Consider the following 89,551-nt stretch of genomic DNA (forward strand, 5'->3'; position numbering starts at 1 on the left):
CCGCTCCCCCGCCGCTGCCCGCTTCGCCGCAGGGCCAGCCCGCTGGCGCGACGCCCAAGGTGACGGAAAAGTCCGGGGATACCGGCGCGGGCGAACCCGCCAACAGCAAGGGCGCGGAAAAGTCGCCTGCCGCTCCGGTGAAGCCCGAAGAACATACTGACGAAGGCAAAGGCGCCGCCAAGCCCGAGGACAAGTCCTGATGTCCACTTATCTCGACGAACTGGAGCGCAAGACCAGCCCGGAAGATCCGACGCTGGGCGATACCGAGATCCAGAATTACACGATCAACTTCGGCCCGCAGCATCCAGCGGCGCACGGCGTGCTGCGCCTGGTCATGGAGCTGGACGGCGAGATCGTGGAACGGTGCGATCCCCATGTCGGCCTGCTGCATCGCGGCACCGAAAAGCTGATCGAATACAAGACCTACCTTCAGGCGCTGCCCTATTTCGACCGGCTGGATTATTGCTCGCCGCTCAGCATGGAGCATAGCTATGTGCTGGCGATCGAAAAGCTGCTGAACCTGGAAGTGCCGCTGCGCGCGCAGTATCTGCGCGTGTTCTTCGCGGAACTGACCCGCATCAGCAATCACATGCTGAACCTCGGCTCGCATGTGATGGACGTGGGCGCGATGACGCCCAACCTGTGGCTGTTCGAAATCCGTGAAGACTGCATGAACTTCTATGAGCGCGCATCGGGCGCGCGCATGCATGCGGCCTGGTTCCGCCCCGGCGGCGTGCATCAGGACGTGCCGCTCAAGCTGTTGACCGACATTGCCGACTGGCTGGACACGCGCCTGCCCCGCCTGTTCGAGGATGCGATCAGCCTGGTGGCCGACAACCGCATCTTCAAGCAGCGCAACGTCGATATCGGCGTTGTGTCGAAGGAAGACGCGCTCAAATGGGGCTTTTCCGGCCCGATGATCCGCGGGTCCGGCATTCCGTGGGACATCCGCAAGTCGCAGCCCTATGACGTTTATGACCGCATGGAATTCGACGTTCCGGTGGGCACCAATTTCGACTGCTATGACCGTTTCATGGTCCGCGTCGAGGAAGTGCGCCAGTCGGCCCGCATCATGAAGCAGTGCCTGCAACAGATGCCGGAAGGACCCATCGCCAGCTTCGACCGCAAGGTGGTGCCGCCCAAGCGCGGCGAAATGAAGCGGTCGATGGAAGCGCTGATCCATCATTTCAAGCTTTATACCGAAGGTTTCCACGTTCCGGCGGGCGAGGTCTATGTGGCGACGGAAAGCCCCAAGGGCGAATTCGGCGTCTATCTGGTCGCGGACGGCAGCAACAAGCCCTATCGCTGCAAGATCCGCCCGACGGCCTTCTCGCACTTGCAGGCAATGGATTTCATGATGAAGGGCCACATGCTGGCCGACACCACCGCTGTCCTGGGCGCCATGGACATCGTGTTCGGAGAATGTGACCGCTAATGGCTGACGCAGTTCATATCCCTGACGAAGCGGAAACGCGCGCCCGCTGGGGCAATTTCGCCTGGACGGCGGACAATGCCGAGCAGGCCAGGAAGGTGATTGCCCGCTATCCCGCAGGCCGCCAGCAATCGGCGGTCATGCCGCTGCTCGACCTTGCCCAGCGTCAGGTGGGGGAAGAGACGCAGACCCAGGGCTGGCTGCCGGTGCCGGTGATGGAATATATCGCCGACCAGCTAGAGATGCCGTACATGCGCGTCTACGAGGTCGCGACCTTCTACACCATGTATAATCTCGCGCCGGTCGGCCGCTATCATGTGCAGGTCTGCGGCACGACGCCCTGCATGCTGCGTGGATCGGATGATGTGTTTTCGGCCTGCAAGAACAAGGGGCTGGTGAAGGGCGGGACGACACCCGACGGCCTGTTCACGCTGACCGAGGTCGAATGCCTGGGCGCCTGCGCCAACGCGCCCATGGTCCAGATCAACGACGACAATTATGAAGACCTGACCTATGACAGCATGAGCGCGATCCTCGACGATCTCGCCGCTGGCAAGCAGCCCAGGATCGGGCCGCAGATCGATCGCCAGACCAGCTGCCCTGAAGGCGGCCCGACCACGCTCAGGGAGATGGTCAGCGAAAATCACGATTACCGGGGGGAGTGGTAATGAACCGCATGCCTTCCAAACAAACTCCGTTCGGATGTGGAGTGACTTTTGATGTCTGACGTCATCGCACCCCTTGCCGACAAGGACCGCATCTTCACAAACGTCTATGGCTTCCAGGACTGGGGCATCGACGCGGCGATGAAGCGCGGCGATTGGGATAATACCAAGGCGCTGCTGGACATCGGCCAGGACGAGATCATCGAGCGCATGAAGGCCAGCGGTCTGCGCGGCCGTGGCGGCGCAGGCTTCCCGACCGGCATGAAGTGGAGCTTCATGCCCAAGGAAAGCAAGGATGGCCGTCCGAGCTTCCTCGTCATCAATGCGGACGAATCCGAACCCGGTTCGTGCAAGGACCGCGAGATCATCCGTCATGATCCGCACAAGCTGATCGAGGGCGCGCTGGTCGCCGGTTTCGCGATGCGGGCGCGGGCCGCCTATATCTATATTCGCGGCGAATTCATCTATGAGGCGAAAGTCCTCTTCGCCGCTGTCGAGCAGGCCTATGAAAAGGGTTTCCTGGGCAAGAACGCATGCGGCTCCGGTTATGATTTCGACGTCTTCGTCCATCGCGGCGCGGGCGCCTATATCTGCGGCGAGGAAACCGCGCAGATCGAAAGCCTGGAGGGCAAGAAGGGCCAGCCGCGCCTTAAACCGCCCTTCCCGGCGGGCGCGGGCCTCTATGGCTGCCCGACGACGGTCAACAATGTGGAATCGATCGCGGTTTCGCCGACCATCCTGCGGCGCGGGCCCGAATGGTTCTCCAGCTTCGGGCGGGAGAATAACAAGGGCACGAAGCTGTTCCAGATCAGCGGCCATGTGAACAAGCCCTGCGTCGTCGAAGAATCCATGGGCATCAGCTTCAAGGAACTGATCGACCGGCATTGCGGCGGCATTCGCGGCGGCTGGGACAATTTGCTGGCGGTGATCCCCGGCGGTTCCTCGGTTCCTCTGGTTCCGGCGGCGCAGATCATGGACGCGCCGATGGACTTTGATGGCCTGAAAGCGCTTGGCTCCGGCCTCGGCACGGCGGCGGTCATCGTCATGGACAAGTCGACCGACATCGTCCGGGCGATTTCGCGGCTGTCCTACTTCTACAAGCATGAGAGCTGCGGCCAGTGCACGCCCTGCCGCGAAGGCACCGGCTGGATGTGGCGGGTGATGGAGCGTCTGCGCACCGGCGAGGCCGACATCGGCGAAATCGACATGCTGCATGAGGTCACCAAGCAGGTCGAAGGCCACACCATCTGCGCGCTCGGCGACGCGGCGGCCTGGCCGATCCAGGGCCTGATCCGCCACTTCCGCCCGGAGATCGAGCGGCGGATCAACGAGAATAAGGGTAGCGCCCCCGTCATGGAGGCAGCGGAGTAACCATGCCCAAGGTCAAAGTAGACGGCGTAGAACTCGAAGTCCCGGCGGGCGCGACGGTCCTCCAGGCTTGCGAGCTGGCGGGGAAGGAAATTCCGCGCTTCTGCTATCATGAGCGGCTGAGCATCGCGGGCAATTGCCGCATGTGCCTGGTCGAGGTGAAGCCTGGGCCGCCCAAGCCGCAGGCGTCGTGCGCGCTGCCCGCTTCGGATGGTCAGGAGATCCGCACCGACAGCGAAATGGTCAAGAAGGCGCGGGAAGGGGTGATGGAGTTCCTCCTCATCAACCATCCGCTCGACTGCCCGATCTGCGACCAGGGCGGCGAATGCGACTTGCAGGACCAGTCGGTCGCCTATGGCCGTGGCGGCAGCCGCTTCGAGGAGAATAAGCGCGCCGTTACCGAGAAATATATGGGGCCGATCGTCAAGACGATCATGACCCGCTGCATCCAGTGCACCCGCTGCGTGCGCTTTGCCGAGGAAGTCGCGGGCGTGCCGGAAATCGGCGCCATCTATCGCGGCGAGAATATGCAGATCACCACCTATCTCGAACATGCCGCCAAGAGCGAGCTGTCGGGCAATGTGGTCGATTTGTGCCCGGTGGGCGCGCTGACGTCCAAGCCCTATGCGTTCGAGGCGCGTCCATGGGAGCTGCGCAAGACCCCGGCGATCGACGTGATGGACGCGGTCGGCACCAACATCCGTCTCGACAGCCGTGGCCGTCAGGTGCTGCGCGCCGTGCCGCGCATCAACGATGACGTGAACGAGGAGTGGGCGAGCGACAAGACCCGGCACAATGTCGATGGCCTGGTGCGCAAGCGGCTCGACAAGCCCTATGTGCGCAAGGACGGCAAGCTGGTCGCGGCGACATGGAATGAGGCTTTCGCCGCGATCGCCGCTGTGAAGCATGGCGGCTCGGTCGCGGCGCTGGCTGGCGATCTGCTCGATTGCGAGACGATGTTCGCGGCCAAGCTGCTGGTCCAGAAGCTGGGCGGCACGATGCTGGAAGGGCGTCAGACCGGCCTTGCCTATGATGTTTCGAGCCTGTCGGCGGTGAACTTCAACACGACGCTGAACGGCATTGAAACGGCGGACGCGATCCTGCTGGTCGGCACCAACCTGCGCTGGGAAGCGCCGCTGGTGAACACGCGCATCCGCAAGGCGATCAAGAAGGGCGCGACGATTTTCGCGATCGGCCCGCAGGTCGATCTGACCTACAAGGTCGAGTGGCTGGGCAATGATGCGTCGCTCCTTGGCAAGCTGCCCGAGGCGGTGGTCGAGGCCTTTGGCAAGGCGGCGCGTCCCGCGGTGATCGTTGGCGGCGGCGTTCTGGCCAAGGACGGCGCGCATGGCGATACGCTGGCGCTGGTCGAGACGCTGGGCCTCATCAGAGAGGGCTGGAACGGTTACAATGTCCTGCATTTCGCGGCGGCGCGCATGGGCGGGCTGATGCTGGGCTATGCGGCGGACGGCGGGATCAAGGCGGTCGCGGCGGCCAAGCCGAAGCTGCTCTTTTCGCTGGGAGCCGACGAGGTCGATTATTCGGCATTCGAAAGCAGCTTCAAGGTCTATATCGGCCACCATGGCGACAAGGGCGCGCATGCCGCGGACGTGATCCTGCCGGGTGCGAGCTATGCCGAAAAGGCGGGCACTTACGTCAATCTGGAAGGCCGGGTGCAGCGCGGCGAAAAGGCCGTGTTCGCGCCGGGCGATGCGCGCGAGGACTGGTCGATCCTGCGCGCGCTGTCCGAAGTGCTGGGCGCGACCCTGCCGTTCGACAGCTTCGAGCAGCTTCGCGCCGAAATGGCGAAGGCCGTTCCGGCGCTGGGCATCGAGGGGCTGGCCGATTATGGCTGGTCCATGCCCAAACTGCCTACCGGCGCGAGCGGCGAGTTCAGTTCGCCGATCAAGGATTTCTATCTGACTAACGCCATCTGCCGCGCTAGCCCGACGATGCAGCAATGTTCGGCCGAGCTGATCCACGGCGAGAGCTTCGCGGAGGCTGCGGAGTGATGCGACAGGCACATGCATCCGTTCGGTTCGAGCGCGTCGAGAACCGCTGCGCTGACCTTGCGAAACAAGCTTCTCGACCTCGCTCGAAGCGAACGGGGGAAGGACATAAGGCCCGATGACCGCTTTCTTCCAAAATCTCGGCATGCCCTTTAATGGTGCGTGGCTGCTTTCCACCGTCATAGGCATCCTGCTGATCGCCTTGCCGCTGATGCTGGCCGTGGCGATGATCATCTATGCCGACCGCAAGATCTGGGCGGCGATGGCGCTGCGCCGCGGCCCTAACGTCGTCGGCCCCTTCGGTCTGCTCCAGTCTTTCGCGGACGGGGCCAAGGCGTTCTTGCAGGAAACCATCATTCCTTCGGCCGCCAACCGGGTGCTGTTCCTCGCGGCTCCGATCATCACCTTCACGGTCGCGTTGATCGCCTGGGCGGTGATCCCGTTCCAGGCGGGCGTGGTGCTGGCCAACATCAATGTCGGCCTGCTCTACATCCTCGCGATCAGTTCGCTGGGTGTGTACGGCATCGTGCTGGCGGGCTGGGCGTCCAACTCCAAATATCCCTTCTATTCGGCGATCCGCGCCAGCGCGCAGATGATCAGCTATGAAGTTTCGATCGGCTTCATCCTGGTTTGCGTGGTGCTGTGGGCCGGAAGCTTTAACCTGACGGCGATCGTGGAAAGCCAGAGGGGTTATTATGGCTTCATCAACGGTCACGCGTTTAACCCGCTGCTCTTTCCTATGGCGATCATGTTCCTAATCTCTGCCATGGCGGAAACGGCGCGCGCCCCGTTCGACCTGACCGAAGCGGAATCGGAACTGGTCGCGGGCTATCAGACCGAATATTCGTCCATGGCCTTTGCGCTCTACTGGCTCGGCGAATATGCGAACGTGCTGCTGATGTGCGCGCTTAATGCGGTGCTGTTCTGGGGCGGTTATCTGCCCCCGATCGACTGGGCGCCGCTTTATTATGTGCCGGGCATCATCTGGCTGTTTGCGAAGATCCTGTTCTTCTTCTTCGTCTTCTCATGGGTGAAGGCGACGGTGCCCCGCTACCGCTATGACCAGTTGATGCGGCTGGGCTGGAAGGTGTTCCTGCCGGTCTCCCTCTTCTTCGTCTTCCTGGTTTCGGGCTTCCTGATGTTTACGCGATACGGAGGCGTTCAATGAGCCTCGGCTATTATGTCAAATCCTTCACCCTCTGGGAGTTCGTGAAGGCGCATGCCCTGACCTTGAAATATTTCTTCAAGCCCAAGGCGACGATCAACTATCCCTATGAGAAGAACCCGATTTCGCCGCGGTTCCGGGGGGAGCATGCGCTGCGCCGCTATCCCAATGGGGAAGAGCGCTGCATCGCGTGCAAGCTGTGCGAGGCGATCTGCCCGGCGCAGGCGATCACCATCGAGGCGCAGCCGCGCGAGGATGGCAGCCGCCGCACGACGCGCTACGACATCGACATGACCAAGTGCATCTATTGCGGCTTCTGCCAGGAAGCCTGCCCGGTCGATGCCATCGTCGAAGGGCCGAACTTCGAATTTTCGACCGAAACCCGCGAGGAGCTTATCTACGACAAGGCCAAGCTTCTTGAAAATGGCGACAAATGGGAACGCGCCCTGGCCGCGAACCTTGCCGCCGATGCGCCCTACCGCTAATGGGCGCGCACTTGCCATTGCACTCGGCTCCGTTCGTTTCGAGCGCCGTCGAGAAACTGGAACCTGGCGCGGCGTTTCTTGGCCGCGCTCGAAACGAACGGCGGTTAATCCAAGGCCGCATGAAGGGGCTGGTACTCTGACATGATTCACGTCTTCGCCTTTTACCTGTTCGCCACATTGGTGGTGTGCAGCGGCGCGCTGACGATCCTGTCGCGCAACCCCGTTCATTCGGTGCTGTGGCTGATCCTGGCCTTCTTCAATGCGGCTGGCCTGATGGTGCTGCTGGGCGCCGAATTCATCGCCATGCTGCTCGTCATCGTCTATGTGGGCGCGGTCGCCGTGCTGTTCCTGTTCGTCGTCATGATGCTGGACATCGATTTTGCCGAGCTGCGCGCCGGATTCGTCGATTATCTGCCCTTCGGCATGTTGATCGCGCTGGTGCTGCTGGCCGAGATCGTGCTGGGCATCGGCATCTGGAGCGCAGGCCCTATCGAACTGGCGCAGCGCGCGGCTCCGGTGAACCCGGAAATGTCGAACATCCAGGCGATCGGGACACTTCTTTACACGCGCTATATCTTCCTGTTCGAAGCGGCCGGCATCGTGCTGCTGGTCGCGATGATCGGCGCCATCGTGCTGACCCATCGTGCACGCGGCGGCGTGCGCGGACAGGTCATTGCGAAGCAGAACCGCCGCCGTCCGCAGGATGCCGTGCGTAACGTCAATCAGCCCGTGGGGCAGGGGGTGGAGCTGTGATCGGCCTTCAGCACTATTTGGTGGTCAGTGCGATCCTGTTCGTGATGGGGGTGCTGGGCATCTTCATCAATCGCAAGAATGTCATCATCATCCTGATGGCCATCGAACTGATCCTGCTGAGCGTGAACATCAACTTCGTCGCCTTCAGCGCCTTCCTGGGCGATCTGGTGGGGCAGGTGTTCAGCATGTTCGTGCTGACCGTTGCGGCGGGTGAGGCGGCCATCGGCCTTGCAATCCTCGTCATCTATTTCCGTGGTCGCGGCACCATCGCCGTTGACGATGTCAACCGGATGAAGGGCTAAAGCTCGATGATCCAGCTTATCGTCCTTCTCCCGCTCATCGCGGCTGTCATCGCCGGTCTCGGCAACAAGGCGCTGGGCAAGCTGCCCGCGAAGATCATCACCACCGGCGCGCTGTTCGTCAGCTGCGCGCTGAGCTGGCCGATCTTCATCAGCTTCCTGACCGGACATGCGGAACCCTATGTCGCGCCCGCCTTCACCTGGATTCAGTCGGGCAGCTTCGATGCGCAGTGGGCGCTTCGTGTCGATGCGATGACGGCGGTCATGCTGGTGGTCATCACCAGCGTATCGAGCCTCGTCCATCTCTATAGCTGGGGCTATATGGAGGAGGAGCCGGACCAGCCGCGCTTCTTCGCCTATCTGTCGCTTTTCACATTCGCGATGCTGATGCTGGTGACGGCGAACAATCTGTTGCAGATGTTCTTCGGCTGGGAAGGCGTGGGCCTTGCCTCCTACCTGCTGATCGGCTTCTGGTTCCGCAAGCCTTCCGCCAACGCGGCCGCGATCAAGGCGTTCGTTGTCAACCGCGTCGGCGACCTTGGATTCATGCTGGGCATTTTCGGCACCTATCTGGTGTTCGACACCATCTCGATCCCGGAAATCCTGGCCGCCGCGCCGTCGATGGCCGGTTCGACCATCGGATTCCTTGGCCATCGTTTCGACACGATGACCGTGCTCTGCCTGCTGCTGTTCATCGGCGCGATGGGCAAGTCGGCACAGCTTGGTCTGCACACATGGTTGCCGGACGCGATGGAGGGCCCGACGCCCGTGTCGGCGCTGATCCATGCCGCCACCATGGTGACGGCGGGCGTGTTCATGGTGTGCCGCCTGTCCCCGATGTTCGAAACCTCGCCGACGGCGCTGGGCTTCGTGACCTTCATCGGCGCGGCCACCTGCCTGTTCGCGGCGACGGTGGGCACGGTGCAGAACGACATCAAGCGGGTCATCGCCTATTCGACCTGTTCACAGCTGGGCTATATGTTCTTCGCGGCGGGCGTCGGCGCTTATGGCGCGGCGATGTTCCACCTCTTCACCCACGCCTTCTTCAAGGCGCTGCTGTTCCTGGGCGCGGGTTCGGTCATCCATGCGATGCACCATGAGCAGGACATGCGTTACTATGGCGGTTTGAGGAAGGAGATTCCGGTCACCTTCTGGACGATGACGCTGGGCACGCTGGCGATCACCGGCGTCGGCATTCCGCTGCTGGGCTATGGTTTCGCGGGCTTCTATTCGAAGGACGCCATTCTGGAGTCGGCCTTTGCGGCTGGCGGATATGGCACCGGCGCATTCCTGGTCGGCGTGTTCGCGGCGCTGCTCACCAGCTTCTACAGCTGGCGGCTGGTGTTCCTGACCTTCTTCGGCAAACCGCGCTGGGCCGCGTCGGAGCATATTCAGCATGCGATCCACGACGCGCATGGCCATGGGCATGACGATCATGCCACCCATGGCCATGGCGCGGAGGATGACAATGCGCCCGCGCAGGAGAATGCGGGTCATGATCCGCACGGTGCTGAGAGGGACGCGCATGCTCTGCCCGCCGGAACGGGCGGCTACCATCCGTACGAAAGCCCCTGGGTCATGCTGTTGCCGCTGGTGGTGCTGAGCCTGGGCGCGGTGTTCGCGGGCTTCATCTTCCATGACCAGTTCATCGGGGCCGAAGGCGGCGTCGAGTTCTGGAAGGGAGCTCTCGCGTTCGACAGCCATTTGATGCATGCAGCGCATGAAGTGCCGGTATGGGTGAAGTTCTCGCCCTTCGCGGTGATGCTGACGGGTTTCGTCATCGCGTGGCTAAGCTACATCAAGAACACCGACTGGCCGCGGCGTTTCGTCGCCCACTTCGGCATCCTTTATCAGTTCCTGCTCAACAAATGGTATTTCGACGAGCTGTACAACTTCCTGTTCGTCAAGCCTGCCTTCGCCATCGGCCGCTTCTTCTGGAAGTTCGGTGACGTGGGCTTCATCGACCGCTTCGGGCCTAATGGCCTCGCTGCTCTGGTCGTGCAGGGCAATAAAGTCACCCGCCGGCTGCAATCCGGCTACCTCTACACATACGCGCTGGTGATGCTGATCGGCCTCGCCGCGGCCGCAACCTGGGCGATGACACGATAATGGACGGCTTCCCCATCCTTTCCCTGATGATGGCAGTGCCGATGGCGGGGGCCATCGCCTGTCTTTATGCGGGCGCCAACCAGGCGCGCTGGATCGCGTTGCTGGCGACGCTGGTCGATCTGGCGCTCGGTATCCTGCTCTGGGCGAATTTCGACCAGTCGGGCAGCGGGGCGCAGTGGCAGTTCCAGGAATATGCGCCGATCTTCGGCCGGTTTGCGTGGGCGCTGGGCATCGACGGTATTGCGCTGGTGCTGATCATGCTGACCGTGTTCCTGATGCCGATCTGCATCGGGGCGAGCTGGGAAGCGATCCAAAAGCGCGTTGGCGAATATATGGCCGCATTCCTGTTCATGGAGGTGCTGATGATCGGCGTCTTCACGGCGCAGGATCTCTACCTCTTCTATGTGATGTTCGAGGCTGGCCTGATCCCGATGTACCTCATCATCGGCATCTGGGGCGGGGCGGATCGCATCTACGCTTCCTACAAATTCTTCCTCTACACGCTCCTCGGATCGGTGCTGATGCTGATCGCGATGATGTGGATGGTGCATGAAGCTGGCACCACCGACATCCCGACGCTGATGACCTATAATTTCGATCCGCAGGTCCAGGTCTGGCTGTTCCTGGCCTTCTTCGCGAGCTTTGCGGTGAAGATGCCGATGTGGCCGGTCCACACCTGGCTGCCCGACGCGCACGTTCAGGCGCCCACCGCCGGTTCGGTCATCCTGGCGGGCGTGCTGTTGAAGATGGGCGGTTACGGCTTCATCCGTTTCTCGCTGCCTATGTTCCCGGAAGCTTCGGCGCAGCTTGCCTGGCTGATCTGGGGACTGTCGATGGTCGCGGTCGTCTATACCAGCCTCGTCGCGCTGGTGCAGACGGACATGAAGAAGCTGATCGCTTATTCCTCGGTCGCGCATATGGCGATCGTGACGGTCGGCCTGTTCGCCTTCAACCAGGCGGGCATCGAGGGCGCGATGATGGTGATGCTGGGCCACGGCCTTGTGTCGGGCGCGCTGTTCCTGTGCGTCGGCGTCATCTATGACCGCCTGCATACGCGTGAGATTTCGCGCTATGGCGGCCTCAGCATCAACATGCCCAAATATGCGGTGCTGTTCCTGCTGTTCACCATGGCTTCGATCGGTCTGCCGGGCACGAGCAACTTCGTCGGCGAATTTCTGGCGCTGATGGGCATTTACCAGGTGTCGACCTGGGTGGCGCTGGTCTGCACCACGGGCATCATCTTGGGCGCGGCCTATATGCTCTACCTCTACCGCCGCATCGCCTATGGCGAGCAGAAGAATGCCGACGCCGCGGCCATGCCCGACCTGTCGGCGCGCGAAATCTGGCTGCTGGCGCCGATCGCCGCCGCCGTGTTGTGGATGGGTATCTATCCCGAAAGCTTCCTAGCGCCGATGCGGTCAGACATTCGCGCGCTGGAAGCTCGTATTGCCTCTGCCGCTCCGGCGGGGGATTCCAAGATCAAGATGGGGCCTGCTATTCCCACGGCGCAGGCTCATCATGAAGAAGAAGCAGCGCATGGGGAGGCGCACTGATGATTGAATCCGCTTCCCTTCTGGCGGTCCTGCCGGAACTGATCCTGACTGCTGGCGGTCTCGTGCTGCTGATGATCGCCGCCTTTAGCGGTGACGCGGCCGCGCGCGTCGTAAACTGGCTGTCGGTCCTGACCCTGCTGGTTGCGGGCCTCGCCCTGTCGACCTCCGTGGCCAATGGGCCCGTTGCTTTTAACGGGCTGGTCCGCGCCGATGCTTTCTCGGTCTTTGCCAAGGCGCTGATTTATGCCGCTGCTGGCGCGGCGATCCTGCTCGCGCCGCGCTATTTCCTTGCTGGAAGCGCGCTGCGGCCTGAATATCCGGTCCTCATCCTGTTCAGCAGCGTAGGCATGGGCATGATGGTGTCGGCGGGCGACATGCTGACGCTCTATGTCGGCCTGGAGATGCAGAGCCTTGCCGCCTATGTGCTGGCGAGCTTCATGCGGCAGGATGAACGTTCGTCCGAAGCGGGCCTGAAATATTTCGTGCTGGGTTCGCTGGCGAGCGGCATCCTGCTTTACGGCATCGCGCTGCTGTACGGCTTTACCGGCAGTACGAGCTTTGAGGGCATCGCCGTGGCAATGGGCGATGGCGTGGGCAGGGGCGAGCTGTTCGGCATGGTGTTCCTGCTGGCGGGCCTGGCCTTCAAGATGAGCGCTGTGCCGTTCCATATGTGGACGCCGGACGTCTATGAGGGCGCGCCGACGCCGGTAACGACTTTCTTCGGCAGCGCGCCCAAGGTCGCCGCCATGGCGCTGACCGTGCGCGTCGCGATCGAGGCGCTGGGTCCGGCCGGGCTGGACTGGCAGCAGATCGTGATCTTCGTGGCGCTCGCCTCCATCATCTTCGGCGCGGTCGCGGCCATCGGGCAGACCAACATCAAGCGCCTGATGGCCTATTCGTCGATCAACAATGTGGGCTTCGCGCTGATCGGTCTGGCCGCAGCGACGCCCGCGGGCGTGGCGGCGACGATGAGCTATATGGCGATCTATGTCGTGATGACCATTGGCGGCTTTGCCTGCATCCTGCAAATGCGCGATGCACAAGGCCGTCCGGTCGAGAGCATTGCCAGCCTGGCCGGACTGTCGCAGTCACGCAAGGGGCTGGCGGCGGCGCTCGCCATCTTCATGTTCTCCATGGCGGGCATTCCGCCCCTCTTCGGCTTCTGGGCGAAGTTCCTGGTGTTCGATGCCGCCGTCGCGGCGGGCCTGACGGCGCTGGCGGTGTTCGGCATTGCCGCTTCGGTGATCGGCGCCTTCTATTATCTCAAGATCATCAAGACGATGTATTTCGATGAGCCTGCCGACGCCTATGAGTCACGGGGCGGTCCAGTCGAGAATGTCATCCTGACGGCCTGCGCCGTGGTGATCGTGGTCGGCTACCTTCTCAATCCGGCGCTTGATCATGCCAGCGCGGTGGCTGCGGCGTCGTTGTTCTGACCGGCATCCGCTTCGTCGAGGAGACCGGCTCCACCAACGCCGACATGCTGGCGCTGGCGGAGCAGGGCGCTGCCGAAGGCACATGGCTGCGGGCGGCGCGCCAGACCGGGGGCCGGGGGCGGATGGGCCGTTCCTGGGAAAGCCCGGAAGGCAACCTTCATTGTTCGACCCTCGTCCGGCTGCACGCTGGCGACCCGCTGGCGCACACCCTGGCTCTGGTCGCGGCCAACGCGGTCCATGCGCTGATCGCACCGCTGTGCAAGGGGCAGGCGCAGATCAAATGGCCGAACGACCTGCTGGTGGATGGCGCGAAAATCGCGGGCATATTGCTTGAGCGGGCGGGCGACGCGATCGTCGTCGGGATGGGCGTCAATGTGGCCGGACATCCGGCGGGGCTCGACCGGCCTGTGACGAGCCTGACGGCACAAGGCGCGCCGGAGACTGACGCGGGCCTGCTGCTTGAGCGGCTGGCCCATCTGTTCGCTCATTGGCTGGCGATCTGGCGGGCGCAGGGGCTGGAGCCGGTATTGACGCACTGGCTGCTTAACGCCCATCCGGCCGGAACGCCGATGCGTGTCGTGCAACCCGACGGTCAGGTGATCGAGGGAGCGTTCGATACGCTGGACCGGCAGGGAATGCTGATCCTCCGCTTGGCGAATGGCGACACGCGTGCCATTCATGCGGGCGACATATTTCTCATCTGAATTCGAGGACCGGCCATGCTTCTCGCGATCGACGCGGGCAACACCAATGTGGTTTTCGCGCTGTTGGACGGGCGCGAAATCCGCGCGCGCTGGCGCATTGCGACCGACCCGCGCCGGACGGCGGACGAATATGCCGTGTGGCTGAACCAGCTGCTGATGCTGGAAGGCTATAAGATCAATGATGTCGATGCGGTTATCATTGCAACGGTCGTTCCCAGGGCGCTGCATAATTTGCAGGTGCTGGCCGAGAAATATTTCAGGGTGCCAGCGCTGATCGCGGGGCAGGCTCCGGTGGAATGGGGCATTGAACTGGACGTTGCGGAGCCTGCTTCGGTCGGGGCTGACCGGGTTGTAAACGCCATCGCTGCCCACCACCTTTATGCAGGCGACCTGATCGTCATCGATTTCGGGACGGCGACGACCTTCGACGTGGTTGATTATCAGGGGAGCTACAAGGGCGGCATCATCGCCCCTGGCATCAACCTGTCCCTTGATGCATTGGTTGCTGCGGCGGCGAAGCTGCCCAAGATCGCCATCGCTCCGCCGGAGAACCGATCGGTTATTGGACGCACGACGGAAGCCCAGATGCATATCGGCGTATTCTGGGGCTATGTGGCGATGATGGAAGGGCTGGTGGCGCGGATGCGCGCCGAAATCGGCCGCCCTGCCAAGGTGATTTCGACGGGCGGCCTTGCCGTCCTTTTTGACGAGAATAGCGATATTTTCGATGCGATCGTGCCGGACCTGACGATCATGGGGCTGGCGCTGCTGCACGAACGGAGTTTGAAAGACTGATGACACCTGGAAATGAGCTGCTGTTCCTGGCCCTGGGCGGGTCGGGGGAGATCGGCATGAATGTCAATCTCTATGGCTGCCAGGGTAAATGGGTGATGGTCGACCTGGGCCTGACCTTCGCCGATCCCGCCTATCCGGGCGTCGAACTGGTTCTGCCCGACCTGACCTTCATCGAGGAACGGCGCGACGACCTGCTGGGCATCGTGCTGACCCATGGGCATGAGGACCATATCGGCGCCTTGCCCTATCTGGCGGCGGATCTGGGCGTGCCGCTCTATGCGACCCCGTTCACGGCTGGCCTGATCCGGTTGAAGCTGGAGGAAGAGGGGCTGACCAGCGAGGTCGAGCTAAACGTCATCGAGAATGAGGGGAGCTTCGCGCTCGGTCCGTTCGGCTTCCGCTATGTGCCGCTGGCGCATTCGATCCCGGAGGGCAATGCCGTGCTGATCGACACGCCCTATGGCAGGATATTCCACACGGGCGACTGGAAGCTGGATGAGAAGCCTCTGCTGGGCCAGCCGTCGACGCCGGAGGAATTGACCGCGATCGGTGATGAAGGCGTGCTGGCGCTGGTGTGCGACAGCACCAATGTCTTCAATCCCGAAGCGAGCGGATCGGAAGGTGACGTTCGCGAAGGGTTGATGCAGACGGTCGCGGGCGCGAAGGGCCGCGTGCTGGTCACGACCTTTGCATCCAATGCCGCGCGATTGCAGACGCTGGGCGAGGTGGCGGCCGCCACCGGGCGGCGGCTGTGCGTCGCGGGGCGTTCGCTCGACCGCATCATCTCGACCGCCAAGGCGGCGGGTTATCTCAAGGACTTTCCGCCGACCGTGGATTGGGACGATGTGATGGCCCTGCCGCATAATGAGGTGATGATCATCGCCACCGGCGGCCAGGGAGAGGCGCGGGCCGCGCTGTCGCGCATCGCGTTCGACAGCCATCCGATCAAGCTGGATGCTGGCGACACGGTCGTATTTTCCTCCAAGCAGATCCCCGGCAATGAAATCGCCATCGGCCGTATCCAGAATGCGCTCGCGGCCAAGGGTGTGCTGATGGTCACGGACCGCCAGGCCGAGGTGCATGTTTCCGGGCATCCGGGGCGGCCGGAGCTGGAGGCAATGTATCGCTGGGTTCGCCCGCAGATTCTGCTGCCAGTGCATGGCGAGCGGAGGCACATGGCCGAGCAGGCGCGGCTGGGCCTTGCCAGCGGCATCCCCCACGCGGTGGTCCAATCCAATGGCGACCTGCTGCGTCTGGCCCCCAACGGGCCGGAGATCATCGGGCATGAAGCGACCGGCAGACTGGTGCTGGACGGTGACGTGATCCTGCCCGCAGACGGCGCGACGATGAATGAGCGGCGCAAGGTGGCGCTGCATGGCCAGATCAGCGTCGCGGTGGCGCTCGACGGCAAGGGAAGGGTCCTTGGGACGCCGGCGCTACGGACGCAGGGCGTGCCGGTGGAAGAAGACAAGGCGGCATTTCTTGATGAAGCAGCGGAGGAGGCCGCCGCGGCGGTCGCCAAGGGCTCGCTGGACGAGGAAGCCCTGCGCGAGCGGGTCAGGCTGGCGGTGCGGAGGACGGCGACGCGCTGGACCGGCAAGAAGCCCGTGGTCGACGTGCTGCTTATTCGAGCCTAAGACAGCATCATGAACTGGTATGCCATCTTCGCAATCTATGTGTTGTTCTGGGTGATCAGCGCTTTCATCGTGCTGCCCTTCGGACTGAGGACGCCCGACGAAACGGGCGAGGTGATACTGAAAGGACAGGCGGACAGCGCGCCCAGCAATTTCCGTCCCGGCATTGTCGCCATTCGGGCGACGATCCTGTCGGCGGTGTTGTTCGGGATCTACTACGCCAACTATGTTCAGGGCTGGGTGACGCTGGATCAGTTCGTCCGGTTGTCGTGACCGGGCCAGCATAGCGCAATGCGGATCAGGCCGCTCGCAGGAGCGGCGCTGCCGAGGTGATCACCCGGAAGGACGATCGCAGGAACAGCAGCGCCATGGCGGAACCGATCGCTATGTCAGGCCAAGGCGATTGCAGCAGGACGACCGCAGCCGCCGCAATGAGCACGGCGCTGTTCGAAATGCATCGTTGCGCGAACATTCGAACGTGCTTGCCATGTTCATATCTTCGCTGCGGAAGCGCCAGAGCAAACGCAGGCGATAGAGATTGGCAACCAAAGCGAGCGCGCCAAAGGCGAGCATCAGCAAAGACGAGGGCGGCATGCCGGACTGGATCTTGACGATCACGCTGATGACGATTCCAACGCCCAGCAGCAGGATAAACAGCCCTTGAACAAGGCCGCGCCCGCCTTCCACCGTTCCGTCCTGCCAAGCGCGTAGAGGCTGATGGCATAGACTAGCGCATCGCGAGCATGCCGGTGGCGTCGGCCATCAGGGCGGTTGAACCGGCAACGATGCCCGCCCCGAATTCGACGAAGAACATGATGGCGTTGATCGCCAGCACGATGATTAGCACCTTGCGCTGATCCGCCTGCCGCGCGAGGCGCTCGATCTCCGAAGCCTTTGATGAGCAGCAACTGTCCGCCAGCGCAGGAATATGGACCGGCGGGCCCCACGTCGCAACGAGCGCTCACGGTGTTGCAAGCGGGCGGGGGAGGGCTATCGCACCTCTCCCCATGCAGCGCTTCCCTCTTATTGACGCAGCCGCTCGATGGCCTGCGCGAGGGCGACGTAGAGCTTGCCCATATCAGACGACAGGATGGCGACGCCCAGCGCATTGCCATCACGCGCCGACAGGATGATCCGCAGCATCGATTCGAAATCATGGATGTAGCGGTTCACATGATCCTGAAATTCCAGGTCATTGTCATAGTGCAGCGCGATTTCGCGGGACTCTCCGGCGTCGAGCAGCTTCACCGCGCGTCTGGTGAAAACCCCGCGATCGCCCTTCAGATAGGATGACCAGGCCGAGTCCGTCACATCGTTGGACAGGATCTTGGTGACGTCGATGGCGGTGCTGTTGAGTGATTCGATCAGCAAGGCGGCACGGCGGGCGAAATGGTCGCGGTCACGCTCCTCGGCTGCGCGTTCTGCTTCCTCGATCTTCGACTGGACGCTGGCGCTGGTGTCGGCAATCGTCAGCAGCTGGCGCGTAAGGCGGTCGGATGCCTGATGTGCGGCCTTCACTGCTTCTTCGGCGACTCGCGCGACCATTTCGATCTGCGCGGTAACCTTGTCATCAATGGCGCGCTGCAAGGCTTGCTCGCTTGCGTCGGCCAGGGACTGGGCGGCGTCGGGAATGGCCCGGCCGAGCGCCTGGCGCGCGCGCTCCGCTGCCTGATCGGCAGTGTCCTTGACGCGCAGAAGGGCCGTGACGAGAAGTGGCCCGGCCCCTTCGGTGATGCGCGTCGCGTCCTGATGCGCGTTGTCGAGGGCCGTGCGAAGCTTCTCCACCAGTTCGCGATTGGCTTCGACGCCGCTCTGCGTGCTTTCCAGCCATTCGGTGAGGCGACGGCCCTGCCCTCGCAGCAATTCTTCCGCTTCCTGCGTGCGCCCGACCAACGCCTCGGAAATGGCCTCCAGCCGTTCCAGTTCGGGCGCGGCGCTTTCCAGCAGGGTCCGGCTGGTTTCGATCCGCGCGTCGAAGCGTTGCAGCGCCGCCGGGAAGGTCTCGTCCAATTCGCGGACACTCGAATCGAGCGCCACCAGCAGGGTTTCGGCGGAACTGATCAGCTTTTCGGCGGTGACACCGCCCGCCGCCAGCGAACTGTCGATCCTCTGCGTTTCCGCTGTCAGGCGGGTCAGCGCTTCCGTCAGCCGCTCATTGCGCGACAAGGCGGCGTCTTCCAGCGCGGCGAAACGCGCCTGGGCGCTGTCGACCGCTTCGCCCAGGGTGGCGTGCAGCCCCGCGACAAGCGTCCGCTGCCCATCAACCAGATCGTTGATCTGGTGAAGCCTGTTTTCGATCTCGCCCATATGGTCGGCAAGACCGGACACGGTTTCGTTGCTGATGCTGTCGATGCTGGCGCGCGAGCGGGTGACAAGGGCGTCGACCGCTTCGGCTTGCCGGGCGAGGCTGTCATCCGTGGCGGCCATGCCTTCTTTCGCCCGCGCCAGGGCGGCGTCCATCCGGTGACGGAACTCCGCCTCGATCGCTTCGGCATCCCTGGCAAGGGCGGCGGTAGCGTTCTGGCTGGTGGCGGAGATGCCCGCCTGCGCGGTTTCGACGAGGGATCGCAGCGCGCCTGCCTGGGCGGTGAGATCCTGATCCGCGCTGGCCATGATGCCGCGGGCATGGGCGAGGGAGGCTTCCAGCCGCTGCCGGACGTGAGCCTCCGCCGCTTCCAGCTGGTCCGTCAGGATCGCGGCGACGGACTGGGTCGTTGCAGACAGATTGTCCATGGTCCGCCCCATCAGGCTGTCGAGCATGGCGGATTTCTGTTCCAGATCCTGCCAGCCTTCCTCCATCGCCTTGCGCGCGCTCTGGGCCGTGGCGTCGATGCGGCCGGACGCGACATCGGCGAGGCCATTGACTTCCTCGCTGGCGGAACGGGTCGCTTCCCGCAGTTGGGTGAGCTGGGTGGACAGGCTCTTGGTAGCCGAAAGCGTTCGTGCCCGCGTATCGTCCGACAGTTCGCCAATGGCGTGCAGGCGCGCTTCGAGCGTGTCGATTCGCTCGGCAAGCGCGTGGCCATTGTCGCTGATCTGGGCGGCCATGCGGGTGGCGCGTTCCTCAAGGTCCGGCATGGACGCGATCAGGGCATCCATCCGCGCCACCAGCGCAGCGCCCGCCCGTTCGGCTGCTTCCGCCTTTTCCGTCGTGCTGTTCGCGCGGCTGGCGATCAGTTCGGCGGAGGCTTCCATATTGCTGCTGGCGGCCGCGCCATAGCTGTCGAGCAGTTCCGCCTGATCATGCATGTTCTGCCGCGCGCTCGCCAATTGGGCATTGATCCGCGCAAGCCGCAGTTCCAGCATTTCCGTTTCGGTGCGCAGCGCGCGCGCGCTGTTCAGGTAGCGGCGCGACTCGGCCCGGCTGTTGCGGGTCATCAGCAGATAGCAGAGGCCAAGCAGCACGATGGGGACCAGGATCGCCGCCACGATGCCCGGCCATGCGGCGGGACCGGCACGCCATTGTCCCGTGCTGATGGTCGCCCAGCCGGCAAAGCCAAGCCATGCCGCGCCAAGCGCCGCGAAGGCCATGGCCGTCCGCCGCGCCGCGCGCTCATCCTTGGCGATGGCTTCGCTTTCCGCCTCCAGATCCTGGAGGGCCTGCTTCGATTGCAGATCATCCTCCGCCTGCGACTCATTGGCGGTCGCTATGCTCTTGTTGCGCCAAAATTCGACGATTGTGCTGCCCCCGGTCATGCACCCATCCTAACAGCTTTTCAGCGCAACAAAATGCCCCGTTACCAAAACTTAACGCAAGCCCGATAGCGTTGACCCCATGTCCTATGATCCTGGCGCCCTGGATGCCGCACTTGCCGCAGCGGTCGGCGAAGATATCGCGCTGATCGCCGATCTGCGCGTGGCGTTCATGGAAAGCGCCGAGCGGCAGCTGGACCTGCTCCGCCGCGCCCGTTGCGACGCGAACTGGGAATTGGCGGCGTGGCGGCTCAAGGGGCTGGCGGCGAGCTTCGGCCTCACCAGCCTGATGGCGATCGCGGATGAGGCGGCCAGCAGCGCGCCAGGCGACCCGCGCGTCCTGCGGCAGATACGCATGACGCTGGACCGGCTTCGCAACGGCTGACGCGCGGCGCTTGCGCGGACGGCTTCTCCTTGCGAAAAGGCGGGCCTCACAAGCACGGGTCGGTTCCATCGCAGCATGACATTTGCGGCCATTCTCAGCGCCAGCCGGGCATCCGGCGATTCCAGCGGAGCACTGCGCGCGAGCCTGCATTTCGCCGGGCAGACGCTGGTGGAATATCAGGCACGGCAGGCGGCGCGGGCGGGGGCGGACAGGATCATGATCCTGGTCAGCGTGATAACGCCCGCCCTGTCGCAGGCCGTGGACCGGTTGAGCGCCGACGGCATTCCCGTTGCTCTGGTACGCGACATGGTGTCGATGGTGCGGGATGCCCCGCGCGACACGGACGTCCTGCTGGTCGCTGACGGCGTCGTCGTCGCGCAAAGCCATTTCGATGCCATGGCCGAGCGGGAGGGCAATGCCCTGCTGGTAACGGACGATAGCCGCGCCAGCGCGCCGTTCGAGCGCATCGATGCCGGGCAGCGCTGGGCAGGGCTGGCGCGGGTCAGCCCCGATCTGCTGTTCGGGACGCTGGACATGATCGGCGATTGGGACCTGTCGCTGACCCTGGTCCGCGCGGCGGTGCAGAGCGGAGCGCGGAGGGTAACCGTGCCGCAGGACGACCTGCTGACCGGGCGCGTGGCGCTCGTCGAAACGCAGGCGGAGGCGGACGTCGCCGCACAGACCGTCATGTCCTCCGGTTCCCGCGCCACATATGTGCGGGGATTGGCCGAACATTATCTGCTGGCACCGCTGGCGCGTCTGGCAAGCCCGGCGCTGATGCGAACGCAGGTTCCCACGATGCAGGTCCGAATAGCGGGAATGGCCCTTGGCGCAATCGCGCTGGTGCCGATTGAACTGCTGTGGCCCGCGACCGGCTTCTTCCTTCTGCTGCTGGCATTGCTGATCGCGGAGATTGCTGACCGGCTGGATGAACTGGCGTTGCGATTGCCGCCATCGGGATGGGCCGCATTCGTCGTTCCCTTCTTCGCCGTGGGTGGTATTTCGCTTGCCGGAGCAGGCGTGCTGGCGACATGCCTCGCTCTGCTGCTTGCGATCGTGCAGGTCGCCGACCGCTGGCGCAGGACCGGCGCGGCACGGCCATGGATGATCTTCACGCCCGCCAGCGCCCTGCTGCTTTTACTGCTGACCACATGGGTAGGTGCATTTTCGCTGGGCTATGAAGTGTCGATGCTGTGCGTGATCGCGTCCGTGGGCACCATCATCCTGCTGAAACGCGACTGAAAAATTTTCCTGCTTAGGGTTTAGTGCATTTTAAGGACGCGTGGCTATGCTGCCCGGCATGAGCGCCTTTTCGTTCCCTTCCGGTACGATGGTGGCTGACAGCTGGCCCATGGCGCGAGTCATGGCGGGCATGTCCGCTGTTCCCGTCGGCCATGCCATTGATCTGGCGTTTTTCTTTCCCGAAACGGAGAGGGACCGGCATGATGCCCTGATGGCGGAGACGCGGCGGCATCTGGGCGGGTGCCTGACCGGGATTGAAGCGGCGTTGCGAATCGCGTTGCGCGACCGGCCTGCCATAGCCGCTTTGGCGGGGCAGCAGCGGGCTATGCTGTGCTGGCCGATGGTATGCGCCCAGCCCACATTGTTGAGCCCGGCGCTGCTCGCCCATATGCAGATGCGAGCGGGCGTAACGCTGATGCTGCGGCAATTCGGTCAGCCGGATGGGGAGTTTGAAGAGGCGGAGGCCGACGCGTTGCTGGCCAATGACGATCCGGCGATTGGAGAGACGCTGGCGGCGCTGGCGGTGGCGGAAGGCCGGTGGCTGGCGATCGGCGCGGAGGATGAACCGATGCTGGCGGACTTGCCGGCCGAGCATTTCGCCGAGCTGCTGTGGACGGCTGCGGCCTGCATGACGGCGGTGGTGCAGCGGAGCGGGATGGACGGCGCCGAAACGGCTCTGCCCATGTTCGAACAGGCTGGCCGGGCGCTGCTGGCGGCGCATGACGAAGCCAGGGGGCCGATCGCGATCGCCGCGCGCCTCGTGCGTCAGTTGGGCGAGCGGGCCGACGCGCCGGATCTTCTGGGTGCGGCTTTGGGGCAGCGGCGCTTCCTGCTGTTCGCCGCCCTTGCCGCCCGGCGTTTGCGCATGGATTGCGCCCAGGTGGCCGACATCATGGTGCTGGGCCCGGTGAACGAACTGGCGGCGCTGTGCCGGTCCCTTGGCGGATCGGATGCGGACTACAGGCATCTGCTGCTTGCCTTGCGGCCGGTGCGCCCGTCCCTCACAGATGCGGCGATCATCGGGGAAGCGGATCGTTACCAGGCGCTGACCGAAGCACAGGCGGACGCGGCCGTCAGCACGATGCGCGCTCCGGTTGCGCTTCGGGCGAAGCTGGATCATCTGCGCCGGGTCGCTTTCTGATGCATATGTCCGCGCACCCGGCCGTCGTGCGTGCGATGGTGGCGGCCAACGGCCTGCTGCTGAGCGCGGACCCGCCGCTATTGCAATTGCAGCGGGAGGCGGGGGCGGATGTTGGTGCCGTGCTCGCCATTCCGCAACTCGCGGCAATCGTGCGGCTGGCCTTGCGGCTTGGCGTCACCGTGTCGCGGCCCGTCACTGCCGCTGCCGAACGCGGCGACATCGATATGTGGGTGCGCGCGAAGCCGGAGGCGGACGGCGTGCAGATCGCCGTCATCGAATGGAGCGAGCGCCCGGCAGCGATCATGCCGGTCGATAATGTGCGGCGAGAGGCGGATATCGCCGCCGTCGCTGAAGGGTGGACGTGGCAGATCGATACGCAGTTGCGATTTCAGATGGTGCTGGAAGGGGCGGGGCAGGAGAGCGTTCTTCCTGAGACTCAGCCCGCGCCGGGCAGCCGCTTCACCAGCTATTTCCAGCTTCAACCGGGGGAAGAAGGCGACCTTGCCATCCTGCGTGGTTTCGCGCAGCGGCGGGCGTTCCGCGATCAGATCGCCACGCTGGTGGCGGAACCGGACCGGCGGTTCAGCCTCTCGGGCTTTCCCATGTTCGACATTTCCGGGCAGCTGCTGGGATATAGGGGGAAGGCTTTCCCGGTGGATCGCGCCATCCTTTCGCCGGATGTGCCGCCCGCGCCCGGCGTCATCATCTATCCGGCGGAATTCGGGCGGAGGCTCGACCGGTCGCTGCGCCAGCCGCTTGGCCGGATCATCGCCAATGCCGATTCGATTAGTGCTCAGGTCGATGGGCCCTTGCGCCCGGATTATGCCGGTTATGCCAGCGACATTGCGGCGGCCGGACGGCACCTGATGGCGTTGATTGACGATCTTGCGGACCTGCAAGCGATCGACCGGCTGGATTTCACTGTCGCGACGGAGGATGTGGACCTGGCCGATATCGGCAGGAGAGCCTCCGGGCTGTTTGTCGTCAAGGCGCTTGACCGGCAGATCCGGCTGGTGCCTCCGGGTCCTGACCAGTCAGCGGTCGCCACGGGAGAATTCCGCCGCGCCTTGCAGATACTGATGAACCTGGTCGGCAACGCGGTCCGATACAGCCCCGATGGGTCGGAAGTGCGCATCGAAACGGGCGTGCAGGACGGGCGCGCATGGATCGCCGTGCTGGACCAGGGCGCCGGCGTGCCGCAGGACAGCCGCGAGCGCATCTTCAACAAGTTTGAGCGGCTGGGGCGCAGCGATCCAGGCGGCAGCGGCCTTGGCCTTTATATCTCGCGAAGGCTGGCGCGGGCGATGGGCGGCGATATCGAAGTCGATGAAGCGCCCGGCGGGGGAGCCCGCTTCACTCTCTTCCTTCCCATAAGTAGCTGAACGCAAAAACGGCGCCCGAAGGCGCCGTTTTCCGTTCCATCAGTCCTGCGCCGTTCACCGCTGGCTGACAGGCACATAATCCCGCTGCGCCGGGCCGGTGTAGAGCTGGCGCGGACGGCCGATCTTCTGCGCTGGGTCGGAGATCATTTCGTTCCACTGCGCAACCCAGCCGACGGTGCGGGCGAGAGCAAAGAGCACCGTGAACATCTCGGTCGGGAAGCCGATGGCCGACAGGATCACGCCCGAATAGAAGTCGACATTCGGGTAGAGCTTCTTTTCGATGAAGTAGGGATCGTTGAGGGCGATCTGCTCCAGCTCCTTGGCAACGTCGAAGACCGGATCGTTGACGCCCAGCTTTTCCAGCACGTCCTTCGCCGTCTTCTGCATGACCGTCGCGCGCGGGTCGTAATTTTTGTAGACGCGGTGGCCAAAGCCCATCAGGCGGAACGGATCGTCCTTGTTCTTCGCGCGGGCGATATATTCCGGGATACGATCGACGGTGCCGATCTCGCGCAGCATGTTGAGCGCGGCTTCATTCGCGCCGCCATGCGCCGGGCCCCACAGGCAGGCGATCCCCGCCGCGATGCAGGCGAAGGGGTTGGCGCCCGACGAACCGGCCAGCCGGACGGTCGAGGTCGACGCATTCTGCTCATGATCGGCATGGAGGATGAAGATCTTGTCCATCGCGTCCACGATCACCGGATCGGGTTCATATTCCTCCGCCGGGACCGAGAAGGTCATGCGCAGGAAATTAGCGGTGTAGCTGAGGTCGTTGCGCGGATAGACAAAGGGCTGGCCCACCGAATATTTATATGCCATCGCCGCGATGGTCGGCATCTTGGCGATCAGGCGGTGGCTCGCGATCTTGCGCTGCTCCGGGTCATTGATGTCGGTCGAATCATGGTAGAAAGCCGACAGCGCGCCGACTACGCCGCACATGATCGCCATCGGGTGCGCATCCCGGCGGAAACCGCGGTAGAAGGTGGTCAGCTGCTCATGCACCATGGTGTGGCGCGTGATGGTGCGGGTGAAGTCTTCCAGCTCGGCCTTGGACGGCAGTTCGCCGTTCAGCAGCAGGTAGCTGACTTCCATGAAGCTAGACTGTTCGGCGAGCTGGTCGATCGGATAGCCGCGATGCAGCAGGATGCCGGCGTCACCGTCGATATAGGTCAACCCCGAATCGCAGCTCGCCGTCGATGTAAAGCCCGGATCATAGGTGAACATGCCCGTATTGGCGTACAGCTTGCGAACGTCGATGACCTTGGGCCCGACCGTGCCACTCAAGATGCCATATTCCTTGGCATCGCCTCCAACGGTCAAGGTGGCATTGTTTTCCGACATCATGTTCTCCTCAATTGCCACGGCTGGCCGATGCGTGCCCGGCATCGTTCAGCCGTTTCAAGCTCTCCACTTTTCCCAGCAGGAAAAGGACATCAAAAATGCCCGGCGAAACCGTGCGACCGGTCAGCGCCGCACGCAGAGGCTGGGCGACCTTGCCCAGTCCCAAGCCGGCTTCCTCTGCCACGCGGCGTGTCGCCTCTTCTATCGCTTCGACCGTCCAGGTCTGGACGGAGCCAAGAGCGTCGGCTGTCTTGCCCAGCAGCTCGCGCGCCGATTCGTCTAGCAGAGCGAGAGCCTTGTCGTCAAAATCCAGCGGGCAATTTTTGAACAGGAACTCTGCTCCCTCGGCAATTTCGTTAAGCGTCTTTGCACGGGGCTTGAGGGACGGCATGGCCCGCGCCAGCAATTCAGCGGCATTTGCCGGCAATTGCGCGAGGCCCAGCCGTGCCGCGATGCGGGGCGCCGTCAGCGCCGCCAGACGCGTGTCATCCGCCTCACGCAGATAATGGGCGTTCAGATTTTCCAGCTTCTTGATATCGAAGCGCGAGGGCGAACGGCCGACGCCGGAAATGTCGAACAGTTCGATGGCGCGCTCACGGGAGATGATCTCCTCATCCCCATGGCCCCAGCCCAGCCGCAGCAGATAGTTGAGCACGGCTTCCGGCAGCATGCCCATTTCGTCGCGGTAAGCGTCCACGCCCAGCGCGCCATGCCGTTTCGACAGCTTCGCTCCGTCCGATCCATGGATCAGCGGGATATGGGCGTAGACCGGCTCTTCCCAACCCATCCCCTTGATGATGCCAAGCTGGCGGAAGGCGTTGTTGAGATGATCATCGCCCCGGATCACGTGGGTCACGCCCATGTCATGGTCATCGACCACGACAGCCAGCATGTAAGTGGGGGTGCCGTCGGAACGGAGCAGGATCATGTCGTCCAGTTCCGCATTCTGCACGACCACGCGGCCCTGGACCGCGTCCTCGATCACGGTTTCGCCTTCGCGCGAAGCTTTCAACCGAATGACATAGGGTGCTCCCGCGGGCGCTTCCGCAGGATCGCGGTCACGCCAGCGGCCATCATAGCGCATCGGCTGCCTGGCGGCGCGCTGCTGTTCGCGCAGTTCCGCCAGTTCCTCCGGCGTTGCGTAACAGCGATAGGCGTCGCCCTGCGCCAATAGCTGGTTTGCGACCTCCGCATGGCGGGCCGACCGTTCGAACTGGAATATAGCGGGTTCGTCGCCCGTCAGGCCAAGCCATTCCAGACCATCGAAAATCGCGGCCACGGCCTCTTCGGTCGAGCGGGCGCGATCCGTATCTTCGATGCGCAGCAGGAACTTGCCGCCATGATGACGGGCGAACAGCCAGTTGAAGAGGGCGGTGCGCGCGCCGCCGATATGCAGGAAGCCGGTGGGAGACGGCGCGAAACGGGTCACGACCTGCTTGTTCAAACCCGTTGCACTCACCGCGAAATTCCCTGACATGCGCCTTGCTCATTCATGAACGCGACGCCCCCTAGCATGGCTTTTGAGCCACGACAAACCTCCGTTGGCGGGAACATCCGGCAGGCGGGCGAGAGGCTTTTCGCCATCGTGGAGGGAGCGCTGGAGGAGGAGCGGGAGCAGCTTGCGCTATGGGTCCCGGTCGCCATGGGCATGGGCATCGTCGCCTGGTTTCTTTTGCCCAACAGGTTGGAATGGCTTGGTTTCTGCTGTTTTTCGCTGGCCATGGCGGCCGGTGGCATGCTGTTGCCAGCGGGTGGACGCGTGCGGCAGGCCATCGTGCTGGGCGGAATATTGGCATGCGTGGGATGCGTGCTGGTCTGGGGGAAAGCGATGGCCTGGGGCACGCCGCCGCTGCCGCGCGCCGCCTTCATGGAGGTGACTGGCGAGGTCCGAAGCGTCAGCGCGATTCCGGCTCAGCAGATGAGTCGTATGTTGGTCCGCCCCATCGATGCGCCCGCATTGCCGCGGCAGATCCGGGTGAACATAGCGCAAAAGGATGTGCCCGAAGGATTGGGGGAGGGGGCTATCGTTCGCTTTCGCGCGCGGCTGATGCCGCCTGCGCCGCCTAGCCTGCCGGGTGGATATGATTTTGCCCGGCGCGCCTATTTTCAGGGCATCGGCGCTACGGGACGGGCGCTGAAGCCGGTGAAAGTGCTCCGGCCTTCCACCAGTGCGCCGCCACTTCGCGCGCGCCTCTTCGCCCACATCACAGGACGTGTCGAGGGGCCGGGCGCTGGTATCGCTGCTGCGCTTGCGACCGGGGATCAGGGGGCGATCGCGGAGGAGGATGCCGAGGCGATGCGCAGGAGCGGGCTTGCGCATCTGCTGTCCATCAGTGGCCTGCATGTTACCGCGCTGATCGGGGCTGTGATCTTCCTGTTGATGCGCGTTATGGCGCTGAGCCGCCGCGCCGCGCTTGATTGGCCCCTGATGCTGATCGCGGCTGCGGGCGGCGCGCTGGCTGGTATCGGTTACACGCTTTTGACCGGGGCGGAAGTGCCTACGGTACGGTCGTGCGTGGCCGCCTTGCTGGTGCTGGGCGGGCTGGCGCTTGGGCGGGATGCCATCACGTTGCGGCTGGTCGCGGCGGGCGCTGTGGTGGTGCTGATATTCTGGCCGGAGGCTCTGGTGGGACCGAGCTTCCAGATGAGCTTCGCGGCTGTGATAGCGCTGGTCGCATTGAGCGAGCATCCCCGCTTCCGCGCCTTTGCCGCTGCACGTGACGAACATTGGCTGCGGCGGGTGGGGCGAAGCCTGGGCGCCATGCTGCTGACGGGCTTTGCCGTTGAGCTGGTGCTCGCGCCGATCGCGCTGTTGCATTTTCACAAGGCGGGGATGCTGGGCGCTTTCGCCAATCTGCTGGCGATCCCGCTGACGACTTTCGTGGTGATGCCGCTGGAGGCGATGGCGTTGCTGCTCGACATCGGGGGGCTGGGCGCTCCCTTCTGGTGGCTCACGGCACGATCGCTCGACCTGCTACTGGTCATTGCCCATGGCGTGTCGGCAAGTCCCTGGGCCGTGATGATGACGCCGACCCTGCCCACAGGGGTTTTCGCTGCGGCGATACTGGGTGGATTATGGTGCCTTTTGTGGCGTAGCTGGTGGCGTTGGGCAGGGCTCATTCCCATAGCGGCTGGAGTGGCGGTCATGTCCATGGCATCGCCGCCCGACATATTGGTCACCAGCGATGGCCGCCATGTCGCGGTACGCGCGTCGACAGGAGGCATGGCATTGTTGCGGGCGGGTGCAGGAGACTATGTCCGCGACATGATGGCGGAAAGCGCTGGCTTCGACGGCGAGATGAGCGCACTGGCGGACTTGCCCGAAGCGCGCTGCTCCGATGATCTCTGCGCGGTTCGGCTGGATGTGAACGGCCGCGCATGGCGATTGCTGCTGACGCGCAGTGATATGCTGATCGATAAGGCTGCGCTGCAAGATGACTGCGCCAGCGCGGACATTGTTGTTTCCGACCGCCGCCTGCCGCCCTGGTGCCGCCCGCGCTGGCTGAAAGCGGACCGGCGCTTGCTCTGGCGGACAGGCGGGCTGGCTATCGACCTGAACCAGGGCAGGATAAGCGGGACGAAAATAGCGAGTGATGCCCATCCATGGATCGTCCCTGCGGTCAGGAACCGGAAGGCCCGTTCCGGCAATCAGTTGTAGCGCCGCAGCAGCCCTGCCAGCTTGCCCTGGATACGCACCTGCCGCGGATCATAGACCTGAGGCTTATAGGCTGCGTTGGCGGGATCGAGCCGAACCCTTGACCCGTCGCGATGGAAATATTTGAGCGTCGCCTCGCTCTCATCGATCAGCGCTACGACGATCTGCCCCTCGCGCGCGACTTCGGTGCGCTGGATCAGGGCATAGTCGCCATCCAATATGCCTGCTTCCACCATGGAGTCACCGGAAACCTCCAGCGCATAATGGTCGCCAGCGCCCAGCAGGGCAGCGGGCACGGAAAGCATATTCTGCCCTTCAAGCGCTTCGATCGGCACGCCTGCCGCGATCCGGCCGTGGAGCGGGATGTCGATGACGTCATTGGCGGCAATCGGCGCTTTGGCGGTCAGTTGCGGCTTGGCAGGCGCTGCCTTGGGCGCTCGGTGCATCGCCTCGGGAAGTTTCAGCACCTCAAGCGCGCGGGCGCGGTTCGGCAGGCGGCGGATGAAGCCCCGTTCCTCAAGCGCGTTGATCAGCCTGTGGATGCCGGATTTCGATCGCAGATCGAGCGCTTCCTTCATCTCCTCGAAAGAGGGGGATACCCCCCCTTCCTCCAGCCGGTTTTGAATGAAGCTCAGCAATTCCTGTTGCTTCGGCGTCAGCATGCCTGCTTGTCCTCCATGGAACGGATGGAGAACGCATAGGAAACGGAAAGTGGCAAGTCAAGCGGTTAACCGCTCACCGTAACAAACGGAACGGAGCGGTGCGCCAGCCGTTTCATGGCAGCCTTTTTACAAGGCGTGAATAGGAGAGTGAGATGGCGAACCAGAACAATCAGGGCGGTGATCAGCGCCGCCAGCAAGGCGGCGACCGTTCGAGCCAGGGCGGCCGTCAGCAGCAGCAAGAGAACCGCCAGGGCCAGATGGGCCAGGAGCGTGGCAAGGACAAGGGCGGCCAGGGCAAGCAACAGCGCTGAGCCTATAGCTGGCCTATGAAGAAGGGGTCGCATATGCGGCCCCTTTTTTTCACGTGAGCGGCAGGATGGTCACGGTCTCCCCGGCGTCCGCCGCAGGTGAGCGCGCGGGCCGGACGATCAGGCAGTCGGCCTGTGCGAGGGCGCAGGTGGCGGCGCTGTCCTGCGACGTCACGGAAACCACGCCATTGCCGCTGCGACAGGCGCGCAGATAATCGTCGCGCTCTCCCGTGGCGGGGAGTGGCGCGGCGAGGGTTGCCGTCGATGCGGGTGGGAAGGGGGCAGCGGCGCCCGCCATATGCCTGACCAGTGGCAGCAGGAATAGATAAGCCGTGACGAAGGCCGAAACGGGATTGCCCGGCAGTCCCAGGAACACGGCGTCGCCCAAATGGCCCGCCATCAGCGGCTTGCCGGGACGCATGCGGATTTTCCAGAAGTCGAGGCTTCCGCCAGCCTTGGCGAAGGCGGGGCGGACGAGGTCGTGATCGCCGACCGATGCGCCGCCGGTGGAGACGATGATGTCGGCCTTGGCGGCTTGCTCCAGCGCTCCGGTCATCGCGTCGAGATTGTCGGGGACGATGCCGAGGTCGGTGACGTCGCAAGCAAGCCCGCCCAGCATGGCGGCGAGCATGGGAGCGTTGGACGAAGGCAGGCTGCCCGGCGGGACCGGCGCGCCGGGCGGGACCAGTTCATTGCCGGTCGACAGCAGTGCGATGCGGGGCCTGCCGCCGACGGAGAGCGCGCCATGGCCGCCCAGCACCGCGAGCGCGATCTGAGCGGCCCCTAAACCAGCGCCAGCGCCCAGCAGGCGCTGCCCGGCCTGAAAGTCGGAAGCGGCCGGGCGCACATTGCGGCCCTTGGCAAGGGGCGCGCATGCCGGGTTGAGCGCGCCATGTTCAACTGCCGCATCCTCCTGTATGAGGACGGTGTCTGCACCTTCGGGAAGCGGAGCGCCGGTGAAGATGCGGCAGCATTCGCCTGGCGCGAGGGGAGCGGGAACAGCGCCGCCTGCCGTGCTTTCGCCCGCGATCCACCAGGGGCCGGGCCATTCGGCGGCGCGGATGGCGTAGCCGTCCATGGCCGAAAGGTCAGCCCAGGGCTGGCTGCGCAGCGCTAAGACATCTTCGGCGAGCCAGCGGCCCGCGCACTGGGCGATCGGCAGGCGTTCGGCGGGAAGCTGCCGGGCCAGCGTGAGCAGGCGGGCCTGAGCCTCCGCGACCGGCAGCAGGGTCATGGCGCGCGCCAGTCGCCGGACTTGCCGCCGGTCTTGGCGAGCAGCCGGACGCCATCTATGACCATCGCCTTGTCGATCGCCTTGGCCATGTCGTAAATGGTCAGCAAGGCGGTGGAGGCCGCCGTGAGCGCTTCCATTTCCACCCCGGTCTGGCCTGCCGTCCTTGCGGTCGCCTTCACGATGACGCCCTGCGCCTCCAGTTGGAAGTCGATGACAACGGATGTCAGGGGGATCGGATGGCAGAGCGGAATGAGGTCCGCGGTGCGCTTGGCTGCCATGATCCCGGCCACGCGGGCGACGGCCAGGACGTCGCCCTTCTTGACGAGGCCCTGGGCGATGGCTGACGCGGCATCTTCCTTCATGGTGATGCGGCCGGTGGCGACTGCTTCGCGCGCGGTGACGGGCTTCGCCGAAACATCGACCATCCGGGCCGATCCGTCTTCGTCCAGATGGGTAAGGCCGTTCATGCGCCGGTGAGCAGCGCGCGGGTCGCCGCCTCGACATCGGCCTGCCGCATCAGCGATTCGCCGACCAGGAAGCAGCGCACGCCGTGGTCCGCCATCGCAGCCAGATCGGCATGGCTGCCAAGTCCGCTTTCCGCGACGAAAGTGCAGCCTTCGGGCGCGTGGCCGACCAGTTCATAGGTGCGGGCGAAATCGACGCTGAAATCGCGCAGGTCGCGATTGTTGACGCCGATGAGGCGGGAGCGCAGCTTCATGGCGCGTTCCAGTTCCCGCGCGTCATGCACCTCCACCAGCGCGTCCATGCCGAGGCCGAGCGCGGCATCCTCTATTTCCGCCATCTGCCCGTCATCCAGCGCGGCGGCGATGATGAGGATGGCGTCCGCGCCCAGCGCCCTGCTTTCCAGCACCTGCCACGGGTCCACCATGAAGTCCTTGCGCAGCACCGGCAGGGCGCAGGCGGCGCGGGCGGCGATCAGATAATCGTCATGCCCCTGAAAATAAGGCGCGTCGGTAAGGACGGAGAGGCAGGCGGCGCCACCGGCGGCGTAGGCGCGGGCATGGGCGGGGGGATCGAAATCGGCGCGGATGAGGCCCTTGGACGGGCTGGCCTTCTTCACCTCCGCGATGAGGCCGAAGCCGGTGCGCGAGGCGTCGTCCAGCGCTTTGCGGAAGCCGCGCGGCGGCGTCTGTCCGGCGGCGCGGTCTTGCAGGCTGGCGACGCTGGTTGCCGCCTTGCGCCGGGCGACCTCCTCCCGCTTCGTATCGCAGATCTCGATCAGCTTGTTCGTCATTGATAGGCTATCCAGCAATTGAGCAGGGCGTTGGCAAGCCCGCGGTCGATCGTTTCGGCGGCTTCCTCCACCCCTTCGCGGAAGCCTGGCACGGCGTCTGCCACGACAAGGGCGGCGGCGGCGTTCAGCAGCACGGCGTCGCGATAGGGCCCCGCTTCTCCTTGCAGCAGTTTCCGCAGCGCGGCGGCGTTATAGGCCGGGTCGCCGCCGCGGATCGCGTCCACGGGATGGGTGGACAGGCCAAGTTCGGCGGCGCTCAAGCGGTGCATCGCGACGAGGCTGTGGCCCTTCACCTCCGCCATGTCGTTGCCGCCCGCCAGCGAAAGCTCGTCCAGCCCTTCGTCGCCGGAGATGATCATGGCGCGGTCGACGCCCAGATCGGCCAGGGCTTCGGCATAGATGGGCACATAAGCGGGGCGGGCGATGCCGACGAGCTGGCGGCGGACCCTGGCGGGGTTGGCGAGCGGACCCATCAGGTTGAAGATGGTGCGTTCGCCGATCGCCTTGCGGATGGGACCGAGCCGTTTGAGCGCCGGGTGATAATTTTGCGCGAACAGGAAGCAGATGCCAAGGTCGGCCAAAGTGGCTTCGGCGGTCTGCGCCGCGCGGTCGAGATCAAGGCCGAGCGCTTCCAGAGTGTCGGCCGCGCCTGCCTTTGACGAGGCGGCGCGATTGCCATGCTTGGCGACCGGAACGCCAGCGGCGGCGACCACCAGGCTGACGGCGGTGGACACGTTCAGCGTATGATGCCCGTCGCCGCCGGTGCCGCACACGTCGATCGCCCCTTCGGGCGCGCTGATCGACAGCATGCGGGCGCGCATCGCGCGGGCGGCGGCGGCGATTTCCACCGCGCTTTCGCCGCGCCGCGCCATGGTGACGAGGAAGCTGGCGATGTCCGCTTCCGCAAGGTCGCCGTCGAACAGCAGGTCGAAGGCGCGGGCGGCCTCTTCGGCGCTCAGCGGCGCGGCGGGATCGGGCAGGCGGGTCATCGCTGGTGCCTTAATCATGCCGCCGCGCCGGAGTCGAGGGCGGGATGTCGAAACTGGTTCGCGCGCCCGTCACAGGGTGACATAGGTGACACGACAAGGGCACGGAAAACCGCCCATTTTCGCAAAATTTCCTACAGGATCAAAGAGCCGCGCCGAAAGCCCCTGACGATAGCGCGGCGGCGCGGCTGTAGGACAGCGAAAAATTCAGGCGGGGGCGTGTTCCCGCACGGGAAGCCCCGCGATGCGCAGGAAGTTGGCCAGCATGTCATGCCCATATTCCGTCGCGATGCTTTCGGGATGGAACTGGACCGAATGGATGGGCAGGCTTTCGTGGCGGAAGCCCATGACCGATCCATCCTCGCTGGTGGCGTTCACGCGCAGGCAGGCGGGAATATCCTCCACGATCAGCGAGTGATAGCGAGTCGCGGTGAAGGGGGAGGGCAGTCCTTCGAACAGGCCGGTGCCGTCATGGACGACCGGCGAGGTCTTTCCATGCATCAGCCCGCCGCGCACCACCTGGCCGCCGAAATGCTGGCCGATCGCCTGATGGCCCAGGCATACGCCGAGCAGGGGCGCGCCCGCGTCCGCGCAGGCGGCGACCAGATCCAGGCTGACCCCGGCCTCATTGGGCGTGCAGGGGCCGGGCGACAGCAGGAAGGCGCTGGCCCCGCTGGAAAGCGCCTGGCCTGCCGAGATGGCGTCGTTGCGCACCACTTCCACCTGCGCGCCCAATTCCATCAGATAGTGGACGAGGTTCCAGGTGAAGCTGTCGTAATTGTCGATGACGAGGATCATGGGGCCAAGGCTATAATGCGCCCCGCGCTCCGGGCCAATCGGAATCGGCGGGGCAGCTTTGAACCTGCCGCGCGCGCAGGCGTTCTCCACCCGAAACGATCAGTGAGGATGGCATGAAACGCTATGCATATGGCTGGATAACGGCCCTGTTCTTTCTTGTGTCGATCGCGGGACACTGGCTGTTCGGCTGGTGGGCCTATGTGGACGAGGCGCATTCCCATGGGCAGGCGCCCGAAGTCGCCGCCTATGCCGTGGAAATGGCGCGCGACACGTTCGAAAACTGGCAGTCGGAATTCTTGCAGCTGATCTGGCAGGTCGTTGGCCTGGCCTATTTCCTCTATGTCGGGTCCCCGGCGTCCAAGGAGAATGACGACCGGCTGGAAGCCAAGATCGACGAGCTGCTGAAGATGACCGGCGGCAAGCAGGCCGAGGGGCTGATCGACGAAATCGACCGGCGTTACCTGCGCGTGGGCGGCCATGCCAAGCCGCATGCCCATGATGTGGGGCATGAGTGAGCGGGAGGGCGCGTGCGAAATGAAGCGGCAACGTTCAAGGCGCGGGAACCGAGCGCCCCTTCAGCCGCTTCATGTCCATTGTTCATGAGGAGGACGGAAATGGCCAAGGCCGAATTTACGGATGCGATTGCGCTGCTGAAAGCCGACCACCGCAAGGTCGAGGACCTGTTCGAGCAGTTCGAGAAGGCGAAGAGTGCGAACCGCAAGCAGGACATCGCGCATCAGATCTGCACCGAATTGAAGATCCACACGATGATCGAGGAGGAGATTTTCTATCCGGCCTTCCGCGGCAAGATAGAGGACGACACGCTGGACGAAGCCTATGTCGAGCATGACGGGGCCAAGGTGCTGGTGAACGACATCGAGGCCGGATCGCCGGAGGACGATTTCTACGACGCCAAGGTCACGGTGCTGTCGGAAGAGATCAAGCATCACGTCAAGGAAGAGGAGCGGCAGTCGGACGGCATGTTCGCCCAGTGCCGCAAGACGGACGTCGACCTTGTCGAGCTGCGCGACCGGATGATGGCGCGCAAGCAGGAACTGATGGCGCAGGCCAAGGCAAGCGGGCTGCCCGTCGCCAAGCCCAGGGCCGTCCATCTGGTCGCGGCCTGAGCGCGGAGGTTGAAAAAGGCCGCGCATTATCCCATATGCGCTGGTGCCGGGTTCGCCCGGCTATGGTGATAAATCGTATCGTGCAATAGGCGCAGCGGACCCGGGGGCAGTACCCGGCGGCTCCACCACATGCCCCGCCTGGCGGGGTGTATGACGGGGCCGAACTAGGATCGACGTGTGTTGAAAAGCGATGCCTTCACCCGGCCTGAGTACGCCGTAAAAAGGTTCAAAACTCACAAGTGCCAACGATAACGAGGCTCTTGCTCTTGCTGCGTAATTGATGGCCTCACGGCCTGACATTACTCAAAGAGAACGCGGTTGAACCCACCGGGCAACAGAAGGGAATTCAGCGGCCGCCGGAGGGGCCGGGCAACAGAACCCTCCGGACCTTTCCCCAAAAGAGCATGATCGCGGCAAGCGGCCGGTGGCGCGCCGAACGGGTCCGCATGCGTCCGCGACTCGGAACGGGATTTCCGGATCAACTCAATTACACTTTTATGACAGTTTGAAGAAAAACTGATAAGTAATTGATATTGACCAAAAGAAAATGCTTTTCGCGTGTGCCTCACTCTCTTGCCCAGATGTCATCCAAGTGAAATAATCATGGCTATATTGGAAAGTTTTTTTCGGGAGAGGTGAGATGATCAAGCTGATGGCGGTCCTGGGCTTCGCGGCCGCATCCTTGGCGCCGGTCGCCGCATCGGCCGCAGCCGGCGAGGTGGTGGTCGTCGGCGTGCAGGACGGTGGCCTTGCCGCAGCATCGCTCATGTCCCGCAATTATGAAAGCGCGGCGAAGCGGCTCGCGGCTCCGCGCCCGGACGAAGCCAATGATCCGGCGCGGCTCATCAACCTGGGCAACGCCTATGCGGGGCTGGGCCGCATGCATGACGCGCAGGAGGCGTATCGTTCGGCGCGCTTCGCCCCGGACATGACGCTGTCGCTGGCCAATGGCGAGGAAGCGTCGTCGCGCGACATCGCCCGCCGCGCGCTGGGCAGGCTGGAAGCAAGCTACGCCATGCGCTGAGCATTTCCCGGCGGAAGTCTTTACAGGGGCGCTGTCCGGCGGACAGCGCCCTTTTTCGCGCGCGCCCATTTCATCGGAATGAAAGAAGAGTCTTCAAACTGTCATTTTCACGTCTTCATTCCGTCACGGAAGCAAAACGTGCCTGTCATCTGCCACGCCTAGCTGCGGCTCCTGAGGGCGACAGGGGGCGTTGTCCGATTCGAGTTCCCCTTGCGCTCCGCACTGCAACTGACCGGAAAAAGCCGGAAGCGGAGACGACATGGCCAAGATCAACCATATTCAAACCATCCTGATGGCGGGCGTCGCCTGCGCGGCGCTGAGCGCCTGCGGAGCCGACGACATTGCCTCGCCCGGCGAAGGCGCGATCGTCATTCCGGCGCCCACGCCGACCCCGACGCCCGGCACGCCTACGCCGACACCGACTCCGGGATCGGTGACCCCGGCGGCCGAATGCCCGAACATCTCCGGCCCCGCGAAGCTGACGGCGCGCGGTATCATTTCGGACAAGCGCGGGAATAGCTGGCTGAACTGCGGCCTGCCGCTGCGCTTTACCGAAACCACGACCCTGCCCAAGGCGGCGGGCGTTCTTTACTCGATGCCGGGTCGTGTCGATGTCGGCACCGACCAGGGCGCCGCGAGCACGAACAGCGTCGTCACCCTGAACATCGAACCGGGCGTCGTGCTTTTCGCATCGACGGGCAACACCTTCCTGGCGGTGAACCGCGGCAACAAGATCAACGCGGTCGGCACCCCGACCCAGCCGATCATCTTCACCAGCGAATCGAACGTTCTGGGCAATGTGGACGATCAGACCTCTGGCCAGTGGGGCGGCGTCGTCCTGCTCGGCCGTGCGAAGATAACCGACTGTCTCGCGCCCGCCGCAGCCCCAGGCACCGACGCTTGCCAGCGCGATACGGAAGGCGCGAGCGGCGCCCTCTACGGCGGCACGAACGATGCCGACAGTTCGGGCCGCATGAGCTATGTCCAGATCCGCTATTCGGGCTTCGTCCTCTCGGGCTCCAGCGAATTGCAGGGTCTCACCCCATCAGGCGTGGGCACCGGCACGCAGCTTGATCACATCCAGGTCCACAACAGCTCTGACGACGGCATCGAAATCTTCGGCGGCAGCGTCCACCCGCGTTATCTGGTGCTGACCGGCAATGAAGATGACAATCTGGATACCGATGTCGGCTATCGCGGCACCGTTCAGTATCTGCTGAGCGTCCAGCGCGCAAACAACGACATCGGCGACAGCTTCCTTGAAACCGACTCCAACGGTGGCACGGAATCGAACAATGGCGAAGACGTGCTGCCGCGCCAGTATCTGAAGGTCGCCAACTTCACCTACATCAACCGTTCGACCACGGGCTCCAACGGTTCCGCCATGCTGCTGCGCGGCGGTGCGGACCTGACGCTGGTCAACGGCCTGATCGTCAGCCCGAACCAGAGCTGCCTGCGCATCGACGGCACGCCTACCGTGCGCGACGCCGATACGGCGCTGGAGGATGTAGGCAAGCCGCGCTACATCTCCGTGGCGATGCAGTGCTCCAGCACGCCCTACAAGGGCAGCCGCGGCGTGACCGCCGCTGTCGTCCAGTCGATCTTCGAAGCCGGTCCGAACAGCACGATCAACTACACCCCGTCGCTGAGCAGCCTGTTCATCAACGGCGCGACGGAAACGGCCCTGACCGCGACCGATCCCAAGACGATCGACCCGGCCTTCACCACGACCAACTATGTGGGCGCGGTCAAGGACAGCACCGACACCTGGTATGCCGGTTGGACCTGCAACTCTGTCACGGCAAGCTTTGGCAGCGCCAGCGGCAACTGCACGGACATCCCGACCACCTGATCCTGACCTGACCTCAACAGGGGCGGGGGAGCGTTTACCGGCGCTTCTCCGCCCTCTTTGCGAAGAATTTCATCCCAAGGGGGACCCTTAGCATGTCGAAGCCGCTCAGCCTGGCGCGCCTGCTCCTGATTTCCACCGCGCTGTCCGCTCCGGCGGCGATGGCGCAGACCGCAACTGCTCCAGCCGACTCCGCCCCGACCTCCGGCGTGCCCAGCGCTTCCGAAGAGGCCGACGCGCAGAGCGGCAATGTAGACGTGTCGATCCCCGGCTCAGACATCGTCGTCACGGGCCGCCGCACCAGCAACGTGTCGCAGGCTGCGCCGCAGGTCGTGAACGTCCTGTCCGCCGCCGACATCAAGCGCACGGGCGAAGGCGACATCGCCGGATCGCTCCAGCGCGTGACGGGCCTTTCGGTCGTTTCGGGCGGCTATGTCTATGTGCGCGGCCTTGGCGACCGCTACTCGTCCGCATTGCTGAACGGGTCGCCCCTGCCCAGCCCCGAACCGCTCAAGCGCGTCGTTCCGCTCGACATCTTTCCGACCAGCGTGATCGCTTCGACGCTGGTGCAGAAAAGCTATTCGGCGAACTTCCCCGGCGAGTTCGGCGGCGGCGTCATCAACCTGACGACCAAGGCGATCCCGGTCGAAAGCTATCTGGAAATCGGCCTTGGCAGCTCCGCCAATACCGAGACTTCGGGGCAGCTTGGCTATACCCATTATGGCAGCAAGTCGGACTGGACCGGCTTTGACGACGGCACGCGCGACGTGCCCGGCCTGCTGGCGGGCGCGATCGGCAGCGGCACGCCTTTCTCCAACATGCCGCGCGCGGACCTGCGCGCCATCGCCATGCAGTTCCAGAACAGCAATACATCGGTGGTGCAGCGGACCAACAGCCTGCCGTTCAACTTTTCCGCATCGCTGAACGGCGGCACGGCGTTCGACGTGGGCAGCGATGGCCGCTTCGGCGTGCTGGCCACCGCGTCCTACAGCAACAAGTGGCGGACGCGCGAAAACCTGCAACAGGCGTCGCTTGATGTCGCCGCGGGCGCTGGCCGGAACTATAATCAGGTCAGCACCGAAAATGAGGTGACGGTGAACGGCCTGCTGGGCTTTGGCCTTGAACTTGGCGACCAGAAGATGCGCTGGACCAACCTGTACATTCGCGACACGCTGAAGCGCAGCGCGCTGGCGATCGGCCAGAATGACGGGCAGATCCAGGGCGCGGACTATCTCAACCAGCAGACCGGCTGGTATGAGCGGCAACTGATCGACACCCAGTTCGTCGGCGAGTTCAAGCTGGGCGAGGCGATGAGCCTGGACGTGCGCGGCGGCTATGCCAATTCGCAGCGGGAAGCGCCCTATGAGCGCGAGTTCGAATATGTCCGCACCAACCGTGACCTGGCGACCGATCCGGTGGGCGACCGCTTCGTCAATGCGCTCAACCGCCAGCGCGGCGACGCGTCCGTCACCTTCAGCGACCTGAACGAGGACCTGTGGTCGGCGGGCGTGGACCTGAGCTACAAATTCTCGCCTGACCTGACGGCGAGCGTCGGTTATGCGTTCAGCGATACGAAGCGCACCTCTTCGCGTTACGAGTTCCATTTCGACGCCACCAATCTGCCGGTGCCGGTGCAGCAGTTGCGCCCCGACTATCTGCTGTCGGACGCGTCGATCCAGTTGTTCGACATCAGCCTGCTGGAATTTTCCGGCAACTATCCGGTCTATGACGCGGCGCTGCGCACCCATGCGGGCTATGCGCAGGTGAAGGCATCGGTGATGCCGGGCCTGTCCTTCGACGCGGGCGTCCGGTATGAAAAGGGCCGCCAGTCGGTGACGGGCGTCGACGTCTACAATACGGGCGTGACGCCGTTCAACCAGATCCGCAAGGATTACTGGCTGCCCGCCCTGACGGTGACGGTGGAAGCGGCGAAGGGGTTGCAGTTCCGCCTGAGCGGATCGAAGACCATCGCGCGCCCGCAGTTCCGCGAACTGATCGCGCAGCCCTATCTGGATACGGAATCGAACCGCTTCTATCGCGGCAACCCCTATTTGCGGGACAGCGAGCTGTGGAACGCAGACCTGCGCGCCGAATGGTATATGGGGCGTGAGGAAAGGCTGACGGCCGCGGCCTTCTACAAGAAGATCAAGAACCCGATCGAAACCTTCACCACCATCACCGATACCTATGCGGTGACGACCAGCTTCGCCAACGCTCCAGAGGCGCAGCTATATGGCGTGGAGTTCGAGGCGCAGAAATATCTGCCGCTCGATCGCTGGTCGGATTCGCCCTTCTTCCAGAGCCGCCGGATCGTGCTGATCGGCAACTATACCTACACCCAGTCCGAACTGAAGGTGAGCGACGGCGACACGACCATCCCCTACAGCTATACGACGGGTCCTCTGCCTGCGGCGTCCGACTATTTCGTCGACGGCGCGCCGCTGACCGGCCAGTCGGACCATCTGGTGAACTTCCAGATCGGGCTGGAGGACATGGACAAGCTGTCGCAGCAGACGCTGCTGCTGACCTATGCCAGCCCGCGCGTCACCAGCCGCGGCCCCAACCTTCAGCCCGACATCAAGGAAAAGCCCGGCCTGACGCTGGATTTCGTCGCGCGGCAGGCGGTCCTGCTGCCCGGCGGCATCAACAGCGAGTTCAAGTTCGAGGCGCGGAACATCACCGGCCGCAAATATCAGGAGTTCCAGGAAGCGGGCGGGAACAAGGTGTTCTACAACCGCTACAAGATCGGAACGACGATCGCGGCGTCGATGACGGTCGCCTTCTGACCTGACATCCGGCGTGGCCAGGCGAACGGCCGGTCCGTCCAGCACGGACCGGCCGTTTCGTATTTTACGGATGTTCAGGCGCTGGCCCCGTCTATACTAGGAATGGCGGACAAAGCGGAGGCGAGGGCGTGAACGAGGAAGTCGAGCTGAAGCTGGAATTGCCCCGCGACGCCGTGGAGGCTTTCGAGCGATCGGCGCTGATCCCCGGCGAAGGGGACAGGGCGGAACTGAACGCCATCTATTTCGACACGCCCGGCAGCGCCTTGCGCGCCCTGGGCTACAGCCTGCGCATCCGCCGGTCGGGCGGCAAGCGCATCCAGACGGTGAAGGCCGATCATGGGGAAAGCGGCGGCGGCCTGTTCGCGCGGGGCGAATGGGAAATGCCGGTGAAGGACGACCAGCCGGTGATCGACACGCGCACGCCGTTGCCATCGGCCCTGGGCGATGCGGCGGACCTGATCGCGCCCGCCTTCCATGTCGATGTGGAGCGCCGGACATGGATGGTGGAGGAGCAGGGCGCGCGCGCCGAAATGGTGCTGGACAAGGGCGTGGTCCGCGCTGGCGATCGCGAAGCGCCGGTCTGCGAGATCGAACTGGAATTGAAGGAAGGGGAGGCGTCCGCCCTGTTCGCGCTGGCCCGCCGCATCGAAGCGGCCGCGCCGGTGCGGCTGGGGATAGAGGCGAAGTCGGAGCGCGGCTATCGCCTGCTGGGAGCCGCCCCCGCTTCGTTCAAGGCCGAGCCGGTGACATTGAAGCCCGGCAGCAGTCCGCAAGAGGCGTTCAGGACCATCGCCCGCGCCTGCCTGCGGCATTACCGGCTGAACGAGAATCTGCTGCTGGACCATTATGATCCGCAGGCGCTGCATCAGGCGCGGGTCGCGGTAAGGCGGCTGCGATCTGCGCTGACGCTGTTCAAGCCGATCCTGCCGGACCAGAATGCCGTCCGCTTTCAGGACGAGCTTCGCTGGCTGGCGCGGGAATTGGGCGAGGCGCGCGACCTGGACGTGCTGATCGACAGCATCGCGCCTGGCCCCTTGCACGACCGGATCGAAGCCGCGCGGCAGCAGGCGCATGCCGATATATTGAAAATGCTGGAGTCCCGCCGGGTGCGGGGCCTGATGATCGACTTTGCCGAATGGCTGACGCTGAATGCCGCGCCGTCAGGCGGCGGGGAATCGGCGAAGGCGTTCGCGGCGGAGCGGTTGCGGCATTTCTACCGCTGGGTGGTGAAGCATGGCCGCGACATGGCGGAACTGGACGACGAGCATCGCCATGCCGTGCGCAAGAAGGCGAAGAAGCTGCGCTACGCGTCGGAATTTTTCGCCAGCCTGTTCAGCGAAGGCAAGAAGGATCGCAAGCGGCATGCCGATTTCATCAAGGCGCTGGAGGCGTTGCAGGACAGGCTGGGCGCGTTGAACGACATGGCCAGCATGGCGGGGTTGCTGGCGAAGCATGGCGTGGAGGCCGGGGAGCAGGCGGTGGAGCCTGCGGGCAAGGACAAGAAGAAGCTGATCAAGGCGGCGGCGAAGGCGCATGACAAGCTGGCCGATGCGCGGCCTTTTTGGAGTTGAGCGCCGGGATTTAAGCTACTTCCGTTCGCCCTGAGCTTGTCGAAGCCTTTCTCATTTATTCAAGGAAGGTGTGCCGTTGGCTGAAGCCGTCCTGCGGCTCGACAAACTTACGGCGACTGAAATCTGAGGTGCTGCGAGTAGAGGTGTCATGGCCCTCAAGGGGCGCTTCGCATCCTCATGCCCAGGGGCGTTCGCGATACCATTTGGTGATGATGTGCTTGACGCCGCTGCGCACTTTCATGCCGTGGTGCATGCTGGCGTCGTTGCATCGCCCGGCATCGGTGCGGTTGTTCCAGGCGAGCAGCTTTCCGGTTTCGGGCTGCACCGTCTTGCCGATCCTGACGAAGCGGGTCGCGCCGCCTGCCGCGGGCTGGTTGAGATAGACCATCAGCGTCCAGGTGCGGTTGCCCGCCACCGAACAATAGCGGGGATAGTCGGCCCCGGCCGGATCGAAGAAATCGGTATGCGCCTTGAATTCCTGACCCACGCCGTAGCGCTGGCCCTGAATCGGTTCGCCATAGGCGGGGTCGATTCCGGCAAAGGCGGCGAGGCGGGCGTCGATCTGCGCCACGAAGGGATCGGCCATGTCGAGGTCGCAGGTCTCGCTGGTGCGGAAAGCATTATCGCCATTGGCGTCGGCGATGGTGGAGGGGCGGCGCCTGTCCTCTATCCGGCCGATCAGGGCGGCGCATTCGTCCGGCGACAGGAACTGGCGCTGAATGAATAATGTGAGATCGCGGCTGGGCACGCGCTGAACACGGGGATGCGCCGCGATCCAGGCGGGATCGGCGTCAGGCGCGACGGGCGTTTGATCGGACAACATGGAAAGCTTTTTCGCCGGGAGAACCTTGAAAGCGGCGTCACGCTATCGCCCGGCGCGGGAAAAGCAAGCATCGTCGCTTCCGCTTTGCCTGCTGTAATATTACAGTCACATAACTGTCATTCGACGGTCAAAACAGTTTTCTAGCAGGCGCGTGCAGCAAGGGGGACGAGCGGGTTCATGCGGGTGCCATTCGCCGACAATATTGGGGGTTGGGGCAGTCGCCTGAAACCCATCAACTGGCTGGCGGTGGCGGAAAAGCTGCTGCTCGCCATCCTCGTCCTGCAATGCGTCCGGCTGATCTGGGCGGTGTTGACGCCGGTGGGCAGCTTTGGCCCCTGGGCCGGGCGGCAGGCGGAGTTTCCGAGCGTTCAGGCGCGGCAGGCGCTGTTTTCCAGTTTCGATCCGTTCAATCGCGGCGTTCCGGCGCAGGCGGCGGGCGGAGGCGTCGTCACCTCGCTGGCGCTGACGGTCTATGGCATCCGCCTGAACGAAGGGTCGGGCCTTGGTTCCGCCATCGTCGCCGGGCCGGACGGCGTGCAGAACAGCTATGCGGTGGGCGATGAGATCATGCCCGGCGTGGTGCTGAAAGGCGTGGCGTTCGACCATATCACGATCGACCGGGGCGGGGCGGAGGAGCAGGTGTTCCTGGACCAGTCGCAGCCGCCGCCTGATGCGCCAGCGCCAGCCGGACCGGCCGGAGGCGGAGCCTCTCCTGCGGGGGTGGCGGGGATCGACAATCCCACGGCGGACGGCTTGAAGCGTGACATCGGCTTTACCCCCCGGCTGCAAAATGGCCGCGTGACAGGGCTGATCCTGTCCGCCAAAGGGCCGGCATTCCAGAATGCCGGATTCCAGCCCGGCGACGTCATCACCCAGGTCGATGGGCAGCCGGTGGGTTCGGCCAGCGATCTTCAGGCGCTGCAAGGCAAGATCATGCCGGGCGCGCGCGTTTCCCTCATGGTCGAACGGGGCGCTGGCCTCGCCACGATCAACCTGACCTTGCAAGGCCAATGACCAGAAAACTGCTTCTTTCCGCCGCCGCCGCCCTGGCGCTGGCTGCGCCGATCGCTTCGCCCGTCATGGCGCAGCAGACGCTGAACGTGCGCGACGCCGACATACGGGCCTTCATCCAGGACGCGGCGCGGGTGACGGGGCGCACCTTCATCATCGACAATCGCGTGCAGGGGAAGGTGTCGGTGGTGACGGACCGGCCGCTGTCACGATCGGAATATTTCGAGATTTTCCTGTCCACCCTGCGCGCCAACGGCCTGGTCGCCGTGCCAGCGCCGGGCGGGGCCTACCGCATCCAGCCCGCCGACGGCGCGGCGGGTCAGCCGAGCGCGGTCGGGCGAGCGAGCAACCGCAACCAGTTCGTGACCGAAGTCTTCCGCCTGCGCTCCATCGATGCGGCGAGCGCGCTGGAAACGCTGCGCCCGCTGGTGAGCAAGGACGGGTCGGTGACGGCCAACCGCGCGGGCAACAGCGTGGTGGTGGCGGACTATGCCGACAATATCGGCCGCATCCGGCAGGTGATCGCGCGGATCGACCGCGACACGGCGGCGACGCAGACGGTGCTGTTGCGCAACGCCGGTGCGCGGGAGATCGCGACATCGCTCCAGGCGCTGGTGCAGAGCGGCAGCGGTGAGGGCGCGGCGCGGGCGGCGACCATCGTGCCGATCGACAGCAGCAATGCGGTGGCGATCCGGGGCGACGCCGGAACCGTCGCGCGGCTGGCGCAGATGGCGCGCGACCTTGACCGGCAGGCGGCGAGCGGGACGGAGATCCGCGTCTACTGGCTGGAACATGCCGATGCGGAAAAGCTGCTGCCCGTGCTGCAACAACTGGTCGGGCAATCCACCAGCCAGCCGGTGACGGCATCGACGCCCGCAGAGGGCAGCGGAGCGCCGCCGCCTGCTGCCGCGCCTGCCGTGGCGGTTTCCGGCGGCGGATCGGGCGGCAACGGCATTTCGACGCGCGGCCCTGCGATCGTGACCCGCTATGAAGGCGCGAACGCCATCATCGTCGCGGCGAACAGCGACGTGCAGCGGATGCTGGGCGAAACGATCCGCCAGATCGACACGCGGCGCGAGCAGGTGCTGGTGGAGGCCATCATCGTCGAGATCAGCGACGCCGCCGCCAAGAAGCTGGGCGTGCAATTCCTGATCGGCAGCACCAAGACGGGCTTCGCCGCGACCAACTATTCCAATGCGCAGCCCAATCTGCTGACGCTGGCGGGGGCGGTCGGCGCCAATCAACTGGGTGAGCAGAAGACGGTCGTGGTGGCGCCGGATGGCACGCGCACGGAAACGACGACGCGGCAGAATGGCGACCTTGCCAACACCTTGCAGCAGGCGGCGGTCGACAGCCTGATGAACGCGACCGGCGGCTTTGGCGGCGTGGCGACGCGGCTGGGCAGCAATGGCATCTTCGGCGCGATCATCAATGCGGTGAAGTCGGATACGGACAGCAACATCCTGTCCACCCCGTCCGTCATGACGATGGACAATCAGAAGGCGTCGATCCTGGTCGGGCAGCAGGTGCCGATCACCACCGGCGAGGCGCTGAGCCAGAATTTCGACAATCAGTTCCGCACCGTCCAGCGGCAGGATGTCGGCATCAAGCTGGAGGTGAAGCCCCAGATCAACACGGGCGGCGCGATCAAGCTGTTCCTGCATCAGGAAGTGTCGAGCGTGGCTGGCCCCGTCAGCAACAACAACAGCGACCTCATCATCAACAAGCGCGAAATCGAGACGATGGTGACGGTGGACGATGGCGAGATATTGGCGCTGGGCGGCCTGCTGGACGACAATGAGCGCAAGACGATCGAGCGCATTCCGCTGCTGTCCGACATTCCGGGCATAGGCGAGCTGTTCAAGTCGCGCAGCAAGAGCCGGACCAAGACCAACCTGATGGTCTTCATCCGCCCGACGATCCTGCGGTCGAAGGAGGATGCGCAAAGGCTGACGCAGCAGCGCTATGGCTATGTCCGCGACATGCAACTGGCGCGCAATCCCGAAGCCGAGCCCAGCATCGATGAACTGGTGCGCGACTATATGGGCGCGACGCCGCCCGCGCCGATGCAGCCGGGCGACGCGGTGGTGCAGCCCGGCGCGGCCGCGCCGGGGCAGGTGATCGAACCCACGATGCGGCAGTCGAGCGGCGTTGTGCGGCCTGTCGAGGTTCCGGCGAGCGGGGGGAGGCGGTGATGCGATTGCTTCTTGCCGTTCGCCCGGAGCGAAGTCGAAGGGCTCTCCCGGCCAGGGAGAGGGGCTTTCGCTCCGCGCAGCACAGGGCTTCGGCTTCGCTCAGCCCGAACGGAGGCAGGCGTGAGTGAGCCGCTGACAGGAGATGTTCCGCCGCACGCCGCCCCCCGCGCGGTCGATATTCCCTATGTCTTCGCGCGCAAGCATGGGGTGGTCATGCTGCCTTCGGAGGGCGACCGGCTGACCATCGCCGTGCGCGAGGGGAGCGATCCGCGCGTGCTGCTGGAGGTGCGGCGGCATCTGGCGCGCAGCTTCGACGTGACGTTCGTCGATGCGCAGAAGTTCGACCGGCACCTGTCCGACCATTATGCGATGGAAGGGAGCGCCGCCGCCATGGCGGGGTCGCTGGACGTGGGCGCGGACGAGCTGGACATATTGGCCGCCGACATTCCCACCGCCGACGACCTGCTGGACAGCGCCGACGATGCGCCCGCCATCCGCCTGATCAACGGCATCATCGCCGAAGCGGCGCGGCAGGGCGTGTCGGACATCCACATCGAACCCTATGAGACGGGCCTGATCGTGCGGATGCGCGTCGACGGCGTGCTGCGCGAGACGCTGCGCATGCCGCCGCACGTCGCGCCGGTGGTGGTCAGCCGCATCAAGGTGATGGCGCGGCTGGACATTGCCGAGCGGCGCGTGCCGCAGGACGGGCGCATCGGCCTGACGCTGGGCGGCAAGCTGCTGGACGTGCGCGTATCCACCTTGCCGAGCCGGGCGGGCGAGCGCGTGGTGCTGCGCATTCTCGACAAGGAGAATGCGGGCATGAACCTGGACCTGCTGGGCATGGCGGGCGCGGCGGACCGGATTTTCCGCGAGGGGTTGCAGGAGCCCAACGGCATCATCCTGGTCACAGGGCCGACCGGATCGGGCAAGACGACGACGCTCTATGCGGGCCTGCGCACGCTGAATGACGGGTCGCGCAACATACTGACGGTCGAGGACCCGGTCGAATATGCGATCGAGGGGGTGGGCCAGACGCAGGTGAACGCCAAGGTCGGCCTGACCTTCGCGGCGGGGTTGCGCGCGATCCTGCGCCAGGACCCGGACGTGGTGATGGTCGGCGAAATCCGCGACCGGGAAACGGCGGAGATCGCCGTTCAGGCGTCGCTGACGGGCCATCTGGTGCTGTCCACCGTCCACACCAATGACGCGGTGGGCGCGATCACGCGGATGCGCGACATGCGGGTCGAACCCTTCCTGCTCGCTTCCACCCTGCGCGCGGTGATCGCGCAGCGGCTGGTGCGGCGGCTGTGCCAGAATTGCCGGGAGCCGGTGCAGGCGGACAAGTCGGCGAGCGCGCTGCTGGGCTTCGATCCGGGCACGATCATATACCGCGCGCGCGGATGCGACCAGTGCAACGGCACGGGTTACAAGGGCCGGATCGGCGTGTTCGAGGCGATCCGCGTGGACGACACGATCCGCCGCCTGATCAACGATGGCGGCGATGAATCGCTGATCGCCCGCCACGCCTTCCTGAATGCGCCCAACCTTGGGTCCGCAGCCCGCGCGCTGGTGCGCGACGGGCAGACCACGGCGGAGGAAGCCATCCGCGTATCACGGCGCGATGCGGCCGAGGTGGAAACCATCGGCGATGGCTGAATATGATTATATCGCGATCGATCCTGCGGGGAAGGAGCGCAAGGGTTCGGTCAAGGCCGGGACGATCGAGGATGCGCGCGCGCGGCTGGATGCGCGCAAGCTGTTCGTGGTGCAGCTGGAGGCAGGCGCGGCGGAGGTGGCGCGCAAGCGGGCCGGGCTGTCGCTGCGCGCGCCCCGGCTTTCGGCGAAGGAACTGACGCTATTCACCCGGCAGCTTGCCACGCTGATCCAGGTCAGCCCGCTGGAGGAGGCGCTGCGCACGATCGGGCGGCAGAGCGAGCAGGCGCATGTGCAGGCGATCGTGGGCAAGGTGCATTCCGGCGTGCTGGAGGGCCGCAGGCTGGCCGATGCGCTGGGCGCGGAGCCGAAAAGCTTCCCGCCGCTTTATCGCGCGATGATTTCGGCGGGCGAAAGTTCGGGTAGCCTGCCCACGATCATGGAGCGCCTGTCGAACCTGATGGAGCGGCAGGCGGTGATCCGGTCCAAGGTGCTGACCGCCATCGCCTATCCCAGCGTGCTGGCGGTGTTCGCCGTGTGCGTCGTCGCCGCGCTGATGATCTTCGTCGTGCCCAAGGTGGTGGAACAGTTCGATACGGTGGGGCAGGACCTGCCGCTGCTGACGCGGATGGTGATGGGGCTGTCAGCATTCCTCGCCAATTACTGGTGGCTGCTGGCGATTCTGACGGGGGTTGCCGCGCTGGGATTCTGGCGGGCGCTCAAGATCGAGGGCTTTCGCTATCGGTTCGACGCGACGCTGTTGCGCCTGCCGCTGCTGGGCCGCCTGATCCGCGACCTGCATGCGGCGCGGATGGCGCGGACGCTGTCCACCATGGTGGCGAGCCGCCTGCCGTTGATGGAGGGGCTGCTGCTCACCACGCAGACGGTGCACAACCGGGTGCTGCGGCAGGCGTCGGAGGAGATTGTCGAGGCCATTCGCGGCGGCGGCAGCCTGTCGGCGGCGCTGCGGCGGGCGGGCGTCTTTCCGCCGCTGCTGGTCTATCTGGCGGCGAGCGGGGAGAGCGCCGGGCGGCTGGACACGATGCTGGAGCGCGCGGCCGATTATCTGGAGCGGGAGTTCGACAGCTTCACCTCCGCCGCGCTGGCCATGCTGGAGCCGGTGATCATCATATTGATGGGCGGCATTGTGGCCGTCATCATCCTGTCTATCCTGCTGCCCATCCTGCAATTGCAGAGCCTTACGGGGGCCTGAGGAGTGAATATGCGAGATTTCAAGACCGTTCGGGCCAAGCTTGCCGAAGCCCTCCGCTTCCTTGGGAAGAAGAGAAAGCCCTTCAAGCTCCGGGCGAACGGAGGTGGGCGTGGCGAAGAAGGATTTACGCTGGTCGAATTGATGGTGGTCATCGTCATCATCGGCCTGCTGGCGACGATCGTGGCGATCAACGTCATTCCGGCGACGGACACGGCGCGGGTGGAAAAGGCGAAGGCGGACATCTCGACGATCGAGCAGGCGCTGGAGCAGTATCGGCTCGATAACCTCAGCTACCCCACGCAGACCGACGGGTTGCAGGCGCTGATCAGCCCGCCCGCTTCGCTGGCGCAGCCGCAGCGCTATCGCCGGGGCGGCTATATCAAGAAGCTGCCCGACGACCCGTGGGGCCGGGCCTATAATTATACCGTGCCCGGACGGAAGGGCGCGTTCGACATCAGTTCGCTGGGCGCGGACGGCCAGCCGGGCGGCGAGAATGAGAATGCCGACATCTTCTCCAGCGAGCTTTGAGGCGGGGCTCCTTCCTATGGCGCAGGGCCGGGCGGGGGTGGAGCGGGGAGCGAGACTCTGGGTCCCCGCCTTTGCGGGGACGCGCTGGGGTGCCGACGAGCGCGGCTTCAGGCTTTCGGGGCGTTCCGCCGAACACGGCTTCACGCTTTCGCGCCGTTCCGCCGAACACGGCTTCACGCTGGTCGAACTGATGGTCGTGCTGACGATCATCGGCTTCATTTCGGCTGCGGTCGTGCTGGCCATTCCCGATCCGCGCGGGCGGGTGATCGAGGATGCCGACCGCTTTGCCGCGCGCGTTGCCGCCGCGCGCGACGAAGCGGTCGTGACCTCGCGTCCCATGGGCGTTTGGGTTTCGGCATCGGGCTATGGGTTCCAGAGGCGTGAAGGGGCGCAGTGGGTGCCGGTCGAAGACAAGCCCTTCGTCACATCCAACTGGAAGGCGGGAACGCGCGCGCTGGTGGGGAAGGACGGGCGGCAGCAGATCGGATTCGATGGAACGGGGCTGCCGACCGATCCCATGAAGGTCACGCTGGCGCGGGAAGCGGAGCGCGTCGCGGTGACCGTCGACATGGCCGGGAAGGTGGCCGTGGGTGGTTAAGTTCAGCCTCATGAAGCATCCTGCTCCTGCCTGCGCGGGAAGATGGGGGAAGAAGGAGCAGGGCTTCACGCTGCTGGAGATGCTGGTCGCGCTGGCGGTGTTCAGCCTTGCCGCGCTGGCGCTGGTGCGGTTGCAGGGGGTGACGCTGCGCACGGCGGCGGACCTGGACAGCAAGGCGCTGGGGCAGATCGTCGCGCGCAACCTGATGGTGGAGGTGCAGACCGATCCCGCCCCGCCCTCGCTGGGGAAGGAAGAGGGCGAGGTGGAGAATGGCGGCCGCCGCTGGCGCTGGAGCCGCGAGGTCAAGGCGATGGACGACAAAAGGCTGTTGCAGGTCGACCTGACCGTGGATGGCCAGCCCGGTGCTTCGCCCGTGGTGCTGAGCTTTGTGCGGGTGGTGCAGTGATGGATCGCCTTCCAAGTCGTGGCTCGTCGTCCTGGGTCCCCGCCTTCGAGGGGACGCGCTCGGGCGCCGACGAGCGCGGCTTCAGGCTTTCGGGGCGTTCCGCCGAACACGGCTTCACGCTTTCGCGCCGTTCCGCCGAACACGGCTTCACGCTGATCGAACTGCTGGTCGCGCTGATGATCTTCGCGATGCTGGCGGCGGCGGGCGTGCTGCTGCTGGGCAACAGCGTTTCGGCGCAGGCGCAGATCAAGACGCGGCTGGACGACATGGCGGCGGTGCAGCGCGCCAGCGGGGCGCTGGCCGCGGACCTTGGCCAGGCGGTGCCGCGCATCAGCCGCACGGAGAGCGGGACGCTCGCGCCCGCATTCTGGTCGCACCGGCAGGGCGAGGAGATGCCGGTCATGCAGTTCGTGCGCGGCGGGTGGGACAATCTGGGCGACTTGCCGCGCCCTTCGATCCAGAAGGTCGAATATTGGGTGCGGCAGGGGCGGCTGGAGCGGCGCACCTATGCGCAGGTGGATGGCGCGGCGGGTGACGAGCCCGCGGCGCTGCTGGACCATGTCGATGACGTGACGCTGCGCTTTCGCGACGCCAAAGGGGAATGGCGCGGCGAGTGGACGCCCACCCAGCCCGACCTGATGCCGCGCGCGGTGGAGATGACGATCGCGCGCACCGGGCAGCCGCCCGTCACCCTGCGTTTTCTGGTCGGGCCGGGCCCTGCGGAAAAGCCGGTGGTGGAAGGGGAGGCGGCCCTTGGCTGACGTCCCCAAGGCCAATGAACGGGGCGCGGCGCTGCTGACCGTCCTGCTGCTGGTCGCGGTGATGGCGGTGGTCGCATCGACCGCGCTGGAGCGGCTGGCGCTGGCGACGCGGATGACCGGCAATGGCGGATCGGTCGATCAGGCGCGCGCCTTTGCCGAGGCGGGGACGGAGATGGCGCGGCTGAGGATCGGCGATCTGGTCGCGGCCAGTCCGGGCAAGACGACGCTGGCGGGGAACTGGATGGGCACGGCGCAGTCCATTCCGGTGCCCGGCGGCATGGCGACCGCGCGAGTCACCGATGCGGGCAACTGCTTCAACCTCAATAGCGTGGTGGCGGGCGAGAGCGAGGCGAAGCTGACGGTGCGGCCGATCGGCATCTCGCAATTCCAGGCGCTGCTGCAAGCGCTGGGCGTCGATGCGCGGCAGGCGCAGGTCGCGGCGGCGTCGCTGGGCGACTGGATCGACACGGACAGCGTGCCCCAGCCGGGCGGCGCGGAGGATGAAGTCTATGCGCAGGCGGCGCGTCCCTATCGCGCGGCCAACCGATTCATGGTGGACCCCAGCGAGCTGCGGGCCGTGGCCGGCGTGACGCCCGCCATCTACGCCATTGTCCGGCCGTGGGTGTGCGCGTTGCCGACGGCGGATCTTTCGCCGATCAACATCAACACGCTGCTGCCGTCGCAGGCGCCCTTGTTCGCCATGCTGCTGCAAGGGCAGATCAGCGTCGCCCAGGCGCGCGAACTGCTGGCGCGGCGGCCCGCGGATGGCTACGGCAGCACGCACCAGTTCTGGGCGGGGCTGGCGAGCCAGGGGATCACGCCGCTGGAAGAGGCCGGGCAACAGGTCAAATTGACGACAGGATTTTTCGGGGTGGAAGTGACGGTGGACGCCGGGGGAACAGAGGTGGTCGAGCAGGCGCTGATCGACGCGCGGGAAAGCCCGGCGAGGTTGATCCGCCGAAGCTGGGGGACCGGCGCATGACCGTGCGCGACGGGCTGATCGTCTCGCTGCCCGGACAGGGCGATCCGCTGTGGATGCGGGTCGCCGATGGCGTTGCCGTGCAGAGCGGGACCGGCGCGAACTGGCTGGCCGAATGCGGGCTGACCGCCCTTCCGGCTGGCACGATCGTCATGCTGGTCGCGCCCGCCGCGCTGGTGACGCTGCATTGGGCCAGCTATCCCGAACTGCCGCCACGGCAGGGCCGCGCGGCGGCGCGGCTGGCGGCGCTGGCGAGCGGGATCGTGCCTGCCGACCAGCTGTTCGCGGTTGCGGACCGGAATGAAGATCCGGCCCGCCCGCATATCATTGCGGTGGCGGCGCGCAGCGACATGCAGCATTGGCTGCTCTGGGCGCAGCATCATGGGCTGGACCCCGACATCATCGTGCCCGCGCCGCTGCTGCTGCCCGAACCCGCCGAAGGGTTCAGCCGTGGCGTGGCGGGCGGCGATCCGGTGCTGCGGGGCGTTGACATCGCCTTGCCCGCCGATGTGGCGATGCCGGAACTGATCGGGGACGCGCCCGTGCATGACGTGTCCGCCGCGCAGGTGACGGCGGCCGCGATCGCCGCGCTGGCCGATCCGCCGATCGACATGCGGCAGGGCGACTTCGCCAAGCGGGTGCGGCGGCCGGTCGACAAGCAGGCGCTGGGCCGCATCCTTCTGTGGAGCGGGCTGATCCTGCTCGCCAGCCTGTTGATCGCGCTGGTCAGCGTCGCGCGGGAGCATATGACGGCGAGCCGCGTCGATGCCGAAAGCCTGGCGCTCGCGCGGCAGGTAGTGCCGGGGACGGACGACCTTGCGCAGGCCGAGGCGGAGATGGACCGCAAGCTCGCCGAGCGGGGCGCGGGGGCCTATGCCTTCACCGCGCCGGTCGCTGGGCTTTTATCGGCGGTCCAGGCGGAGCCGGGCGTGTCGCTGACGGCGCTGTCGCGCGATGCTGACGGGATGATCCGCGCGACGCTGGCGGCGGCGAAGGCCGATGAGATCAACCGGGTGCTGCTGGCATTGCAGACAGCGGGCTTCACGATAACGGCCACCCCGTCCCAGGACCCTGGCGGGCGGACGCTGGCGGACATTACGGTGCGATCATGATGGAGCGGATGAAGGCGCTGTGGGGCGAAAGGTCGCCGCGCGAACAATGGATGCTGGGCATCATGTTCGCGCTGCTGGCGATCGTGATCCTGTGGCTGGGGGTGATGTGGCCGCTCCAGTCGGCGCAGCGGTCGGCGCGCGCCGCGCTGGCGGAGGCGACCGACCGGAACGCGAGCATCCGGGCGAAGGTTAAGCTGTTGAAATCGCTTCCTCGCACCGGCGCTACCGCTGCTTCGGCGGGCAGCATCGACCAGCTCATCGGCCAGTCGGCGGGCGAAGCGGGGCTGACGCTGGAACGCGCGCAGGCGCAGGGGGCGAACAGGATCGACATCGCCATGGCTTCGGTGCGGCCGGTCGCGCTCTTTTCCTGGCTGGCGGCGCTGGAGGCGCAGGGCATTCGGGTGGACACGATCACCGCCCGGCCTTCCGTCACGGCGGGCAGCCTGTCGGTGCAGGCGGTGCTGGTGCGGGGAGCGGGGCAATGATGGGACTTCGCCTGTCCCGCCGCGCGCGGCTGGCGCTGATCGCGCTGTTCGCCTTCGGCTTCATCCTGTTCATGCCGATGCGGATCGCGATCGGCCTTGCCGGGCTGGAGAAAGTGGGCGTCACCGCGCGCGACGTGCGCGGCACGATATGGGGCGCGCGGATCGACCAGCTGATGCTGGGGACGATGCCGATGGGGTCGGTGCGGGCGGCGCTTTCGCCCGTATCGCTGCTGATGGCGCGTGCGCGGTTCGATATTGAAAGACGTAGCGGCGCGGCCGATGACCTGCGCGGCGCGCTGACGGTCGGCTTTGGCCGGGCAGGGGTGGATGATGTTACCGGCGCGGTGCCGCTGGGGCGGACATTCGCGCCCCTGCCGGTCGGCAGCCTGGCGATGGAGGATGTGAGCGCCTATTTTACCGGCGACCAGTGCGGCCATGCCGAAGGGCGGGTGCGGGCGCAGATGGCCGGGCAATTCCCCGGCCTGAACCTGAGCCAGGGACTGTCGGGCACGATCAGTTGCGACGGCGGCGCGCTGCTGATGCCGCTGGCGAGTCAGTCGGGCATGGAAAAGCTGACCCTGCGCATCTGGCGGTCGGGCCGCTATGTGGCCGAAATGCGGGTGGACACGGCCGACGCGACGCTGGCCGAAGCGCTGGGCAAGGTGGGCTTTGCCGGCATTGGCGGCGCGCGCGTGCTGAAGGTCGAAGGCACGTTGTGATCGATCCGATTGCCGCCGCGATGGGCGGGATAGCCGGGGCGATCGCTGGCAGCTTCCTCGCCACGCTGATCCTGCGCTGGCCGCAAGGCAGGAGCGTGATGCGGGGCCGGTCCGCCTGCGACGGGTGCGGGCGGGTGCTGAGCGCCGCCGATCTCGTTCCGATGGTGAGCGCGCTCATGCAGCGGGGGCGGTGCCGAAGCTGCGGCGTGCGGATCGATCCGCTGCATGGCCGGGTCGAGGCGGGGTGCGCCATCATCGGCGCGCTGGCGCTTGGCTTCGCGCCGGGGCTGGAGGGTGCGGGATGGGCGCTGCTGGGCTGGCTTCTGCTGGTGCTGGCGGTGCTGGACTGGCGGCATTTCTGGCTGCCCGACGCGCTGACCCTGCCGCTCGCCTTCATGGGGCTGACGATCGGGCTGTGGGTGACTGCGCCGCCCGTGATCGACCGGGTGATCGGGGCGGCGGCCGGTTATCTCTGCCTGCTTGCCCTCGCGCTGCTGTACCGCCTGGCGCGCGGCCGGGAAGGGTTGGGCCTGGGCGATGCCAAGCTGCTGGGCGCGCTGGGCGCATGGTTCGGCTGGCAGGCGCTGCCCTTCATCCTGCTGATGGCGTCCACGCTGGGGCTGATGGCGGTGCTGGCCAGCATGGCGCGCGGCGGGGCGATCGACCGGATGACGCGCATTCCGCTTGGCACCTGCCTGGCGGTTGTGGCGATACCGGGGTGGTGGGTGTCGGGGATGCTAGTTTCATAGGCATGTCAGCTAACCCGCTTGCTTTCTGCACGGGCATTTCTATCGTCCCGCGCAATTTGCCGCTCTTTCATCGGAGCGGAAGCGGGAAGGGTGATGAATGGCGGAGACGGCGACGGCAATCGGGCGCGGTGATGTAAAGGATTCAGCGGCGCCGTCGAAGCGGGTTGAACAAATTACGGGATGGCAGGCCGCCCTGGCTGCGCTGGCCGTCATGGGAGCTCTGCTCCTTAACGTCCTCCTCTTTCACCAATATCTGGTCTGGACTCCCGAAGCGGGCGTCGCACTGGCGGTGCTGGCAGGCATCGCGCTGATCTATGGCGCGCTATATGGGTTTGCCCACCGCCTGATCCGCGCCCTGTTGGAAGGCGTGTTGATCGCCACCGCGCTGAATGTGGCGGATGTTCACGCGCCATGGCCGATCGCCGCGGGTGTCGCCGTCGCGGCGTTCGTGGCGCTGGGGCGCAAATCCGTTCTGCCCTTCATCACCGTCGCCGCACTGGTGGCGGCCGGGGCAAGCGTATTGGGCATAGGCCAGAGGCGCGAAGCCGCAGTGACCATGATCCACAAACCTGTCGCCGCTGCGAATCCGTCATCTACCCTGCCCGCAATCGTTCACATCATCCTGGACGAGCATGCCGGTATCGACGGCATGCCCGAGGATAATCCGCGTACTGCCGCCGTGAAATTGGAACTGGAACGCTTCTATTTGGGCAATGGCTTCCGCCTTTATACCCGCGCCCATAGCGATTATGCCTATACGCTGAATTCTATTCCCCAGATCCTGAATTTTGGCGAGGCGCAGGAACCGGAGCGCTCCAAAGCGGAAAAGAAGAAGGTCGAAAAGGTCGCCTATTTCGACGCGCTTGGGCAGCGCGGCTACCGGGTGAAGGTCTATCAATCCGAATATCTTAATCTCTGCGGCCCGTCGCCGGTTACCGATTGCCTGACTTATCAGTCACAGAATATCGGGCCCGTAGCGACTTCGTCCCTTTCGACCGGCAGCAGGGCGCAGATCATTCTGCGCAAGCTGGTTTCCCCTACGTTTGAGCGGCTGGGAGCATCGGCCTATAATGGGCTGCGCAGGCTGGGCCTGCCTCTTCCCGTGCGGGACATTACGGAGCTTCGTATGAATCCCCTCAATGCCGCCCTTGCGTTCGACAGGTTTAACTCAGATTTGGCGGCCGCCGGTCCGGGTGAAGTCTATTTGGGCCATTTCCTTTTGCCGCATTCGCCATTCGGGCTAACGCCGGACTGCCGTTTGAAAGAAGGCGCGTGGATGCGCCGCCAGTATCCAGGTTCTTTCACCTCGCGAGAAAATGCGGGCTATGACCAGCTTCTTTGTACCTTGAAGAAGACAGAGGCGGCGTACCGCGCCATCAGCAAGTCACCGGCGGGGCATAATTTCATCATGGTGGTCCATGGTGACCACGGGTCTCGCATGACGAACGCCAAGCCCGACGCAGATCAGGCCAAACTAATGACGGACAAGGAGAAGCTTGCAAATTTCTCCGCTCTGTTTGCGGTTCGTGCTCCAGCCATTCCCGGCGGAAAAGACGCCGCGCCGCTGTCCCTTTCCGCACTGATGAAAGGGCTGGCTCAATCCAGATTCTCCTTGCCGCCGGAAGGAAAAGCGGATGTTCGAAGCCAAGTTTACCTGGCGGACGATGACTTTATTCCACGGACGAAAATAACTCTGCCTGAGGGGTGGTGAATGCGGCGGTCCGATTCCAATCCATATTGTGGATTGAAAATATTTTCGCTAGTTGTTCACAAAAGTGACATAAGTGGGATTTAACGGTGAAAAATTCTTTTGTTCCTTTCAGCGCCTTTGCGCTGGTGATTGGTTCTCTCAGCACTCCCGCTTTCGCCTATCTGGATGGAGCGACCGGCAGCATGCTGATCCAGGCAGTGATCGGCGGCGTCGCCGCAGCCGGCATGTTCGGCCGCCATTTCATTTCCAAGGCGAAAAATGCGGTTTCCACAGTGTTCCGCAAGGACGGCACGCGGCGCGATAGCTGATCGTGGCGACAAGGCTGGTCGACGACGCAGGATCTTTCCGGGATCCGGGCGGTCGTATTTTCACGCAGGACGAACGCGTTTTCCGCTCGGTGATGCCTTCGGCCGCTTTGGCTTACGAGGCGGCGCGGGATTCCGGTTTGCTGCGGCGTCTGGTGGACAAGGACATGCTCGTCGGTTGGGAGGAGCGTGAACCCGCTGCTCTGATGGGCAGCCATGGCGGCGCGCGATATGTGCTTGAACATCCGCGCATTCCCTTCATCTCCTACCCCTATGAATGGAGCTTTTCGCTGCACAAGCAGGCAGCGCTCCATCATCTGGATGTGCAGTTGGAGGCGCTCGACGGTGGGTTTGCTCTGTCGGATGCGACGGCATACAATATCCAGTTTCTTGGTAACAGTCCGGTGTTCATCGATCACGGGTCGTTCATCCCCTACAAGGATGGCGACATCTGGATCGGTCACCGCCAATTCTGCATGCAGTTCCTCAATCCGCTGATCTTCTGGTCGCGGTTTGGCGTTGCTCCCAATCACTGGTTCCGCGGAAGCTTGGAGGGCATAGCGCCGGAGGATTTGGCGCCGTTGCTGCGCTGGCGTCACAATCTATCCTGGACGGTAATGGCGCATGTGACGGCGCAAGCGGCGCTTCAAACCCGTTCGCTGCGCAAGGGACAGATTGCGGGCAAGCCGAGCGAACGGCATCTTCCGCGCGCTGCGCTTAAGGGAATGCTCGAAGGTTTGCGGCGCTATATCGCTGGCCTGAAGCTGAAAGGCGGTGAGACAGTTTGGGGCGATTATGCGCAGGATAACAGCTACGCCACGTCAGAAGCGGCGGCGAAGCGGGCGTTCGTCAGTGACATGGTCGCAGCCGCCAAGCCTGGGCTGCTGTTCGATCTGGGCTGCAACAGCGGCGACTATTCGCTGGCCGCACTGGAAGCAGGCGCAGGTTCGGTGGTTGGCTTCGATTTCGACTATGGCGCGCTGGAACGCGCTTATGCCCGGTTCAAGGGCACTCGCAGCAACTTCCTGCCGCTCTGGCTCGACGCCGCCAATCCCAGCCCGTCGCAAGGCTGGGCGCAGGCCGAACGAAAAGGTCTGAGCGAACGATCGGCCGGGGCGGACGCGCTGGTTGCGCTGGCCTTCATTCACCACATCGCCATCGGCCGCAATGTGCCGCTCGATATGGCGGTGGACTGGATCATGGGTATGGCCCCGGTGGGGGTCATCGAATTTCCGCCCAAGGCCGATGTCATGGTGCGAAAATTGCTGGCCCAGAGGGAGGACATCTTCCCGGACTATACGGAAGAAGCTTTCCTCAGTCATGTCGGCGAACGTGGGCGGATCGTAGCGCGCAAGCATCTGTCCGAGGGCGGCAGGCTGCTTGTCTGGTATGACCGGCGGGGCTGATTACCAGCGCTGGATTGCGGCAGCCGGTCATTGGAGCTATCGGACGGCGTCATGGGCGCGCCTGACAGGATCAATTCCATCCCCGCAGGAGCGATCGTCTTCCTGTTCAACCATGACGCGACGCATCAGCTTGCGCATACGGCGGGCATCCTGCGCGCGCTTGCGGGCAAGCGGGCGGCATTTCCGCTGGTCTGCGCCTTTGGCACGCGAGCGATCGGGCAGGGGGTGCGGGACATTGTCGGCGAAGAGGCGGCGGCGCGGATCATCTGGTTCGACATGGGGCTGCGGCGCGCCGGGCCGGTCCTGCGGCTGATCAACCGGATCGCGCCGACCGAGCGGCTGGCGCGGCTGAAACAGCATGCCGCCGAACTGCGCAACGCCGCGCTGATTGTCAGCCCGGAGCGAACATGCCTGCGCCTAAAGCGCGAGTGGAAGGCGGGTGGCCCCCAGATCATCTTCGTTCCCCATGGCGCAGGCGACCGGTCGGTCACCTATCACCCGGACATGGCGAATTTCGACGTGATGCTGGTGTCGGGGCAGAAGGTCGCCGACGAGATGCTGGGCCACGGCCTCGCGTCGCCGGAAACGATCGCCATCATCGGCTATCCGAAATTCGACCTGATCGATACGAGCGCGCGGCCGTCCTTCTTCGATGATGACCGGCCGGTCTTCCTCTATAATCCCCATTTCGACCCCTATCTGTCGAGCTGGTATCGGCACGGGCATGCCATCATCAACTGGTTTGCATTCGGGCCGGGGCGGAATTTCAACCTGATCTTCGCGCCGCACATCATGCTGTTCCGCAAGAAGCTGCACATTTCGCCTGAATATCGGGTGATGAAGCAGCGGCCTGATCTTGATCCGCGCTGGCAGGGGCTGCCCAATATCCATGTCGACGTGGACAGCCAGCGCCTGACCGACATGAGCTATACGCTGGGGAGCGACGCCTATATCGGCGACGTCAGTAGCCAGATCTACGAATTTCTCTGCCGTCCGCGCCCGGCTTTCTTCATCGATACGCACTGGCGGCAAGGCGGCGGGGCGCTGCCCTATCTGTCGTGGAGCGCGGGAGATGTCGTCCCATCGGCGGACGCGCTTTTCCCGCTGCTGCCCGGCTTTCGCGAGAGGGGGGAGCATTATCGCGCGCAGCAGCAGAGGATCTTCGACTATACCATGTCGGCGTCGGCGCAATCCTCTTCGGAGCGGGGCGCGCTGGCGATCCTGTCCTGGATGGAGGAGGGGCGTTTCCCGTCCTGATCTTCGTCAGCTTTTCAGGCAGGAGGTGAAAATCGCCACCCATTGCGCGGTTTCGACCACGCGGCAGGACTTTGCCCGCAGCATGGCGAGCCCCTCTAGCGAAGGCGCGATCCGGTGCGGCGGGGGCAGGGCGGCGCCGTAGCTTTCCGGCAGGACGCCGGTCTGGAGGAAATGCCGGTCGAAGATCAGCAGATCGACGCCGAGCCTGCGCACCTCTGACGCCAAAGCGGGCGCACTCATCTGGCCCATCGCGACCGACGCGCGCAGCAGCGCCTGATGCTCGCGATGATAGCGGCGGTGATAGGGGATGTCATGTTCCGGGGTGGCGAGCACCGTCCGCCCGGTGCGTGCGGGAATGACGGCAAGGTCGTCCTCCACCCCGGCGATGCGGGTGCCGGGCGGCGTGCTGGCGACAAGGGCCAGGAGATCGGGATGAGCCGGGCGCACCAGCCGCATCTTGGGCGTGGCGAAGGCCGCGATGCCGATCAGCAGGGCAAGGCCGATCGCCCCCGTGCGGAGAATGGGACGCGCGCGGGCGAGGCGGCCCGTAGCGCGGGTCCAGATGGTGCCGATCAGCAGGCCGAGGGCGAGGCTGCCCATGACCAGCAGCACCGGCTGGCTGTAGCGGGCGGGCAGGTGGAAGGTGAAGGCGGTGACAGCGGCAAGGGTGTAGCAGATCAGCGACGACAACAGGCTGTAGGGCAGCAGCCGCCAAGCGGCGTCGCGATCGGGGCCGTCCCCGCCATGGGCGCGCCTTCTGGCGAGCCACAGGCCGATCATCGGCAGCACGCTGAGGATCAGGTTGAGGAGGAGGCGCGGGTCCGTATTGCCCTGACAATTGACGATCGCAGGCAGGAAGCCGATGCGGGCGGAACAGAGCCAGGCGATGCCTCCGTTGCGCCCGGTGATGCTGCTGCGGCCGTCGAAGCTGGCGAGGCTGTAGACATGGCGCGCCTCTTCCAGGGTGAGCGTCGGACCCCAGACGGACAGCCCGGCCTTGAAGAACAGCCCGGTTCCGCCCACGACGATCGCGGCGGCCGTCAGCGTCGCGAGCGAGCGCCACCGCAGCACCAGCGGCCAGCCCAGAAGATGCAGCGCGAAGACGCCGAGGCAGGTGATCGCCGGGGCGGGATAGATGAGGCTGGACAGGAGCAGGCCAGCGAGAGTCAGGCCATGGCGGCGGCGCGCCATGCCCAGCATCATCATCAGGATGAGGGGTGAGGCGAAGGCGCGCGGCGTGCCGGAAAAGATCGAGTCATTGTGCAGGATCGCCGCCATGACGCAGAGCGCGGCGATCAGCCTGCGCCCCTGGTCCGGCGTGAAGCACCCGGCCAGCCGCCACGCCAGCATGGCGCTGGCGATGATCAGGGGGAAGGCGAGCAGGCTGGCGATCTGCACCGGCCCGATGCCCAGCAGATGAGCGCCGAAGAGGAGCGCGCGATAGAGCGGCGGCGCGGCCTGCTGCCAATAATCGGCCAGCAGATCGTGGGGCATGGCGGACGGGTTGCCGATCCGCGCGCCCCAGCTGAGGAACTGGCGCGCGTCATCGGCCATCGTCCATGGGCCGGAGGCGAAGGCCCCCAGGCCATAGCGCACCAATGTCAGCAGGATAAGGGCGGCGAACAGCGCCCGTCCGGCGTCAATGCGGCGTGTCGGCAACGGCGGCTCCCTGCTTCCGGCGATGCCAATAGTCGCGCATGAAGGGCGCGCCCGCGATGGCGGGAAGGATGTAGCGGGATGTCGCGAGCACCCCCACCGCCGCGCCCGCCGCCGGGGAGAGGAAGCCCTGATAGAGCTGAATGATCGCCGCGTCCCTGCTGCCGATGCCCGCCATGGTCAGCGGCACGAGCCCGGCGAGGATCGACAGGGTTGCAAAGGCCAGATTGTCGATCAGGGGAACATCGGCATGCACCGCCTTGGTGAACAGCCAGAATTGGCAGAGATGCGCCCCCCACAGGGCGATGGAAAAGAGCATGGTGGCCACGGCCCGCGACCGGCGCGACCAGAACCAGTCTGTCATGACGACCCATTCGTCCATGAAGCCCGCGAGCTTTGCCGAAATCTTACGGGGAAGGCGGGCGATGATCCAGTCGAGCGGCTTGCGGGCAAGGGCGAAGGGAGCCATCATCAGCGCGAGCAGGAAGAAGAGGCCGCCGACCGCCAGCGCGAACAGCCATAGCAGCCAGTCCGTCCCGGCCGTCCAGAACAGCGCGAACATGCCCCAAAGCAGCAGCGCCGCCATGTCCATCATCTTTTCGAACACGACGAGCGAGACGGCGCGGCCTGCGGGGAAGCCGTATTTCTGCGCCAGCACCCAGCTTTTGGCGATGTCGCCCATCTTTGACGGCAGGACGGCGTTCAGCGTCGAGGCCGAGAGGATCAGGCGCAAGGACGCGCCGAAGGGAATGGGGGAACGGCTGAGCATCGCGAAGCGGATCGCCGTCGCGATGGTCAGCGGGATGGCGGCGAGCAGGCTGGCGGCGAGCCACAGGCGGTCGGAATCGCGGAATACCGCCAGCACCCGCGCCGCGTCGACGCTGCGCCAGATGATGACCAATATGCCAAGGCTGATGGCGATGCTGATCAGCTTGCGCATCAGGCCGCGCCTTGCCCCGGCAGCCGCCGTTCGATGATCAGCGGGTCGTTGTCGCCGAGCCGGGCGATGGCGGCGGTCAGGTCCTGCCAGGGCTTGATATGGTTCGCCTGCCAGACGCGGGCCATGATGGTGGTGGACGAGGTCTGGAACCCCGCGATCCCGATCCGCGCGACGTCGCCCCAGCCGCCATCGGCGAATATCTCGTCGCGCACGGTCCAGCCCGTGCCGTCCCAGCGCAGCGCGCGATGGAAGCGGAAGGGCGCGTCCTTTCGTCCCGTCACCAATATCTTCTGGAGCAGCCGCCGGACGAGATCGGGGAAGAAGCGGCCGAGGCTGATCATGATGCAGCGCAGGATGACCGACTTGAGCGGCGTCAGCAACGTCGCTTTCGCCCAGGCCATCTTGCCGATGACGGAGAGGCCTTCCGGCCCTTGGGCAATGTCGTAATCGCCCGCCAGATGCTGCACGGCCGTCTTGCCGTCATGCGTCTGGATCGACACGCCGCTGTCGGCAAGGGTCAGGCGGGCGCCGGAGAAAAGCTGAAAGGCGCCGCCCTGGCGCAGACCACAATAGAGCGTCTGGTCCGCCTTGCGGTCAACCAGCATTCCGGCGCGCGGGAAGTAGGCGGAGGGGGCGGGGGAGGGCGATGACGGCCGGTCTTCGCGCCATTCCGCCCAGCAGAGCAGCCAGCTCCACAGATGATGGCCGATGATATGGTCGTCGGAATAGCAGGGCGGCCCGCCCGCCGCGAACAGGGACGCCGCCCGCTCGCTGATCTCCAGCGCCTGGGGCATCCATTCGCCCGCGATCTCGAAGCCGTGGGGGAAGAAATTCTGCGTGCCCCGGCTGGTGTAGGAGCCGCCCACCGTGCCGTCGGGATGGACGAAATGAGCGAAGAAGCGGATGGCGCGCTCGCAGGCGGGACGCAGGCCAAGGTCGGGGCGGCGGCGGTCGCTTTCGGCGAGCAGGCCGATGGTGAGGCTGAGATAGCCCGGATCGGCGCCGCCATATTCGTCGAACCAGCCTTCCTCATCCTGCCAGGACAGCAGCCGGGCGGCGCGCGCGCGCAGCGGTTCTTCCCACTCCGGCCCTTCCAGCGCGGACATGCGGATGAGGTTGGCGACAATCAGCGCCTCATGATTGGACAGGCGGCCGGATTCCTGATGGTCCGCCAGCCACTTCGCGCGCCGCCGGAAGAAGTCGCGGATTTCCGGGTCATCCTCTATCCCGATGATCGAAGCCGCCTCAAGGCAGGCGAGCAGGGAGAAGGCCGCCGCGCCCGCCGCCCGTTCGAACGGATAATAATCGTCGCACGATCCGTCAGGATGGGCAGAGCGGGCGGCGAAGCGGACGCCCGCCTCCACGAAATCCCGGATCGCGGGCGCGCGGCGATAGGGATTGCCTTCAATGTCGAGCGACCAGGCGAGCGCCAGCGGATAGACGAATTCCTGGCTCATGCCGCAGGGGAAATCGATCATCCGGTAATGCCAGTAGATCCGGTCGAAGCAGCCATAGGTGCGGCTGACCGGCGTGCGGTCCAGCAGCGTCAGGATCTTCGGGATCTCGCCCAGTGCATGCCGGGCCATCAGGTCGCGCGGGGACGCCGTCATAGGGCGCTGCCGTCCTTCATCACGTCGAAGCTGGCGGTGCGGGTGTCGCGCAGGCGCAATTGCAGGTCGTGCAGCATGCGCCGGTTGATCAGCAATTGCTCGCCCAGCAGCCCGGCGATCCACATGAGACCCGCGAGCAGCAGCAGCCCCGCCGCCGCGACCAGGCTGGGCACATGCGCCCGTTCCGTCCCGCCCGCGAACAATATCATCCAGCGGATCACCAGCCCGCCGCCGATCAGCAGCGGCGCGAGGCTGAGATAGAAGAAGGTCATCCACGGCTTGTAGATGAAGAAGCTGCGCAGGATGGAGCGGATCGACCGCAGGATATAGTTATGCATCGACCGCAGCAGCCGCGACGGCCGGGTTTCGCCGTTCACGCGGATCGGCACCGAGGTGATGGGGATGTTGGAAAGCCCCGCCTGGATGATCGATTCCAGCGTGTAGGTGTAACCGTCGAAGATATTGATCTCCAGCGCGGCGGTGCGGGAAATGGCGCGAAAGCCGCTGGGCGCGTCGTGAATATCGGCCTTCGAAACCCAGCGCACCACGCTGGTGCCCAGATGCTGGAGCTTGCGCTTGACCCAGGAAAAATGCGCGATGGTGGAAATGGGCCGGTCGCCGATCACCATTTCCGCGCGCCGTTGCAGGATCGGCTGGATCAGCGCGGGGATGTCGTCGGCATTATATTGATTGTCGGCGTCGGTATTGACGATGATGTCCGCGCCCTCCGCCAGGCAGCGTTTCAGGCCCGCCATGAAGGCATAGGCGAGGCCCCGGTTAATCGGCAGGTCGACGATATGATCGACGCCAAGCTCCCGCGCCACCTCCACCGTGCGGTCGGTGCTGCCGTCATTGATGATCAGCCATTCCACCTTGCCCACGCCCGGAATATGCCGGGGCAGGGCGGCAAGAGCCGTGGGGAGCGATTCCTCCTCGTTCAGGCAGGGAATCTGAATTATCAACTTCATCGCATTTCGCTCGTGCTTTTGCCGATTGAACCCGCTGGCGGGATTGAATATCGCCCGAAGCCGCATTTGCCCTGTTTGTCAATCGCCGCTCAGTGATCCCCGCCGAGCCTGCCCTCCGTTCACCGAAAGCAGCGGATTTTGAGTTCAGACCTTTCCGTCGCCATCTACCTGTACGAACCCAGCGACGGGGGGCTGGACCGGGTCGCGATATTGCTGGCCAATTATCTGGCGGCCCGCGGCGTCCGAAGCGAATTGTGGATGGCGCGCACGGAAGGGCCGCTCGCGCCGCTGATCGCGCCGGGCGTGGTGATCCGGCGCGTGGCGGCGGCGGATGGAGCGCGCGGCCTGTCGATGGTGACGCAGTTGCCGGTCCTGCGGCGGATGCTGCGGCGGCACCGGCCCGGCATCCTGTTTTCGCCGGGCAATCAGAGCAATTTGCTGGTGGCCGCCGCAGCAATCGGCACGGGGACGCGGGCCGTAGGACGGATTTCCAATCCGATCGTGCGTCCCGGCACGCGAGGGCCGCTCGCATGGCTGCGGCGCAAGAGGTTCCAGCTAACGGCGTGGATCAGTTGCAGGACGGTGGTCATGGGACAAGCCGACGCCGATCTGCTGGCTGGCGGATGCGGGGCGATCCGGCGGAAGGTGGCGCTGCTGCCCCGGCCGACCGTGACGCCGCTGCTGTGGGAAGCGGGGGAGACGCGGCGCGCGGCGGGGCCGGGGGAGCGGCGCGAATTGCTGGCGGTCGGGCGTCTGGTCCCGCAGAAGGACCATCGCACGATGCTGGCGGCGCTCGCCCGGCTGGACAGGCGGGACTGGCGGCTGCGGATCGCGGGGCAAGGGCCGCTGCTGGCGGAATTGCAGCAGCAATGCAGGCACCTGGGCATTGCCAATCAGGTCGAGTTTCTGGGCTTCGTGGGCGATCCGGCCGAACTGGCGGCGCTCTATGCCGGTTCCGACATTCTGTTGCAGTCGTCCCGCTGGGAAGGGCTGACCGCCACGGCGATCGAGGCGCTCGCTTGCGGGTGCCAGCTTGTCATCACCGATTGCACGCCCAATCTGACCGGCATCATTGCCGATGCAGGGCAGCATCCGATGGTGCCGGTTGGCGATGCCGCTGCCTTCGCCGGGGCGGTCGAGTGGACCTTGTCCCGGCCTGCGGACCCTGAGCGGTCACGGCGGGCCGTGCGCCCCTATGCGGTGGATGAAGCGCTGGCCGCGCATCATCGCATGTTTGCGGAGCTTGCGGGCTGACTGCCCGGTGCGTCATCGTAGATGGTAACGCACCGCCGCCGCGCGCAGCAGGAAACCGGCCAGCGTGGCGATCAGCACTGACGTCGCCGTGCCCACCGCGCCCATGGAGGGTAGCAGGATGGCGAGCGCCGCCGCAAGGATGACGACCTCGACAATGCGCACCATGACGGTCAGCCGCTGACGGTCGATGGTCATCAGCAGCGGGTCGAAGCTGACGCCCGCCATCTCGATCGCCGCAGCGCTGCCCAGCAGCAGCAGGAGCGTGTAGGCGGGCAGATAGGCCGGACCCGACATCGTCACCAGCAGCCATTTGCCAAGGATGAACAGCGCCAGCACGATGACCGAGGCGCTGAAAATGGTGAAGGCGCTGATCTTGCGCAGCAGCTGGCGAAGCTGGGCATGGCGGTCCGCCGTTCCGCCCTCGCGCACATGGCTGCGCGTGGTTTCGGAAAAGATGGCGCGCGACATGAGCTGGGAAAAGGTCGTCATTGCATTGCCGAGCTGCGCGGCCAGGCGGTAATAGCCCGCCTCCGCCGCGCCGACGAACATGCCCAGGATGAAGATCGGCAGGCTGTTGATCACCGTCACGAGGCTGAGATTGATGTTGCTGGCCATCAGGAAGGGGACGATGCCGGGGAAATGCCGCTGCGCCTGCGCTGGCGAGACGGGCCGGACGCGCGCGACATGATGGCGGCCATGACGGTAGGCGAGAATCCAGTAGGTGCTGGACACGACGATTTCGGACGTCGCCCAGGCCATCAGGAATCCCAGCGGCGTCGGCATCAGCCACCATGCCGCCACGGCGCCGATCATGCGCACGACCGGCATCATGCTTTCAGCAAGGGCGGCGGCGGCGAACCTGTCCAGCAGGCGCAGCACTCCGACAGCGGTCGACCGCAGCGCGAGCAGAACCACCGCCGCATAGCCAAAGCCCAGCCAGGCGATGTCATGCTGCCAGCCGAGCACGGGGCCGAGCCCGAACGCCAGCAGCGCGGCGACGCCCAACCCTGCCGCCGCGCTGATCGCGTCGATGGTGAGGGTGGAGCCGATCAGCAGGCCGAGCATGTCGGCGCGATTGTCGCGCAGGGGCGCCTGCCCATATTTCACCACCGCCTGCCAGCTATCAAAGGTGATGACGCGCGCGATGAACTGGGCGACGGCGATCACCAGGCTGAACACGCCGAAGCCTTCGGGGCCCAGCGTCCGCGTGGTGATGGCGAGATAGAAGAGGCTGAGCACCGCGCCCAGGCCCTTGCTGCCCAGCAGCCAGCCGGTGTTCCGCGCGATGTTCGCGAACGGTCCCTTGCCCGGCATCCTGTTCAATGTTCTGGCCATCCCGCCTATTCTCCGAACAGGACGGCAAAGCCAAGCGGAATCGGAGAGGGACTCAAGGTGCCTTGGGCAGCATGGTCCGGCGCAGCGCGTCGCGCCACCCCGCCACCAGCGGCGCGCGGCGTTCGGGCGGCATCGACGGTTCGAAACGGCGGCCGCTGGACCAGAGCGCCTCTATCTCCGCAAGGCCGGACCAGATGCCGGTGGCGAGCCCGGCCAGGAATGCCGCGCCGCGCGCCGTCGTCTCCAGCTCCGCCGGGCGCTCGACCGGCAATTCCAGCAGGTCGGCGAGGAAGCCGCACAGCCAGTCATTCGCCGCCATGCCGCCATCGACGCGCATGACGGCGGGGCGAACGCCTGAGTCCGCCAGCATGGCGTCGATCAGGTCCATGGTCTGATAGCCAACCGCCTCCAGCGCGGCGCGGGCAAGGTGCGCCTGGGTCGCGCCCAGAGTCAGGCCGTAAATCGCGCCGCGCGCGTCCGGGTCCCAATGCGGCGCGCCAAGCCCCACGAAGGCGGGCACCATATAGACGCCGTGGCTGTCGGCCACCTGCGTCGCCATGTCGTTGGTCTGGCTGGCATGGGTGATGACGCCGATGCCGTCGCGCAGCCACTTCACCGCCGCCCCCGCGACGAAGATCGACCCTTCCAGCGCGAAGCTGGTGCGGCCATCCAGCCGGTAGGCGGGGGTGGTGAGCAGCCGGTGGCGCGAGGCGATGGCCTGCGTCCCCGTGTTCAGCAGCGCGAAGCAGCCCGTGCCATAGGTCGACTTGACCGTGCCGGGCGAAAAGCAGGCCTGACCGAACAGTGCCGCCTGCTGGTCCCCCGCAATGCCGGTGATCGGAATGGCGCGGCCGAACAGGTCCGGCGTGGTGGTGCCGTAAAGATGGGCATTGTCATGCACCGCGGGGAGGATGGCGGATGGCACGCGGAGCAGGCGGCACATCTCCTCATCCCAGCATTGCTCCCTGATGTTCCAGAGCAGCGTGCGCGATGCATTGGTGACATCGGTGGCATGCACCGCGCCGCCCGTCAGCCGCCACAGCAGGAAGCTGTCGATGGTGCCGAAGGCGAGGTCGCCCCGTTCGGCGCTGGCCCGCGCGCCCGCGACATGGTCGAGCATCCAGGCGATCTTCGTGCCGGAAAAATAAGGGTCGAGCAGCAGGCCGGTGCGCGCCCGCACCTCATCCTCCGCTCCGTCCGCTTTCAGCCGTGCGCAGGTTTCGCTGGTCCGCCGGTCCTGCCACACGATCGCGCGATGGATCGGCTGGCCCGTCCGGCGGTCCCATATCACCGCCGTTTCGCGCTGGTTGGCGATGCCGATGGCGGCAATGCCGTCCAATGACACGGCAGCGCGCTCAATGGCCTCCCGTGCGGTGGACAAGGTGTCGCGCCAGATCCGCTCGGCATCATGCTCCACCCAGCCGGGGGCGGGATAATGCTGGGGGAATTCCGACTGCGCCACGCTGACGCGGCGCGCAGCAGCGTCGAACAGGATGCCGCGCGTCGATGTCGTCCCCTGATCGATCGCCAATATGTGCTTGGCTGGCACGCGCCTCTCCTGCTCCGTTGCGCAAGGCGGCTACTTTCGGCTGCTTTGCTTTTCGCGTAAAGCCCGGCAATGCGCAGGGGAGGGGCAGGTTAGGGTGGAGAGCTGCGATCTCCTGATCATCGGCGGCGGGATCAATGGCGCTGGCATAGCCCGCGATGCCGCCGGGCGGGGATTGAAGGTGATGCTGGTCGAACAGCACGACCTTGCGTCCCACACCTCATCGGCATCGACCAAGCTGATCCATGGCGGGCTGCGCTATCTGGAATATGGCGAGGTGCGGCTGGTGCGCGAAGCACTGGCGGAGCGCGAGCGGCTCTGGGGCATGGCGCCGCACATCATCTGGCCGCTGCGCTTCGTCATCCCGCAGACGCATTCGCCCCGCCCGGCATGGATGCTGCGCGCGGGGCTGTTCCTGTATGACCATATCGGCGGGAGTAAGAGGCTGCCCGCCACCCGCACGATCGCGCTCGATCGCTCGCCCCTGGGGGATGCGCTGGCCGACAGGACGGGGCGCGGGTTCGTCTATTCGGACTGCTGGGTGGAGGACAGCCGCCTTGTCGTGCTGAATGCGCTCGACGCCGCCGAACGGGGCGCGCGGGTGCTGACCCACACAAGCTTCGCCGCCGCGCGGCGCGAGGGGGCTGCGTGGGCGGCGGTTCTGGAGGGTGACGGCGGACGGCGCGAGGTGCGCGCCCGTGCGCTGGTCAATGCAGCGGGGCCGTGGGTCTCGGAGGTAATCGGCCGGATGACCGGAGCGCACACTTCTCGCCGCGTCCGTCTGGTGAAGGGCAGCCATATCGTCGTGCCGCGCCTCTATGACGGCGAGCATGCGTTTCTGCTGCAAAATGCCGATCGGCGGATCATGTTCGCCATTCCCTATGAAGGCCGCTTCACGCTTATCGGCACGACCGAGGAGGCGTGGGACGGACCAGCTGGCCCGGCTGCGATCAGCAGCGGCGAGGTGCGCTATCTTCTGGACGGCGCAAACCGCTATTTCAGTCAGCAGTTGAGCGAAGCCGATCTGGTCTGGAGCTATGCGGGCATCCGGCCGCTTTATGACGACAGCAGCGGTAATGCCTCAGCGGTAACGCGCGACTATGTGCTCGATGTCGATGCCGATGGCGGCAGCGCTCCGGTGCTGAGCGTGTTCGGCGGCAAGATCACCACCTACCGCCGATTGGCGGAGCAGGCGATGAAGCGGCTGGCGCCCTTCTTCCCGGAGGCGGGGCCTGCCTGGACGGCGGGCGTGGCGCTGCCGGGAGGAGACATGCCGGGCGGAGACTTCGCCCGCTTCGCCGATGCGCTCCTCGCCAGCCATCCCGGTCTGCCGCCCACGCTCCTGCTGCGGCTCGCGCGCGCCTACGGCACCCGCGTCACGCGCTTGCTCAAGGATGCGCAGAGCCTGGATGCGCTCGGCGAGGATCTGGGCGGCGGGCTCACCACCGCTGAACTGGATTATCTCGCATCCACGGAATGGGCCCGTTCCGCGCAGGACGTGCTTTATCGCCGTTCGAAACTCGGGCTGCACGTGCCGCAGGGGACCGCGGAGCGGGTGGAGGCTTATTTGGCGGCTAAGGGTGGCAAGTGAGCCGGTCTGACCGGCTATGGTGACCCCTACGGGAATCGAACCCGTGTTTCAGCCGTGAGAGGGCCGCGTCCTGACCGCTAGACGAAGGGGCCGCTGGCTGCGCTTGGCAGTGGGCAGGGGCTCGCGTTTAGGGGCCGGGCAGGGACGCGTCAAGGAAAACCGCGCGGCGGCATGAGGCTGATAAAAAACCACCCCATGCATACGCACGGGGTGGCCAAGGTTCAGGGAGGAGACGCCTCCAAAAGGGGGAGGCGCCCATACGACACACCCGAAAGGGGGGCAGGTGCGCCGTATGTTCGACAGATAGAGGAGGTCGCGCCGCCTTTCAAGTGGCGACTAACAACCTTTTGTCATAAACCACTGAAAAATATTCAATGTTTATGCTTTAGGCGTTGGCAGCCTCTGGCGTGGCGGTGACGGCGACGGGGCCCTTGCCCTGACCGACCTGCGCTTCGAACAGCTCGCGCATCAGTTGCAGCGAGAAAAGATGCGCATGGATGAGGGGCAGCATGCCGTTCTGGTTGATCTTGCGAAGTTGATCCCCGCGCATGTCGCGCAGCTTTTCCTCATTCACCATGCGAAAGCCGCGATAGACGAAGGGCTGTTCGTTGCCGGGCACCTGGATGGCGACTTCGCCGTCCATCAGCAGGTCAAGATCCTTGAGGTCCTTCATGAACTGGCCGGTGCGGGCAGCGGCCTGTTCGAAATCCTCGCAGAATTTGAGCACGCCCTGGATCAGTTCGCTGGGCTTGCCGTCTTCGAACAGCGCCTGGCCGTCCTCAAACTCGCCAACGGCTTCGCTGGTGGGATCGAAGCAGAGCGACAGTTCGTCGCTGTCGGGCCGCAGCTTCGCCAGCATCCAGGGATAGCGGCGGACATAAGCGGGCACATAGGATGGGCCGCGCAGCTTGCCCTGATCATCGACGAAGGTGTTGACGCCTTCATTGAGCCCCATCAGTGCCAGGGGAACGGGTTCGTCGCCCGCCGAAAAGATGATGGGCAGGAATCGCTGGGCGCTGACAAATTCGTCCACGGTCAGCGGCACGGCATGCTGGGACGCGAGGAAGGGTGCGGCATCCAGCGTGCGGCTGTGATATCCGGCATGATCGACGCTGCTCAGCGGGATGAGATCATTGTAGAAAACCGGGAGGCTGTTCGCGGGCGCGCTTGCCATGATGCGTGTTCCATTCCTTGTGACGCAGCGCGATGGAATGCGCCGCCTGCCTGAAAACTGGTGATGCGATAAAGGCCTTGGCCCGGACAGGCAATCGCTTTGTCTGGCCGCCTTGCCCCGCAGGTTCAGCCTTCGCCGGGGCGCGGGATGAGCTTGTCCGGGTTCATGATGCCCTGCGGATCGAACGCCGCCTTGATCGCGCGCAATGCGTGGAGCCGGGCGGGACTCGCCAGCCGGCCCAGCTCCGCCCGTTTCATCTGGCCGATGCCATGTTCGGCGGAGATGGAGCCTCCCGCAGCGACGACCGCGTCGTGGACGAAGGCGTTGATGGCAGCGCCCTGCGCCGCGATCCAGGCGGGGCCGTCCGCCGTTCCTTTCGGCGCGCGGACGTGGAAATGGACATTGCCGTCGCCCAGATGGCCGAAGGAGGATGCGGTGGTGCCGGGGAAGGCGCGCTCCGCGGCGGCGGCGGTGTCTGTCATGAAGGCGGGCATCCGTGCGACCGGCACGCTGATATCATATTGCAGAGCCGGACCCTGTGCACGTTCCGCTTCGGAAAGCGATTCGCGGATGCGCCAGAAGGCTTCGGCTTGGGCTTCGTTGACGGCGATCGCGGCGTCGAGCGCTATCCCTTGATCCAACGCTTCGGCAAGGGCGCTTTCCAGCCGCTCGCCGGGGCCGGGCTGGCGGCCGCTGTCATGGTCCACTTCGATAAGGACGTGCCACGGCGTCCGGGTTTCGATGGGACAGCGGGTGCCGGGGATGTGGGACAGCACGTGGCCAAGCCCATCGTCGGCAATGACTTCGAAGCCCTCGACGCTGTCGCCCAGCCGCGCTTCGGCGTGGCGCAGCAGGGCGAGGGCGTCCGCTGGCGAGCGAACGCCCGCCCAGCCCACCGCCCGCGCCGCAATCGCGGGCACGAGGCGCAGGGAGGCAGCGGTGATGATGCCCAACGTGCCCTCCGCACCGATCAGCAACTGCTTGATGTCGTAGCCGCGATTGTCCTTTTTGAGGGCATCAAGGCCTTCGAAGATGCCGCCGTCAGGGAGGACGGCCTCTATCCCCTCCACCAAGGCGCGCATCGTGCCATGGCGAAGGACCTGCGTGCCGCCCGCGTTGGTCGAAACGAGGCCGCCGATCGTGGCCGATCCCTTAGCGCCCAGGCTCAAGGGGAAGCGGCGCCCGATTTCGGCGGCGGCATCGTGCAGGGTGGAAAGGATCACGCCCGCTTCGCACACGGCCAGATTGTCGCTGGCGGAGATTGAGCGGATGCGGTTCATCCGCCGCAGGGAAAGGATGAGAGCGGACCCGTCGGGCGGCGGCGTGGCTCCGCCCACCATCGACGTGTTGCCGCCCTGGGGGACGAGCGGCACGCCAAGGCGCGCGGCCAGGGTGACGATGGCCGCAACCTGCTCCGTCGAATCGGGCTGAAGAATGGCGGCCGCCTGCCCATGGAAGCGCCCGCGCCAGTCGGTCAGCCACGGCGCGATGTCGTCAGCGCCAGTGACGATGCCCCTGGCGTCCAGCAGCGCGCGGAATTGGTCGATAATATCCTGTCCTATCATGCGCCGCTTATGCGCCGGAATTCATCGGCCGTTCAACCATTGCGGGATAGCGTGCCGCCCAAAGGGGTCCGATTTGCTTCATTCCGTCCTGCTGCTTCTTGTCGCGCCGTCGGGAGAATCCGTCCAGTTCGCGCAACTGACGATCCAGCAGCGAGTCATCATCCGCGTTCCGATGGCCAGGAAGGGGAAGGCACCAGCGCGCATCGACCCTGACGCCCGGCATATGTGGAAGGAGAAGAAGGGGCCGCGCTGCGTCGCCTTGCGATCGATCCGGTCGGCCAGCGTGGTCGTGGACCATGGCGTGGATCTGCTGCTGGCGGACAATCACCGCTATCGCGCCAGATTAGAGCGGGGATGCAATTCGATCGGCTTTTATTCGGGCTTCTATGTGGAGCCCGACGATGACGGGTCGCTTTGTTCGGGCCGGGACGCGTTGCAGGCGCGCAGCGGCCTTAGCTGCGGCATCGACGACATCCGCCGCCTGGTGCCCGCGGACCCTGATGATTGAAGGTCCTGATGGGCTGATGCTGCTCGATTTTCTTGACAAGTTGCCGATATTTCCGCAAGGCGCGCCCGATTTCCGTTGTGCAAGCGCGCCCGGCGGAGAGCCTCCTGTCCGGACCATTGAATGACTTTTGCCGATCTCGGCCTTTCCGATGAATTGTTGAAGGCCGTGAACGAGGCCGGATATGACACGCCTACGCCCATCCAGGCGCAGGCCATCCCTTCCGTGCTGATGATGAAGGACATTATCGGCATCGCCCAGACGGGAACGGGAAAGACGGCCAGCTTTGTCCTGCCGATGATCGACATATTGGCGCATGGCCGCGCCCGCGCGCTGATGCCCCGGTCGCTGATCCTGGAGCCGACCCGCGAACTGGCGGCGCAGGTGGCGGAGAATTTCGAGAAATACGGGAAGTATCACAAGCTTTCGATGGCGCTGCTGATCGGCGGCGTGCAGATGGGGGATCAGGTCAAGGCGCTGGAAAAGGGCGTCGATGTGCTGATCGCCACGCCGGGCCGCCTGATGGACCTGTTCCAGCGCGGCAAGATCCTGCTCAACGGCTGTTCGATGCTGGTGATCGACGAGGCCGACCGGATGCTCGACATGGGGTTCATCCCGGATATCGAGGAAATCTGCACCAAACTGCCCGCGCAGCGCCAGACGCTGCTGTTTTCCGCGACCATGCCAGCGCCGATCAAGAAACTGGCCGACCGTTTCCTGTCCAGCCCCAAGTCGATCGAGGTCGCCCGGCCCGCGACCGCATCGACCAACATCACCCAGAGGCTGGTGAAGGTCGATTCGCGCAAGAAGCGCGAGGCGTTACGCGCGATGCTGGAGGCGGAGGACGTGCAGAGCGCCGTCATCTTCTGCAACCGCAAGACGACCGTGCGCGAACTCAACAAGAGCTTGCAGCGCCACGGTTTCAAATCGGGCGAGATTCACGGCGATATCGACCAGTCGGCTCGCATTGCCGAACTGGAGCGGTTCCGCACGGGCGCCGTCAACATATTGGTTGCGTCTGATGTCGCCGCGCGCGGGCTGGACATCAAGGGCGTCAGCCACGTCTTCAATTTCGATGCGCCATGGCATCCCGACGATTATGTCCACCGCATCGGCCGCACGGGCCGGGCAGGGGCGAAGGGCGTGGCTTACACCTTCGTGACGGCGGATGATGCCGAGGCGATCGATAATATCCAGAAGCTGATCGGACAGAAGATCGAGACGGTCGGCGCGCCCGCGAAGGCTGCTGCCGGACCGGACGCGAGCGAGGAATCAGGTGAGGACCGGGGGCGGCGCTCAGGCGGCCGCAAGGAGGAACGCGCCCGCGGACGGGACCGGGACGAGCGGCGGCGCGAGGAGCCTCGTGCGGCCCGGCCGGAAGCCAATGGCCCGCGCCCCCGCAGGCCTTCGCCTGAGGATGACGGGCCGGACGAAGGATGGAACGGGCCAGTGCCCGAGTTCCTGTCCTTTGGGTTTCAGGCTGAAGGTTCGGCCTGAGGCAGGGCGAGCGAAAAGCGGTTAGTTGCAGCATGTAAATCCCACCCGTGCCGTAAGGCGTGGGAAGAGGGGCCATGCCTGGCATGGTGAAGGGAAATAAGCGCTGACGTTGCGTATTTGCCCTCCGCCATCGGCTGCGCTGACGGTTCTCCTCCCCATCTTTGGATGGGAGATCAGCTTGGCTGCGACAGCTTACAATAATCCCTGCGCGCGCAGGCTCGTATGTCCCTTCTCGCCGATGATGATGTGGTCGTGAACGGCGATGCCGAGCCTTTTGCCCGCCTCCACGATCTGCCGCGTGATGTCTATGTCCTGACGGCTGGGTGCAGGGTCGCCCGAAGGGTGGTTGTGGACCTGCCGGGCGTTCCCAAAAATATTTTTTATAATCAAGATGTTATGGCGATCACCGGAGGGAGGGGAGCCGTTAATTGGGGTATGTGACTCGCCTCGACCAATCGAAATTCCGGTGGGCCCCGGTCTGTCCCGCCAGGGCCCGGACCTACACGCTGACACATGACTTTCTTGACCCATTGCCACTGCACGAACAAGGGCTGGCCTCCGATGCGCCTGCCGATCTCGGTCGTCTCGTTTCCGAAGCCAGCCCCCATCTCAATCGGTTTCGGCCTCAGTTCGATCTTTGCGGCAGACGCGAACGGTCTGCGCCCGCATGCGGTCAAGTTTGACCGATCCCATCGATCGAGCTCGTCCGTAGGATATAAGATCGCCTTGCCGATCTTGATATATGACGGCCCGATTCTCTTGCATCGCCAGTTTCGCAACGTACCGTCGCTGACCTTGCTACGATAGCGTTCGATGACCTCTTCGCAAGTTAAATAAGCTGGACCAGACACAACGCCTCCTGAGTAGAATGATAAATTGTGCAACAGCCTGTTGCGCCAATGCGGGCGCGCCCGCAGCCGTCCGATGGCTTGCAGGCATCGTGTACGAAGCGTTCGGGACAATTGATGAGCCTGTTGGTCAAGCACAAGCAGTAACATTCCTCTCGCAGCTATCGAGCCCGCGGCCCGATACTTGCTCTTACTTGAACGACTAAAAGTGTTGATCGGTAAAATAGACAGCAGAAAACCATAATCTGGCTCATCGGCCATCTCGCAAAATGCAGCGATGCAACCTAACTTTGAGTCCAGAAGAAAGCTTCGAGCGAGAGGGGGAAATTATGGAGTTTGCGCCGGGAGACACGGTTCAGCTGAAATCGGGCGGCCCGATCATGACCGTCGAGCAGATTGGTGAGCATTGGTCGGTGGAGGGTACCGCTGTTTGGTGCGTCTGGTTTGAAAAGGTCGGCAATAAGCAGGTCGCCTCGCGGGAGACATTCGCCGCTGTTGCGCTGGATAAAGCCGAGCGGCCTGGTTTCGCGTCGTTTCAGGTGACGCGGGGCTGAGCCAATGATCCGGGGGGCATTCATCGGCATCGATCGGCACGCCGATCCCTTCATCGGCGATCTGACGGGAGCCGCGCGCGACGCCACCGCTTTGTGGGCGGTGCTGTCGGACAGCATCGCCGATTTGAACGCGCCCCTCATTACGGACGATGCGGCGACAGTGGTTGCGATGCGCGATGTTCTCGACGCGACGCTCGGCGCTGCAGACGAAGAGGATGTGGTGCTCCTTGGGTTCGCAGGGCATGGCACGCAGGACCATCGTCTAGTTTTGCATGATACAAGCGTAGCCGATCTGCCGAACACGACGCTCGGCATGGACGAGCTGGCTCAGCGCTTTCGGGAGACCAGAGCGCGTGCGGTCATCCTCTTGCTGGATTGTTGCTTTAGTGGCGGTGCTCCGGCGCGTGTAATCGATGCTGGGCTGGTTCCTCGCGATGCTGTGGCGTTCCCGCTCGTCGACGTGGCAGGGCAGGGACGTATTCTGTTCGCCGCATCCTCCGCCCATCAAGAGGCGCTCGAGGATCCCCAATCGAGGCACGGCCTCTTCACCAAGGCTGTTATTGACGTTTTGCTGGAGGCAGACGCCCCGCTTGGCGTGCTTGAGCTTGTCGACCGCGTTACTCGCCTTGTCACGGCTAACGCTGGGCGGTTTGGCTATATCCAATCGCCGACCATGTTCGGTCAGACCGAAGGTGATCTTGTCCTGCCTCCCGGTCAGATGGGCGTCCGCTATCGCGAAGCTTTTCCGGAGCGCGTCAATTTTCAGACGACGGGCGACATCCGCGAATTGGCAGCAGCAGGCATTCCGCAAGAAGCGGTCGACGCATGGCATCAGCACTTTCCGCAAGGGCTCAACGAGCTTCAGATCGAAGCAGTCAACGAAAAAGGGGTGTTGGACGGTAACTCGCTCATGGTCGTCGCGCCGACCAGTGCAGGAAAGACTTTTATCGGTGAGCTGGCGGCGCTCAAAGCCATTGCGGATGGCCGCAAGGCCGTGTTCCTGCTGCCGTACAAGGCGCTCGTAAACGAGAAGTTCGAGGACTTCTCGGCCCTTTACGGCGATCGTCTGGGGCTCCGAATCGCTCGATGCTCCGGCGACTGGCAGGATCAGGTCGGCACTGTTCTACGGGGCAAGTACGACATCGCGTTCTTTACCTACGAAAAATTCCTCAGCATGTCGGTCGCCTCCGCGCACATGCTCAATCAGATCGGACTGGTGGTGCTCGATGAGGCGCAGTTCATCACTGAGCCAGGTCGCGGCATGGTGGTCGAACTGTTGCTCACCAACCTCGTAAGTGCGCGTCAGCGCGGGGTTGCTCCGCAGCTCATCACATTGAGCGCGGTTATCGGTCACGCCAACCATTTTGACCGTTGGCTCGGTTGCGGTCTTCTGCAAACCGATCATCGACCGGTTCCGCTGGTGGAAGGCGTACTCGACCGAACCGGCGCACTTACGCGCCTCGGACCGAACGGCCCCGAAACCATTCAGCTCCTCGACCGCTTCGCGATCCGCCAGCGCGGGCAAAGGCAATCGTCGCAGGACGTGATCGTGCCGCTGGTCCGCCATCTCATCGATGCTGGCGAGAAGGTCATTATTTTCCGCAATGCGCGTGGCCCGGCGAGCGGCTGTGCGAGCTACCTTGCGGCCGAGCTTGGCCTTCCTGCGGCGCAAGACGTGATTGATGCGCTGCCCGAAGGCGATCTCTCTCAAATGTCGGAGAGTCTTCGCCGGTCACTCGAGGGCGGCATTGCGTTTCACAACGGCGATCTTACCCGCGATGAGCGTGTTGCGGTCGAGCGCGGGTTTCGCCGGGCAGACGGCCAGATCAGGGCCCTCGTCGCGACCAGCACGGTTGCCGCGGGCGTGAACACGCCCGCGTCCACCGTTATCATCGCCGAGACGGATTTTCCTGGGCGAGAACGACAGCCCTACACGGTGGCACAATATAAGAACATGGCGGGCCGAGCCGGTCGGTTGGGGTTCGAGGCCGAGGGTAAAGCCATCTTGCTCGCCGATACTCCCATGGAGCGCAATCAGCTCTTCCGGCAATATGTGCAGGGTCAGCCGGAGGTCATCCGGTCATCGTTCAACCCGAACCAACCGGGTACGTGGGTAATCCGCCTGCTCACGCAGGTCAGGGATGTCCCGCGCGGGGCGGTCGTCGACCTGATCGCGAACACCTATGGTGGTTATCTCGCCGCCCTCCAGAATCCGGCATGGCGCGATCGCATGGTCCCTACGCTGGAGCGGCTGTTGGACCGCATGATCGCTGATGGCCTGATCGAGGAAGACGGCGACAATCTCCGCCTGACCATGCTTGGACGAGCATGCGGCGAGTCGCCCCTTACGCTCGAGTCCGCGATGCGTCTGGTTGAGCTGTTGCGTCGCGTTGATCCGGCCGACGCGACGCTAGAAGCCCTCCTTGTTCTCGTCGAATGCCTGCCGGAGCGCGACGAGGATTACACACCGCAAACCCGCAATGGTGAGCCGCGCTGGCAGCAGGCTGCCCTTGGCCGCTTCGGACATGGCGTGGGCCGCGCATTGCAGCATCGTGCCGAAAGCGATGTCGCGTTCTATGCCCGATGCAAGCGCGCGCTCATCGTGAGCGACTGGATTGCTGGTGAGCCGACCAACGATATCGAGGCCCGCTACTCGTCCAATGCCTTCGTCAGGGTAGGGCATGGCGACATTCGCGGCTACGCGGATGGCTCTCGCTTCCTACTGGAGTCCGCGCTGCGCATAGCCGCGATCGTGCTGGAGCGGGCCGAGGACCAAGAGGCGGCAGCGCTATTGCTCACGCGGCTTGATCTCGGCCTTCCAGCCGAAGCGCTGCCCTTGAGCGCACTAGGCTTCCCGCTGACACGAGGTGAAATTCTCGCACTATTTCGTTCCGGTCATTTGAACCGAGAGGCCATTGCCGCCTTACCCGCCGATGCTGTTGCTGGAATCATCGGCCGGCGCGGGCATGAGCTACATGAAGCGATGCAGCCTCTCATGGGAGCAGTTTAATGCCTATCAGTAATATTAGGACGCCTCCCGCATAGATGAAGCGGCAAAGTTACAGCACACAACATCATATAGCTTATCTCGAACTATTGCGGCACATTGTTCGCGGGGAGCACGGCGCAGTCGCTATGAATCGCCGAGACCAGGGGGCGGGATGATTCTTACTGACAATGAGACAAAGGTAGATCTCCTCAACAACGAGGCGATCGCCAAGACCATCATCGAGCTGCTGCGCGAGAAGCCCGAGCGCGCCGTGACCATCGGTGTTCATGGTGACTGGGGCGCCGGCAAATCCAGCATCTTGGAGATGATCGAGAACGGCCTCAGCTCGGATAAGGACGTTCTCTGCATCAAATTCAACGGCTGGCGTTTTCAGGGATTCGAAGATGCCAAGATCGCGTTGATCGAGGGCATCGTCACCGGGCTTATCGAAAAGCGCCCGTTGCTCACCCAGGCCGGCATAGCCGTCAAAGACATCTTCCGTCGGATCGACTGGCTCAAGATCGCGCGGCACGGCGGAGGTCTCGCTTTCACCGCGTTCACCGGTATCCCCACAGCCGATCAGGTCGGCGCGGTCGTCGGGACCTTGAAGGGAATTTTCGCTGATCCCTCGAAACTTGCAACGCAGGAGAATTACGACAAGGCCATCGATGGTGTGCAGGGGCTGCTGAAGCCCGGTGAGTCGAAGAATGTGCCGCAGGAGATCGAGGCGTTCCGGAAGGCGTTTGACGATCTGCTAAAACAGGCGGACGTCAAGCAACTGATTGTCCTCATCGACGATCTCGACCGCTGCCTACCGGACACGGCAATCGAAACGCTCGAAGCCGTCCGCCTGTTCGTCTTCACTGCCCGTACCGCGTTCATTGTCGCGGCCGACGAGGCGATGATCGAATATTCGGTGCGCAAGCATTTCCCTGAGCTGCCGGACACGACCGGCCCACGCGACTATGCGCGCAATTATCTCGAAAAGCTCATCCAGATTCCGTTTCGGATTCCGGCTTTGGGTGAGACCGAAACCCGCATTTACGTCACCCTATTGCTCATCGGCGCCGAGCTAGGCGAGGACGACCCCGCTTACGCGGCGCTCATCACCGTCGCGCGTGAGTTGCTCAAACGGCCTTGGCAAACGGCCGGGCTCGACGCGCAGACGGTCAAAACCGCCTTGGGCGACAAAGCCGGCCAGGTCCAGAACGCGCTCACACTTAGCGATCAGATCGGTCCGATCCTGGCCAGCGGGACGCAGGGCAATCCGCGGCAGATCAAGCGCTTCCTAAACACCCTGCTGCTGCGGCATCAGACTGCGCTCGCTCGAGGCTTCGGGGACGATGTGAAGCTGCCGGTCCTAGCGAAGCTCATGCTCGCCGAACGGTTCCTCTCCAGATTGTTTGATCAGATCGCAAGCGCCGCTGCCCGCGATCCGGATGGCCGCTGCGTAGATTTGGCGGCGCTGGAAGCCGCGGCGTCGGAGGAGAAGCCAGTCGCCAAGGCGAAGCGAACCGGGTCGAAGATCAGTTCAATAGTCGACGCCAAGCCGACCACCGTGCCGGACTCCAAGGACAGCGCTATCCTGACGGAATGGAAGGCGGCCGATGCGATACGGGCTTGGGCGCAGCTGTCACCGGCCTTGGCGGAAGTCGATCTGCGCCCCTACCTGTTCGTGACCAAGGATCGAAAGGACTATTTCGGTGCAGCCTCCGTCCTCGGACGTCTCGCAGTGGTGATCGAAAAGTTGCTCGGCCCGAAGCTGGCCGTTCAGGCGTTCGAAGGTGAACTCAAGCAGCTCGTTCCGGCCGAGGCCGCTCAAGTCTTCGAGGAACTGCGCGGGCGCGTTATGGGCGGCGATGCCTTCGATACGGCGCCTCCCGGCATAGACGGGCTCGCCGTGTTGGTGCGCGCGCATCCGACGCTTCAAGCCAACCTTCTCGATCTGCTCGAAGCCTTGCCGGCCGATCGGTGCGGGCCGTGGCCCGCATCGGGCTGGGAGGGCATCATCAAGGATGCCGACGCCGTAGCTCGGTTCGAAAAGCTCCTCCAAAGATGGTCGACGTCTCAATCGACCTTCTTGAAGACGACGGCTAGCGCCGCGCTTCGCACGCGGAAAGGTGGCCGCTGATGGGCACGTCGAACGCTTATAGTGGCGCGGGCGGCGGGACGCCGCTCATTCCGAGTTGGCTGCAGGGCGAGGGCGACGGCGGGGCCGGCACGGGCGCGGGTGATGGCGACGGAACACAACCGCCGTCGCCTGATGGATCGCCCCCAGCAGTTCCTCCCGCGCCGGCAGCTCGGCCGGCCGCACCGGCAGGGTCATCGGATCGGTTTACATCTGCACGAAACAATTTCACGCGGTTCGTAAGCTCGGGTGGCAGCGACCGCAGAAGCCTCGGCCGCGCTGTCTCGCAGTATGTGTCCAAGTCGGCGGGCGGCTCGCGCCAGGCCGCGCAGCGTATGGGCTCTTCGCGAGGGGCGGGCGCCGGGCTCGTCCGATTCCTTAACGACGCCAGCGCCAACGGCGTTCGCGAAGCGCTGCGAACGCTCAACCTCGAAAGCCTCGCCGGGCGGCCGATCGAGGAAGTGTTCGCGGGGCTCGCCGATTACATCTGCCCCGAAGGCGGGTCGATCGACGAGGGGATCGCGCGAGACGCTTTCGTCGAGACCATCGCCGATCTGGCCGACGCCGGCATTACCGACATCGATGCGCTGACACCCGGCCAGATTCAGACCGTCTTCGAACTGTATGCGACGCACGCGATCGAGGCTCGGATCTGCAACGACATCGGCACCAAGGTCGTGACCTTGCCGACCGACCCAAGGGCGGCGGAGAGGGTGCAGGCGCAACTGCGTGATTTCATACAGCGCGGGGTCAGCGACGCCATCAACGCCGCGGGAGTCAACATTCAGTCGCTGACACCCGATGCGGTAATGGGCTTCGTAACCAACGTCTATCAATCCGCCTTCGACGTGTTGCAGACGATGGGTGATGGGGAGGCAGCGAAAAAATGAGGCGCCATGTAATTATCGGTCGTTTCGGGCCGGACGATAAGACCCGCGTCCCGAAGGCGCGCGACGAGGTTGCATCGACCCTGCAGTTGGTGGCGGGCAAGCGTCTCGATCACGGGATCGGCCGCGCCTTAGCCGACCTCAAGGCGTTGCATCTGACCCCGAGCGAGATCGGCGCGGATATGCTGGTGGTCGCGGCCCATGTCCACGCGGCCGACACCCGCATCTCCCGCTCCACGGAATCGCAGGACGCCTGGACGCGCGAGATTCGGCTGGTCATCCCGGTGAGCGATCCGGTGCGATGGACGGCCGCGGCTCCCACTCTGGTCCGCGCCTTGAACTTCCTGACCGGCGACAGGTGGGATGTCGGATTCCGCAAACGGGCCAAGAGCTATGCAAAACTGGTCCCCGCCGCGACACCCACCCTTATCCCCGCCCCATTCGACGGCGTAAGTCTGTTCTCCGGTGGCTTGGATAGTCTGATCGGCGCGATCGACAGCTTGCATGCCGGCGAGACGCCGCTTCTGGTAAGCCATGCCGGCGAAGGGCTGGTGAGCAAGTCGCAGGAGCAGTGTTTCGACGGTTTGAAAGCCGCTTACAAATCATCCGCCTTCGATCGGCTGCGGGTGTGGATGAGCTTCGATAGCGGGCTGGTCGAGGATGTCGGATCGGAGGACACCACGCGCGGCCGCTCGTTCTTGTTCTTCTCCCTGGGAGTCGCCGCCGGTACCGCCCTCGGCCGCGACTTCGTGCTCAAGGTTCCGGAGAATGGCTTGATCGCGCTTAATGTGCCGCTCGATCGGCTTCGGCTGGGCGCGCTCAGCACTCGGACGACGCATCCTTTCTACATGGCCCGCTGGAACGATTTGCTCCGGGCGCTTAGCGTCGGGGGGAAGGTTGAGAATCCCTATTGGGACAAGACCAAGGGGGAAATGGTCGCCCAATGCGCCAATCCGGCGCTGCTAAAGCAACTCGCCCCGCTGTCGCTATCGTGTTCGTCACCAACGAAGGGGCGCTGGACAAAGAAACCGCAGGGGCACTGCGGGTACTGCCTGCCATGTCTCATTCGGCGGGCCTCCCTGCGAGGCAAGGATTCGACAGTTTACGGCGTGCCCGATCTGAAGGCCGCCACGTTGGACACTAAGCAGGCCGAAGGTCAGCAGGTCCGATCCTTCCAGATCGCGATCGCACGGTTGTCGAAGCGCCCGGATCTTGCCAAGGCCCTCATACACAAGCCGGGGCCACTCTACGATGATCCTTCCCGGCACGATGGCCTGGCCGATGTCTATCGCCGCGGATTGGAAGAGGTTGGGCGGTTGCTGGCTGGCGTTCGAGCCGCACCGTCATAAGAGGCACTATGCGATCTGGTCTCGTTGATTTTCATTGCCACCTCGACCTCTACCCCGATCACGCGGCCGCGGTGGAGCGTTGCGAGCGCGATGGCGTGTTTACCCTCACCGTGACCACCACGCCCAAGGCTTGGCCGCGGAACCACGAACTGGCGTCGGCTACCCGCCATGTTCGGGCAGCTCTCGGTCTGCATCCTCAACTGGTCGCCGAACGCGCTCATGAGATCGGGCTATGGGAGGAGCTGCTCCCGCGAACCCGCTATGTAGGCGAGGTCGGACTGGACGCCGGCCCTCGATTCTACCGGTCGTTCGAAGCGCAAAAGGAGATTTTCGCTCGCGTGTTGTCGCTTTGCGCGGTGGCGGGGAACAAGATCGTCACGACTCATAGCGTCCGAGCGACCAAGGCCGTGCTCGATATGATCGAGCAGCACCTGCCGCCTACCCGGGGTCGCGTGGTGCTTCATTGGTTCACCGGCACCGCAGCGGAGGCCAAGAGGGCGGTCGATCTCGGCTGCTATTTTTCAGTGAACGCGGAGATGCTTGCGAATGAGAAGCGCGCAGCGATAACCAAGGCGCTCCCGTTGGATCGAGTTCTGACGGAAACAGATGGACCTTTCACCCTGACCAACGCTCGCCCGACCACGCCGAGTGATGTCTGGATCGCTGTAGATGGTTTGGCACGCCTGCACGGCATGCCGTCCGGTGTCATGTCTGCCACCGTCATGCGCAATTTGAAAAGTCTACTCGTAGAGCAAGATTAGGGCGCCCCATGCGCACGGCGCTTTCTTTCGAAACAGAGGATTTCAAGCTATATTGCCCCATTTGACCCATGATCCTCAAGCCGCGCTTGCAATACTCGCTGGCGCTATCGGTACGCTGCTCGAAGACAAGGATTTAGCCTATGCCGATCCCTCAGAGCAGGCGATCGTGGGGCGCCTTGCGGTGCTGCTCGAGGGCAAATTCCCGGGCTGGTCGGTCAATGTCGAATGGAACCGCCGGGGGGACGTCGCCAAGCGGCTGCATTATCCGCTGCATGAGGACGATCCTGGCCGGGAAGCCGCAGTCCGGCCAGATCTCATCGTTCACCGCGTCGGCCAGCGCGAAAATCTGCTCGTCGTCGAAGCAAAGAAGGCGGCAAACAACGATTTCGAAGGCGATATCTGGAAACTGAAGGGGATGACCGAGCAGGCCGGCGCCTATGGCTATGCCGCAGGCCTCCATCTCGTTGTCGACATGCCAGCGGGTGTAGTTTTGCGCTGCGATGTTTATGTCGACTCAGCATTTCACGAAGGCTTGACCGACTGGCTGCGCGATCAGCTACCTGGCCCGGACTGAAATTTGGTGCCGGCCTCGACCAACTCTTTCAAGAGCTCAAGTGCGATACGGCGCCAGCGCCTAATCGCGGCTGTAAGGCCGTTATGATGGCTTAAAGAACTGTTTAATATAAGTAATATTGCAAAATTGGTGCGAAGCGACATCTGGGAGAGATCTCTTAATTTATCACCCCACTTCGGTCATTCTGACTCCTGCTAAGTCACTGAACGTTTGTTACATCTTGATTGTCCGGGATCATGCGTGACCGACAATGCCCGTCGGGTGCTGAGCGGGATAATTGTGAACCTGCCTATCTTGACCCATAACATATTAAAATAAAAAGGTGTTTTTGAATCTCGTCGGGAGCTGGGGCCGGGGAGTGGGGCTGGATCATCAATGATCGCTCGTGATCCTAACGCCTAATCACCGAGATGCTTGTCGAGTCGCTTTGAAGCACGGCATTGCACCCTATTCTTTTCGTCCCATGCTTCAAGCTCATCGATGGGATAGAGGACAGTCTTACCGATTTTGACGTATGACGGTCCAAATTTCATGGCGTGAGGATCAGCGTGCAATAGGCACCCCCTTCGTGGGGTGATCGGCGTGCAAAAAGGACCCCTTCATCCCGGGGATTTAGTCGGCCGACTGGTTTTGATCAGTTGGCGAGAACGGGATGTTGATCGTGGAGACAGTGGTTCGGATTCGGCGTGAGCATGCAGCGGGTAAGGCGATCAAGGCGATCGCTCGTGACCTTCGTTTGTCGCGGAAGGTCGTCCGCAAAGCGATCCGGTCGCCGGAGGCGGCGTTCAACTATCAGCGCAAAGTCCAGCCGCTGCCGCGGATCGGTCCTTATCAGGATCGTCTCGATGCGCTGCTTGAGGAGAACGAAGGTCGCGGCCGCCGCGATCGGCTACGGATGACGCGTATCCATGACCTGCTGGTGCGCGAGGGGTTCGATGGATCCTATGATGCGGTGCGCCGCTATGCGGCGCGCTGGCGTGCTGCGCGGCGGAAGGATGCTGGCGAAGGCGCACCGGCGTTCATCCCGATGACCTTCCAGCCGGGTGAGGCCTACCAGTTCGACTGGAGCCACGAGGATGTGGAGATCGCCGGCAAGCCGATGCGGGTGAAGGTGGCGCATATGCGTCTCTGCGACTCGCGCGCACCCTATGTCCGGGCCTATCCGCGCGAGGGCCAGGAGATGCTGTTCGATGCCCATGCCCGGGCGTTCGCGTTCTTCGGCGGTGTGCCGCGACGCGGTATCTACGATAATATGAAGACGGCGGTGACGGCCGTGTTCACCGGCAAGGAGCGTGTGTTCAACCGCCGCTTCCTGATCATGACCGATCATTACATGGTCGAGCCGACCGCCTGCTCGCCGGCGGCGGGATGGGAGAAGGGCCAGGTCGAGCAGCAGGTCCAGACAATCCGAGGCCGCTTCTTCCAGCCGCGGCTCCGGTTCGCCAGCCTGGCCGAGCTCAACGGGTGGCTGGAGGCCGAGTGCCGGCGCTGGGCCGAGCATCATGCCCATCCCGAACGCGGGGATATTACCGTCGCCGAGGCGCTGGATATGGAGCGACCGGCCCTGCAGCCGATCCTGGCACCGTTCGACGGCTTCCATGAGAGCGAGCATGCCGTCACCGGCACCTGCCTCATCAGCTTCGATCGCAACCGCTACTCGGTCATGTCGACGGCCGCACGCCGGACCGTTCAGGTGCGCTCCTATGCCGATCGCATCGTCATACGCTGCGGCGATGCGATCGTCGGGGAGCATGAGCGCCACTTCGGTCGGAACCGCACGATATACGATCCCTGGCATTATCTGCCGGTCCTCGCGCACAAGCCCGGCGCGCTGCGTAACGGCGCACCGTTCCAGGACTGGGATCTGCCGCCCGCCCTGCACCGATTACGGCGAAGGCTCGGCACCGGGGACGAGGCCGATCGCAGGTTCGTGCGGGTCCTCTCGGCGGTGCTCACCGATGGCCTGGAGCCGGTAGAGGCTGCCGTGCGCGAAGCGTTGGCGAACGGAACGGCCAGCGACGAGCTGATCCTCAACATCCTCTCCCGGCGCCGCGAGCCGGCGACACCCCACAGCATCGTCACTTCGGAAGACCGGATGCTGCAGCATCCTCCGCTCGCCGACTGTGCCCGCTATGATCTGCTGCGAGGCTATGATGCAGCGGCATGATATGATCGACACGATGCGCGGCCTCGGACTCAAGGGCATGGCGGCGGCGTTCGACGAGGCGGTCACCACCGGCCTCCAGCGCAAGCGCACCACCATGGAGATACTGACCGACCTGCTCCGTGCTGAGGCGACCCACCGGGATGCAGCCTCCATCCGCTATCGGATGACGGCTGCGAGGCTGCCCGTGGTGAAGGACCTGGAGCGGTTCAGCTTCGAGGGCACACCGATCAATGAGGAGATGATCCGCTCCCTTCACGATGGCTCCTTCCTCCCGCCTCGCCGCAATATCGTGCTGGTCGGCGGCACGGGGACAGGCAAGACCCACCTCGCCATCGCGATCACCGCCAATGTCGTGCGAAGGGGCGCTCGCGCCCGCTACTTCAACACCGTCGATCTGGTGACACGCCTCGAAGAGGAGACCCGGATCGGCAAAGGCGGGACCCTGGCGGCGCAGCTGTCGCGGCTCGACCTGATCGTTCTCGACGAGCTCGGTTATCTGCCGTTCGCCCGCTCGGGAGGGCAGTTGCTGTTCCACCTCATCAGCAAGCTTTATGAGCGGACCAGCGTCATCATCACCACGAACCTCGCCTTCGGCGAATGGCCGACCGTGTTCGGCGATCCCAAGATGACCACGGCGCTGCTCGACCGCGTCACCCACCACTGCGATATCGTCGAGACGGGCAACGACAGCTGGCGCTTCAAAAACCGCAGCTGACAGCCACCTTCGGCGCCTTCAAAAATCTATCTTGCGCTGCGCGCGCCTCCGGTCGGGCTACGCCCGCCCTCCGCCGCACGCAGCGCAAGGCCATCTTCAACAAACCAGCATCATATTATCTGAAAAGGGGGTCCCTCTTCGACGCCGATCGGGGGTCCCTTTTGAACGCCGTTTGACA

76 protein-coding genes, 1 tRNA gene, 1 other RNA gene and 2 pseudogenes are annotated in these 89,551 nt (G+C 64.5%); 59 read left to right on the plus strand and 21 right to left on the minus strand.

Translation table 11 applies throughout. The annotated features are described in order from the left end of the window. From L288_RS0122395 to L288_RS40750, 16 genes and pseudogenes are all read left to right on the plus strand, one after another. Window positions 1-200: pseudogene (locus L288_RS0122395) on the plus strand (NADH-quinone oxidoreductase subunit C); the annotation flags it as partial. Then, complete coding sequence (locus tag L288_RS40680) at window positions 200-1,435, plus strand: NADH-quinone oxidoreductase subunit D (RefSeq protein ID WP_021239943.1); 1,236 nt, start codon at window positions 200-202, stop codon at window positions 1,433-1,435. The pseudogene L288_RS0122395 and the gene L288_RS40680, both read left to right, overlap by 1 nt. Continuing rightward, window positions 1,435-2,100, plus strand: a complete 666-nt coding sequence (gene nuoE / locus L288_RS40685) for an NADH-quinone oxidoreductase subunit NuoE (protein WP_021239944.1) — start codon at window positions 1,435-1,437, stop codon at window positions 2,098-2,100. Before L288_RS40680 ends, nuoE begins: the two co-directional genes overlap by 1 nt. A gap of 51 nt (window positions 2,101-2,151) precedes the next feature. After that, window positions 2,152-3,468: an NADH-quinone oxidoreductase subunit NuoF gene (gene nuoF, locus L288_RS40690; protein ID WP_021239945.1), complete on the plus strand. Its 1,317-nt coding sequence runs from the start codon at window positions 2,152-2,154 to the stop codon at window positions 3,466-3,468. A 2-nt stretch (window positions 3,469-3,470) separates the two neighbouring features. Continuing rightward, the gene (gene nuoG / locus L288_RS40695; RefSeq protein WP_021239946.1) at window positions 3,471-5,477 is read left to right on the plus strand and encodes an NADH-quinone oxidoreductase subunit NuoG; all 2,007 of its coding nucleotides are present in this window, start codon (window positions 3,471-3,473) and stop codon (window positions 5,475-5,477) included. A 115-nt stretch (window positions 5,478-5,592) separates the two neighbouring features. Beyond that, a complete protein-coding gene (nuoH, locus tag L288_RS40700) occupies window positions 5,593-6,642 on the plus strand; it encodes an NADH-quinone oxidoreductase subunit NuoH (RefSeq protein WP_021239947.1) in 1,050 nt (349 codons plus the stop codon). Continuing rightward, the gene (gene nuoI, locus L288_RS40705) at window positions 6,639-7,124 is read left to right on the plus strand and encodes an NADH-quinone oxidoreductase subunit NuoI (protein ID WP_021239948.1); all 486 of its coding nucleotides are present in this window, start codon (window positions 6,639-6,641) and stop codon (window positions 7,122-7,124) included. Before nuoH ends, nuoI begins: the two co-directional genes overlap by 4 nt. A 141-nt stretch (window positions 7,125-7,265) precedes the next feature. Continuing rightward, window positions 7,266-7,877 carry an NADH-quinone oxidoreductase subunit J gene (locus tag L288_RS40710; RefSeq protein ID WP_021239949.1) on the plus strand — a complete coding sequence of 204 codons (612 nt, stop codon included), beginning with the start codon at window positions 7,266-7,268 and terminating at the stop codon, window positions 7,875-7,877. Further along, a complete protein-coding gene (gene nuoK / locus L288_RS40715; RefSeq protein ID WP_021239950.1) occupies window positions 7,874-8,179 on the plus strand; it encodes an NADH-quinone oxidoreductase subunit NuoK in 306 nt (101 codons plus the stop codon). Before L288_RS40710 ends, nuoK begins: the two co-directional genes overlap by 4 nt. 6 nt (window positions 8,180-8,185) lie before the next feature. Continuing rightward, window positions 8,186-10,285 carry an NADH-quinone oxidoreductase subunit L gene (gene nuoL, locus L288_RS40720; RefSeq protein WP_021239951.1) on the plus strand — a complete coding sequence of 700 codons (2,100 nt, stop codon included), beginning with the start codon at window positions 8,186-8,188 and terminating at the stop codon, window positions 10,283-10,285. Next, entirely contained in the window at window positions 10,285-11,838 is a 1,554-nt protein-coding gene (locus L288_RS40725; protein ID WP_021239952.1) for an NADH-quinone oxidoreductase subunit M, read from the plus strand. Before nuoL ends, L288_RS40725 begins: the two co-directional genes overlap by 1 nt. After that, entirely contained in the window at window positions 11,838-13,274 is a 1,437-nt protein-coding gene (nuoN, locus tag L288_RS40730) for an NADH-quinone oxidoreductase subunit NuoN (RefSeq protein ID WP_021239953.1), read from the plus strand. The genes L288_RS40725 and nuoN overlap by 1 nt, the downstream gene beginning before the upstream one ends. Before the next feature lie 5 nt (window positions 13,275-13,279). After that, entirely contained in the window at window positions 13,280-13,978 is a 699-nt protein-coding gene (locus L288_RS40735) for a biotin--[acetyl-CoA-carboxylase] ligase (protein WP_269077995.1), read from the plus strand. A gap of 15 nt (window positions 13,979-13,993) precedes the next feature. Beyond that, window positions 13,994-14,773 (plus strand): type III pantothenate kinase, encoded by a 780-nt coding sequence (locus L288_RS40740; RefSeq protein ID WP_021239955.1) that lies wholly within the window; start codon window positions 13,994-13,996, stop codon window positions 14,771-14,773. Continuing rightward, window positions 14,773-16,410: a ribonuclease J gene (locus L288_RS40745; protein WP_021239956.1), complete on the plus strand. Its 1,638-nt coding sequence runs from the start codon at window positions 14,773-14,775 to the stop codon at window positions 16,408-16,410. Before L288_RS40740 ends, L288_RS40745 begins: the two co-directional genes overlap by 1 nt. 9 nt (window positions 16,411-16,419) lie before the next feature. Beyond that, window positions 16,420-16,680 (plus strand): DUF1467 family protein, encoded by a 261-nt coding sequence (locus L288_RS40750; protein WP_021239957.1) that lies wholly within the window; start codon window positions 16,420-16,422, stop codon window positions 16,678-16,680. 111 nt (window positions 16,681-16,791) lie between these two features. Here L288_RS40750 and L288_RS44060 read toward each other — a convergent pair whose 3' ends face one another. Together L288_RS44060 and L288_RS40760 are read right to left on the minus strand one after the other, a co-directional pair. Beyond that, window positions 16,792-17,025 carry a hypothetical protein gene (locus L288_RS44060; protein WP_236613081.1) on the minus strand — a complete coding sequence of 78 codons (234 nt, stop codon included), beginning with the start codon at window positions 17,023-17,025 and terminating at the stop codon, window positions 16,792-16,794. Window positions 17,026-17,430: 405 nt separating this feature from the next. Continuing rightward, complete coding sequence (locus tag L288_RS40760) at window positions 17,431-20,103, minus strand: coiled-coil domain-containing protein (RefSeq protein ID WP_021239958.1); 2,673 nt, start codon at window positions 20,101-20,103, stop codon at window positions 17,431-17,433. Window positions 20,104-20,182: 79 nt separating this feature from the next. Here L288_RS40760 and L288_RS40765 point away from each other — a divergent pair, with 79 nt between their 5' ends. The 4 genes from L288_RS40765 to L288_RS40780 all read left to right on the plus strand — a co-directional run bounded on the left by L288_RS40765 (window position 20,183) and on the right by L288_RS40780 (window position 24,250). Further along, a complete protein-coding gene (locus tag L288_RS40765) occupies window positions 20,183-20,485 on the plus strand; it encodes an Hpt domain-containing protein (RefSeq protein ID WP_021239959.1) in 303 nt (100 codons plus the stop codon). Between the two features lie 75 nt (window positions 20,486-20,560). Beyond that, window positions 20,561-21,727, plus strand: coding sequence for a hypothetical protein (locus tag L288_RS40770; RefSeq protein ID WP_021239960.1), 1,167 nt, complete (start codon window positions 20,561-20,563; stop codon window positions 21,725-21,727). 46 nt (window positions 21,728-21,773) lie between these two features. Then, complete coding sequence (locus L288_RS40775; protein ID WP_021239961.1) at window positions 21,774-22,868, plus strand: DUF2336 domain-containing protein; 1,095 nt, start codon at window positions 21,774-21,776, stop codon at window positions 22,866-22,868. After that, window positions 22,868-24,250 (plus strand): sensor histidine kinase, encoded by a 1,383-nt coding sequence (locus L288_RS40780; protein WP_021239962.1) that lies wholly within the window; start codon window positions 22,868-22,870, stop codon window positions 24,248-24,250. Before L288_RS40775 ends, L288_RS40780 begins: the two co-directional genes overlap by 1 nt. A 54-nt stretch (window positions 24,251-24,304) precedes the next feature. Here the strand turns inward: L288_RS40780 and L288_RS40785 are convergent, their stop codons facing one another. Next, window positions 24,305-25,591 (minus strand): citrate synthase, encoded by a 1,287-nt coding sequence (locus L288_RS40785; protein WP_030538573.1) that lies wholly within the window; start codon window positions 25,589-25,591, stop codon window positions 24,305-24,307. Between the two features lie 10 nt (window positions 25,592-25,601). Beyond that, entirely contained in the window at window positions 25,602-27,068 is a 1,467-nt protein-coding gene (gene gltX / locus L288_RS40790) for a glutamate--tRNA ligase (RefSeq protein WP_021239964.1), read from the minus strand. 36 nt (window positions 27,069-27,104) lie between these two features. Between gltX and L288_RS40795 the strand changes: the two genes are divergently transcribed. After that, entirely contained in the window at window positions 27,105-29,249 is a 2,145-nt protein-coding gene (locus L288_RS40795) for a ComEC/Rec2 family competence protein (RefSeq protein ID WP_021239965.1), read from the plus strand. Here the strand turns inward: L288_RS40795 and lexA are convergent. Beyond that, on the minus strand, window positions 29,240-29,908 hold the full coding sequence (gene lexA / locus L288_RS40800) for a transcriptional repressor LexA (protein WP_021239966.1): 669 nt from the start codon (window positions 29,906-29,908) through the stop codon (window positions 29,240-29,242). The two genes, L288_RS40795 and lexA, sit on opposite strands and share 10 nt — an antisense overlap. A gap of 152 nt (window positions 29,909-30,060) precedes the next feature. On the opposite strand from lexA, the gene L288_RS43695 reads away from it, so the two are divergent. Continuing rightward, window positions 30,061-30,219, plus strand: a complete 159-nt coding sequence (locus tag L288_RS43695; protein WP_021239967.1) for a hypothetical protein — start codon at window positions 30,061-30,063, stop codon at window positions 30,217-30,219. Between the two features lie 49 nt (window positions 30,220-30,268). On the opposite strand, the gene L288_RS40805 is transcribed toward L288_RS43695, so the two are convergent. The 5 genes from L288_RS40805 to L288_RS40825 all read right to left on the minus strand — a co-directional run bounded on the left by L288_RS40805 (window position 30,269) and on the right by L288_RS40825 (window position 34,489). Continuing rightward, entirely contained in the window at window positions 30,269-31,450 is a 1,182-nt protein-coding gene (locus L288_RS40805; protein ID WP_021239968.1) for a molybdopterin molybdotransferase MoeA, read from the minus strand. Next, a complete protein-coding gene (gene moaC / locus L288_RS40810; protein ID WP_021239969.1) occupies window positions 31,447-31,917 on the minus strand; it encodes a cyclic pyranopterin monophosphate synthase MoaC in 471 nt (156 codons plus the stop codon). Before moaC ends, L288_RS40805 begins: the two co-directional genes overlap by 4 nt. Continuing rightward, window positions 31,914-32,705 carry an indole-3-glycerol phosphate synthase TrpC gene (trpC, locus tag L288_RS40815; protein ID WP_021239970.1) on the minus strand — a complete coding sequence of 264 codons (792 nt, stop codon included), beginning with the start codon at window positions 32,703-32,705 and terminating at the stop codon, window positions 31,914-31,916. Before trpC ends, moaC begins: the two co-directional genes overlap by 4 nt. Beyond that, window positions 32,702-33,694, minus strand: a complete 993-nt coding sequence (gene trpD, locus L288_RS40820) for an anthranilate phosphoribosyltransferase (protein WP_021239971.1) — start codon at window positions 33,692-33,694, stop codon at window positions 32,702-32,704. The genes trpC and trpD overlap by 4 nt, the downstream gene beginning before the upstream one ends. Before the next feature lie 204 nt (window positions 33,695-33,898). After that, on the minus strand, window positions 33,899-34,489 hold the full coding sequence (locus L288_RS40825) for an anthranilate synthase component II (protein WP_031304953.1): 591 nt from the start codon (window positions 34,487-34,489) through the stop codon (window positions 33,899-33,901). A 113-nt stretch (window positions 34,490-34,602) separates the two neighbouring features. On the opposite strand from L288_RS40825, the gene L288_RS40830 reads away from it, so the two are divergent. From L288_RS40830 to L288_RS40855, 7 genes are all read left to right on the plus strand, one after another. Next, complete coding sequence (locus tag L288_RS40830) at window positions 34,603-35,004, plus strand: DUF6766 family protein (protein WP_021239973.1); 402 nt, start codon at window positions 34,603-34,605, stop codon at window positions 35,002-35,004. Between the two features lie 99 nt (window positions 35,005-35,103). Continuing rightward, the gene (locus tag L288_RS40835; protein ID WP_021239974.1) at window positions 35,104-35,616 is read left to right on the plus strand and encodes a hemerythrin domain-containing protein; all 513 of its coding nucleotides are present in this window, start codon (window positions 35,104-35,106) and stop codon (window positions 35,614-35,616) included. A 5-nt stretch (window positions 35,617-35,621) separates the two neighbouring features. Then, window positions 35,622-35,965, plus strand: a transfer-messenger RNA (tmRNA) gene (gene ssrA, locus L288_RS42835). Window positions 35,966-36,256: 291 nt separating this feature from the next. After that, entirely contained in the window at window positions 36,257-36,640 is a 384-nt protein-coding gene (locus tag L288_RS40840) for a hypothetical protein (protein WP_021239975.1), read from the plus strand. A gap of 259 nt (window positions 36,641-36,899) precedes the next feature. Further along, window positions 36,900-38,492, plus strand: coding sequence for a hypothetical protein (locus tag L288_RS40845; RefSeq protein ID WP_021239976.1), 1,593 nt, complete (start codon window positions 36,900-36,902; stop codon window positions 38,490-38,492). 92 nt (window positions 38,493-38,584) lie between these two features. Then, window positions 38,585-41,275, plus strand: coding sequence for a TonB-dependent receptor domain-containing protein (locus tag L288_RS40850; RefSeq protein WP_021239977.1), 2,691 nt, complete (start codon window positions 38,585-38,587; stop codon window positions 41,273-41,275). Window positions 41,276-41,403: 128 nt separating this feature from the next. Then, window positions 41,404-42,846 (plus strand): CYTH and CHAD domain-containing protein, encoded by a 1,443-nt coding sequence (locus L288_RS40855; protein WP_021239978.1) that lies wholly within the window; start codon window positions 41,404-41,406, stop codon window positions 42,844-42,846. Between the two features lie 175 nt (window positions 42,847-43,021). Here L288_RS40855 and L288_RS40860 read toward each other — a convergent pair whose 3' ends face one another. After that, complete coding sequence (locus L288_RS40860) at window positions 43,022-43,669, minus strand: prolyl hydroxylase family protein (RefSeq protein ID WP_021239979.1); 648 nt, start codon at window positions 43,667-43,669, stop codon at window positions 43,022-43,024. 177 nt (window positions 43,670-43,846) lie between these two features. Between L288_RS40860 and L288_RS40865 the strand changes: the two genes are divergently transcribed. From L288_RS40865 to L288_RS0122415, 17 genes are all read left to right on the plus strand, one after another. After that, window positions 43,847-44,683, plus strand: a complete 837-nt coding sequence (locus L288_RS40865; protein WP_021239980.1) for a type II secretion system protein N — start codon at window positions 43,847-43,849, stop codon at window positions 44,681-44,683. Beyond that, window positions 44,680-46,875 (plus strand): type II secretion system secretin GspD, encoded by a 2,196-nt coding sequence (gspD, locus tag L288_RS40870; protein WP_021239981.1) that lies wholly within the window; start codon window positions 44,680-44,682, stop codon window positions 46,873-46,875. The genes L288_RS40865 and gspD overlap by 4 nt, the downstream gene beginning before the upstream one ends. A 120-nt stretch (window positions 46,876-46,995) precedes the next feature. Beyond that, window positions 46,996-48,534: a type II secretion system ATPase GspE gene (gspE, locus tag L288_RS40875; RefSeq protein WP_021239982.1), complete on the plus strand. Its 1,539-nt coding sequence runs from the start codon at window positions 46,996-46,998 to the stop codon at window positions 48,532-48,534. Next, complete coding sequence (gene gspF / locus L288_RS40880) at window positions 48,527-49,744, plus strand: type II secretion system inner membrane protein GspF (RefSeq protein WP_021239983.1); 1,218 nt, start codon at window positions 48,527-48,529, stop codon at window positions 49,742-49,744. Before gspE ends, gspF begins: the two co-directional genes overlap by 8 nt. A gap of 9 nt (window positions 49,745-49,753) precedes the next feature. Beyond that, the gene (gene gspG / locus L288_RS40885; RefSeq protein ID WP_021239984.1) at window positions 49,754-50,272 is read left to right on the plus strand and encodes a type II secretion system major pseudopilin GspG; all 519 of its coding nucleotides are present in this window, start codon (window positions 49,754-49,756) and stop codon (window positions 50,270-50,272) included. A gap of 190 nt (window positions 50,273-50,462) precedes the next feature. After that, window positions 50,463-50,870: a GspH/FimT family pseudopilin gene (locus L288_RS0122405; protein WP_051209789.1), complete on the plus strand. Its 408-nt coding sequence runs from the start codon at window positions 50,463-50,465 to the stop codon at window positions 50,868-50,870. A gap of 10 nt (window positions 50,871-50,880) precedes the next feature. Next, window positions 50,881-51,276 carry a type II secretion system minor pseudopilin GspI gene (gspI, locus tag L288_RS40890; RefSeq protein ID WP_021239986.1) on the plus strand — a complete coding sequence of 132 codons (396 nt, stop codon included), beginning with the start codon at window positions 50,881-50,883 and terminating at the stop codon, window positions 51,274-51,276. Continuing rightward, the gene (gene gspJ, locus L288_RS0122410; protein WP_021239987.1) at window positions 51,276-52,037 is read left to right on the plus strand and encodes a type II secretion system minor pseudopilin GspJ; all 762 of its coding nucleotides are present in this window, start codon (window positions 51,276-51,278) and stop codon (window positions 52,035-52,037) included. The genes gspI and gspJ overlap by 1 nt, the downstream gene beginning before the upstream one ends. Further along, window positions 52,030-53,019 (plus strand): type II secretion system minor pseudopilin GspK, encoded by a 990-nt coding sequence (gspK, locus tag L288_RS40895; RefSeq protein ID WP_021239988.1) that lies wholly within the window; start codon window positions 52,030-52,032, stop codon window positions 53,017-53,019. Before gspJ ends, gspK begins: the two co-directional genes overlap by 8 nt. Then, on the plus strand, window positions 53,016-54,128 hold the full coding sequence (gspL, locus tag L288_RS40900; protein WP_021239989.1) for a type II secretion system protein GspL: 1,113 nt from the start codon (window positions 53,016-53,018) through the stop codon (window positions 54,126-54,128). Before gspK ends, gspL begins: the two co-directional genes overlap by 4 nt. Continuing rightward, window positions 54,125-54,613 carry a type II secretion system protein GspM gene (gene gspM, locus L288_RS40905; RefSeq protein WP_030538595.1) on the plus strand — a complete coding sequence of 163 codons (489 nt, stop codon included), beginning with the start codon at window positions 54,125-54,127 and terminating at the stop codon, window positions 54,611-54,613. The genes gspL and gspM overlap by 4 nt, the downstream gene beginning before the upstream one ends. Then, window positions 54,610-55,332: a type II secretion system protein N gene (gene gspN, locus L288_RS40910; protein ID WP_021239991.1), complete on the plus strand. Its 723-nt coding sequence runs from the start codon at window positions 54,610-54,612 to the stop codon at window positions 55,330-55,332. The genes gspM and gspN overlap by 4 nt, the downstream gene beginning before the upstream one ends. Then, window positions 55,329-56,081 carry a prepilin peptidase gene (locus L288_RS40915; protein ID WP_021239992.1) on the plus strand — a complete coding sequence of 251 codons (753 nt, stop codon included), beginning with the start codon at window positions 55,329-55,331 and terminating at the stop codon, window positions 56,079-56,081. Before gspN ends, L288_RS40915 begins: the two co-directional genes overlap by 4 nt. Window positions 56,082-56,178: 97 nt before the next feature. Then, on the plus strand, window positions 56,179-57,792 hold the full coding sequence (locus L288_RS40920) for a hypothetical protein (protein WP_021239993.1): 1,614 nt from the start codon (window positions 56,179-56,181) through the stop codon (window positions 57,790-57,792). 86 nt (window positions 57,793-57,878) lie between these two features. Continuing rightward, complete coding sequence (locus L288_RS43700) at window positions 57,879-58,100, plus strand: hypothetical protein (RefSeq protein ID WP_021239994.1); 222 nt, start codon at window positions 57,879-57,881, stop codon at window positions 58,098-58,100. A 137-nt stretch (window positions 58,101-58,237) separates the two neighbouring features. Further along, window positions 58,238-59,503 (plus strand): methyltransferase domain-containing protein, encoded by a 1,266-nt coding sequence (locus tag L288_RS40930; protein ID WP_236613082.1) that lies wholly within the window; start codon window positions 58,238-58,240, stop codon window positions 59,501-59,503. 30 nt (window positions 59,504-59,533) lie between these two features. Further along, entirely contained in the window at window positions 59,534-60,760 is a 1,227-nt protein-coding gene (locus L288_RS0122415) for a hypothetical protein (protein WP_051209783.1), read from the plus strand. Between the two features lie 6 nt (window positions 60,761-60,766). On the opposite strand, the gene L288_RS40935 is transcribed toward L288_RS0122415, so the two are convergent. The 4 genes from L288_RS40935 to L288_RS40950 are packed head-to-tail and all read right to left on the minus strand — an operon-like array spanning window position 60,767 to window position 65,934. Next, window positions 60,767-62,419 (minus strand): hypothetical protein, encoded by a 1,653-nt coding sequence (locus L288_RS40935; RefSeq protein ID WP_021239997.1) that lies wholly within the window; start codon window positions 62,417-62,419, stop codon window positions 60,767-60,769. Then, window positions 62,400-63,356, minus strand: coding sequence for a lysylphosphatidylglycerol synthase transmembrane domain-containing protein (locus L288_RS40940; protein ID WP_021239998.1), 957 nt, complete (start codon window positions 63,354-63,356; stop codon window positions 62,400-62,402). Before L288_RS40940 ends, L288_RS40935 begins: the two co-directional genes overlap by 20 nt. Beyond that, complete coding sequence (locus tag L288_RS40945; protein ID WP_021239999.1) at window positions 63,356-64,966, minus strand: hypothetical protein; 1,611 nt, start codon at window positions 64,964-64,966, stop codon at window positions 63,356-63,358. The genes L288_RS40940 and L288_RS40945 overlap by 1 nt, the downstream gene beginning before the upstream one ends. Then, window positions 64,963-65,934 (minus strand): glycosyltransferase family 2 protein, encoded by a 972-nt coding sequence (locus L288_RS40950; protein ID WP_152522124.1) that lies wholly within the window; start codon window positions 65,932-65,934, stop codon window positions 64,963-64,965. The genes L288_RS40945 and L288_RS40950 overlap by 4 nt, the downstream gene beginning before the upstream one ends. A 138-nt stretch (window positions 65,935-66,072) precedes the next feature. Between L288_RS40950 and L288_RS40955 the strand changes: the two genes are divergently transcribed. Next, complete coding sequence (locus L288_RS40955; RefSeq protein ID WP_021240001.1) at window positions 66,073-67,188, plus strand: glycosyltransferase; 1,116 nt, start codon at window positions 66,073-66,075, stop codon at window positions 67,186-67,188. 12 nt (window positions 67,189-67,200) lie between these two features. On the opposite strand, the gene L288_RS40960 is transcribed toward L288_RS40955, so the two are convergent. Together L288_RS40960 and glpK are read right to left on the minus strand one after the other, a co-directional pair. After that, window positions 67,201-68,523 (minus strand): lipopolysaccharide biosynthesis protein, encoded by a 1,323-nt coding sequence (locus L288_RS40960; RefSeq protein WP_084466129.1) that lies wholly within the window; start codon window positions 68,521-68,523, stop codon window positions 67,201-67,203. A gap of 52 nt (window positions 68,524-68,575) precedes the next feature. Then, a complete protein-coding gene (gene glpK, locus L288_RS40965; protein ID WP_031304964.1) occupies window positions 68,576-70,072 on the minus strand; it encodes a glycerol kinase GlpK in 1,497 nt (498 codons plus the stop codon). Between the two features lie 94 nt (window positions 70,073-70,166). Here glpK and L288_RS40970 point away from each other — a divergent pair, with 94 nt between their 5' ends. Continuing rightward, window positions 70,167-71,660, plus strand: a complete 1,494-nt coding sequence (locus L288_RS40970; protein ID WP_021240004.1) for a glycerol-3-phosphate dehydrogenase — start codon at window positions 70,167-70,169, stop codon at window positions 71,658-71,660. Between the two features lie 17 nt (window positions 71,661-71,677). Here the strand turns inward: L288_RS40970 and L288_RS40975 are convergent. The 3 genes from L288_RS40975 to L288_RS40985 form a co-directional block, all read right to left on the minus strand. Next, a tRNA-Glu gene (locus tag L288_RS40975) sits at window positions 71,678-71,752 on the minus strand. 293 nt (window positions 71,753-72,045) lie between these two features. Further along, window positions 72,046-72,834 (minus strand): SapC family protein, encoded by a 789-nt coding sequence (locus L288_RS40980; RefSeq protein ID WP_021240005.1) that lies wholly within the window; start codon window positions 72,832-72,834, stop codon window positions 72,046-72,048. A 125-nt stretch (window positions 72,835-72,959) separates the two neighbouring features. Beyond that, a complete protein-coding gene (locus L288_RS40985) occupies window positions 72,960-74,399 on the minus strand; it encodes an FAD-binding oxidoreductase (RefSeq protein ID WP_021240006.1) in 1,440 nt (479 codons plus the stop codon). A 73-nt stretch (window positions 74,400-74,472) separates the two neighbouring features. Here L288_RS40985 and L288_RS40990 point away from each other — a divergent pair, with 73 nt between their 5' ends. Continuing rightward, window positions 74,473-74,907, plus strand: a complete 435-nt coding sequence (locus tag L288_RS40990; RefSeq protein WP_021240007.1) for a hypothetical protein — start codon at window positions 74,473-74,475, stop codon at window positions 74,905-74,907. Between the two features lie 120 nt (window positions 74,908-75,027). Continuing rightward, a complete protein-coding gene (locus tag L288_RS40995; RefSeq protein ID WP_021240008.1) occupies window positions 75,028-76,401 on the plus strand; it encodes a DEAD/DEAH box helicase in 1,374 nt (457 codons plus the stop codon). 192 nt (window positions 76,402-76,593) lie between these two features. Here L288_RS40995 and L288_RS43300 read toward each other — a convergent pair. Next, window positions 76,594-76,755, minus strand: a pseudogene (locus tag L288_RS43300) (JAB domain-containing protein); the annotation flags it as partial. Between the two features lie 823 nt (window positions 76,756-77,578). Here L288_RS43300 and L288_RS41005 point away from each other — a divergent pair. From L288_RS41005 to istB, 9 genes are all read left to right on the plus strand, one after another. Beyond that, window positions 77,579-77,803, plus strand: a complete 225-nt coding sequence (locus tag L288_RS41005) for a YodC family protein (protein WP_021240011.1) — start codon at window positions 77,579-77,581, stop codon at window positions 77,801-77,803. A 4-nt stretch (window positions 77,804-77,807) separates the two neighbouring features. Further along, window positions 77,808-80,813 carry a DEAD/DEAH box helicase gene (locus tag L288_RS41010; protein ID WP_021240012.1) on the plus strand — a complete coding sequence of 1,002 codons (3,006 nt, stop codon included), beginning with the start codon at window positions 77,808-77,810 and terminating at the stop codon, window positions 80,811-80,813. Between the two features lie 151 nt (window positions 80,814-80,964). After that, the gene (qatA, locus tag L288_RS41015) at window positions 80,965-82,923 is read left to right on the plus strand and encodes a Qat anti-phage system ATPase QatA (RefSeq protein ID WP_021240013.1); all 1,959 of its coding nucleotides are present in this window, start codon (window positions 80,965-80,967) and stop codon (window positions 82,921-82,923) included. Between the two features lie 290 nt (window positions 82,924-83,213). Then, complete coding sequence (gene qatB / locus L288_RS0122425) at window positions 83,214-83,810, plus strand: Qat anti-phage system associated protein QatB (RefSeq protein WP_021240014.1); 597 nt, start codon at window positions 83,214-83,216, stop codon at window positions 83,808-83,810. After that, entirely contained in the window at window positions 83,807-85,156 is a 1,350-nt protein-coding gene (qatC, locus tag L288_RS41020) for a Qat anti-phage system QueC-like protein QatC (RefSeq protein ID WP_021240015.1), read from the plus strand. Before qatB ends, qatC begins: the two co-directional genes overlap by 4 nt. Before the next feature lie 8 nt (window positions 85,157-85,164). Next, complete coding sequence (gene qatD, locus L288_RS41025) at window positions 85,165-85,917, plus strand: Qat anti-phage system TatD family nuclease QatD (protein WP_021240016.1); 753 nt, start codon at window positions 85,165-85,167, stop codon at window positions 85,915-85,917. Between the two features lie 52 nt (window positions 85,918-85,969). Then, window positions 85,970-86,491, plus strand: coding sequence for a hypothetical protein (locus L288_RS41030; RefSeq protein ID WP_051209788.1), 522 nt, complete (start codon window positions 85,970-85,972; stop codon window positions 86,489-86,491). 652 nt (window positions 86,492-87,143) lie between these two features. Next, entirely contained in the window at window positions 87,144-88,658 is a 1,515-nt protein-coding gene (gene istA / locus L288_RS41035; RefSeq protein WP_021238707.1) for an IS21 family transposase, read from the plus strand. Continuing rightward, window positions 88,645-89,373, plus strand: a complete 729-nt coding sequence (istB, locus tag L288_RS41040) for an IS21-like element helper ATPase IstB (RefSeq protein WP_031304487.1) — start codon at window positions 88,645-88,647, stop codon at window positions 89,371-89,373. Before istA ends, istB begins: the two co-directional genes overlap by 14 nt. Window positions 89,374-89,551: the final 178 nt, after the last annotated feature.

The organism is Sphingobium quisquiliarum P25 (assembly GCF_000445065.1).
GTDB classification, from domain to species: Bacteria; Pseudomonadota; Alphaproteobacteria; order Sphingomonadales; family Sphingomonadaceae; genus Sphingobium; species Sphingobium quisquiliarum.

Coding starts and splice junctions, on each gene's coding strand:
- L288_RS40950 (WP_152522124.1), bottom strand. CDS start 65,934: ATGAAGTTGATAATTCAGATTCCCTGCCTGAACGAGGAGGAATCGCTC.
- istA (WP_021238707.1), top strand. CDS start 87,144: ATGTTGATCGTGGAGACAGTGGTTCGGATTCGGCGTGAGCATGCAGCG.
- L288_RS40960 (WP_084466129.1), bottom strand. CDS start 68,523: ATGGCCAGAACATTGAACAGGATGCCGGGCAAGGGACCGTTCGCGAAC.
- nuoI (WP_021239948.1), top strand. CDS start 6,639: ATGAGCCTCGGCTATTATGTCAAATCCTTCACCCTCTGGGAGTTCGTG.
- L288_RS40860 (WP_021239979.1), bottom strand. CDS start 43,669: ATGTTGTCCGATCAAACGCCCGTCGCGCCTGACGCCGATCCCGCCTGG.
- gspL (WP_021239989.1), top strand. CDS start 53,016: ATGACCGTGCGCGACGGGCTGATCGTCTCGCTGCCCGGACAGGGCGAT.
- L288_RS40940 (WP_021239998.1), bottom strand. CDS start 63,356: ATGCGCAAGCTGATCAGCATCGCCATCAGCCTTGGCATATTGGTCATC.
- gspN (WP_021239991.1), top strand. CDS start 54,610: ATGATGGGACTTCGCCTGTCCCGCCGCGCGCGGCTGGCGCTGATCGCG.
- gspJ (WP_021239987.1), top strand. CDS start 51,276: ATGGATCGCCTTCCAAGTCGTGGCTCGTCGTCCTGGGTCCCCGCCTTC.
- qatC (WP_021240015.1), top strand. CDS start 83,807: ATGAGGCGCCATGTAATTATCGGTCGTTTCGGGCCGGACGATAAGACC.
- nuoN (WP_021239953.1), top strand. CDS start 11,838: ATGATTGAATCCGCTTCCCTTCTGGCGGTCCTGCCGGAACTGATCCTG.
- L288_RS40840 (WP_021239975.1), top strand. CDS start 36,257: ATGATCAAGCTGATGGCGGTCCTGGGCTTCGCGGCCGCATCCTTGGCG.
- moaC (WP_021239969.1), bottom strand. CDS start 31,917: ATGAACGGCCTTACCCATCTGGACGAAGACGGATCGGCCCGGATGGTC.
- L288_RS40710 (WP_021239949.1), top strand. CDS start 7,266: ATGATTCACGTCTTCGCCTTTTACCTGTTCGCCACATTGGTGGTGTGC.
- qatA (WP_021240013.1), top strand. CDS start 80,965: ATGATTCTTACTGACAATGAGACAAAGGTAGATCTCCTCAACAACGAG.
- L288_RS40780 (WP_021239962.1), top strand. CDS start 22,868: ATGCATATGTCCGCGCACCCGGCCGTCGTGCGTGCGATGGTGGCGGCC.
- qatD (WP_021240016.1), top strand. CDS start 85,165: ATGCGATCTGGTCTCGTTGATTTTCATTGCCACCTCGACCTCTACCCC.
- gspG (WP_021239984.1), top strand. CDS start 49,754: ATGCGAGATTTCAAGACCGTTCGGGCCAAGCTTGCCGAAGCCCTCCGC.
- nuoG (WP_021239946.1), top strand. CDS start 3,471: ATGCCCAAGGTCAAAGTAGACGGCGTAGAACTCGAAGTCCCGGCGGGC.
- L288_RS40725 (WP_021239952.1), top strand. CDS start 10,285: ATGGACGGCTTCCCCATCCTTTCCCTGATGATGGCAGTGCCGATGGCG.
- L288_RS40920 (WP_021239993.1), top strand. CDS start 56,179: ATGGCGGAGACGGCGACGGCAATCGGGCGCGGTGATGTAAAGGATTCA.
- nuoL (WP_021239951.1), top strand. CDS start 8,186: ATGATCCAGCTTATCGTCCTTCTCCCGCTCATCGCGGCTGTCATCGCC.
- L288_RS40770 (WP_021239960.1), top strand. CDS start 20,561: ATGACATTTGCGGCCATTCTCAGCGCCAGCCGGGCATCCGGCGATTCC.
- lexA (WP_021239966.1), bottom strand. CDS start 29,908: ATGCTGACGCCGAAGCAACAGGAATTGCTGAGCTTCATTCAAAACCGG.
- gspD (WP_021239981.1), top strand. CDS start 44,680: ATGACCAGAAAACTGCTTCTTTCCGCCGCCGCCGCCCTGGCGCTGGCT.
- L288_RS40805 (WP_021239968.1), bottom strand. CDS start 31,450: ATGACCCTGCTGCCGGTCGCGGAGGCTCAGGCCCGCCTGCTCACGCTG.
- L288_RS40945 (WP_021239999.1), bottom strand. CDS start 64,966: ATGACGGCGTCCCCGCGCGACCTGATGGCCCGGCATGCACTGGGCGAG.
- L288_RS40765 (WP_021239959.1), top strand. CDS start 20,183: ATGTCCTATGATCCTGGCGCCCTGGATGCCGCACTTGCCGCAGCGGTC.
- L288_RS40745 (WP_021239956.1), top strand. CDS start 14,773: ATGACACCTGGAAATGAGCTGCTGTTCCTGGCCCTGGGCGGGTCGGGG.
- L288_RS40760 (WP_021239958.1), bottom strand. CDS start 20,103: ATGACCGGGGGCAGCACAATCGTCGAATTTTGGCGCAACAAGAGCATA.
- L288_RS40795 (WP_021239965.1), top strand. CDS start 27,105: ATGGCTTTTGAGCCACGACAAACCTCCGTTGGCGGGAACATCCGGCAG.
- L288_RS40835 (WP_021239974.1), top strand. CDS start 35,104: ATGGCCAAGGCCGAATTTACGGATGCGATTGCGCTGCTGAAAGCCGAC.
- trpD (WP_021239971.1), bottom strand. CDS start 33,694: ATGACCCGCCTGCCCGATCCCGCCGCGCCGCTGAGCGCCGAAGAGGCC.
- gspM (WP_030538595.1), top strand. CDS start 54,125: ATGATGGAGCGGATGAAGGCGCTGTGGGGCGAAAGGTCGCCGCGCGAA.
- L288_RS40740 (WP_021239955.1), top strand. CDS start 13,994: ATGCTTCTCGCGATCGACGCGGGCAACACCAATGTGGTTTTCGCGCTG.
- trpC (WP_021239970.1), bottom strand. CDS start 32,705: ATGACGAACAAGCTGATCGAGATCTGCGATACGAAGCGGGAGGAGGTC.
- L288_RS40775 (WP_021239961.1), top strand. CDS start 21,774: ATGCTGCCCGGCATGAGCGCCTTTTCGTTCCCTTCCGGTACGATGGTG.
- L288_RS40785 (WP_030538573.1), bottom strand. CDS start 25,591: ATGTCGGAAAACAATGCCACCTTGACCGTTGGAGGCGATGCCAAGGAA.
- gspF (WP_021239983.1), top strand. CDS start 48,527: ATGGCTGAATATGATTATATCGCGATCGATCCTGCGGGGAAGGAGCGC.
- gspI (WP_021239986.1), top strand. CDS start 50,881: ATGAAGCATCCTGCTCCTGCCTGCGCGGGAAGATGGGGGAAGAAGGAG.
- L288_RS40680 (WP_021239943.1), top strand. CDS start 200: ATGTCCACTTATCTCGACGAACTGGAGCGCAAGACCAGCCCGGAAGAT.
- L288_RS40985 (WP_021240006.1), bottom strand. CDS start 74,399: ATGATAGGACAGGATATTATCGACCAATTCCGCGCGCTGCTGGACGCC.
- L288_RS40750 (WP_021239957.1), top strand. CDS start 16,420: ATGAACTGGTATGCCATCTTCGCAATCTATGTGTTGTTCTGGGTGATC.
- L288_RS41010 (WP_021240012.1), top strand. CDS start 77,808: ATGATCCGGGGGGCATTCATCGGCATCGATCGGCACGCCGATCCCTTC.
- L288_RS40980 (WP_021240005.1), bottom strand. CDS start 72,834: ATGGCAAGCGCGCCCGCGAACAGCCTCCCGGTTTTCTACAATGATCTC.
- L288_RS40850 (WP_021239977.1), top strand. CDS start 38,585: ATGTCGAAGCCGCTCAGCCTGGCGCGCCTGCTCCTGATTTCCACCGCG.
- istB (WP_031304487.1), top strand. CDS start 88,645: ATGCAGCGGCATGATATGATCGACACGATGCGCGGCCTCGGACTCAAG.
- L288_RS40830 (WP_021239973.1), top strand. CDS start 34,603: ATGAAACGCTATGCATATGGCTGGATAACGGCCCTGTTCTTTCTTGTG.
- nuoH (WP_021239947.1), top strand. CDS start 5,593: ATGACCGCTTTCTTCCAAAATCTCGGCATGCCCTTTAATGGTGCGTGG.
- L288_RS0122405 (WP_051209789.1), top strand. CDS start 50,463: ATGGTCGTGCTGACGATCATCGGCTTCATTTCGGCTGCGGTCGTGCTG.
- nuoE (WP_021239944.1), top strand. CDS start 1,435: ATGGCTGACGCAGTTCATATCCCTGACGAAGCGGAAACGCGCGCCCGC.
- L288_RS43695 (WP_021239967.1), top strand. CDS start 30,061: ATGGCGAACCAGAACAATCAGGGCGGTGATCAGCGCCGCCAGCAAGGC.
- L288_RS40845 (WP_021239976.1), top strand. CDS start 36,900: ATGGCCAAGATCAACCATATTCAAACCATCCTGATGGCGGGCGTCGCC.
- L288_RS40865 (WP_021239980.1), top strand. CDS start 43,847: ATGCGGGTGCCATTCGCCGACAATATTGGGGGTTGGGGCAGTCGCCTG.
- gltX (WP_021239964.1), bottom strand. CDS start 27,068: ATGTCAGGGAATTTCGCGGTGAGTGCAACGGGTTTGAACAAGCAGGTC.
- L288_RS40825 (WP_031304953.1), bottom strand. CDS start 34,489: ATGATCCTCGTCATCGACAATTACGACAGCTTCACCTGGAACCTCGTC.
- L288_RS40995 (WP_021240008.1), top strand. CDS start 75,028: ATGACTTTTGCCGATCTCGGCCTTTCCGATGAATTGTTGAAGGCCGTG.
- L288_RS41005 (WP_021240011.1), top strand. CDS start 77,579: ATGGAGTTTGCGCCGGGAGACACGGTTCAGCTGAAATCGGGCGGCCCG.
- nuoF (WP_021239945.1), top strand. CDS start 2,152: ATGTCTGACGTCATCGCACCCCTTGCCGACAAGGACCGCATCTTCACA.